The following is a 115,343-nucleotide window of genomic DNA, read 5'->3' as shown; positions in this document are numbered from 1 at the left end:
CGGCACGTTCGTGCTCTCGTTGTTCGCCGTGGCGTTGTGCCTCTCCGGAGGGATCTATGCCACACAACGCATGCGTTATCGGCGGGAATCCGTGGGAATCGCCGGGGAGCGGATCACGCCGGACCTGGTGGCCGTGGCCGTGACCTCCGGGACGTGTCTGGTGCTGGGCGCCCTGGGAATCATCACGGTGATCGTCTTCTGAGAATTTGTGGCCACTTCGGTGGACCCTTGCGTGGGGATCCCCACGTGTGCTGCGATGCCGCGCATAATGTCCCTCAGCCGCCGCGATCCGCTGCGGCGCCGGACCATCACAACTACGGGAGAACCCTGTGTCTTCATCTTCGTCCGGTGGGGGAAACATCTCGACGGCGGCCACGCCGCCCGATCCACACGCATCCCACCGCCCCGATCCACGGCCCACCGGCCAGGACGTCGCGCCCGACGGCTCGCTGCGCCGCACCCTCAAGTCGCGTCACCTGACCATGATCGCGCTGGGCGGTGCGATCGGCACCGGTCTGTTCGTGGCCTCCGGCAACTCCATCAACACCGCGGGTCCCGGCGGGGCGCTCGTCGCCTACGCTGCGATCGGGTTCATGGTGTTCCTGCTCATGCAGTCCCTGGGCGAGATGGCCACGCACCTGCCCGTGGCGGGCTCGTTCGAGGAGTACTCCACCCGCTACATCAGCCGCTCCTTCGGCTTCGCGATCGGGTGGAACTACTGGTACAACTGGGCGATCACCGTGGCCGCGGAACTCGTGGCGGCCGCGCTGGTGATGCGCTACTGGTTCCCGGACGTCCCCGCGTGGATCTGGTCCGCGCTGTTCCTGGTGATCCTCTTCTCCCTCAACGCCCTCAGCGCTCGCGCGTACGGCGAGAGTGAGTTCTGGTTCTCCCTGGTCAAGGTGATCACCGTGGTGATCTTCCTGGTCCTGGGTGTCCTGATGATCCTGGGCATCCTGGGCGGCCCGTCCCCCGGGTTCCACAACTGGACCGCCGGCGAGGCGCCCTTCGTCAACGGCTTCACCGGCATCATGGCCATCTTCATGGTCGCGGGGTTCTCCTTCCAGGGCACCGAGCTCGTGGGTGTCGCGGCCGGCGAGGCCGACAACCCCCGCGAGACCGTTCCCAAGGCCATCCGCACGGTCTTCCTGCGCATCCTGCTCTTCTACATCGGCGCGATCGCCGTGATCGGTTTCCTGATCCCCTACACCGATCCCCACCTGCTCGCGAGCGACGTGGAGGACGTCTCCATCTCCCCGTTCACCCTGGTGTTCGAGCACGCCGGTGTCTTGGCCGCGGCGAGCGTGATGAACGCCGTGATCCTCACCGCCATCCTCTCCGCGGGCAACTCGGGCCTGTATGCCTCCACCCGCATGCTCTACGCGCTCGCGAAGGGCGGGAAGGCTCCCAGGTTCCTGGCCCGGGTCAACCGCCGCGGTGTCCCGATGCTCGCACTGCTGGCCACCACGCTGATCGGCATGTTCTGCTTCCTGACCACCCTGATCGGTGAGGGTCAGGCGTACGTGTGGCTCATCAACGCCTCCGGCCTGGCCGGTTTCATCGTGTGGATGGGGATCGCGTGGAGCCACTACCGGTTCCGCAGGGCCTACGTCCTGCAGGGCGGGGATCCCAAGAACCTCACCTACCGTGCCCGGTTCTTCCCCATCGGCCCCGTGGTCGCGCTCATCATGTGTGCCGTGGTGATCCTGGGTCAGGGCTACAGCCTGATCACGTCCGGGGAGGTCAACGCCCTCGGCCTGCTGTCCTCGTACCTGGGCCTGCCCGTGTTCCTGGCCCTGTGGCTCGGGCACAAGGCCGTGACCAAGGACAAGCCCGTGGACCTGCTCACCGCAGACGTCTCGCAGCACTGATCCGACCGTGCCCCACGGATGACATGACGACGCCGCTCCAAGGCTTGGAGCGGCGTCGTCGTGTCCGCGGGTGGGGATCGGGGCGTCAGTCCGCGATCAGATCCCGCATCACGATGGTGTCGTCCCGATCCGGGCCCACACCGATCGCGGAGATCCGGCACCCGGACATCTTCTCCAACGCCTCGACGTACGCGCGGGCGTTGGCGGGGAGGTCCCCCAGGGTGCGGGCCCCGGTGATGTCCTCGGTCCAGCCCGGGAAGTTCTCGTACACGGGCTGGGCGTGGTGGAAGTCGGACTGGGTCATGGGCATCTCGTCGAAGCGCTGACCGTCCACCTCGTAGGCCACGCACACCGGGATCTCACGCAGCCCGGTGAGCACGTCCAGCTTGGTGATGAACAAGTCCGTGAAGCCGTTGATCCGCGCGGCCTGGCGGGCCATGACGGCGTCGTACCAGCCGGTGCGGCGCGGCCGGCCCGTGTTGACGCCGAACTCGCCGCCGGTCTTGCGCAGCTGCTCACCCATCTCGTCGAAGAGCTCGGTGGGGAACGGACCGGCGCCCACGCGCGTGGTGTACGCCTTCTGGATGCCGATCACCCGGGTGATGCGCGTGGGGCCCACACCCGAGCCCACGGACGCGCCGCCCGCGGTGGGGTTCGACGACGTCACGAACGGGTAGGTGCCGTGGTCCACGTCCAGGAAGGTGGCCTGGCCGCCCTCCATGAGCACCACTTCGTCGCGGTCCAGGGCCTCGTTGAGCACTCGCGTGGAGTCCACGATCATGGGCGCGAGGCGCTCGGCGAAGCCCAGGAAGTACTCCGCGATCTCATCCACCTCGAACGCGCGGCGGTTGTAGAGCTTGACGAGCAGCTCGTTCTTCTGGCGCAGCGCGCCCTCGATCTTCTGCCGCAGGATGGACTCGTCCAGCACGTCCTGCACGCGGATGCCCAGGCGGCCCACCTTGTCCATGTACGTGGGACCGATCCCGCGACCCGTGGTACCGATCGCGCGCTTGCCCAGGAATCGCTCGGTGACCTGGTCCAGCGTCTGGTGGTACGGGGCCACGAGGTGCGCGTTGGCGGAGATCCGCAGGTGGGACGTGTCCGCGCCGCGGGCCTCGAGGCCATCGATCTCCTCGAACAGGGCCTGGGGGTTGATCACCACGCCGTTGCCGATCACAGAGGTGGCGTTGGGGCTGAGGATACCCGCGGGAAGGAGCTTGAGCTCGAACTTCTCACCGCCCACCACCACGGTGTGCCCGGCGTTGTTGCCGCCGTTGGGCTTGACCACGTAGTCCACCCGGCCACCCAGGAGATCCGTGGCCTTGCCCTTGCCCTCATCGCCCCACTGGGCTCCGACGATCACGATTGCTGGCATAGCTGGCTACTCCTGCCCGGGCTTGCACCCATTCGGCACGACAACGGTTGAGGAGTACGCGCGGGGCACGTACCAACCAATTCTAACGGTGACGCCCACCACCGCCGCCCTCGTCCGTCTACCCCGGTCACGGCGCGAATCCGGCGTCCGACACGCCACGGACATCGCGACTGGTGAGAGCACAGAATATTCTGATGAAACCTTTACTTTTCGGCAGGTCGCACGCAGGCTTGGGTCATTGCGATGCACCTCACGACATCCCCCGAATGTCAAAGGACGAGACATGAACCACGAGACAAGGGCTGGTCGTGGCAGAGCCGTCAAGGCCTGCCTCACGACCGCCCTGGGCCTGGCACTGGCCCTGGGCACGGCGCTGCCGGCGAGCGCCGTCGACATCACCCCGGCGCCCAAGACGGACGATCACAACACCCAGAACCCCGACCGGCTGATCGGCTCGGATCTCAAGGATGCCGAGGGCCAGGTGGCGGTCTTCGTGCAGCTGCAGGGACCGAGTGCCTTCGAGGCCACGCAACCCGAGGGCGTGCGCTCCGGGAGCCAGGACCCGGTCCAGGCCGCCGCGCGGGTGCGGGCCATCCGCCAGTCGGTGGAGAGCATGGGTTCCGCCCTGGCCTCCGCCTCCGGGTCCGACCTGCTGTACACCACATCCAACGCCCTTCGCGGTGTCGCCCTCAAGGGGGATGCCGCGCAGTTGCGTGAGCTGAGCAAGCGCTCCGACGTGGTCAAGATCTCCAAGATCGTCCCCGCCTACCGCAACAACGCGGGTTCCGTGCTGGACACCAACACCCTCAACGCCTGGACCCAGACCGGCCAGACCGGTAAGGGCGTCAGGGTCGCCATCATCGACTCGGGCATCGACTACACCCACGCGGACTTCGGTGGTCCGGGCACCATCGACGCCTACAAGAAGGCCAAGGCCTCGAACGACCTGCCGGGCAAGGACTCGGGTCTGTACGACTCCAAGAAGTTCCTCGGCGGGTACGACCTCGCGGGCGATGCCTACGACGCCCAGGTTCCCACCAGCGTCCCGAAGCCGGACAACAACCCGCTGGACTGCGAGGCCGGCGGCCACGGAACGCACGTGGCGGGCACTACCGCGGGCTACGGCGTGGGCGCGGACGGCAAGACCTACAAGGGCGATTTCACCAAGCTGACACAGGAGCAGGTCGGCAAGATGCGGATCGGCCCGGGCACCGCACCCGAGGCGCAACTGATCGGGCTGCGCGTCTTCGGCTGTGAGGGTTCCACCAACCTGGTCCTCGACGCCCTGGACCGTTCCCTGGACCCCAACATGGACGGGGACTTCTCGGACAAGGCGGACATCATCAACATGTCCCTCGGGTCCGACTTCGGCCCAGCCGACGACCCCCAGAACGACTTGATCGACGCGCTGTCCCGCCAGGGCATCCTCTCGGTCATCGCCGCGGGCAACGCCGGGGACGCCCACGAGATCTCCGGCTCCCCGGGCAGCGCGCGTTCCGCATTGACCGTGGCCAACTCCCAGGGCAGCACCGCCGCGCAGGACAAGGCCGAGGGCCTCTCGCCTGACAGCGCCCAGGGTGAACTGACCGGCTCCTACAGCGGGAGCTTCAACTACAGCGATGCCAAGCCCGAACAGCTCCAGGGCGACGTCGTGGTCGGCCCGCAGGACAACCGTTTCGGCTGCACTCCCTTCTCGCAGAACTTCGGCGGCAAGTGGGTCATGCTCGACTGGGAGGACAAGGCCGGCTTCCCGTGCGGCTCGAAGGTCCGCTTCGACAACGTCCAGGCCGCCGGCGGCAAGGGCGTGGTCCTGGAGTCCGACTACTCGGTGGATCCCACGAGCATCGCGGGCAACGCCGGCGTCCCGGGTCTGCTGATGAGCAAGGAATCCGTCGCCAAGATCAAGCCGGCCGCCCAGGCCGGCGGGGCCCGGGTCAAGCTAGCCCCGGAGTGGATCGGTGCCGCCAGGGCGCAGACCGGCCAGAAGGACCAGGTCAACGATTCGACCTCCCGCGGTCAGCACGGCAGCAACGGGGTCATCAAGCCCGACGTCGCCGCACCCGGCACCAACATCGGTTCCGCCGGTGTGGCCGCGGGCAACGGCGTGTCGGTCAAGACCGGCACCTCCATGGCCACCCCGCACGTGGCCGGGATCGCCGCCCTGGTGCAGCAGAAGCACCAGAACTACAACCCCCAGATGATCAAGGCCGCCATCATGAACTCGGCCGTGCACGACGTGCACGCCGCGAACGGGGCCACCTCCGCGGTGGACCGCGTGGGTTCGGGTCGTGTGGACGCACTGCGCGCCGTGAACCAGGACGTGCTGGTCTACGACAAGGCCAATCCGGCCCTGATCTCCTCGACCTTCGGGGTCACCGAGATCAAGAACGGCAAGGAGACCTTCTCCCGTGAGCTGGTCGTGGACAACACCAGCGGCGCGGCGCACACGTACCAGGTGCGCTTCGACGCTTCCACCGACGTCCCGGGCGTGAGCTTCTCCACGCCGGGCTCGGTCAGTGTGGCCAAGGGCGGCAAGGCCACCGTCAAGGTGACCGCCACCGTGGATCGCGCGCAGCTGGCCAAGACCCACGACCCCTCCGAGGCCGTGACCCAGCTGGGCTTCGCCCGTCAGTTCCTGGCCTCCGAATCCGGCCGCCTGGTCCTGACGGAGAACGGCCAGGACCTGCGCGTCCCCATGTCGATCGCCCCGAAGCCGGCGGCCGACATGCGGGTGGACAACGCCACGCTGGACCGGTGGGACAAGAACGGCACGAGCGCCGTCGCCCTCGCCGGCACCGGCCTGGACCAGGGCGGCTGGCAGTCGGCCCTGGGGGCCTTCGAGCTGGGCGCCAAGTCGGGCCGCCTGGATTCCACCAAGCTGGCCGGCGGCAACTCCCAGTTCGCCGATCTGCAGTACGTGGGCGCTTCCTCGAACCTCCCGCAGCTGAAGGCCGAGAAGAAGGACGTGAGCAAGGACGGCATGATCAACTTCGGTGTCTCCAGCTGGGGCAACGCGAGCACGATCAAGCCGGACGTCTCCACGGAGATCGCGATAGACACCACCGGCAATGGTCGCCCCGACTACATCGCGGCCCTGGGCCGGACGGATGGTCTGGACTACCCGGTGGTGAACCTGTACGGCTACGTCAACGGTGAGCTCACGGTGATCGACAGCCAGCCGCTGAACGGTTCCTGGGGTGACGTGGACACCAACACGTTCGACACCAACGCCATGGTGATGCCGGTCAGCGCCGCGAAGCTGGGTATCGATCCCACCAAGACCGACACCAAGCTGACCTACCAGGTGACCACCTTTTCCGGGAGCATCGACGGCCCCGTGGACCGCACGGGCGTGATCGAGTACAGCCCGGTCACCCCGAAGATCTCCTTCCGCGGGGAACAGATCAACACGTCGCTGTTCACCGACCTGCCCGGTAAGAAGCTGACCGCGCACCGCGGTTCGGAGAGCGCCAAGGGCGAGGCCCTGTTCCTGCACCTGCACAACGCCGCCGGGGACCTCTCCGGTATCCGCGCGGGTCAGGACGGCGCCAAGGCCGAGGTCAAGACCTTCCAGTCCGCGGCGAAGGCCCCCGAGACCCAGAACCCGATGTTCAAGGACGTTCCCAAGAACCACGTGTTCTACTCGGAGATCTCCTGGCTGGCCAACAAGGGCATCACCCGCGGTTGGCCGGACGGGACGTTCCGCCCCGCCCAGGCCGTGAACCGTGACCAGATGGCCGCGTTCCTCTACCGGATGGCCGGCTCGCCCCAGTACACCCCTCCCACCAAGTCCCCCTTCAAGGACGTGCCCACCAGCCACGTCTTCTACAAGGAGATCGCCTGGATGAGCGAGCAGGGCATCACCAAGGGGTGGCCGGACGGGACCTTCCGCCCCACCCAGCAGATCAACCGCGACCAGATGGCCGCGTTCTTTTACCGGATGGCGGGATCCCCGGCGTACACCGCTCCGAAGGCCTCCCCCTTCAAGGACGTGCCCACCAACCGCGTCTTCTACAAGGAGATCGCCTGGATGAACGGGCAGAACATCGCCCGTGGTTGGTCGGACGGGACCTTCCGCCCCTACGAGCCCGTGAGGCGCGATCAGATGGCGGCGTTCCTCTTCCGCTACGACCAGCAGAAGTAGTCGCTCCCAGCGGGGTTCACCACATCGGTTGATCCTCCGCAACGGCGAGGGCCCCGTGGCAGCCACAGTGTGGGTGTCACGGGGCCCTCGCCGTGTCCGGGTCAGGCCTTTTGCCCTACCGGCCGTAGAGCTGCTTCGCCTCGTCCCGCTTGGCACGCACCGCCTCGGCGAAGCCCGCGGGCGCCGTCAGTTCTTCCAGGGCCACAGGCTCCGAGGTCTGCCCGGCATGGACCAGCGACCAGTTGGAGCCGACCTCGATCACGGACTGGTGCTTGACGTCGTAGTACCCGGGTTTGCCGCTGAGCGCGACACCCCTGGCCCCGTGCAGCGCCGCGACCAGGTGGTGGTGGAAACGGGTGGTCAGCCACACCTGGTGCGGCCCGAACGTGAAATCCCCGTCCCATGCGGCCTGGAACGGGATGAACCCGTCCGGGGCCACGAGATCCCGCAGCCGGTCGAAGCCCTCATGATCGTCCCCGGGGATGGCCTCGAGGTAGCGCACGGATTCCCGGGGTAGGTCCCACCGCCGCACTTGCGCCCCGGCGAAGTCCAGCATCCGTTCGAAGGACCCCTCCGCCAGGGTGTCCGACTGCACGCACACCACCACCTCGCTCGGGGCGTCCGTACCTTCGGTGCGAGCGGACGACCCATCCCCCTTGTGCCCGGCCAGGAGCCCGAGGGCCCGTGCGTGGCGGGCGTCCTCCGCGAGGAGGAAAGCGTCGTCGAACCCCATGGGCACTCCGGCGGCCTGGGCGCTGGGGCGGTCTCGCACGCTGAGGTGGTCCAGGTCCGTGAGCGGGTCCCCCGCGAAGGGCATCAGCCCCTGACCCGTGGCGAACAACCGCGCTCCCGAGACCTCCCGGACCGCGCGCATCGCCTCGACGATGTGCAGGTTCGCGGCCCAGTCCCGGTGCAGCACCCCGCCGCCCAGCAGGTGCACGGTGCTCGCTTCGCGCAGGGCGAGCAATCCCGCGTCGTACTTCGGGGACCCCAGATCCTCGATCAGGCTGCGCATCGAGCGCCCCGAGCCGTGTTCCACGTCGTGCAGAGCGCGGAAGACCGTATTGACCACATGCAGTCGTGGATGGATGCCGCGCAGCAGGGCGGTGACGGTCCCCGGTTCGCGGACGTCCAGCCACACGTCCGTGGTGGGTGCCACCTTGGCCAGGTAGTTGACCCAGGTGGCCGCAATCAGCTCGTCCCCGAAATTCGGGTAGCCCGCCCACGAGATCAGGTAGATCGGGGGCTTGCGAGCGGGAGGGACCCGTCGATGGTCCTTCAGAAGATTGCGCATGGATGCAGGGTACCCACAGGTCGATCCCAGGATTTAGGGGTTGCACGGTGTCCCCATCGGCGGGGCCGTTGTCGGCTCGGCGAATCACCGCGCCGAACACATCGGCCGCGGCAGCCCCAGAGTAGCCCCATCCGGTCCCGTCTGCCGCGCGCAGGATGACGGACGGCCACCACCGGTGCCCGTGCGGACGGGTAATGTTCTCTCCCATGACTGCACCCCGCCCACCCCATGACGGTCCCACCGGCGCACGCGGTTCGGCCAGCGTGATCCACGGGGGATCCCGCGAGCACTCGCCGCACGCGCCGTCGCAACCGCCACAGGGGAGTTACCTCAAGCCACGCCACCTGGTGATGATGGCGCTCGGCTCGGCCATCGGCACCGGCCTGTTCGTGGGGACGGGCGCGGCGATCCAGACCGCCGGGCCCGCCGTATTGATTTCCTACCTCGTGGCGTGTCTGCTGCTCGTGCTCGTGATGCGCGCGCTGGGCGAGATGGCCGCCGCGGATCCGTCCTCCGGCGCGTTCTCGACCTACGCGGGCAAGGCCATGGGACCCACGATCGGTCGCGCCCTCGGGTGGTTGTGGTGGGCCCAGATCGTGGTGGTCGTGGCCGCGGAGGCCACCGCCGCCGCGCAGCTCGTGACCGAGATGTGGCCCTCGCTGCCCCAATGGTTGTGGGCGTTGATCTTCATGGCCGTGTTCACGGTCATCAACCTGGTGCGCGTGGGCACGTTGGGTGAGACGGAGTTTTGGTTCGCGCTGCTCAAGGTCGCCGCGGTCGTGGCGTTCCTGGTCGTGGGTGTGCTGTTGCTGATCGGTGTGCTGCCCGCTCCGAGCCCGGGGCTGTCCAACCTCACGGAGCACGGCGGGTTCATGCCCAACGGCATCACGGGGGTTGCGGCCGCACTGCTGGTGGTCGTCTTCGCGTTCGGCGGCACCGAGCTCGTGACTATCGCCGCCGCCGAGACGGAGGACCCGCAGACCAACGTGGCCCGCGCGATCCGCACCATCCTGATCCGCATCCTGATCTTCTACGTGGGCTCCGTGACCGTCATGGTGCTGGTGCTGCCGTGGAACAATGAGGGCCTCTCCTCCAGCCCGTTCGTCGCGGTCCTCACGGAGGTGGGGATCCCCGGTGCGAACGTCCTGATGAACATCGTCATCATCCTGGCGCTGCTGTCCGCGCTCAACGCGAACGTGTATGGCAGTTCGCGCATGCTCTACTCCCTCGCGCGCCGGGGATCCGCACCGCGTGGGCTCGCGGCCACCTCCTCGCGCGGGGTTCCCCGCCTCGCCGTCACGATCTCGGTGCTCTTCGGCTTCATCGCCGTGGTGCTCAACTACCTGTGGCCCGAGACGGTGCTCAACGTCATGCTCAACGTGATTGGCTCCACGTGCCTGGTGGTCTGGGCCCTGGCGCTGATCTCCCAGATCATCCTGCGCAAGCGCGCCGACCGCGCCGGGGTGTCCTCGCCGCTGAAGATGTGGGCCTTCCCGTGGCTGTCCTACTTCGCCCTGGCCCTGTTGGCCGCGATCGTCGTCCTGGGCCTCCTGGACACCGCCGTGCGGTTCCAGCTCATCGCCACGTTCATCCTGGTGTGCCTGATCGCGCTCGCGTGCAAGGTCTTCACGAGTTCACGCGTCCACCCCGAGGAAACCTCCTCAACCGGCGAGGCCGACGACGTCGTACCCCGGCTCTGACCCCGCTCCACGCCGACGATGGCGTGACCGAGCGCAGATCCCGAGTCGCTCGGACGACGGCGCGCCCCGGCTCCAGGGCGCGCCGTCGGCGTTCTCAGCTGGCCGCGGGTAGGTCGGGGAAGGCCGCGGCCACGCCCGGTGAGTGCAGTTGCCCGGCACGGGTCGAGAGCCCGGCAGCCAGAGCGGCGTCGTTCTCCAGGGCGGCGTCCACACCGCGCGCCAACGCCATGACGTACGGGGACGTCGCGTGCGTGAGCGACTGGGTGGCCGTGACGGGCACGGCGCCGGGCAGGTTCGCCACGCAGTAGTGGCGAATGCCGTCCACGGCATAGACCGGGTCGTCGTACGTGGTGGGCCGAGTGGTCTCGAAGCACCCGCCCTGGTCCACGGCCACGTCCACGAGCAGCGCATGGGGCTTCACGATCGACAGGTGCTCCCGGCGCACGAGCTTGGGGGCGAAGGCGCCCGGGACCAGGACGGAACCCACGACCACGTCCGCGCGCGGCAGTTCCTCATCCAGGCGGTGGGTGTCGCTCATCAGGACCCGGGCGTGGGGGAACAGCGCGTCCAATTGTCGCAAGCGATCGCCGTTGGCCTCGAGGATCGTGACGTCCGCGCCGGCCCCCACCGCTGCGCGGGCCGCGTGTTCACCCACGGTGCCACCGCCGATCACCAGTACGGTGGCCGGAACAACGCCGGGCACCCGACCCAGGAGGATCCCGGGGCCGTCCGCGTGGTGCTGGAGGTGGTGTGCGGCGTTGGCGATCGCCAGGCGGCCCGCGATCTCGGACATCGGGCGCAACAGGGGCAGCGTGCGTCCCACCCGAACGGTCTCATAGGCGATCCCCGTGGTGCCCCTGTCCAGCAGTGCTTTCGTCAGCGAACGGCTCGCAGCCAGGTGGAGGTACGTGAACAGCGTGAGGTCCGGGCGCAGGAAGTCGTACTCGGAGGCGATCGGCTCCTTGACCTTCACCAGCAGCTCGGCCTGCGCCCACGCGTCCTCCTGGGACGTGATCCGCGCTCCCGCCGCGCGGTAGGACTCGTCCGAGAAACCCGCGCCCTCCCCCGCGTGCTCCGCGACGAACACCTCGTGGCCTTCGGCGACCAGTGCGGTGACCATGGTGGGGGTGAGGCCCACGCGGGCCTCTTCCGGTTTGATCTCACGGGGTACGGAGATTCTCATGACGGCGCGCTCCTCTCATGGGGCACGCGTACCCGAGGAGGTGTGCTCGGGTCTGGCGATGGGCCCCGGCTGTCCTTCCATTGTGCCCCGCGTCACCCGCACCCGCACAGGGGGCCGGGGCGAGTATGACCAGGTCGCCCGGTCCGTTCAGGACCGGGCGACCGGTTCATCGTCGCAGCCGGACGGGGTCAGCGGCGAGCGATCTGCTCCGCCGCCTCCGGGTCCGAATCGTGGAGGAACTTCTCGATCCGGGCGGCCTCGTCCATCTCGCCGATCTGCGCGGCGGCCTGGCCCAACGCTGCCAGCGCCCGCAGGAACCCGCGGTTGGGTTCGTGGGAGTACGGCACCGCGCCGTGCCCCTTCCATCCATGGCCGCGCAGCGAGTCCAACCCGCGGTGGTAGCCCACCCGGGCGTAGGCGTACCCCTCCAGAGTGCGGCCGTCCGCGAGCGCCTCCTCCGCGAGCATCGCCCACGGCAACTGCTCCTTGGGGAAGGCCGCCGCGAGGTCCTCGGCCACGTCACCCGCGTCGAGGCGGGCCGTCAGCTCGGGGTTCTCGTCCAGATAGGTGGGAGCCGGTTCGTCCAGCAGATTCTTGCCGAGCAGTGCCACGGTGGGTTCCTTTCCACGCCGAGTTCAAGGGTTCGTTGCCACTCTACGCAGCGCGCACGACGCCGCTCCACGCCGTTCGCGCACGACGTCGCCGAGCGCCGTCGAAGCGGTTCAGTGCGTGATCATGATGCCCACTCCCGGGCCCAACGGCAGTCCGAGGAAGTAGAAGACCATGAGAATGAGAACCCACACCACCCAGAAGGGGACTACGAACGGAATCATCCTGGCCATCACCGTCCCCAGCCCGGCAGAGGGTTCGTACTTACGGAGCATGGCGAGCAGCACGACCATGTAGGGGTTGAGAGGGGTCATCACCTGCGTCGCCGAGTCACCCACGCGGAACGCCGCCTGGATGAAGGCGGGCTCGAATCCCAGAATGCCGAACATCGGCACGAAGACTGCGGCCATCAGAGTCCACATGGAGGATCCCGAAATGATGAACAGGTTCAGGATCGAACACAGAATGATGAACCCGATGATCACGGGGAAGCCGGTGACACCTGCGTTTTCCAGACCCGATGCGCCGGTGACCGCGATCCAGGAACCGATCCCGGACCAGTTGAACAGCGCGATGAACTGCCCCAGGATGAACGCCAGGACCAGGAAGGACGTCATGTCCTTGAGGGCTGCTCCCATCATCACCGGGACGTCCTTGAATCCCCGAACGGTTCCCGCAATCCGGCCGTAGACGTAACCGCTCACGGAAAAGAACACGAAGATGATGAAGACGATGGACGCCAACAGCGGTGATTTGGGGAGGAAGTTCCCGTCTTCGTTGCGCCATGGTGAGCTCGGCAAGAGTGTGAAGACGGTCAGTGCGACACCGATCAGCACGAACGTCACACATGCCCACAGAAGTGCCTTTTTCTCCCTAGGGGACAATCCGGCCTCGACCTGGGGTTCCCGGGACTCCGCAACGGTTTGCTCGTCCCCCACGATGCGCATGGCGCGGGTGTCGGTCATGAGCTGACCCGTCTCCGGGTTGACCTCGTCCTTGGACACCCCCGCTCGCATGACTCGCGGTTCCACCACCTTGTCGATGACGAACCCCGCCACGCAGGAGAGTACGACCGCCGCGACGATGTTGAAGTAGTAGTTGGACAGCGGGTTGGCCTCGGTGGCGTGATTCGCGAGCGCGGGCACGGTAGGGATCACGGCGTTGGTGATGCCCGCGAACAGGGCATCGAGCGACGTCGGGAAGATATTGGTGGAGTAACCAGCACCGGCCGACGCGAAGCCGCCGAGCAGACCTGCCACCGGGTGACGGCCGGCTGCTTTGAACGCAAGGGCGGCCAGAGGCGGAATCACCACGAACGCGGAATCGGCCATGATCGACCCACCACGCCCACGAAACCCACGGTGTACGGCAGCAACCAGCGGGGGGCTCCACCGATCGTGAATCGGATGGCGGCGGCCAGAAACCCGGACTTCTCCGCGATCCCGATCGCCAGCAGAATGGTGGCCACGGTGACCAACGGCGGGAACCCGATGTAGTTCTCCCCCAGGGTCGTGGTGAACCACGCGAGACCTTCCCCGGTGAACAGACCCTTGATCGCCAGGGGTTCATCCTTCCCCGGTACGTGTACGACCACGTTGCCCCAGGCCATGGCGGTGGACACGACCGCCGTGATGAGGAACAGGATGGTGAACAGGGCGAAGGGCTCGGGCAGCTTGTTGCCCACCCGCTCGATACCGGTGAGGAGTCTGTCTCCCACATTCGATCTCTTGGTCGCGGTGGCGGTCATGTGTACTCCATCGAGGTCAGTGGTCGAAAAATGTCGATGCGTGGCCCGCCGGCTCCGGTTCAGTCGAAATAGCTCTCCACGGCAATGCCGCCCCCGCCGGCGTGGAAGTCATCACGGACGTGTTGAGCCAGTGCATCATCGACCAGATAGTCGAGAGCCACCGCTGCCAGTCCGTACGCGCCGTCGACACCCGCAGCTTCTGCCTGCGGGGTAGCTGCAGCAGCCGCGAAATCCCGGGTGTGCAGGCCCATGTCCTGGTCCGTGATGCTGATCAACGGGTGAATACCGGGAATCCGATAGCTGACGTTGCCGAAGTCCGTGGACGCGGCCAGCACCTCGGACACCGTGCCCGCCGGGTAAGGATCGCGCCCGCGGCGCCGTTGAGCGAGGACCCACCGATCGGAGAGGGGCGAATTGCCCAGCACGGGAAGGGTGGCGGGGGACGAATCCCAATCGATCTCGACATCCACCCCGGCCATCAGCGCGGCACCCTGGAGAACCTCGGTCACCCGTTGGGACAAGGCCTTCAGGGTCGCAGGGCGCTGGGAACGGACGTACAGCTGCAGGGTGGCGGCCTCGGTGATGATGTTGGGGCGTTCTCCGCCCTCGGGTAGTACGGCATGGATCCGATCGGTGGGCGGGGTCTGCTGTCTCAGCAGGCCCAGCCCCTGGTAGGCGAGCACCGCGGCGTCGAGAGCGTTGCGTCCCATGAACGGGTGCGACGACGCGTGAGCTGCCGCACCGCGATAGTGCACCGTGCACTGACGGCGACCGAGCCACACCTGGTCCACGAGATCCGCGATGTAGGAGTGCACCATGACCGCGGCGTCGATACCCTCCAGTGCACCTGCTCTGGCCATGATCTCTTTGCCACCTTCACCCTCCTCTGCGGGCGTTCCCAGGTAAACCACGCGGCCGGAGAACGCGGAGGGTGTGCCCCGGATGAGCTCGACGAGTGCCACGAACGCACCCAGGCCGGTCACGGCGATCACATTGTGTCCGCAGCCGTGGCCGATACCGGGCAGGGCGTCGTACTCCGACATGATCGCGATGGTGCGGTGACACGCCGGGTCGAAGTCCTCGGAGGTCACCTCAGCGCGAATGGCGGTGTCCAGACCGAAAGCGGGGTTCTCCGCGGGAATGTCATGGTCCGCCAGATGATCGACGATCAGCTTGACCGCACGATGTTCCTGGAATGCCGTTTCGGGGTTCTCATGCAGTTCGTGCAGTACGTGACCGAGGGCCGTGGTCTGGCCCTCGATCGAGGATTCAAGACGCTCATGCAGCTCATTCGCTGCGCCGTCGTGGCTGGCCAAGTGATGTTTCAGCTCGTTCTTACGACGTTCCGTATCCTGCTCGAGCTGTTCGAGGTAGGCCCGGGAGGGCTCGGAATTGACCGTCAGGTGGTGGCGGTCGCGGTCTGGGCTTTCTTCCGGTGAGTGGCTCGTTCCCATACTTGGGGAGCGTAACAAGTGATTCGCATCACCCCGGTGAGCGGCCCTGTAGTGTTGCGGCCCGAGACACGACGGTGCCCCGCACCACGGGGTACGGGGCACCGGAGGAGCAGGGGGAACCTACTTGATGGAGGTACCCGCGGAACCGAGGTTCTGGCACGCCTCCACCACGCGGGCGGCCATGCCGGTCTCGGCCTCGGCGCCCCACACGCGGGGGTCGTACTTCTTCTTGTTGCCGACCTCGCCGTCGACCTTGAGGACGCCGTCGTAGTTGCTGAACATGAACCCGGCCACGGGGCGCGTGAACGCGTACTGGGTGTCGGTGTCCACGTTCATCTTGATCACGCCGTAGGACACCGCGTCCGCGATCTCCTGCGCGGTGGAACCGGAGCCGCCGTGGAACACGAGGTCGAACGGGCGGTCCTTGCCGATCTTGGCACCCACCTCGTCCTGGATCTGCTTGAGCAGTTCGGGGCGCAGGCGCACGTTGCCGGGCTTGTACACGCCGTGCACGTTGCCGAAGGTCAGCGCCGTGATGTAACGGCCCTTCTCTCCGGCGCCGAGCGCCTCGATGGTCTTCATGCCGTCCTCGACGGTCGTGTAGAGCGTGTCGTTGATCTCGCCGACGACGCCGTCCTCCTCGCCGCCCACGGCCCCGATCTCCACCTCGAGGATGATCTTGGCCTTGTGGGTGCGCTCCAGCAGTTCCTGGGCGATCTTGAGGTTCTCGTCCAGATCGATCGCGGAACCGTCCCACATGTGCGACTGGAAGATGGGGTCCTCACCGCGGGCCACGGCCTTCTCCGACTCGGCCAGCAGCGGCAGCACGAAGCCCTCGAGCTTGTCCTGGGGGCAGTGGTCGGTGTGCAGCGCGATGTTGACGTCGTAGTTCTTGGCAACCTCGCGGGCGAACGCCGCCATGGCCAGCGAACCCGTGACCATGTCCTTCACGGAGGAGCCGGACCAGTACGCCGCACCACCGGTGGAGGCCTGAATGATGCCGTCCGAACCCGCCTCGGCGAAACCGCGGATCGCGGCGTTGAGGGTCTGGGAGGAGGTCACGTTGATGGCCGGGTAGGCGAAGCCCTTCTCCTTGGCCCGGTCGATCATCTCGGAGTAAACGTCAGGGGTTGCGATGGGCATGAAACACTCCTTCTACTGGGTTCCCGATGCACGGCTGGACCGTGGCCTGAGGCCTGTTTCCAGTCTAGGTGACGGGTCTGCTCGTGACCCGGGACGGCACCGCAAAATTGCGGCCCGATCGGCTCAGAGCCGCGCCGTGGTCACGCCGCCGTGACCACGTGCGGACCCACGGGTGACCTCCTCGGTGGGTGCGCGGCGCCCGGGGGTCGTTGCCCCGTGGCGCTCACAGCCGCCAGCATGAGCTGGTCTGCGGGATGCCATTGAACCGTGCGTCCAGGTAGACGAGCATCGAGGGAATGCCTTCCAGGGAGGCACCCACATGGGTGGGCGTAGCGAGCGTCTGCATGGAGACGTTCACCCCGGAGGCGCACCATTTCTGGGCGAGCCGTCGGCCCGACTGGTAGGGCACGACGTCGTCCGCCACGGTGTGGGCGATGCGCACCGGGACACGAGGGTGGCGGCCCGCGGCACCGATGGTCTGCTCGTCCAGGTACGCCTTCAGAGCGGGGTCCCCGAGCAGCTGGGAGAAGGAGCGCCCGTCAGCCGTGAGCTTCTCGGACGGCACCAGGGCGTCGGCGAGGACGGTGCCCACCAGGCAGCTGTCCTGGGCCTTGTCATAGCGCCTCTGCCCTTCAGCATTGAGTCTGTCCCGAACCGCCACCCCGGAGTCCTCGGCCGCCCCCATCACGTAGAAGGACAGGCCGGAGAAGAGAGAGGAGTCGATGTGCTGACCCGTGAGTGTGAGGTCCGCGGGCGGCGCACCCACCCAGGCACTCTTGAGCTGCACCTCCGGGGCGTACTCAGGGGCGCTCTCCGCGGCTGCAGCCGTGGCACCGCCGCCCTGCGAGTATCCCACGGCGGCCACGGGCGTCTTAGCGTCCACTCCCTCCATGCCGAGCTGCTGCGCACCGCGCACGGCATCGAGCACGGCGTGAGCCTGGTCCACACGGTTCATGTAGGTGTGGGCGCCGTCAGTGCCCAGACCGATGTAGTCCGGGGCCACCACGTTGTAGCCAGCATTGATCAGGCCGGCCAGGCTGAGGCCTTCGGAGTTCGTGCCCATGGCCATCTGACGGGACGGCGCGCACGAGTCGCCCATACCCTGGGTACCCGAGGACAGCACCACGAGCGGCCGTGGGCCGGGCTTGCGCCACGCAGCCTTGGACTGCAGCACGGTGCCCGTGGTGGCCACGGCCTGGTTCTTGCTGTTGGTGGTCCTGTACATGATGCGCGTGGCGGACGCATTGGGCTTGATGAGCTTGACGGGGTCCAGGTAGAACGTGGACGGCTCCGAACGCACCACGCCCCCGTTGGCGGCAGGCAGCTGCGCCGGGGTGCTGTAGAAGTCCGTGTCCGTGGAGCTGCGGAGCTTCTTCAGCGCATCCTCGCGAGCAAGATCATCGCGGGTCAGCCCCTGCTCCTGGAGCTTCTGGTCCTGCTCGCTACGCGGCAGCTCGGAGAAACCGCCATCCGGTGCGGAGCCTGCTGCGCTCTGCGCATTCGCGGGCTGCAGTCCAGCAAGCAGCAGCCCAACGCCCAGGGCGAGGGCACCCGCAGAACGCCGCAAGGACGATGGTCGAGTGGTCGAGGCAGCCATGAGCATGCGAACCTTTCATCATGTGATTCAATTCACATGACCCTACGGTAACTTCTGCCTCCTGGCTATGGTCGGCCGGCCTTTTTCACGCTCCCGTGCCCTTCGTGACGTCGGACGAGGGCGCAGGACGCTGCTCGAACACGTGGCGGCGGATCCATGCATGCATGGTCACGGCGGCGGCCGCTCCGGCGTTGATGGAGCGGGTGGAGCCGAACTGCTCGATGGCCAGCACCGCGTCCGCCTCCGCGACGAGCTCCTCGGAGACCCCCGGGCCCTCCTGACCGAACACCAGGACGCAGCGTTCGGGCAGCTCGAACGTCTCGAGCAGCTGGGAACCGGGGACGTTGTCGATCGCGAGCACCGCGAGTCCCTCGCCGCGTGCCCAGGCCGTGAACTCCGCGACACTCGCGTGGTGGCGCACGTGCTGGTAGCGGTCCGTGACCATGGCTCCGCGGCGGTTCCAGCGGCGTCGTCCGATGATGTGCACCTCACGAGCCAAGAACGCGTTGGCGGTGCGCACCACGGAGCCGATGTTGAAGTCGTGCTCCCAGTTCTCCACCGCCACGTGGAAGGCGTGGCGCCTGGAGTCCAGGTCCGCGATGATCGCGTCCATGCGCCAGTAGCGGTACTGGTCCGCAACGTTGCGGCGGTCGCCCTCGCGCAGCAGCTCGGGGTCCCAGCGCTCGCCGGCGGGCCACTCGCCCTGCCAGGGGCCCACGCCGACGACGCGGGGCGCAGCGTCGTCGTCCTGCCGAGACCCGGACGCGTCCGGCTCAGTCAAGCCCGAGCTCGTCCTTGGAGTAGGCGTACAGGCACGGGACGCCCGCGGTCTCCTCGATGCGCTCCTTGGCGCCGGTGCGGCGGTCCACGATCACGGCAACGGCCACGACGTTCGCGCCCGCCTTCTGCAGCGCCTCCACGGCGGTCAGGGCGGAACCGCCGGTGGTGGAGGTGTCCTCCACGACCACCACGTCCCGGCCCACCACGCTGGGGCCCTCCACCTGACGCCCCATGCCGTAGGACTTCTGAGCCTTGCGCACCACAAAGGTGTCGACGGCGCGGCCCTGGTCCCCGGCCGTGCGCATGATCGCGTGGCCCACCGGGTCCGCGCCCATGGTGAGCCCACCGGCGGCGTCGAACGCGATCCCGGCCTCGTCCAGCAGACCGAGCATGACCTGACCCACGTACCGGGAAGCCTCGTGGTGCAGGGTCACGCGGCGCAGGTCCACGTAGTAGTCCGCTTCGATGCCGCTGGCCAGCGTGACCTTGCCCCGCACCACGGCGAGGTCCTTGATCAGTTCGCGCAGGCGCTCACGGGCGGTGGCCAGGTCCACGGGAGAGAAGTCGGTGCTCATACGGGCAGTTTACGTGTCGGGGCTAACCCCTCAGCCCAGCCTGCCGCCGGATTCTCGCAGGTAGCACGCCGCGCACAGGGACTCGTAGGTGACGGCCACGCCGTCGATGGCCACCTGGTCCCCCTCGAACACGAAGTCGTCGCCCACCCTCCGCGTGTTGAACAGGGCCTTGCGTCCGCAGCGGCAGATGGTCTTGAGCTCCTCCAGGGTGTGGGCGAGCTCCATGAGCCGCTCGGAGCCGGGGAAGGAACGGGTACGGAAGTCGGTGCGGATGCCGTAGGCCATCACGGGCACGTCCAGCAGCACGGCGATCCGTAGCAGGTCGTCCACCTGCCCGGTCTCCAGGAACTGCGCCTCGTCCACCAGCAGGCACGCCACGGGCTGGGCGTCCACATGCTCGAGCAGGGCCTCCGGGTCATCGCCGGTGGAGTGGCGCTTGAACAGGCCCATGGCGCTCTCGCCGGGCTGGATCAGGAAGTCCACCGTGCGGGTGACACCCAGCCGGGAGAGGATCTGGTCCTCGCCCTTGGTGTCCACGTGGGGTTTGGCGAGCAGCACGCGCTGCCCGCGCTCCTCGTAGTTGTAGGCGGCCTGGAGCAGCGCCGTGGATTTCCCGGAGTTCATCGCGCCGTAGCGGAAGTAGAGCTTGGCCACGGTCGGTCAGTCTATCGCCGCCCGCAGCCACGCCTTCGACGGGCGCGGCCAGCGCTGCACGCGGCCGTCCTCGGAGGTCACCTCGACCGCGTACTCGATCTCACCCGAGGCCGGGCCTGCGGCAAGTGGGCCGTGTACTCGCCGTTCAGTGCGGTCTCCCGCATGGGCGTGCGGGAGCTTCTCGAACGGCAGCCCCAGCGCCCGGCTGAGCGCGGGCTGGGCACGCTGGTCCACGGGCTCGGACTCGAGCGCGGCGAGGGGCTCGCGGCCTGCAGTCTCCAGGGGCGCGCCCGGCTCGTGGGCAGTGAACGGCGTGGCGTAAACGTACCGCGGGCCCACGCACCACAGCTGACCATGCTCGTCCATCACGGGGTGCGGGCCCCAGTCGCGCACCCACACGGCGTCGTCGCCCTGCGGCGCATGGACGAACGTGACCCGGTCCGGGGAGACGCCCTGGGACGCGAACCACGCGGCGGCGTCGATCTCCGAGGCGGCGTCCGTGACGAGGACCCACAGGTGTGCGTCCAGCGCGAGGTCTCGCAACAGGGCACCCGGCAACGCCGCGGGCCAGGTGACGAAGGCCCCGAGCGCGGGCTCCCACTCGGCGACAAGTCGTTTCTTCCCAGGGTCCACCATTCCACGCCCAGGGGGTGCTGCGGCTCACCCTGCGGAGCGGGTCAGGCCGCGCGCCCCTGGTCCCTGGCCTCAGCGCTCCTGCACCCGCCCGGTAGAGGCACGACGACGCCGCCCCACGGCCGCAGGACCAGGAAGACGGCCTGCATCAGGTAGCCGCGGTCCGTGATCTCCTCGGTGGAGGACTGGACGCCATGGCGCACGTGCTGCGGCGGGGGTTGAGGGTGGCCGCCGGCACCCAGGGGCCGGTCCGGAATGACAGACCTTGCTGCGGCATGGAATAAGGTCCCCGCCCGGGGCTGTTGAGACAGACATGACCACAATGAAGGCGCAGACATATCAGCAGTACGGCGACACCTCCGTACTGGAGCTCACCGACCAGCCCATGCCCAAGGTGGGCCCCGGTGAGGTCCTGGTGAAGGTGAAGGCCGCGGGCATCAACCCGGTGGACTGGAAGGTCATGTCCGGCGGGCTGGATCCCATGATGACCGTCCAGTTCCCGGCGACCCCCGGCTGGGACGTCGCGGGCGTCGTCGTGGGCAAGGGCTTCGACACCCCCAGCGTCTCCGAGGGCGATGAGGTGATCGCCTACGCCCGCAAGGACTGGATCCACGGCGGCACGTTTGCCCAGTACGTCTCCGTCCCCGTGCGCGCACTCGCCCCCAAGCCGAAGAGTCTTTCCTGGGAACAGGCCGGAGGGCTGCCGCTCGCGGGACTCACCGCGTACCAGGTGCTTACCCGACTGGGTCTCGCGGAGGGCAAGACCGTGCTGATCCACGCGGCCTCCGGTGGTGTGGGGAGCATGGGCGTGCAGATCGCCAAGGCGTTCGGCGCGCGGGTGATCGGCACCGCATCGACCAAGAACCACGACTACGTGCGTGAGCTCGGCGCGGAGCCCGTGGAGTACGGGGACGGTCTCGTGGAGCGCGTCAAGGAGCTTGCCCCGAACGGTGTGGACATCGTCGTGGACTTCGTGGGCGGCGTGGTGGAGGACTCCGTCGCCGTGCTCGCGGACGGCGGCCAGCACGCCTCCATCGCGGACCCCGAGGTGGAGGAGCACGGCGGGAGCTACATGTGGGTCTCTCCGGACGCAGAGCAGCTCACCGAGCTCGCTCGCCTGGCCGACGACGGCAAGCTCACCGTCCGCGTGGACCGCACCTTCCCGCTCGCGCAGCTGCCGGACGCATTCACCGCCAGCCAGGAGGGCCACGCCGTGGGCAAGATCGTGCTCACGGTCGACTGATCCGCGGAACGCCCCGGGGGCGTCTCGACCTCAGCGGGGCGACTCCCGGGGGGCTTTCGCGCAGGCCGGGGCCACGGAGCTCTGACCACATCACGACGATGCCTCGTCACGGGTGGACCGTGACGAGGCATCGTCATGTGCGGGGCCGTGCGGTGTCGTCGCCCGTGGCTGCGTGGCCGGGACGGGACAGGCGCGCGGCAGCGAGGATCAGCGCGGCGCCATGCGCAGGGCGCCGTCCATGCGGATGGTCTCCCCGTTGAGGTAGTCGTGCTCCACGATCATCCCCGCGAGCTGGGCGTACTCGTCCGGGCGGGCCAGGCGGTGCGGGAAGGGGACGGACTCCGCCAGGGCGCTGCGGAAATCCTCGCTCACCCGACCGAGCATGGGGGTGTCCACGATCCCGGGGGCGATCGTCATCACGCGCACCCCGCGGGAGGAGAGGTCACGCGCCGCGGCGATCGTCATCGAATGCACACCACCCTTGGACGCGGCGTACGCGGCCTGGCCGATCTGTCCCTCGAAGGCAGCCACGGAGGCGGTGTTGATGATGACGCCGCGTTGACCAGCCTCATCCACGGGCTCCTGCGCGGTCATGACCTCCGCGGCGAGCGCGAGGACCGTGAACGTGCCCACCAGGTTGATCCGCACCACGCGCTCGAACAATGCGAGGTCGTGAACGCCGTTCTTGCCCACCACGCGCGCGGAGGTCCCGATGCCCGCGCAATTGACCACGGTGCGCAACGGCGCCACGTCCGCGGCGGTGGCCACGGCGGCCCGCACCTGCTCCTCGTCGGTGACGTCCGCGGACACGTATTGCACGCCGTCGACCGGCGCGGCGGCGTGCACGACCTGCGGCAGATCCAGGCCGATCACGCGCGCCCCACGCGCCACGAGTTCCGCGGCCGTGGCCGCCCCCAGCCCGGAGGCCGCACCCGTGACGACCGCCGTCGAGTCCCTGATGTCCATGTCCGCTCCGTTCCCCGCCTCGTGGGCGGTCCAGCACGCTGTTGATGACGCCGTTCGTCGCCTTCTCCGCCCGATCGTACGGCTCCGGTGCGCGCAGGTCGACGGGCCCCATGAGCCGGCAGGCCCCGGTCAGCGCGCGACCAGCGACGACGCCCCGGTGCGGTGCAGTAAATTTGAGGAACCAGCCACCCCCGGTTCGAGGCGCGAGCACCACCGGCGCGCCGGGCCGGGGATCCGCACACGTCGCAGCGAGGATCCCATGAGCGAGACCACCGCCTCAGAACACTCCGTCACGCAGCGGTTCCGCGCCGCACGGGACCAGCTGCTGCGCCTACGCACCGACCTGGACGCCGCACACCGCGAGTTCGAGTGGCCCCGGTTCGAGTATTTCAACTTCGCCCTGGACTGGTTCGACGTCCTGGGCAACGGCGAGGATGCGGACCGCGAGGCCCTCGTGATCGTGGAGGAGGACGGCACCGAAACCCGCCGCACGTACGCGCAGCTGTCCCGGCGCTCGTCGCAGCTGGCCAGATGGTTGCGCTCGCGGGGCGTGCGCCGCGGTGACCGGGTCATCCTCATGCTCGGCAACCAGGTGGAGTTGTGGGAAACCATGCTTGCGTGCACCAAACTGGGCGCACCCATGATCCCCACGACCGTGATGCTCGGGCCCGCCGATCTGCAGGACCGCGTGGAGCGCGGCCGGGCGGCCTGGGTGGTCACGTCCCACACGAATGCCCTGAAGTTCGAGGACGTCCCCGGAGACTTCACGATCATCGAGGTTCCCGATCAGCCCGATCACCGTCCCCGTTCCGCACCGTCGGTCTTCGCGTCCTCCGCTGGGCACGACGACGCTGCGGGAGCGCCGGAAGCCGGGACTGCGGCGTCGTCGGGCGAGGGTGAAGAACCGAGCCCGCGGAAGATCGGGGAGCACCCCGTGATCGACTACCGGGACTCCTTCGCGGGTCCCGAGGAGTTCGAGGTGACCGAGCCCTCGCCCGCGGATGACCCGCTGCTGTTGTACTTCACCTCCGGGACCACGTCCCTGCCGAAACTCGTGGAGCACACCAACGTCACGTACCCCGTGGGGCATTTGTCCACGATGTACTGGATCGGGCTGGAACCCGGGGACGTGCACCTGAACGTGGCGTCGCCGGGGTGGGGCAAGCACGCGTGGTCCAACTTCTACGCACCGTTCATCGCGGGTGCCACCGTGTTCCTCTACAACTACTCGCGCTTCGACGCCGTGGCACTCATGGACCAGATGGACCGCGAGGGCGTGACGTCCTTCTGCGCACCGCCCACCGTGTGGCGCATGCTCATCCAGTCGGACCTGACCCATCTGAAGAACCCGCCGCGCAAGACGGTGTCCGCGGGTGAACCACTGAATCCGGAGATCATCGCGCGGGTCAAGGCCGCGTGGGGCACCGAGATCCGTGACGGGTACGGTCAGACCGAGTCCTCACTGCAGATCGCCAACACCCCCGGGATGCCCGTGAAACCCGGGGCCATGGGCCGTGCGCTACCCGGGTACGAGACCGTGCTGATCGACACCACGACCGGTGAGGTGAGCGAGACCGAGGGCGAACTGTGCTTGCGTCTGGACCCGCGTCCCGTGAGCCTGACACCCGGCTACCACGGAGACGCCGCGAAGACCGATGAGGCGTTCCGGGGCGGCGTCTACCACACCGGGGACGTGGTCTCGCGGGACGAGAACGGGGTCTTCACCTACGTGGGCCGCGCGGACGACGTGTTCAAAGCCTCCGACTACCGGCTCTCTCCCTTCGAGCTGGAATCCGTGGTGATCGAGCACCCCGCGGTCGTGGAAGTGGCAGTGGTGCCTTCGCCGGATCCCATCCGCCTGGCCGTTCCCAAGGCGTACGTGGTGCTCGCCGCGGGTCACGAGCCCACCGCCGAGACCGCGGAGAGCATCCTGCATCACTGCCGCGTGAACCTCGCGCCGTACAAGCGAATCCGGCGCCTCGAGTTCTTCGACCTGCCCAAGACCATCTCCGGCAAGATCCGCCGGGTGGAACTGCGCACCCGGGAAGCCCATCTGCACCCGGGCGGCCCGGAGGGCGGGACCACCGGGGAGCACACCGAGTTCTCGGACTCTGACTTCCCCTCGCTGCGCGGGAAGTAGGGGTCCGGGCAGTTCACCTCGCGCGGCACCCGACAGACCGCGCGGCAGGATGGCGCCGCAGCGGCGTCGTCGTCCTTACGTGGCGATCCGCCCCATCGCAGCGAACGCCACCATCCCGGACACGTGCAGGGTATCTTCGTCCAGCACACCGCAGGAATAGGCGTTGTTGTCCGCGACGTGGGCGGGCAGTGCGGCGGGCACGATTCCCTGACCACGGGTCACGGGAACTCCTGGATGTGACGACTGTTGATCCACCAGCCAGCCTTCCAAAACGCTGTGCCGGGTGCAACAGAGGGGTCCAGTGCGTCACTCCCACGTCACGGCGTGATGTCGGGGTCGCGCGTTCCCGGGCCTGTGCTCCGAAGCTCCGGCGCGGACGTAAGCTTGCCGGGCGCCGTCGTCCCCGGATGACGGCGCTCTGGAACCTCCTTGCTGCGAAAGGCCCGCCGTGAGCATCACCGTCACTCCCGTGGAGACCACCGACCGCTCACGCGCCCGCGTCCTGGGCTGGGTGGGACTGGGCATCACCCTGGCGATCCTCGTGGGCGGGCTGTTCTGGGCCAAGTGGCTCCCCTACGAGGCCAAGATCCAGACGCTCGCCGAAACCGGGGTGTGGAACGGTGCGGCGATCTTCGGCTCCGCGGGCGAACCGGGGTCCGCGCCGTCGTTGCGGGGTGCGATCGACTTCACCGTGGTCTACCTGAAGGCCGTATGGAAGGCCGCTCTCGTTGCCCTGCTCGTGGCCGCGGCCCTCGAATCCCTGGTCCCCCGGCGCTGGTTGCTGCGGGTGCTCAGCCGCAAGACCTCGTGGGGTCAGGGGATCTCCGGGGCGCTGCTGGCACTGCCCAGCATGATGTGCACGTGCTGCACCGCGCCGGTGGCCATCGGACTGCGCCGCAGCGGTGCGCCCGCGGGGGCCACCATGGCGTACTGGCTCGCAAACCCCTTGCTCAACCCGGCGGTGCTGGTGTTCCTGGCGCTGACCATGTCCTGGCCCTTCGTGACCACGCGCGTGGCCGTGGGCATCCCGGTGGTGTTGATCGCCGCAGTGCTCGTGAGCCGCACGTTCTCGACCGTCACGGTGCAGACCCCCGAGGCCCTCCCCGCCGATCCGCAGCACTGGGGTGAGCTGGTCACCCGGTTCGGGCGAGCACTGGGCCGGTACCTGGTGGTGATCGTCCCGGAGTACGTGATCCTGGTGCTGCTGGTGGGGTTGTTCGCCGGATGGCTCTCGGACTTCACGGGTCTCGCGGACCACGCCGGGCTCTTCTCGCTGCTCATCGTGGGCCTGATCGGGGCGGCCCTGGTAATCCCCACCGGCGGCGAGATCCCGGTGATCGTGGGGCTCACCGCGGCGGGCGCAAGTTACGGGGTGGCCGGGGTCCTGCTCATCACCCTGCCGGCCCTGAGCATCCCCTCGATCATCATGGTCGCCCGGCATTTCGGGACCAAACAGACGCTGCTGGTCACCGGGTGGGTCGTGATCGGCGGGTTGGTGGCCGCAGCGCTGCTCACCGCGCTGGTCTGAGCCGGCGGGTCAGGGCCGGTTGGTCCGGGCAACAAACCAGGTACTCGAGTCGCCCGCATAGCGGTCGGCGCCCCGGCCGCCCGTACATGGGCCGACGGCACGATGACCCCTGGCGCGGCGACGGCACCGGGCCGCGCGGCGTCGTCGTCAACCGGCGATCAGTGCGTAGATCCCGCCCAGGACGACGATCCCGAAACCGAAGCCCGCGAACAACTGGGCCCACGTATGGGCGCGCAGGACGCGGCGGCTCACGCACACCGCCACCGCGACGGGCAGGAACAGCAGACCCCACGGCCCCACCGCGACGGGCAGGATCACCGCAGTGCCGCCCATCATCATCCCGTGCACGGAAATCTTCCAGAACGGGCTCACGAGCGCGACCATTGCGCTCGCCGCGAGCGTGGCCATGAGCAGTCCGGTGACCTCCACGGGTCCGTGGAACGCGAGGTTGACCGCCAGGAACACGGCCACCAGCGCGAAGGTCCCCAGCATCACGGGTCGGCGGTGCTCCTTGACGCTCACGTGGTGGTCGGTGAGCACACCCCGGCGCGCCAGCACCGTGACCGTGGCGAGTGAGACCCCGCAGACCGCCAGCGCCGCCATCACGCCCCACAGCAGTGCCCCGAGGCTCCTGTGCACGGTCCACGGCAGGACCACCAGCAGCGCGGCCAGCACGAGCGGCGCCTGGAAGACCTCGCTGAGGACAAGGGCCCATGCGGGCCCTCGTTCAGCCGGGGCAGGATCCGGGCGCGGCGACGTTGTCCCCTCGTAGTTGGTCACGTGTGGCGGTCAGAAGTCGAGCGTCTCGTAGGTCTTGTGCGCGCGCTCCGCCAGGGCGGGGATCGCCTGGCGTGTTCCCCACTGGTCGAAGTGCTCGGAGCTCACATGGGCCGTGAACGCATCCTCGTCCGTGTACACCTCGAAGATGCGGAACACGGCAGGCTCCTCCGGGCTCTGGTACGCCTGGTAGTAGAGGTTCCCGGGCTCCTGGCGAGCGGCCGGGGAGAGGTGGGAGAGCGCGTCACGCACGGTGTCCTCCTCTCCGGGCTTTGCAGTCCAGGTGGCGCTGCAGACGAAGGCCATGGGTTGTCCTCTCTCGATGTTGACGCCGGACGGTCACCGGCCCGACTCATGCTACCGACCCGAGCTGGCGCGGTTCAGCGGGGAGGCATGCGCTGCCGTGCACCGTGGCCCCGGCAAGATGTCCCCACCACGCGCTGTCCGTCCACACGAGAGCACCGGCCATGGCAGAACCACCCGTCGTTCGCATGTTCAACGAGTACACCTTCAGCTGGCCGTTCTGGGGAGAGAACGGTCTCCCGGACCAGGAGGACTTCCCCCTCCCGCTGAAACTCACCAGGGACGTCCTGGTCTGGACTCGGAACTTCGACCACGAGAGGGGCTGGCCAACGGCAGAGCAGCGGGAGGCCAGCCGCCGTGAGGGCGAACGACTCGCAGGGAGGGTGCAGGATTCGGTGGGCCCAGGGGTCACCATCGACCTGGACAGGTGGGAGGCACATGTCCACAAACCACGCCTGCCTCGGTGGCTGCGGTGCTCACCGGTCTCACGCCGGCGAGCTCGTGTGAGGCGCTCGTGCTGGGCCGCCGCTACGCGGAGCTGCCGAACCCCAGCCGACACGTGGGCGTGATGCTCGACGCCGCTGCGCAGCACCCCGGACGCACCGGCCGCGAGGTGCTGCAGCTCTCCGCCACCATCACGGATGCGGGCAGGGCGCGGGTGGGCGAGATGCTGGACCTCGACGCCGTGTGCCCCTGACCCTGCCGCGCGGCGAGCTGCGCAAGCAGGTGGACACCCGCGCCGGGCGCGGTCTGCTGATCGCCATCGGCGTGCTGACCGCTCTGGCCCTGGGCTTGTTCATGTGGGTCGCACGCAACGACGGCGCACCCTTGTCGGCGGCCCTGGCCGTGACCACGACCCCCAGGGTCTGCTACTGCCCGTGCTCGGGATCATCACGGCATGCAATGAGTGGAGCCAGCGCACCGCGCTCATCCCCTTCACGCAGGAACCCCGCAGGCTGCGCGTGGTCCTCGCCAAACTGCTCTCGGCGGCGGCGCTGGGCACCATCGCGGTGGCTCTCGCCTGGGTCATGGCCCTCGGGGCCTTCCTGATCCTCGCCGCGCTGACCGGCCAGTCCCTGAATCCCGATCCGGACTGGGGACAGCTCGCGGGCGGGTGGCTCACCCAGCTGATCGCCGTGCTCCAGGGCGTGGCGTTCGGTCTCGCCCTGCTGTCCGTCCCGTTGGTGATCGGGATCTGGCGTGTGCTCATGCGCGAGGTGAAGTAGGCGCGCCGCGCTCAGTCGGCGGTCGTGCGCGGTGCCGGATCCCGGTTGCCGGCCCGCTCCAGCCGCACCACATGGTCCGCGAGTTCGGCCACGTCCTGCGGGTCGTGCGTCACGATCATTGCGGTGCGCCCGGCGAGCACCCGCTGGAGCACCTTCCTCATCCGAGGCCGCGCGGTCACGTCCAGGGCGCTCAGGGGCTCGTCCAGCAGGATCACGCGCGGCTCGGCGGCCAGCACCCGCGCGATCGCCACGCGCTGGGCCTGCCCGCCGGACAGCTCGTCCGGCATGCGCTGGGCGAACGCCCGCGCGTCCACCTCGCGCAGCCACGCCATGGCACGACGCCGCGCCATCGCCTTCCCCGCGCCACTCGCCCGGGGGCCGAAGGCCACGTTGTCGAGCACGTTGAGATGGGGGAACAGCAACGGTTCCTGGGCCATCAGGGCCACACCCCTGCGATGCGCCGGGACCCACATGTCCTGGGCCGTCCCACCGGCGCGCAGCACGGATTCGTCCCCCACCCGGATCTCACCGTGGTCGGGGGCCAGCAGGCCCGCGAACACGTCGAACACGGTGGACTTCCCCGCGCCATTGGGCCCGATCAGGGCCGCGGTGGTTCCCGGTTCCACCGTGAACTCGGCGGCCACACGGCGGCGGTCGTGTTCAACACGGACCATCAGTCCGGGCGCCTCCCCCGCTGCGCGGGGCGTGCTCCCCCCTAGGCCCGACGCGCCCCCGGGTGCAACCGCGGATGCGGCTGCGGTCCTGACCACGGCGCCATTCCGCCCGGCCCCGGCGTCCGCCGTCCCAGACCCGGCCGCGGGTCGGTCACCGACCGCATGGGCAGTGCGGCTGTCCTTCGAGGACTGCGTCGAGCCGCCGGACCGGGGCTGTGATCCCTCCGGATCGGGACCCCACTGCGGACCCGGCGCGAACCACCGGGTGAGGTTGGCGCGGAAGCCGGCGCCGCAGCGTCGTCGGGAGGGAGCGCTGACCCCCACGACGAGCAGAGCAACGAGCACGAGCAGCAGGGAGAGGGCCACGGCGGCGTCGGGATCGGTCTCGCGCTGCAGGTAGATCTCGAGCGGGAGCGTGCGGGTCACGCCCTGCAGGCTGCCCGCGAATGTGAGGGTGGCGCCGAACTCGCCGAGGCAGCGCGCGAAGGACAGCGCGGTCCCGGAGAGCACCGCGGGCAGCACCAGGGGCAGCGTGACCCGGAACAGGGTGCGCGTGGGGGATGCACCAAGGCCCGCCGCGACCCGTTCGTAGCGAACGCCCGCGGTGCGCAGCGTGCCCTCCAGGGAGACCACCAGGAACGGCAGGGCTACGAACGTCTGGGCGAGCACGACGGCCGCGGTGGTGAACGCGATGTCCACGCCCGCCGAGGACAGGGGGCCGCCCAGGAAACCCATGCGTCCGAAGGTGTACAGCAGCGCGATACCGCCCACCACGGGTGGCAGCACGAGCGGCAGCAGCACCAGCGAGCGCAGGAGCGTGAGGCCGCGCACGGTGGAACGGGCCAGGACCAGGGCGAGCGGGCACCCCAGCACCAGGCACAGCGCCGTGGACGCGACCGCGGTGCGAAGGCTCAACCACAGCGCGGCGAGCGAGGACTCGCTCGTGAGCAACTCCCCCAGGTGCACCCAATCGATGCGCAGCACCATGCCGAGCAAGGGCAACAGGATGACCAGCGCCCCCGCCACCGCCGGGACCAGGACCCACCGGGGGGTCGTGACGAACCCGCGCGTCACGGTGCGCCGAAGCCCGCGTCCCCCAGGACCTTCCGGCCCTCGTCACCCTGGACGAGGTCCACGAACTGCCGGGCGAGCTCCGGCTCCGCGGAATCCTTGAGGGCGACCACGGGGTAGTTGTTGACCGCCTGATCCGTGCGCGGGATCTCGACGGTCGTGACCCTGTCCTTCGCGGACTTGGCATCCGTGACGTACACGATCCCCGCGTCCGCCTGCCCGGAGGTCACCTTGCCGAGCACGTCCGTGACCGCGTTCTCCTGGCTCACGGGGTGAAGCGCGACACCGTTGGCCTTCTCGATCTCCTGCGTGGCCGCACCGCACGGTACCTCCGGGGCGCACGTGACCAGCTTGACGTCCCGGTCCACCACGTCCCGGAAGGAGGTGATGTCCGCGGGGTTGTCCTTGGGTACCGCGAGGGTGAGCACATTGGTCGCGAACACGCTCGGCTCCCCCGCGGCCAGGCCCGCGTCCGTGAGCTTCTTCATGTTCTTCTGGTCAGCGGAGGCGAAGACGTCCGCGGGGGCGCCCTCGGTCAGCTGTTGCACGAGCCCGGACGAGCCTCCGTAGTTCATGCTGACCTTCACCCCCGGGTGCGCCGCCTCGAACGTGCGCGCGAGCTCGTCGAAGGAATGGGTCAGCGAGGCCGCCGCGGACACCCGCAGGGTCGTCTCCTGATCGGACGACGACGCCGCGTTCCCTCCCCCGTCCGACGCTCCCGCGCACCCGGAGAGCGCCACCGCGCTCACCGCGCAAGCCAGGGCGCGCATGCGTGTCGCCGCGCGCCCCATCACTTGCGCCCCTCGGTCTCGACGATGACCGCGGTGGACTTCACCACGGCCGTGGCCACGGACCCCGGTTCCAGCCCCAGGTCACGCACCGCTTCCGTGCTCATGAGCGAGACGATCCGGTGCGGGCCGCACTGCAGCTCCACCTGGGACATCACGGGATCGGAGGTCACCGCGGTCACGAGTCCCACGAGGCGGTTGCGCGCCGAACTGTTCACCCCGGCGGGATCCTGAGGGCTCACGGCGTTGTCGCGCGCGTATGCCGCGAGTTCGGCGCCGTCCACCACGGCGTACCCCGCGGAATCCTTGTGCCCGGTGAGCGTGCCCTGCTCGATCCACCGCCGGACGGTGTCGTCGCTGACGCCCACGAAGGTCGCGGCCTGGGAGATACGGAGGTGGGTCATGGGAGGAGTTTATCCGCATCCGCGGAACCACGGCCGTGTTTGAACCGCACTTGCGTAGTGTTGACCTGACACGCGACGACGCCGCGCGGCCCGGGCCGCGCGGCGTCGTCGTCCCCTACAGGGCTCATTCGTGGGAGAACCGCGCCTTACGCTTCTCCGCGAACGCGGACATGCCCTCCTTCTGGTCCGCGGTGGAGAACAGCCCGTGGAAGACCCGCCGCTCGTGCTGGACGCCGGCCCACAACCCGGACTCGTACGCGGCATTGACGGTCTCGACCGCGTGCTGGGCCGCGGGCTTGGACATCTCCGCGATCTTTCCGGCGACCTCCAGGGCGGTGTCCATGAGCTCGTCCGCTGCGACCACGCGGGAGACCAAACCGGAACGCTCGGCTTCCTCGGCGCGCATCTGCCGTCCGGTGAGGATCATGTCCATGGCCTTGGCCTTGCCCACGGCGCGGGTGAGGCGCTGGGTGCCGCCCATCCCGGGGATCACACCCAGGGCGATCTCGGGCTGACCGAACACTGCAGTGTCCGCGGCGAGGATCAGATCGCACATCATCGCGAGCTCGCACCCACCGCCGAGCGCGTAACCGGCCACCGCGGCGATCTTGGGGGTGCGCAGCCGGGCGAAAGCGTCCCACCCCGCGAAGAAGTCCTCGTGGTACATATCGGACGCGGACTTGCCGGACATCTCCTTGATGTCAGCACCGGCCGCGAAGGCCTTCTCCGACCCTGCGAGGATCAGCGCGCCGATCCCCGAGTCACGGTCCAGCTCGGTCGCGGCGGCCACCACGTCCCGCATGGTCTGTTCGTTCAGCGCGTTCAGTGCCTTGGGACGGTTCAGGGTGATGACACCCACGCGTCCCTCGCGGCGGATTTCAATGGTCTCGTAGGAGTTCTCGTTCATGTGATCAGCATCTCATAGGTCCCTCGGGGGCGTGTCCGAGCGTGGGGGTCCAGCACCGGGGCCCAGCGCCGGCCTCCGTCCTCCGGGCCACGGGACGGGCTGGCGGTAGGCCCCTGTCCCCGCGGGAACCGGCCACTAGCATGGACGCATGCGTGAATTGCAAGCACAGATCGTTGCCGAGCTCGGCGTCTCTCCGCAGATCGATCCGGAGCGGGAGGCCCAACGCCGCGTCGACTTCCTGAGCGACTACCTCAAGGCCACGCACACCGCGGGATTCGTCCTGGGGATCAGCGGCGGCTTGGACTCCACCTTGGCCGGGCGCCTGGCTCAGCTCGCGGTCGAGAAACTGCGCGAGGACGAGATCGAGGCGGAGTTCGTGGCCATGCGGCTGCCTCACGGGATCCAGCACGACGAGGCCGACGCCCAGGCGGCGCTCGAATTCATTCAGCCGGACCGGGTCATCACGTACGACGTCGCGCCGGCCGTCCGCGGTTTCGAGTCCGCCTACGGTGCCGCGACCGGTGAGCAGCTCACCGATTTCACCCGCGGTAACACCAAGGCCCGCGTGCGTATGACGGCGCAGTACGCGGTGGGCGGGGACCACAACCTGCTGGTGATCGGCACGGATCACGCGGCGGAATCGGTCACCGGGTTCTTCACCAAGTTCGGCGACGGCGGCGCGGACGTCCTGCCCCTGGGCGGGCTGAACAAACGGCAGAACCGCCAGGTGCTCGCGTACCTGGGGGCCTCCGAGCAACTCGTGGGCAAGGTCCCCACCGCGGACCTCCTGGACGAGAACCCCGGGCGCACGGACGAGGACGAGCTGGGCCTGCGCTACGACGACATCGACGACTTCCTCGAGGGCAAGGACGTCCCCGAGGAGGTGGCCCGCAAGATCGAAAGCACGTTCCTGCGCACCCGCCACAAGCGCACGGTCCCGGTGACCCCGGCGGACGAGTGGTGGCGGGAGGGCTGATCCTCCCCGTCCGCGCGATGTCCAAGGGGACGACCCTGGCCTGACTGCGCTGGACAACCGCATTGGCCATGCCCTCCGACGGCCTGCGCCGTGCGCGACCCCGGTCCGGCCCCCCTGTGCTTAGACTGGGCCCAGTGACACGGGGTGCCGCTGCACGTTCCCACGACCCACCGGGCCGGGGAGCCCTGGATGCAATGGCTGAGATGACACCCGTCGAACCTGTCCAGTTAGTACTGGCGAAGGGATGTCACGGTGGCACCGCACGGGTGGCGCACCGCGTTCTTCGCCGTGAGCCACAGGAGTGAGCATGCGGATCGACACCACCATCGTCCTGATCACCGGGGGAGCCCGGGGTCTGGGTGAACACCTCAGCCGAGCCTTCGCCCGCGAAGGCGCCCGGGTGGTCGTGAACTACCACTCCAGCGAGGAGCGGGCCCGCTCACTGGTGCGCGAACTCGGTGAGGACAAGGTCATTGCCGTTCGGGCGGACGTGACCGATGCCGGGCAGGTGCAGCAGATGGTGGCACTCGCCCAGGACCATTTCGGTGCGCCCATCACGGTGGCCGTGAACAACGCGCTGGTGGACTTCAGCTTCAACGGGGACGCCCGCCCCTCGCTCGAAAACCTCGCCGCCGAGGATCTTTCCCAGCAGTTTACCGGCGCGGTCGTGGGCGGACTCAACGTGATCCAGGCGGTCGTCCCGGGGATGCGCCGGTCCGGACACGGGCGCATCATCAACATCGGCACCAATCTCTTCCAGAACCCCGTGGTCCCCTACCACGACTACACCGCAGCCAAGGCCGCCCTTCTCTCCCTCACCCGCACGGCGGCCAAGGACCTGGGGGCCCTGGGCATCACCGTGAACATGATCTCCGGTGGCCTGCTACGCACCACGGACGCGAGTGCCGCTACCCCGGCCGAAGTCTTCGACGCCATTGCCGCCGGTACGCCCTTGGGTCGGGTCACCACCCCGGAGGAGTTCGCGGACACCGCCCTCTTCTTCGCCTCCGACTGGTCCCGCGGCGTCACCGGGCAGAACCTCGTGGTCGACGGTGGACTGGTGATGGACTGACATGGCCGCCCCGCACGACACCGCGCGGACCCCGTCCGCCGCCCCTGCGGCGTCCACCCGTCCCACCCAGGTGAACCAGCCGCCCGGGACACCCGCCCGGACGCTGCACCTCAACGCCTTCCTCTACGGGGCCGGCCACCACCAGGCCGCGTGGCGCGCACCGGGCTCCCCGGTGCACCGCCTCACGGACATCGCCTACTACGAGGAGCTCGCCCGGACTGCCGAACGCGGTCTGTTCGACGCGGTGTTCTTCGCGGACGGGCACAGCGTGGGTGACGTCTCCGGCGGGCCCCGCTGGAGCCTGGAACCCCTGACAGCGCTGTCCGCGATGGCGCGGGCCACCGAGCGCGTCGGCCTGGTGTGCACGGTGTCCACCACGTTCTTCACCCCGTTCCACGCGGCCAGGATGCTCGCGTCCTTGGACCACATCTCGGGCGGGCGAGCGGGGTGGAACGTGGTGACCTCCATGTGGGACTCCGAGGCCCGCAACCACGGCTACCGGGCCATGCCGACCAAGGATGAGCGCTACGAGCGCGCCCGCGAGTTCGTGGAGGTGGCCCGCGCCCTGTGGGCCAGCTGGGACGAGGACGCCGTCACCGCAGACCCGGAGGGCCGGTGGGCTGAGCCCTCCAAGCTGCACCGCCTGCACCACGAGGGCCGCCACTTCCTGGTGGATGGACCCCTCACGGTCCCGCGCTCCCCGCAGGGGGAACCGGTCCTCTTCCAAGCGGGTGCCTCCGGGCCCGGCAAGGCACTCGCGGCCGACTTTGCAGAGGGGATCTACGCCGTGGCCTACGACCTGCCCGCCGCGCAGGAGTACTACGCGGCGGTGAAGGCCGAAGTGGCCCGCGCCGGGCGTGATCCCGGTTCCGTGATCGTGATGCCCGGTCTGGTCACGTACGTGGGCCGCACGCACGAAGAGGCCCTCGAGAAGCAGGCCCGCGTGGACCGTTTGCTCCCTGTGGAGCAGTCGCTCGCACAGCTCTCCACGTTCGTGGAGCAGGACTGCGCGCAGTGGGACCTAGATGCGCCCGTGCCCACGCTGCCGCCCCTGGAGGAGTTCACCGGTCCGCAGGGCCGCTACGGCACCATCCTGCGGATCATCGAGGCCGAGCGCCCCACGGTCCGCCAATTGCTCGGCCGCCTCGCCGCCGGCGGGGGTCACTGCACGATGGTGGGCACCCCGGAGTCCATCGCGGATCGCATGCAGGAATGGTTCGACAACGCCGGCGCGGACGGCTTCAACCTCATGCCGCCCGTCCAGCCGGACTCCCTGGACGACTTCGTGGACCTCGTGGTCCCCGAACTCCAGCGCCGCGGCCTGTTCCGCACCGCGTACACCGCCACCACGCTGAGGGGTCACCTCACGCGGGGTTGAGGCCCCGCTGCGCAACCCCGCCACAGGACGACGACGCCGCCCCGCACGGTGGGCGGGGCGGCATCGTCGGTGGCGTCAGCGGCGTGGTCGCCGATCGGGAGGGTCCGGTCAGAGGAACGGGCGCAGCGGTACCAGGATCGTCTCGGCGACCCGGGCCATGGGGTGGCGATCGCGCCATTGGGGCGAGGACAGCTCCTCACAGTGCTCGCTGTCGGCGAGGAAGACCTTCTCCATCTCGGCCGCGAAATCCGAGTCCACGATCTCCACGTTGGTCTCGTAGTTGAACGAGAGGGAGAGCCGGTCGATGTTGGCGGTGCCCACGGTGGACCACTCGCCGTCGATCGTGGCGGTCTTGGCGTGGATCATGCAGGCGGCGTACAGCAAGATGGTGACCCCACCCTCCAACAACTGGCCGTAGAACCCGCGGGACACCCAGTCCGCCAGGATGTGGTTGGAGTCCTTGGGGACCATGATCCGCACATCCACCCCGCGAGCTGCCGCGTCCAGGAGGCAGTCCAGGATCTGCTGGTCGGGGATGAAGTAGGGCGTGTTCACCCAGATGTGGTGCTGCGCCCTGTTGATCGCGTTCATGTACATCTCGCGGATGGGGTACACGAGCTGGATGGGCAGGTTCGCGGAGACCCGCACCTCCGGGTCCCAATTCTTGGGCGCCACCCAGTCGATGGCGTGTTCCGGGTCCCGGTCCTCGTTCCACACGCTCGCGATGGAGCTGCGTAACCCCCATACCGCAGGCCCGATCTCCCGGATATGCGTGTCCCGCCACTGCCGGGAATAGAGAGAACCGAAGTTGTAGCCCCCCACGAAACCGATGTTGTCGTCCACCACCAGGATCTTGGAATGGTTGAAGCCCGAGAACCGCAGGGGCCCCTTCCAGAACGGGCGGCGCACCACCGGCATCCGGTACACGTGGACCCGGTCCGAGAAGTCGTAGAAGGAGGACGGGATCACGAGGTTCGCGAACCCGTCGTAGATGATGAACACCTCCACGCCCCGATCCGCGGCCCGGTTGAACGCGTCCAGGAAGCGCTGACCCGTCTCGTCGTTCTTCCAGATGAACGTCTCCATGTGGATGGAGTGCTGGGCGTTGTCGATGGCATCGAGCATGTCCTGGTACACCGCCTCACCCGACGTGTAGATGGTGATGTCCGAGTCCTGCACGTGCGCGTTGAACGTCCCGGGGTGCGGGGCGTCACGCTGCTGACGCCCGTGATGCTTCCACCAGTCGAGCCCGGCGAGCGAGGCGATCACCACGGCCTGCGCCCCCAGCAGGGCACCAGCACCCGCACCGGCCGCTTTCAGGAGGATACGGCGTTCTCTGATCTCGGCTAGCGCCCGCCTTGCGTCCATGACCTCACACTACTGCGGCGTCACATGGCGCGTCCCGGATCATGACCGGACCGGCCCTGGGAATTCACACCGCCCGTCCCGCGACCAGGGGCACTGAGGTGTTACGCGGCGGGAATCCGCCGAATGGTAATCCACCCCGTCCCATAAGCCCTCGTGGAAGGACGACCTCGTGGGCGACGCCGCCACACAGAACCCGGGCGCCGCCGCATCCGTGGCCCCGGACGTCACCGCGAGCGAGGCCAGCCAGGACGCGAACGAGGCGCAGGACCAGGCCGGCGAAGCCGTGGAGTCCGCTGCCCCGCAGGCCTGCGACAACACCGTCGGAACCGATCCGCTCGGTCCCTCGTACGAGAACCCGGTCCGTCGTCCGCCCGCGGTTTCCCAGCGTGGGCCGCGGCTCGCTACGGTGGACCCCATGAGAATCGCCACGTGGAACGTGAACTCCATCCGCGCCCGCGCCGACCGCATCGAGGCGTGGCTCGACCGCTCGGACGTGGATGTCCTGGCCATCCAGGAGACCAAGGCCAAGGACGAGAACTTCCCATGGGAGCTGTTCGAGTTCGCGGGCTACGAAGTGGCGCATTTCGGCGTGAATCAGTGGAACGGCGTCGCCATCGCGTCCCGCGTGGGGCTCAAGGACGTGGAGCGCACGTTCCCCGGTCAGCCCACGTTCGGCAAACCCGGCCAGGAACCCGCCCAGGAGGCGCGCGCGATCGCCGCCACGTGCGACGGCGTGCGGATCTGGTCCCTCTACGTGCCCAACGGTCGCGGCCTGGAGGACCCCCACATGCCGTACAAGCTCGAGTGGCTGCGCGTCCTGGAGGGCCACGCCGAACAGTGGCTGCAGGAGGACCCGCAGGCCCAGATCGCACTTGTGGGTGACTGGAACGTGGCCCCGCGTGACGAGGACGTGTGGGACATCCAGCTCTTCCGCGATGGCGGGTACACCCATGTGAGCGAACCCGAGCGCGCGGCCTTCAACGCGTTCATCGAGGACGCCGGGTTCCAGGACGTGGTCCGCGAGCGCCACCCCGGGCCGGGCGTGTACACGTACTGGGACTACACGCAGCTGCGCTTCCCCAAGAAGGAAGGCATGCGCATCGACTTCCAGCTGTGCTCCCCCGCGCTCGCGGCCCGTGTGCAGGACGCGTGGATCGATCGCGAGGAGCGCAAGGGCAAGGGCGCGTCCGACCACGCCCCGGTCGTCATCGAGATCGACTGAGCCATGCCTCTGATCAACGTGGGCAGCGCCTACCGCAGCATCACGGGCCCGCCCATGCGCTTCGCGCTGCGGATCTACGTGCCCCAGCAGGATCTCGACGCCGCCTACGCACCCGGCATCCCCCGCGCCCTGGACCCCTTTACCGCGGGCGTGCACGAACTTTCGGAGCAACTGGCCCGACTGTCCGACACCTCCCAGCCGTTGCTCCCGCCCGCCCGCGAGCCGCTGTGGACCATGCCGTTCTCCACCGCACCCGCCGGTTCGCGACGCCTGCCCGGACCCACCGGCGACTTCCCGGTCTTCCACCCCACGCAACGGCTGCGTCGATCCCTTCGCCTGTTCACGGCCGCGGAGAACGACGACAGCGCCCAGTTGCTGCCGCTACTCGTTCCGGAGAAGCAGGTCAGCGACGCTGCGAAGGCCACGTCCCGCGAGACGTTCGACCCCGTGTACACCCGTGAGTCCGCGTACGTGGTCCCGCTCGCGTGGTTCGCGGCCTTCGCCCCAGAGGACCACGTGACCTCCTACCACTCCGGGCACGAGGTGCACCGACTCATCGCCCCCGCGGACACCGCCGCGCGCCGGGTGATCCAGGCCGCCCAGACCGTGGAGGACGCCGCTCAGCAAGCCTCGGGGGGCGCTGACGAGCACGACCTCCCGGACGAGGCGCGCCAGGCTGCGGCGTTCGCGCAGGACCTCACCCGCCTGGGGCGGTGGCTGGGCGCGTTCAGCGCTGCCTCCGTGGTGAGCCTGGACTACGGGTCCATCGCGGATCGGCTCCAGCCGGACGAGAGCCCCCGGGACATGGCGGACGCCGTGGAACTGCTGCGCGAAGGGGATCTGGCGGCGGCCACCGCGGCGCTGCGCCGGATCTTCATGCGCTGGGCCCCGTTGGCCCACTTGCAGCAGGCGAACTGAGGCGGGGAGGGGCGGCGGGCCGTCGTCCGACGCATCCGCGCCAACCCATCCCTACGCTTTTACTCAGCTAAAGCAGCTCAGCGTCCGAAAATCTGCTTTAGCTGAGTAAAAGCGGGGGGACGTTCGGCGATGGGGGGCGCGGTGGCTACGAGGCCCCCGTGGGAGATGGGTAGCCTGGATCCCGTGACTTCCGACTCCTCAACGCACTCCGACCACCGCACCACGGCCCCCTCCGCCCGGTCCGACCAGACCGCCTCGGTCTCCACTGCCAGCGCCAGCGACACCAGTGCCCGTACCGCGACCGGCACCGAATGGTGGCGCGACGCCGTCATCTACCAGGTGTATCCCCGCTCCTTCAAGGACTCCAACGGGGACGGCATGGGGGACCTGGGCGGGGTCACCCAGAAGCTGCCATACCTCAAGCACCTGGGCGTGGACGCGGTGTGGCTCTCCCCGTTCTACCTCTCCCCGCAACACGACGCCGGGTACGACGTCGCGGACTACCGCACCGTGGATCCGCGCTTCGGTTCACTCGAGGACTTCGACCGGCTGCGGGAGGAAGCGCACCGGTTGGGCCTGAAGATCATCGTGGACCTGGTACCCAATCACACGTCCGAGGACCACGAGTGGTTCCGGGCCGCCCTGACCTCCGAGCCGGGCTCCCCGGAGCGGGACCGCTACATGTTCCGCGAGGGCAGGGGCGAGAACGGCGAGGAGCCGCCCAACAATTGGAAGTCCTTGTTCGGGGGCCGGGCGTGGACCCGGGTGCCGGACGGGCAGTGGTATCTTCACCTGTTCGATTCTTCCCAACCAGACCTCAACTGGGAGAACCCGGAGGTGTGGGAGGAGTTCCGGGCGATCCTGCGGTTCTGGCTGGACCGCGGGGCGGACGGTTTCCGGGTGGACGTGGCCCACGGCATGATCAAGGCCCCGGGCCTGCCGGACTGGGACGAGCAGGTCCACATGGTCGAGGGCACGGATGCCCAGGGCGCCCAGGACGAGCCCGACGGCCCCAGCAAGACCATGGACACCGGCCCCTACTTCGACCAGGACGGGGTGCACGAGATCTACCGGGACTGGCACACGGTGCTTCAGGAGTACCCCGGTGATCGCATGCTCGTGGTGGAGGCATGGGTGGGTCCCGCCGAGCGCCTGGCTCGCTATGTGCGCCCGGACGAGGCGCAGCAGGCCTTCAACTTCGACTTCCTGGTGGCCGGGTGGCATCGCGACCGCATGCGGGACACCATCGAGATCTCCCTGCGCGCCAATGCGGCCGTGGGCGCGCCGTCCACGTGGGTGCTCTCCAATCACGACACGGTCCGCCACGCCTCGCGCTACGGGTTGAGCTCCCGCACGGCCTACCCCAACGGGATCGGCGCGCAGGACGAGCAACCGCACGCCGGTCAGGGGCTGCGCCGGGCGCGCGCCGCCGCCCTCGTGGAGCTCTCCCTCCCGGGTTCCGCGTACATCTACCAGGGCGACGAGCTCGGTCTGCCGGAGCACACCGAGTTGCCGGATGCCGCGCGGCAGGACCCCACCTTCCATCGCACCGCGGGTTCGGAGCTGGGGCGCGACGGCGCTCGCGTCCCCCTGCCGTGGGCTCCCGTGGGTGACGGGCTGGGTTTCGGTCCGGATCCGTGGTTGCCGCAGCCCGAGTCCTTCGCTGGGATCACGGTGGACCACCAACTGGGTGACCCGCAGTCCACGCTCAACCTGTACCGCCGGGCTCTGGAACTCCGGCACGACCTGGAACTGGGCACGGCCGAGTTCGCGTGGCATTCTCTGAGCGAGGGTGACCAGGACGTCCTCGCCTACACCATGTCGTGCGGGACCGGCGAGACCGTGCTGGTGGCCGCGAACCTCGGGGAGAGCGAGATCGGTTTCGACGAGCTCTCTCGCGGTGAGCTGCTTCTGGCAAGTGGCCAGAACGCCGTGGTCAACGACCGGTTGAGCGTGGACAGCGCGGTCTGGCTGCGCCTGACGTGATCCCCGCGCCGAGGCTGACCCCCGTCCAAAGGGCAAAGCCCGGGGCGAATGGCAAAACGGATCTCGGCACGGACCTCGGGATCAGTGGCGCGGTGTGCTCGCGCAATTAGCCCGCAACCACGACTCGGCCGGCTCCAACGCCCGGTGGATCCGCACGGCCTCCGAGGGCTGGAGGGTGGCGTCGGCGTCGTCGAGGATGTCCCGGACGTCGTCGAACGCCGGACGCACCTCGGCGGGGAGCTTCCCACGGAGTCGGCTGACGGACTCAAGGGCCTGTTCCAGGGTGTCCTCGTTCGCGTCCTCGTCCTCGCTGCGATCGGTGAGGGGCAGCAGCTCCAGCCCGCTGTAGACCTCGGCCACGTCGAAGCACGTCTGGGTGTCCGCGGGGCTCGCGGACGGCGCGCGGGGCGCGGCGCTCGCGGACGGCGTGATGGGTGAGAGTTCGATCGTGGTGGTCTGGCCCTGCCGCGCGCCACACGCCGTGAGGAGCACGATGAGACCGGCCCCCGCCAGCAGTGCGCGCACTTGGTGATTCACAGCTGATCCTTCCGATCCGGCCACCCGGGTCCGTCCGATCCGGCGTCGGGTCCCGCTGCGACGACGACGCCTCTTACGGCCGTCCGCGCCGTCGGAACCCGCTGCGCTCGCTGACCCAGGGCTGCTGGACCGACGCAGCAGAACCGCGCAGTCCCTCCGCAGCGTCCGCGAACGGCCCACTCCACGCTAGGGTCCCAACCTCGGCGCACCCTGGAGGTCGGGTGCACGCCACCACCACGCGACCAACCCGCAGCAGTGCTGGTCGAAGATACTGCCCGGCCCATGCCGAGCTACTTCGAGGGACCCGCCCGGCGAACGTCGGGCCGCTCCGAGAAGCGGGCAGACGTGAAGAAACCCCCGCGTGTAGAAGCCACGCGGGGGTTCAGTGGCTCCGACCGGCGTCGATCCGGTGACCTTACGATTTTCAGTCGTACGCTCTACCAACTGAGCTACAGAGCCAGGCACGTTCCCGGGAGGCAACCTCCGGTGATATGCCGCAACGGCGCGAAAAGTTTCCTTTTCATCGCCGCCTGAGCGACCCTGACGGGACTTGAACCCGCGACCTCCGCCGTGACAGGGCGGCGCGCTAACCAACTGCGCTACAGGGCCTTGATTGTTTCCAACGAGTAAATATCCTACCAGGACGAACGACTCACTGTGCAAATCGCTCACCCCGCGGTACCTCGCACGGGAAAACGTACCCCCAACGGGATTCGAACCCGTGCCGCCGCCGTGAAAGGGCGGTGTCCTAGGCCGCTAGACGATGGGGGCCAGAACGCCGTCCGAGCATCACCAGCGGCAATATCGGACGATGGACCGTGAGTAGCTTAGAGGCAAACGGCTCGGTTGCACAAACCCGCGCGGTGCCCCGCCGGGCCCGCGCACGCCGCGGAACGGCGGGGATGGCACCCCGGGGGCGGCACCCCGATGGGGCACATCGTGTTCGACACCAGGCGTCGGCACCGAGCAGCGGCGCCGCCTCGATTCAGATCGCGACGTCCGGTCTGTCCGAGAGTCGCGGGTCCCGGATGCACGGCACAATCATGGCCGGCCCGGCACTGTTGTGCAGCACCCCTTGGGACGTGGAGCCCAACAGCATGCCAGCGAATCCGCCGCGACCGCGGGTCCCCGTGACCACCAGTTGGTTCTGGGCCGAACGTTCCACGAGGACGTGGATGGGGGATCCGTCCACGAGCTCGCCGGTGATGTCCAGGTTCGGGAAGTGCCCGCGCAGCCACCGCACGCCGGCGTCGATCGCGGCCTGGATCTCCCCGCGCAGGTTGTCGAAGTCCACGGGCGAGGGCAGCCACGCGGAGGATCCGGAGTCCGACGGCGCGGCGCACACCACGGTCAGCGGCACACCGAGCTGTTCGGCCTCCTCCGCGGCCCACAGCATCGCGGAACTCGCCTGTTGGGAACCATCCGAGCCCACGGTCACACCGTCCACGAACGCCTGACGGCGGCTCACGTTCTCGTGCAGTTGGTACTCCCTGCCCCACTGAAGGGGGATGATGCCCACGGGGCAGTGCGCGTGGGCGGGCACCGCGGTGGACACCGAACCCAGCAGGCGGCCGATCAACCCGCCCCGACCGCGGGAACCCAGGACCAGCAACTGTGCGTCCTCGCTCAGTTCGAGCAACACGTCGGAAGGGTCCCCGGCCTGGACGGTGGACCGGACGTCCACGTCCAATTCGGCCACGCGGCGTCGTGCCTCGCCCGCGAGGTCCTCCACGGCACGGTTCATGGCGGTGTCGTCGAACGCCGCGTACCCCACGTCGAACGTGGACCCGCCGAACATGGGCACGGAGTAGGCAGTGACCATGTGGAGGGGCGCGCCGCGCCGCCGGGCCTCACGAGCGGCCCAGTGCAGGGCGCCCATGCTCTGCTCGGAGCCGTCCACGCCCACGACGATCTCGGCCTCACGTGCGTTCATGGTGCTCCCTCCCTGGGCAGGATGTCCTGGTGCCAGCCTAGTCGTGTGCTCCCCCACACCGCGGAGGCGGTGAGATGATGGACGAGCCCCGGGGCGTGCTCCACGCAGCGCGTCCCGGAGGACGACATCGAGGGGCCGAGCCCCCGGAACGGAGGCGAGCCATGAGCGCAAGAGCCGAGCACCCCACCATGGCGGCGCAGGTCAGGGGCGGCACGTGGCGGTCGTGGGGCGGCAACCTTACCTTCAAGCCGGCCGTGACCGTGCGCCCCACGGACTCAGACCAGGTGCTGCAGGTTCTCCAGGAGGCCGCCTCGCAGGGCGTGGCGGTGCGCCCGGCCGGGTCCGGGCACAGCTGCTCCCCTCTGGTCCCCACCGGGGGCGTGCTGCTGGACACCTCGGCGCTCAAGGGTCTGGTGTCCGTGGACGAGGACCACCAGCGGGTCACGGTGTTTGCCGGGACCACGCTGCAGGAGCTGAACCTGGCCCTGGAGCAGCACGGGCTGGCGCTGGCCAACCTGCCCGACTCCACGCACATGAGCGTGGGCGGAGCACTGGCCACGGGCACCCACGGCACGGGGCTGGGCCAGCCATCGCTGGGCGGGCAGGTGGTCGGGCTGAGCCTCGCAACCCCGGGGGGCGAGCTGATCTCCTGCTCCGAGACCCACCGCCCCGAGCTGCTCGACGCCGCCCGGGTGAACCTGGGCGTGCTGGGCGTGGTGGTCTCCGTGACGTTCCAATGCGTCAACGCGTTCCGGCTGCACTGCGCCGAGTTCCGCGAGCCGATCGGATCCCTGCTGGACACCATGCAGGAGCGGATGTCCGCCGCGGACCACTTCGAGTTCTCGTGGATGCCGGGCACCACCGTAGCCCACACCCGTATCCTGAGCCGGTTGCACCGCCTCCCGGACACCTACACGCGCCCCGCCTCGCTCATCTCCCGGGCGCTGCGACGCACGGACGACGCCGTCCTGCGCACCTCCCTGACCGCCGGGCTGGGCCGCGTAGGGAACCTGATCCCGCGTGCGGTGAGCCGGCTCAACCGGATCGAGTCCCTCGCGGAGAGCTCCCGGCGCTACACGGACGTGTCCTACCGCGTGTTCACGGTGGCCCGCCCGGTGCGCTACGTGGCCGCCGAGTACGCCCTACCGCTGGAGGCCACCGCCTCCGCGGTGCGCGAACTGCGCACCCTGGTGGACGCGCACGTGTACGACCTCGCGTTCCCCATGACCGTGCGCTGCTCCCCGCCGGACCAGGGGCACCTCTCCCCCGCGGGAGGCCGATACACGGGGTGGATCAACCTGCGCCAGTACGGCCGGCGACCCAGCCAGACCTTCCTCACCGCCGCCGAGCAGATCCTTGTGGACCACGGCGGCCGCCCCCACTGGGGCACACTGCACACCCGCACCGCCGAGGAACTCGCGCCCCTCTACACACAGTGGGACGAGTTCCTCACTCTGCGCGCCGCCATGGACCCCCAGGGCACCCTGCTCAACCCCCACCTCCGGAGGCTGCTGGGACTCTAATGCCCGCTCGTTCCGCCCCTGCGCGGAGCCTTCACCGCTTAGAGCAGACCGTCGGCTTCGAGGAGCGGACGGACGCCCTCGCCGAACCAGTAGGCCTCCTCGAGGCACGGGTATCCGGAGAGCACGAACTCGTCGATGCCCGCGGCAACATACTCCGCCATGAGGTCGGCCACCTCCCGGTGGGACCCCACCATGGCCGTCCCCGCTCCACCACGCAGTAGGCCCACTCCTGCCCACAGGCCGGGGTGGACCTGCAACTTGGTCGCGGAACCACCGTGCAGATCCAGCATCCGGCGCTGCCCCTCGGACTCGGAACGGCGCAGCGCTTCCTGCTGCTCCTGGATCATCCGTTCGTCCACGCCCGCGAGCATGCCCTCGGCCACCGCCCATGCCTGAGCCGACGTCTCCCGCGAAATGGTGTGCAGACGGATGCCAAAGCGCACGTCGCGTCCGCGTGCCCTGGCGAGTTCACGGATCCGGTCGATCTTCTCCTTTGCCTGTTGCGGTGGTTCGCCCCACGTGAGGAAGACATCCGCGTGTTCCGCAGCCACGGTGGCCGCAGCTGCGGAGGAACCCCCGAAGTACACCTGCGGACGGGGCGCAGGCGGGAAGTCCAGCCTGGCCTGCTCCACGGCGAGGTGCTCACCTCGGTAGTCGAAGGGTGGCTCGTGATCCCACAGACGGGACACGATGTCCAGGAACTCTCCGGTCCGAGCGTAGCGACCGTCTTTGTCCAAGAAGTCCCCGAAGGCGCGCTGCTCGGTGGACTCCCCGCCGGCCACCACGTTGACGTTGAGCCGTCCCCCCGTGAGGTCCTGGTACGTGGCCGCCATCTGGGCCGCCAGGGTGGGGGACATGGCTCCGGGACGCAACGCCACGAGGAACTTGAGTCTTTCCGTGTGCTGGGAGATGGCGGCCGTGGTCAACCAAGCGTCCTGGCACCACAAGCCCGTGGGCGAGAGCACGGATTCGAAACCGTTGTATTCCGCCGCCTGCGCCACCTGCACCAGATAGGGCAGACGCGGCCCACGCAGGGTCTCCGTGGCCTGAATCCTCGCCCCGTGCCCTCCGCCCACGATGCCGCGGGAATCCGACGCGGTAGGGAGGAACCAGTGGAGGGACATCGGGGCCATGGGAAACACTCCTGTCGTAACTGTCCGGTCCAGGCCACGCTACGACTGACGGAGCTGAGGCTCACGCGTCACGTCACTCAAGGACACACAACCGATCCCACCCCGCGCCTGGGCAGGCGTCGACCCAAGGGCGTGCAGGGGAGGACGACCCGATGGGCGCTACTGCTGGACAGCTCCGCGGGAGACCGCCACCATCTCGTCCCGCTCCACGACCTTGACGCGCTCGCGGGGGTTGCCTTCGGCGTCATGGGAGGACTGCCCCAGGCTCTGTTCGTACTCGTCCAGCACAAGCCAGCCATCCCACGTGGTGTACTGCACGCCCTTGTCCTCGAGCAGTTCCACCACGGCCTCGAGCTGCGGGTGATCCGGATCCGCGAGGGACGCGCGGTCCTCCATGATGTGGTTCACGGTCTCGAGGGCGTCCGACTTGGTGGCCCCGATCAGACCCACGGGGCCGCGCTTGATCCAGCCCGTGGCGTACACGCCGGGAACCGGGGAACCGTCTGCCTCGATCACGCGGCCCTCCTCGTTGAGGATCACACCGCGTTCGGGATCGAACGGCAGCTCGGGCAGGGGCGAGCCCAGGTACCCGATCGCGTGGTAGACGGCCTGCACGGGGAACTCGGTGTACTCGCCCGTGCCGGTCACGGAGGCGTCCCCGTTGAGCCGGGTACGTTCCATGCGGATGGCGCGGACCTTGCCGTTCTCGTCCCCGAGGATCTCGTCCGGGGTCTGCAGGAAGTGCAGGTGCAGGCGGCGGGACGCCGTCTTGGGGGAATCATCCTCGCGCCACTTCTGCAGCGTCTTCATCATGACCTTGATCTGGTTGTTCTCGGCCATGGCCTTCTCGGAGGCCTCGTCGAACTGGAAGTCGTCGTCGTAGACCACGATGTCCACGTCACGGGACTTAGCGAGCTCACGCAGTTCGAGCGGCGTGAACTTGATCTGGGCCGGACCGCGGCGGCCGAAGATGTGCACGTCCGTGACCGGGGACTTGCGCAGCCCCTGGTACACATTGCCCGGGATCTCGGTCACGAGCATGTCCTCGGCGTGCTTGGACAGCACGCGAGCCACGTCCAGGGCCACGTTGCCGTTGCCGATCACCGCGATCTCCTTGGCCTCGAGCGGCCACGTGCGCGGGTAGTCGGGGTGGCCGTCGTACCACGCCACGAAACGGGCGGCGCCGTAGGAGCCGTCCAGGTCCGCGCCGGGGATCTGCAGCGGCGCGTCGTTGACCGCACCCGTGGCGAAGATCACGGCGTCGTAGTGGGTCAGGAACTCCCCGAGGGTGATGTCCTTGCCGTACTCCACGTTGCCGAAGAACCGGATGTCACCGCGGTCCAGGATGGAACGCAGCGCCGTGATGATGCCCTTGATCCGGGGGTGGTCCGGGGCCACGCCGTAGCGGATGAGCCCGAACGGGGTGGGGTAACGGTCGAACAGATCCACGCTGACCTCGAGCTCACCCTCACGGACCGCCTCGGTCTTGGTGAGCATGTCCGCGGCGTAGATGCCGGCCGGGCCTGCGCCGATCACGGCCACGCGCAGCGGACGTTGGGTGTTGGAAGTTGTCACGGAATTCCTTTCGACGCGCACGCGTGTCTCACGTGCTTGCAGGGACTTGGATCAACGGTAGTGAACGCGGGTCAGTCTTGCCTAACCACGCGGAGGAGCTCGCGTGGCCGCCCGCACCACATGCGCGCCCCGCCCTGCGGAACCGGCGGGGCAGCACGGTACGCGGGCGGCGGCGTCGTAGTATTTCTACACAAACATCCCCCACCCGTCCCGTTCGGCGCCCGAACGCGCCCACCCGTGAGGATCCCTATGTCGTCATCCACCCCGCCCGCTCAGCGCAGCGAGCCCCGAGGCAGGCTGGACCGCTTCTTCTCCATCACCCGGCGCGGTTCCACTGTGGGCCGGGAGGTCCGCGGTGGCGTGGCCACGTTCATCGCCATGAGCTACATCGTGGTGCTCAACCCGCTGGTACTCGGCTACGGCCAGGACGCGGCGGGCAACACCCTGGGTGGCGCGCGGGTGGCCGCCGTGACGGCCCTGGTGGCCGGCGTGATGACCATCGTCATGGGCGTGTGGGCCCGGTCCCCGTTCGGCATGGCCGCGGGGCTGGGCGTCAACGCGTTCCTCGCCGTCACCATCGCCACCAACCCAGGGCTCACGTGGCCCGAGGTGATGGGCCTGGTGATCTGGGCCGGCGTGATCATGGTGGTGCTGGTGCTCACCGGCTTCCGCACCGCCGTGTTCAACGCGGTGCCGGCGTCGCTGAAGACGGCCATCGTGGTGGGCATCGGACTGTTCATCGCCCTGATCGGCTTCGTCAACGCCGGGTTCGTGCGCCGCATGCCGGACGCCGCCGGGACCACCGTGCCCGTGCAGCTGGGCAGCGGGGGCCAGCTCTTCGGGTGGCCCACTCTGACCTTCGTGGTGGGGCTGCTGCTGACCGTGGCGCTGATGGTGCGCAATGTGAAGGGCGGAATCCTGATCTCGGTGGTGCTCACCACCGTTCTGGCGCACGTGCTGGAGGCGGTGGCACCCTCGGGATCCTCCACCGAGAACGCGCACGGCTGGTCGCTCGTGGTGCCCGCCACTCCGGACGGGTTCTTCGGCCTCCCGGACCTCTCCCTGATCGGCTCGGCGGCGCCCCTGGAGGCGTTCCAGCAGCTCGGGGCGATCTCCTGCCTGCTGCTGATCTTCACCATCCTGCTGTCCGTGTTCTTCGACGCGATGGGCACGATGGTCGGGCTCTCCCAGCAGGCCGGTCTTGTGGCCGAGGACGGCCAGATCGAGCACGTAGACCGTGTGCTGCTCGTGGACGCGCTGGGTGCCGTTGCCGGCGGCGCCGGGTCCGCGTCCTCCAACCAGATCTTCGTGGAGTCCTCCACGGGGATCGCCGACGGCGCCCGCACGGGTCTCGCGAACGTCGTCACGGGCGCATTGTTCCTGGCTGCGATGTTCCTGACGCCGCTGGTCAGCCTGGTCCCGTTCGAGGCGGTGGCCCCCGCCATGGTCGTCGTGGGCTTCCTGATGGCCCGCAACGTCGTCGACATCGACTGGCAAGACTGGGGCGTGGCCGTGCCCTCTTTCCTCACCTTCGCCGTCATGCCGTTCACCTACTCCATCGCGGACGGCATCGGTGCGGGCTTCGTCTCCTATGTCTTCATCCGTCTCGTCCAGGGCCGCGCAAAGGACATCCACCCGCTGATGTATGTGGTGGCGCTGGCCTTCGTGATGTTCTTCGGCGTGGGCGTCATTGAGGGCTGGGCGGCCTGACGCCCGTTCCCTGACGACGACGGCGCTACGCGGCGTCGTCTCCGCCCGTCACCGGCCCCTCGGGCACCGGGTCCGCCGGCTTGTCGTGCCACGGCTGGGTGCCGGCGGCCAGTTCGCGGCACCACGCGGTGTCCTTGTACTGGGCCGGCAGGGAACCGCCGAGCAGCTCGCGGGCCAGCGCGGCGGCGTCGGCGGAACCGGCCGCGGGCAGGGCGGCGCGGGAGGCCGCGAGCACCACGTTGCCGTAGCGGCGGCCCTTGAGCATCGCGGGATCCGCGACGGCGGCCACGTGCTCGAAGACCTCGAGCAACGCGGCGATCTCCGCGCGTGTGCCCTTGAGGTTGCGAGTGTCCCCCACGTTCAGCACGTAGATCCCGTCCGGGGAGAGCACCCGGTCCACGTGCCGGGTGAACTCCACCGTGCGCAGGTGTCCCGGGGTCTGCTCCCCCGCGAAGACGTCCCGCAGCACGACGTCGCGCGAGTCCTCCGTGAGTGTCTCCGTGACCTCCCGGGCCTCGCCCGCGCGGATTCGCAGCAGCGGTGCGCGGGGCAGATCGAGCCATTCGCGCACGAGGCGCGTGAGAGCGGCGTCGAACTCCACGACCACCTGCCGCGCTTGCGGGTAGCGCCATGCGAGGTAGCGGGCCATGGAACACGCGCCCCCGCCCAGGTGCAGGACCCGCAGCGAGGTGGGGTTCAGATGCGTGCTCACGTGCTCCTCGACCACGGTGGAGAACCAGCGCATGTACTCGAACTCGAGCTGGTCCGGGCGGTCCGGGACGATGTGCGAGGACGGCACCCCGTTCACGCGCAGCAACCACGCTCCCGGCACGTAGGGATCCCGCTGCAGTTCCACGGTCCCGGTGTCCGTGGTCCAGGTGCGCTCCACGAGCCCCGGAGCATCCGACGACGACGCCGCGCCACCCGCTTCCGTGCCCTTCTTCCGGTTCTTCCTGCTCACCTGTGTGACGTCACCCGCGTGCTCGTCCGCTCGTGCTCACCCGCGCGCTCGCCGCTGGACACGCACAGGGTGGGGAGGCCGCTACTTGTCACCGGTCGTGATCCCGCGCCGCTCCTGGGACCTACCGAGCTCGTGGGTGTGCAGGGCGGACTCGAGGCGCTCCACCTTGCCCGCGAGCTCACCGGTGTGCCCCGGGCGGATGTCCGCCTTGAGCACGAGGGACACACGCGGGCCGTAATCGGCCACCGCGGCCGTGGCTTCCTTGACCACGGCCATGCACTCGTCCCACTCACCCTCGATGGTGGTGAACATGGAATCTGTGCGGTTGGGCAGCCCGGACTCGCGCACCACGTGCACCGCCGCGGCCACCGCGTCGTGGACGGAGGCGTCCGGGTTGTCCCCGCCGCTGGGGGAAACTGAGAAGGCAACCAACATGGATCCAGTCTCGCACCGGTGTCGGGCGAGCGCGACCCCCGCCACAATGTGTTCCCTCGGCGTCGGCCCCGAGGCCCGCACACCGCCTGTTCATGCGATTTTCGTACGAAACCAGCCCGGTGGGACGACTCGTGGCCGGGGGTGGGTTCCCTAGACTGGGACGTACAGCCAGTCGACCGTGAGGGAGTTCGTTCCATGACGCAGGGCATCTACATCTCCGCGATGACACCGCTGAGCGGCAAGACGCTGGTGGCACTGGGGCTCACGGACACCATGTTCAAGCGCACGGACGCCCTGGGCTTCTTCCGCCCGGTTTTCGACGGCACCTCCCCCGAGGAGGATCCCGTGCTGCAGCTGATGAAGCGCACCTTCGACCTCCCGGACTCCCGGTGCCGGGGCGCGGTGTCCCTGGAGCGCTGCCGTGAGATCCTCGCCTCCGGTGAGCACGATGACCTCGACTCCGCCGCCATGGCCGTGTACTCCGAGATGGCGCTGGAGTGCGATGTGATCGTCGTTGACGGCACCGACCTGCTGGCCCACAACGCGGTCACCGCCGAGTTCGACCTCAACGCCCGCCTGGCCAACAACATGGGGTGCAGTGTGGCCGCGGTGATCGGAGCCCACGAGTCCGGGCGTGTGAAGGACGTGCTCAACGCGATCGACGTGACCCGCACTGAGCTGCGCCAGGCCGGGTGCGACATCTACGCCGTGATCGTCAACCGCGCGGACCCGGAGCAGGCGGAGCAGATCCGCCGGGAGGCCAAGCCCGGCAACCACAACCTCCCCGCGTACGTGATCCCGGAGATCCCCGCGATCTCGAACCCCACCGTCGCCGAGCTCGTGGATGCCCAGGGCTACGGCACGGACTTCAACTCCACGTCCCTGGACCGCGACATCAAGGCCGTGAAGGTGGCCGCGATGACCGCCGGGAACTTCCTGGACCAGATTGCGGACGGGGACCTGGTGATCACCCCCGGGGACCGGACGGACGTGGTCTCGGCAACCCTGGCGTCGTCGTTGGCGCCCACGCTGCCGGTGCCCGCCGGGATGCTGCTGACCGGAGGCTTCCGGCCCGCCGGCGCGGTGGGCTCGCTGCTGGGCGCGGCTCCATTCCCCGTGCTGACCGCCGAGCAGGACACCTTCACCACCGCGCAGGCCGTGGCCGGCACGCGCGGCACCCTGGCCGGCGCGCACTCCCGCAAGATCGCCGCCGCGCGCGGCGCGTGGGCGGAGCACGTGGACAGCGACGAGCTCTCGGGGCGGCTCACCCTGCCGCGGCCCGTGCGGCGCACCCCCCTGCGGTTCCTGCACGAGCTCGTGGAGTCCGCGCGGGCGGACCGCAAGCGGATCGTACTGCCCGAGGGAGACGACCCCCGCATCCTGCGCGCCGCGGAGCTCATCCACCGGCGCAACTTCTGCGACCTCACCGTGCTGGGCGATCCCGAGACGGTCCGATCGCTCGCGCAGTCCGAGGGCATCGAGCTCGACTTCGACGCCGACGGCCTGGACCTCGTGGACTTCCAGCACGACGACGCCCTGCGCGAGAAGTACGCGGACGAGTACGTGCGGCTGCGCTCCCACAAGGGCGTGAGCACGGGGCAAGCGCTCGAGCGCATGATGGACGGTTCCTACTTCGGGACCATGATGGTGCAGATGGGGGACGTGGACGGAATGGTCTCCGGCGCCGCACACACCACCGCGAACACCATCCGCCCGGCCCTCGAGTTTGTGAAGACCCGGGAGGGCGTGAACATCGTCTCCTCGGTGTTCTTCATGCTGCTCGCAGACCGCGTGCTCGTCTACGGCGACTGCGCTGTGAACCCCAACCCGGACGAGCAGCAGCTCGCGGACATCGCCCTGGCCTCCGCGCAGACCGCCCGGGAGTTCGGAGTGGAGCCGCGCGTGGCCATGCTCTCCTACTCCACCGGCGGGTCCGGTTCCGGGGAGGACGTGGAGCGGGTGCGCGCGGCCACCGAGCTCGTGCGCGCCGCGAACCCGGACTTCGAGGTGGAGGGCCCCATCCAGTACGACGCTGCCGTAGACGCCTCGATAGCCAGGTCCAAGCTGCCGGGCTCGCACGTCGCGGGGCAGGCCACCGTGTTCGTGTTCCCGGACCTGAACACGGGCAACAACACGTACAAGGCCGTGCAGCAGTCGGCGGGCGCGGTGGCCGTGGGGCCCGTGCTCCAGGGACTGCGCAAACCCGTGAACGACCTCTCGCGCGGGTGCACCGTGGACGACATCGTCAACACGGTCGCGATCACCGCGATCCAAGCACAAACGCTGTGACGACACGGCGGCCCCGCGCGCGGGGTCGCCGTGCCCGCGTTGGTGACGCAGCGGCGTCGTCAACCCCGAACTCCGCCACTGGCAACCGCGGCCCGCGCGCCGCCGAAGGGAAACCACCATGCTCGTACTGGTCGTCAACTGCGGCTCGTCCTCCATCAAGTATCAGGTGCGGGAGGTCGAACCGGCGGACGGGGAACCGCAGGCCTACACTTCCTCCATGCCCGCGATCGACGAGAACGTCCCCCTCGCCACGGCCACGGCGGGAATGGCCGGCGGCGAGGTGATCACCAAGGGGCTGATCGAGAACATCGGCACGTCGGAGATCCAGGACCACACCCAGGCCCTGGAAATCCTCGCCCAGCGTCTGGACGAAGAGCTCGGCGGGCGCACCATCGACGCCGCGGGCCACCGCGTGGTGCACGGCGGCGAGCGCTTCTCCGCCCCCGTGCTGGTGAACAACGAGATCATCCGGGCGATCGAGCGGCTGGCCCCGCTGGCACCGCTGCACAACCCCGCGCATGCCCTGGGACTGCGGGCCATCCAGAAGACCTATCCGGGGATGCCCCAGGTGTGCGTGTTCGACACCGCCTTCCACCGCACGATGCCCGAGAAGGCCTGGCGCTACGCCGTCCCCGAGCAGTGGTACGAGCTACACGGGATGCGCCGCTACGGTTTCCACGGCACCTCGCACGACTACGTGACCGGCAAGGCTTGCGAGTTCCTGGGCATCCCGCGGGAACAGTTCAACACCGTGGTGGCCCACCTGGGCAACGGCGCCTCGGCCACCGCCATCCGCGAGGGCCGCTCCTACGACACCTCCATGGGCTACACCCCCCTGGCCGGACTGGTCATGGGCACCCGTAGCGGGGACCTGGACCCCTCCGTGGTCACCGCCATGCTGGAGCGCAACCCCGGGATGAGCGCCCAGGACATGAACCGAATCCTCAACAACGAGTCCGGTCTGCAGGGCGTCTGCGGGGACTCGGACATGCGGGCCGTGGCGCAGCGGGCCAGCTCCGGGGACCGGCGGGCACAGCTCGCACTGGACATGGCCGCCTACCGCCTGGCGAAGTACATCGGCGGCTACCACGTGGCAGTCGGTGGAGCCCACGCGCTGATCTTCACCGCGGGCATCGGCGAGAACTCCCCCAAGTTCCGCGCCCTGGTGTGCGACCAGTTGGGCGCGCTCGGGATCACCCTGGACCCCACGCTCAACGAGGCCCCCCGGGGGGACGTGGCCCGCATCAGTGCGGAGACCTCCGCAATCGAGGTCCTCGTGGTGGCCACGGACGAGGAGCGGGCCATCGCGGAGGCCACGGCCGGGCTGGTGTGGGAGCGGGTCAAGAAGTAACACCTCGCGCACCAGACCCCCCACGCCCCACCCCCCCCAATCGCGTGCTTTAACGGAGCAGGTGCCATCTACTGTTCGGTAGACGGCACCTGCTGAGTCTTTGCAGCGCGCGGGGCGGCGCCGACGGGCGGATCAGCCCTGCTTGGTCACCGGCTCTTGCGCGGACCACGGGAAGACAATCCACTCGTCCGTGGACTTCCAAGAGAAGTCCGGACGGACCTCCGAGCGGGGCTTCTCGTAGACCACGGCGGAGCGGCACTCGGCGCCATAGCCGCGCAGCAGCTCCAACACGAGGGAAAGGGTGCGTCCGGAGTCCACGACGTCGTCCACGACCAGCACCTTCTTGTCGCTGATGGAGTCCGTGTCCAGCATGGGGGCGAGCAGCACCGGGTCCGGAAGGGTCTCGTGGACGTCCGTGTAGAACTCGACGTTCACGGCGTCAGAGAGCTTCACGCCCATGGCGTAGGACAGCGCCCCGGCGGGCAGCAGACCACCGCGCGCCACCGCGATGATGATGTCCGGGACGAATTCCGAGTCCACGATCTGCTGGGCGAGTTCCCGGGTGGCGGTCCCGAACCCCTCCCAGGTCAGGATTTCCTTGTTGTCCAGTTCGGTGGAGTCCGCGTGAAAGGCCATTCCCGTAGGGTAGTCGGTTTTGCGCGGCGGGCACTGCACGCGCCGCGCCCGCCTACACTTTCCGTGTCCCCTCACGACTGCCCCGATCGAGGATCCTCATGCCCAGCAGCGCATCACCCGCCCTTTCCCACGAGCGAGGGTCCCGCCCCGAGGACGAACGGCTGGGCGCCGGGCGCACCGTGGCGTACGCCGTGCAGCACATCCTCACCATGTACGGCGGTCTGATCGCCGTGCCGCTCGTGGTGGCCAGTGCCGCCGGGTACGACGCCGCCACCACCGCCCTGCTCGTGGCCGCCGCCCTGTTCGTGGGCGGGTTCGCCACGTTCCTGCAGGCGTGGGGGCTGCCGCGGATCGGTTCCCAGCTGCCGCTCGTGCAGGGGGTCTCCTTCACCGGGATCGCCACGATGCTGTCCGTGCTGGCCACGGGGGGCGGCATCCAGTCGGTGATGGGCTCCATCATGGTGGCCTCCGCCTTCGGGTTCCTGGTGGCCCCCTTCTTTGCCCGCGTGCTGCGCTTCTTTCCGCCCGTGGTCACGGGGTCCATCATTACGACCATTGGCATCACCCTGGTGCCCGTGGCGGCGTCGTGGTCCATGGGCGGGGACGAGAAGGCACCCGGCTACGGCTCGCTGGGCAACATCGCCCTGGCGGGGGTCACGCTGCTTGCCGTGCTGCTGCTGTCCAAGTTCGGCGGAGCGGTGCTGTCACGGCTGGCCATCCTGGTGGCGATCGTGGTGGGCACCGTGGTGGCGTGGGCCACCGGCATGGCGGACTTTTCGCACGTGGGGCAGGGGCCGTGGGTTGCGCTGCCCTCCCCGTTCCACTTCGGTGCACCCACGTTCCACATGGCGGCGATCGTGGCCATGGGCATTGTGATCCTGGTGAACATGGCGGAGACCACCGCTGACATCCTGGCCCTGTCCGAGATCACGGGCTCGCGCATCAACTCGGCACGCATCGCGGACGGGCTGCGCGCGGACATGCTGTCCTCCGCCGTGGCGCCGGTGTTCAACTCCTTCACGCAGACGGCGTTCGTGCAGAACGTGGGCCTGGTGGCGATCACCAAGGTCAAGAGCCGCTACGTGGTGGCCCTGGGTGGCGTGTTCATGGTGCTGCTGGGCATGCTGCCCGTGCTCGGCCAGGTCATCGCCGCCATCCCCCTGCCGGTGATGGGCGGTGCGGGCTTCGTGCTCTTCGGCACCGTGATGTCCTCGGGCATCCGCACGCTGGCCCGCGTGGACTACCGCGGCGGCATGAACCTGATCATCGTGGCCGTCTCCCTGTCCTTCGGCATGGTCCCGATCGTGGTCCCCACCTTCTACGACGCGTTCCCCGACTGGGTGGGCATCATCTTCTCTTCCGGTATCTCGTCCGCCGCCGTGGCCGCGCTGCTCCTGAACTTCTTCTTCAACGAGATGGGCCGCAGCCGGCGCACCACCGAGGCCATGGGCATGAACACCGTGGGGCTGCGGGTGCTCTCCCCGCGCGAGGCCGGCGCACTGCAGGACGGCGACCAGTTCGTGGACGGCCGCCTGCTGGACGCCCAGGGGCAGGAGATTCCGTTCGCGTCCTCCCAGGAGCAGTACGAGTCGGTGCGCGAACGCATCAACGCGGGCGAGCTGACTTCGCTAGAGGACATTCGCCGTGCGGTGGATAACTAACCCCGGACGACGTCGCTCCCCGCTTGCGCGCCTCTCCTCCCCTTCTCCTCCGCGAGTCTCGGCCTGTGCACCGCCGGTGCTCCACCGCCGCGGATTTCTGCCCCTCCTCTGCTCCGAGGGAGCAGCCGTACGAGGGGACGCACACCGCTGCCGGGGTCACGCGCTGCCCCTCATCGGCGCACCCGGTGGTAGGCCGCCACCACGTCCTGTGCCCTGGGCAGCGCCAGATGTCCCGGGTGGCCCCTGTGGTGGGCCAGGGCGTCCAGTCCGTCCCGCACCACCCGCTCCAGGGCCGCGTCCACCAGCTCGGTCAGAAGAGTGCGACCGTCGGCCGTGCGCTCGACCTCCTCCAGAAGCCGCGCAATCGCTTCCGTCTGCGAAGGGTCCACGAGCTGGCTCAGCGCGGAGAGGTCCACGTCCTCGCGGCCCCACTGGATGGTGTCGAGACCGCGAGCGCGAGCGGGTTTGTCCCTGCCGCCCTGCTGGGTGGCGCCATGGCGCGGACCGGACCGGGAGGCGTCGTGCCCCGCGGCACCTGGTCCGGACGGGGTGGCACCGCGTTCGGCCGGGACCGTGCCGAGCGCTTCCGGGGCGCCGCCAGGAACGTGCGGGCGGATCTCCCCGAAGGATGTCGCAGGACGCATGTCCTCGGGGCGCGGGAAGTCCCGCACCACCTGCCGGGCGCGGTCGGTGACATCCACGGCGCGGTAGGCGTCCATGGCCATCACCAGGTCCGCGACGTCCAGGAACGCCCCGGAGCCACCCGTGACCAGGATCGAAGACACCCCACGTTCCGTGTAGAGGGCGCCCACGCGGTCCACGAACGGGGTGATGGGCTCGCGTTCGCCCGGAACCATGGCGCGCATGCGTTCGTCCCGGACCATGAGGTTGGTGGCGCACGTGTCCTCGTCCAGCAGGAGCACCGCCGCCTGCGCCTCGACGGCCTCCACCGTGGCCGCCGCCTGGGACGTGGAGCCGGAGGCGTTGGACGTGCTGAAGTCGCGGGTGTCCGCGCCGGTGGGCAGGTTGTTGATGAACGGCGAGACGTCCGTGTGGCTCACGGCCCGGCCGTCCTCCGCGCGCACGGACATGGCGCTCGGCAGGGTGACCACGCGTTCGCGGCCGTCACCGGGAACGTGGCTGTAGACCCCGCGCTCCAGGGCCTGCGGCAGCGTGGACTTGCCGTGGTAGCCGCCACCCACGACCACCGTGACGCCCTCGGGGATCCCCATGCCGCTCACGGTCGACCCGTCTTCGAGCTCGAGCTCCACGCGCAGCTCCGGAGGCGTCTCGAACGGGACGGCGCCCCGGGCCAGCGGTTCGTCCCGGTGCCCGGAGGCGCGCGGCAGCACGGCGCTGTCCGCGACGAACGCCACGAGTCCACGCTGCGGCAGCTGCTCCCGCAGGTGCTGGGCGTCCAGGTGGGAGGTCACGTGGGCCTGCAGGGCGCGGGCGTCCAGGTTCTCGTACCGCAGCGCGCGCTCGACTACGCCCGGCAGCACCTCCGTGAGCAGCCGGTGCGCGGCATGGCCCTTGATGCGGCGGCCCGCGGCGGGCAGGGCGATCTCGCAGCGCACCTCCACGTGCGCATCCGTGGCCGCGGGGTCCGGCACCACGACGGACGAGCGCTCGAGGATCTCCTGGCCAGTGCTCTGGATGGAGATCCCGCCCGAGTCCTTGCCACCGCGCGGGCCCAGCTCACGGGCGGCACGGGAGAACTGCCGGGTGAGGAAGTCCCCGGCCGCCACGCGTCGGTCCTTCGAGGCGATCAGCCCACTCGGGATCCCCGTGCTGCGCAGGGGCAGCCGCACGCGCGCGAGGGACGGCGGGGCGTACGGGTCCGACTGCACGCGGTCCATGACGAGCTCCACCTCCCCGAGCCGCCACAAACCCTTGAGCTGCTTGTACGCGCTGTAACTGCTGCCATCCAGGCTGCGGAGGGTCTGCGAGAGGTCCGTGCGAGGTGTGCTCATGGGTCCATCGCACCACATGTGCGGGGGCCGGGGCACGCGGCAGGGCAGCCTCCCCGTGCGGTTTCCCACAAGCAACGGGCCGGGGGGACCAGGCCCAAGCGAGCGCTGCGCGCCCCGGGCCCCGTTCACATCTCAGGCTCTGCGTGCCTGCACCCGCCCGAGCACCAGCGCCGCCACAAGGCACAGCACGTATGCCCCGGCGATGGCGGCCCATCCGGCGGTGAACGCCCCCGTGAGGTCCACGAGCTGGCCCACCACCACGGGCCCCAGCGCGAAGCCCAGGTACATCCCGGTGGCCACCAGTCCGGACGCCACACCGATCCGTTCCCCGGACACGGCGGCGACGATTCCCGAGTTGATCACCACGTTCGCGGCCAGCGGCAGCGCGGCGTGGAAGGCGACGCCCAGCCACATGAGCCAGTGCTGCTGCGTCGTCTCCGCGAGCACGAGCAGCCCGAGCCCCACGATCCCGCCCAGGCTCATGACCTGGATCAGCGGTGCGGGTCTGCCGAGCCTGCCGGTCACCCGGCCCCACCCGATCCGGCTTCCGATCCCGATCACCCCCATCATGCCCAGCAGCAACCCGGCCACCGTGACGGTGTACCCCATGGCCCGCACCGCGAACAGGGACGCGTACACGTTCACGCCCTGCGTGCCCACCGCGTTGAGGAAGGACGTCAGCGTCAGCAGCCACACCGCGGGCGGCAGCGCCCCCGACGACGCCGCGGCGGAGGGCGCGACGGGAGAGGGAGCGGGCGGCGTCGTCGGGGTGTTCTCTCGGGCGCGGCGCTGTAGCCGGGTGACCACGGTCCACCCCGTGATGAGCAGGGGAACGCACAGCAGCGCGCCGAACAGTGCGGCACCTCGCCACCCGAACGCCGCGCCCGCCACCGGGAACGTGAGGCCCGCGACCAGCAGACCCACCTGCACCCCGGACTGCTTCCACCCCATCCACGCGGAGCGCTGGGCCAGCGGCACGCGCTGCGCGACGATGCGGTTGGTCACCGGGTTGGAAAAGGACTGCGCGAGACCCGCAATCAGGGCCGCGACCAGCAGCATGGCGTAGGACTGCCACGTGGCGCTGAGCAGGAACGCCACCAGCACACCCCCGAAGATCAGGGTGAGCTGCACGCGGGTGTCAATGCGGTCCGCGAGCACTCCCAGCAGCGGTGCCGCGAGACCCGCTACCACGAACACCGCCGTGATGATGAACCCATACTGCCCCTCGGTGATCCCGTAGCTCTCCACGATGGTGGCGCTCAGCGCACCCACCCCGTAGTTGAACACCGGCCCGGCGGCCATCGCGGCCATGAGCACCGCCAGCAGGATTCCGGGGGCCTTGCGCGTCGGCGCGGATGGGGTGCGGGTCACAGTCGATCACCCTAGCCCCGCACCGCGCCCTCGACCTCCCGTAGGCTTTCCCCACGACTGAGAAAGGCGGACGTCATGAGTGACTCACTGGATCCGGAGCTCGCCCGGGCCCTGCAGGAACCGGCGCGGCTGGTGCGCGCGGACCCTGCACTGCTGGACACGGTCCGCCAGGCGGGTTCCCCTGCCCAGGCGGAACTGATGCGCCGCGTTTCAGACGTGCGCACCGTGGAGGACCGGTACGCGGCGGCCGCCATGCTCGCCGCCCTCTTCGGCCACCGCGGCCCGCTGGACCAGGCCGCCCAGGGCTACGGCAGCACCCCGCCGTCCGAACTGCTCGCGCTCGCGGACGTCCCGGCGCTCCAGCCCGCCCTGCGGGAATCCCTGTCCTCCCCCGTCCGCACCGGCCTGCTGGAGTGGGCCACCACCGCGGACCCTTCTCACCCGCCCCTCGAACTCGCCATGGCGGCCCGGGATCTCGGGCTGTCCGACACTGCAGTGCTGCGTTCCGTCGCGGATCGCGCGGACCAGGTCGCCCACGACGCGGCACCCGCGCAGCGGGAGCCACTGGCCCGTTTCTCGGAAGTGCTGCGCGCGGCGGCGGACAACCCCCGGGACGGCGGAGCGGCGGCGTCGTCCGCGCCCGGTTCGATGCCGACGCCGCAGGGTCCCGTCGGCTCGCAGGGCCCCGCGGTCACGACCACCGGCATCCCGGCCTCCGAGATGCTGGGTGAGGACGAGCTGGACGAGCCCTCCCGGCCCGGACATCGCTACCCGGGCGAGGGTGTGCCCGTGCGCGACTCGATCGCGGGCCCCGGCGCCAACGCACCGCGGCAGACCTGGGAGCCGGGCAGCCTCTCGGGACGTCCCACCGGCGGCGAGTCCCAGGACGGGAACGACGCCGCCCACCCGGCCGGTCCCTCGGGCTCGCCCGACCGCCACGGACCGCCGGTGCCCCCGCGCGAACCGTCCACCAACGAGCTGTATTACGGCGTGGGCAGCGACCGGTACGCGGACCGGGACCCGGACAGCGAGCAGACCCGGGCCGAGGACCGCCACGTGGCCCGCAACTGGGCCATCGTGTTCGCAGTGATCGTGGCGGTCATCGTGGTGCTGGTGCTCCTGTTCTGACCGCTTCAGGACCGCCGACCCCCGCCGGGCCGGTAGGTTGGCCAGATCCGCCAGGCCCTGCCTGTTGCGCCACCCGATCGAGTCCAGCTGCCCGTCGGTGAGCGGCTCGGTCATCAGCGCGTAGTCGGAGACCGGGACGGTCTTGAGCCTGTCGCGCTCGAGCAGGGACGGGAACACGTTGGTGGCCAGCACGGCACGAGGCGCCCCCACGAGCCCGGCGTCAGTGCGGGCCACCACGCCGTCACCCGAGGTGTCCAGCTCGGTCACGCGGCTGTATTCGTGGATCCCGCCACCCAGCTCCGTGACCACCCGGGCCAGTGTGGCGGGGTGGACCATGGCACACCTCCGCTTCCTCCACCGCCCGGCGGGGTACGTGGGGAGCGGACCTGCCCACGCACCACGCGCTCATCCAGGAAGACGCTGGAACCGTCCTCGGCATGGGGCTCGTTCAGCCACTGCACCCGGTGAGGCTCCCCGGCCGGGTTGAGAATACCCGTGCGCTCGAAGTCCACGTCCTTCCCATGGTGCTCAATCGGGGCGAGCGCGGCCGCGGTCCGGGCCGCTCTGCGGTGTATTCGAGCAGCACTCGACCGCGCCCCGTGGTGATGGGCGGTCATGCGGCGCCCGCGGGGATGTCGACGGTGTTGAGGACGCTGTATGGCTGGTTGTCCCCCATGCCGGACACCGCCGAAGGGCAGGCCCGCTCCGCCTGACGGAACCCCCGGGTAGCGTGGACCAGGTGACTACTGAACAGAACGGCACCGCATTCTGGCAGCACGGCGTGGTGGTGCGCGGCGCGCGCCAGAACAACCTCCGGGACGTCTCCCTGGACCTGCCCCGGGACTCCATCGTGGTGTTCACGGGGGTGTCCGGCTCGGGGAAGTCGTCCCTCGCGTTCGGCACGCTGTTCGCGGAGTCGCAGCGACGCTACCTGGAGTCCGTGGCGCCGTACGCGCGCCGGCTGATCGACCAGGCGGGTGTCCCGGACGTGGACGTGATTGAGGGGCTGCCGCCCGCCGTCGCCCTCCAGCAGCAGCGCGGCGGGGGCGGAGCGCGCTCGGACGTGGCCACCGTGACCACGCTGTCGAGCCTGGTCCGGATGCTGTACTCTCGCGCCGGTTGGTACCCGCCGGAACAGGCCATGCTCTACGCGGAGGACTTCTCCGCGAACACTGTGCAGGGCGCGTGCCCCACGTGCCACGGGATCGGGCGGGTCTACGAGGTCACCGAGGACACCATGGTCCCGGACCCGTCGCTGACCATCCGTGAGCGCGCCGTTGCCTCCTGGCCCGTGGCGTGGGCGGGGCAGAACCAGCGGGACATCCTGGTCTCCCTGGGCTACGACGTGGACACCCCTTGGAAGGACCTGCCGAAGAAGGACCGGGACTGGATTCTCTACACCGAGGACCGCCCCACGGTGGGCGTGTACCGCGGGCTCACCCCGAACCAGACGCGCAAGGCCCAGGAGAAGGGTGTGGAGGCCACGTACCAGGGCACGTTCATCGGGGCGCGGCGCTACGTGCTGGACACCTTCGCCAACGCGAAGAGCCCGAGCACCAAGAAGCGCGCGGCCCAGTACCTCACGAGCGAACTGTGTCCGGAGTGCCACGGCAAGAAGATCAAGCACGAGTCCCTGTCCGTGACGTTCGAGGGCCTGGACATCGCGGAGTTCTCGCACCTGCCGCTCGCACGCGTGGCGGAGATCGCGCGCTCGGTGACCGCCGAGGACTGGACCCCGGGTGAGGCCCAGCACTTGGAGGACCGCGTGCTCGACACCGAAGCCCGCGCCGCCTCCACCGCCTCGCGGGTCGCGGAGGGCGGTGCCTCGCACGACGCCGCCCCGGACGTCCGGCGCACCCCGAACCTCTCCGTGGAGAAGCGGGCCGCCGCGCAGCGCCTCGCCGCGGACCTCGTGGCGCGGCTGCAGCCCATGATCGACCTGGGCCTGGGCTACCTCTCCCTGGACCGCACCACGCCCACACTCTCCGGTGGTGAGCGGCAGCGGCTGCGGCTGGCCACACAGCTCTCCTCCCAGCTCTTCGGGGTGGTCTACGTGTTGGACGAGCCCTCCGCAGGTCTGCACCCCCGGGACCTGGACGCGCTCATCGGGATCCTGCACGGGCTCAAGGACCGCGGCAACAGTCTGTTCGTGGTGGAGCACTCCCTGACCGTGATCCACGAGGCGGACTGGCTCGTGGACATCGGCCCGGACGCCGGCGAGCGCGGCGGGCGGGTGCTCTACAGCGGTAAGCCGAGCGGTCTCGCGGAAGTTCCCGAGTCCGCGACACGCCGCTACCTCTTCGCCGAGCACGCGCCGTCGGCCGAGGCACGCGAGCCCCGCACGCCGCAGGGGTGGCTGCAGCTCGAAGGCGTCACGCGCAACAACCTGCGCGGCCTGGGCGTGAGCCTTCCCGCTGGGTGCCTCACCGCCGTCACCGGCATCTCCGGCTCGGGCAAGTCCAGCCTGGTCAGTCAGGCGCTGCCGGTGCTGGTGCGCGAGCGGCTGGGCCACGGCGGCCAGGAGGACACGGAGATCACCGGGGACCCGGAGGCGGACCTGCTGACCGCCGACGACGCCGCGGACGAGGTGCGCGGGCACGTCGTCTCCCTGCCGGGGAGCGTGCGGCGCGTCGTCGTGATCGACCAGAAGCCCATCGGGCGCACCCCGCGCTCCAACGTGGCCACCTATACCGGGCTGTTCGACGCCGTCCGCAAGCTCTACGCCGCCACGGACGAGGCGAAACGGCGCGGTTACAAGGCCGGGCGGTTCTCGTTCAACGTGGCCGGCGGGCGCTGCCCCACGTGCGAGGGCGAGGGCAGCGTGATGGTGGAGCTGCTGTTCCTGCCGAGCATCTACGCACCCTGCCCGGACTGCCACGGCACCCGCTACAAGGCCGAGACCCTGGAGGTGCTGTGGCGGGAGCGCTCCGTGGCGGATGTGCTGGCCATGAGCGTGGACGAGGCGCACACGTTCTTCGAGGGCGAGGACGCCGTCCACCACACCCTGGGCGTGCTGCGGGACGTGGGACTCGGCTACCTGCGGCTGGGCCAGCCCGCCACCGAGCTCTCCGGCGGGGAGGCGCAGCGGGTCAAGCTCGCCTCCGAGCTGCAGCGGGCCTCGCGCGGGGACACGCTCTACGTGCTGGACGAGCCCACCGCCGGACTGCACCCCGCGGACAGCGACCGGCTCATGAACCACCTGCAGGGGCTGGCAGACGCGGGCAACACGGTGGTCATGGCCGAGCTGGACATGCGCATGGTTGCCCAGGCCGATCACGTGATCGACATGGGCCCGGGTGCCGGCTCGGACGGCGGGCGGGTGGTTGTCGCGGGCACTCCCGCCGACGTCGCGGCGCACCCGGACAGCGCCACTGCACCGTACCTGCGGGCCGTGCTGGGCTGACCCGGCGGTCGGGCCGGGTGGTCTGCACGGGCAGGGGGATGGCCCGGCCCCAGCGGCGGCGCCAAACGGCGTCATGCCGCCGCGGCGTCGTCGAAACCTCGTAATGTTGTCCCCGGGGAAGACGTCGTGTGTGCCACCTCACCACGGCGTGGGGACGCACCGCGGCCGCATCACTGCGGGCAGCGGGCTGGCCATGCACCACCGCCCGCAGGGGCCGTGACGCACGAGACGGGGGAACACCGAGATGACCGATCCTGGAACGCACCGGCACCGCGGAGCGCACCGCGCCGAACGCCGCGGGCCGAGCGGCACGCTGCTGACCTGGCTGGCCCTGGGCCTGGTGGCCGTCCTGCTGCTGCTCGCCGCCGTCTTCCTGATCCCGCGCGGGGACGACGCCGCGAGCGAGAACCCCTCGGACGCCGCCTCGAGCGCCGCGTCCGGTGACGCGAGTACGGCGGGTGGGGAGCCCGTCGTCGTTGCCCGCGCCAAGACCAGCGCGACCACCTGGTCCGCCGTGCTGCAGGACAGCAACGTGGAGCTGGGGCGCCCCCAGGAGGACGCCGGCACGCGCGAGCTGGTCTCCCGTGCGCTGGGCGAGGCCGAGAACGGGCGCGCGGATAAGGCCGCCACGGACGAGGCCCTGAAATTCCGTGCGCGCACGGAGGGCGACGCCGCGCCCGTGCGCAGTGCCGACGAGCGGCTCGAGCAGCTCGTCAAGCACTCCACCGCGGCGACCACCGCCAGCCCGAGCCCGCTGAGCCCTGCCCTGGCCGCGGGCGCGGCCTCCGGCGCCCCGCCGCGCAGCGCGACCGTGGTTTCTCGCGCGGAGTGGGACGCCTACCGCTCCCGCAACGCGGACACGGAGCTCGTGGCGAGCACCCCCGGCGACGACGCCCCCACCGCGGACGACGCCGCCCTGCAGCAGGCGCTCGCCCAGTGGCAGCACCTGGCGGAACCGTTCCACGCACTCGTGGCGATCGACGCCTCCGGGTCCATGGGCGAGAAGGTGGACCAGGACGGCTCCACCCGCATGGATCTGACGAAGGCCGCCGCCGCGACCGCCGTGGGGCTGTTCCCCGAGCACGACGCCCTCGGCCTGTGGACCTTCCAGCGGCACCTGGACGGGGACAAGGACTACCGCTCCCTCACCCCGGTGCGCGAGCTCTCCGCGTCGGTGGACGGCGGCACCCAGCGGGACCAGCTCTCCCGGGACGCGGAGTCCCTGACCTACGCCCCGGACGGCTACACCGGCCTGTACGACACCACCCTGGCCGCCTACCGCGAGGTGCTCCACGAAGACGCCCCCGGGCATCTGCGCACGGTGATCGTCCTGACCGACGGCATGAACCACGACCCCGGCTCCATCTCCCTCGACAACCTGCTCACCACGCTCAAGGACGAGCAGGACCCGGACAACCCCGTGCGCATCATCACCGTGGGCATCTCGAAGGACGCGGACGAGGACGTCCTGAAGCAGATCGCGGAGGCCACGGGCGGCTCCTCGCACATCGCCCGCACCCCGGAGGATATCCAGGACGTGTTCGTGAAGGCGCTCACGAGCGAGTGACCCGGTCCTCCGGCAAGCGCCAACCCGTTCGGCCAATGCTCCCGTGCCCTGGCCCTCGGTACCGTGGAGACATGACTGCCCAGGCCTCACGACGGACCCGGCTCTACTTCCCCGGCGCCCTCCTGGCCGTGCTGGCGGCGACTCTCCTCACGTTCACCGACGTCGCCTGGCGCGGTCTCATCGGGTGGGCCCTCCTGCTGGTGGCGGTGCTCGTGATGGTGACCGGTGGGCTGACGTGGCGGCAGCAGAAGGAGAACACCAGGGGGCGGTGAATCTGAGGCGCGAAATGCCCCGGGGCCAGGAGCCGCACCGTGGGCCGGGGAGCGGCGCACAGGGACCGCCCCTCACGGCACGAGCCGCGCCCCCGTGAATCGGGAGCGCGACTCGTGGTCGGTCAGGCGTCAGGGGCGACGCCACCGGGTCACCGCACCAGCTCGTCCACCACCCGCTGCATGGACTGGCTGTGGTTGCCGAAGCGGTGCATGGTGATGGACACGGCCTGCTCGGCCAGCATGTACATCATCTCCACGCGCCCGGCGCCCACCACGTCCTCGGTGATCAGGGCGATGTCCGGGTGCTCGGCGCGCACCGCGTAGAGGTCCTTGAGGTCCTCCTCGGAGCCGTCCCACGGGGAGATCACGCGGACGCGGGCGCCGTGGCGGACGTCGAGGGCGTCGTCGTCCAGGGCGCGCAGGTCCGAGAGCTGACCCAGCGGGCCCAGGGAACCGGTGCCCAGGGCGTGCGCGAACTCGGCGTCGGACGCGGGGTTGAGCACCGTGGCGAACAGCCCGTTCACGGCTGCGGGCAGCGAGTCCGCGGCGCTGAGGACCACCTGCGAACCCGAGCGCACGGCCGCGAGGCCCACGCGCAGGACGTCCGTGAGGGACGCCCCTTCCTGGGCGCGCACCACCACGGTGCGGGGGCGGTAGCGGAACAGGTTGGCCTCGCTGAGCAGGGCCGTGGGGTCCTTGACCTGGCCGAACTCGCGCTGCCACTCGGACTGGTCGGACTGCGCGGCGCGGCGCAACCACACGAGGTCCTCGTCCGAGATCAGCGGGGTCACGGCGTCCAGTGCGCGGTGCACACGCGGGTCCAGAACCCACGCACCGGCCGCACCGCGGTCCGTGCTGGAGGACGAGAACCCGGCGCGCTTCCAGCGGCCCAGCGACGCCAGGTAGTTGGGGCCACCGGCCTTCGCGCCGAGACCCACGGAGGAGCGCTTCCAGCCGCCGAACGGCTGGCGCTGCACGATCGCACCCGTGATCCCGCGATTGACGTAGAGGTTGCCCGCCTGGACGGTGTCCACCCAGCGCAGGATCTCGTCCGCGTCCAGCGAGTGGATGCCCGCGGTGAGCCCGTAGTCCGTGGCGTTCTGCAGCTCCACGGCGTGGTCCAGGTCCTCCGCGGCCATGAGCCCCAGGACGGGGCCGAAGCACTCGGTGAGGTGGAAGAAGGACCCCGGCTTCACACCGGTGCGGATCCCGGGACGCCACAACCGCCCGGTGTCGTCCAACTGCTTGGGCTCGATCAGCCATTCCTCGCCGGGTTCCAGCTGGGTCAGCGCCCGCAGTAGCTTGTCGCCGGGCTGTTCCACGGTGGGGCCCACGCTCGCCTGAAGGTTCACGGGCCAGTCCACGACCATGGAGGACGCCGCGTCCACGAGCTGACGGCGGAACCGCTCGGACGTGGCCACGGACCCCACGAGGATCCCGAGCGATGCCGCGGAGCACTTCTGCCCCGCGTGACCGAACGCGCTGGACACCAGGTCCCACACCGCCTGGTCACGGTCCGCGCTGGGCGTGATCACGAGCGCGTTCTTCCCGGAGGTCTCAGCCGTGAGGGGCCGCTCGGGATCCCACGACGCGAACAACTGCGCCGTCTCGTACGCGCCCGTGAGCACCACGCGCTCCACGTCCGGGTGGGAGATCAGCTGCTGACCGGCCTCCCCCTCCACGGGGGCCACGAGCTGCAGCACGTCCCGGGGCACACCGGCCTCCCACAGTGCTTCACACATGGCGGTGGAGCAGCGCCGCGATTCGGGCGAGGGCTTGTGGATCACAGCCGAGCCCGTGGCCAGGGGTGCCACCGTGGTGCCCGTGGGGATGGCCAGCGGGAAGTTCCACGGCGGGGTCACCACGGTCACGGCGTGCGGCACGAAGTCGCCACCGTCCACGAACTCCAGCTCGAGCGCGCGGCGGGCGTAGTAGCGGCAGAAGTCCACCGCCTCGGAGACCTCCGGATCGCTCTGCCCCAACACCTTGCCCGTCTCCGCGCCGGCCACGGCCATGAGGTGACCGCGGCGCGCTGCCAGGATGTCCCCGGCGCGGTTGAGGATCTCGGCGCGCTCGCGAGCGGGCGTGGCGGCCCACCGCTGCCCCGCGGCCTTGGCGGTGGCGACGACGTCGTTCACGGCCTCGACCGCATCCCCCGAGTTCTCCTCGACGTCCCGCAGCAGCTCGGGGACCGCCAGCGATTCGTACCACTGCGGGTCCCCGATGCGTTCGGCGATCTCCTCCGCCCACTTCTGGTTGGCGGGGACGGAGACGTCCGTGTCCGGTTCGTTGCGGAACGGCTCGTCCAGGGGGATCGTGGGGGTCTCCCCCGCGGTTTCCGCGCGGCGGTCCTGCACGCGCCGCGGATCGAGCGCCTGGGGATCGCTCTCCAGCTCGGCGAGCGCCGCCCGGAACCGGGCTTCCTCGCGCTGGAAGACCCAGTTGTCCGGACCCAGGTCGAAGATCCCGGACATGAAGTTCTCGTTCGCGGAGTTCTCCTCGAGCCGGCGCACCAGGTAGGACACGGCGACGTCGAACTCCGCGGGCTTGACCGCCGGGACGTAGAGCAGCAACTGGCCCACGTCCTCGGAGACGGCGTCGCTCTGGTTGGTGGCCATGCCCTGGAGCATCTCGAACTCGATGCGGCCGGTGACACCGCGCTCCGCCGCGAGCAGGTGCGCGAAGGCGATGTCGAACAGGTTGTGCCCGGCCACGCCCAGGCGCATGCCCTTCATGCGCTCGGGGTGGAACAGCCAGGACAGCACCCGCTTGTAGTTGGTGTCCGTGGCCTGTTTGGACTCCAGCGTGGCCAGGGGCCAGCCGTGCATCTCGGCGTCCACGTTCTCCATGGCGAGGTTCGCGCCCTTGACCAGGCGCACCTTGATCTGTGCGCCGCCGTCCGCGACGCGCTGTCCGGACCACTCGGAGAGCCGCTCCACGGCGCCGAGGGCGTCCGGGAGATAGGCCTGGATGACGATGCCGGCCTCGAGGTTCTCCAGCTGGGGCTTGTTCAGCAGCCGCTGGAACACCTCGATGGTCAGTTCGAGGTCCGAGTAGACCTCCATGTCCAGGTTGATGAACATCTTGCCGGTGCCCTTGGTGGCGGCCGTTTCATACAGCGGCAGCAGGCGCTCGACGACGCGCTCCGCGGTGCGCTCGAAGCCCCAGTGGGACAGCTGCGGCACCACGGAGGAGACCTTGAGGGAGACGTAGTCCACGTCCTCGCGGCGCAGCAGGCCCTCGGCGTCCGCGAGGTGCTTCTTGGCCTCGTCCTCGCCGAGCACCTCCTCGCCCAGGAGGTTGATGTTCAGCCGGTGCCCGTGCAAGCGCAAGGCCTTGACGGACTTCCCGAACGGGCCGGGGCGGGCGTCCACGACCATGTGGCCGACCATCTGGCGCAGACGGGTGCGCGCCGCGGGGACCACCACGGAGGGCAGCACCCCGGACAGCACTGTCCCCGCCTGGATCTGTGCGCGGTCCGCGGCCGGCATGGACTGCGGGGTCAATTTCGCGATGTCCTGCAGGGCCTTGGCCGCGGCCTTCGTGTCCTCCGTGCGGATCACGCGGTCCACGAAGCCCACCGTGAACTCCAGTCCGTTGGGGTCCTGGAGCACGGCGGCCAGACGGTCCTCCGCGGGGTTCTTCTGGGTGTTCTTGCGCTGGTTCTCCTGAGCCCTGAACAGCCACGTGCGCACGAGGTCCACGGCGGGATCGGCGAGGGCATGAGGATCGGTTCCGGTATTGACGGTGCGTGCCATTGCAGCGCCTCCAAAGTCTCGGCCCGGGAAGGATGCCGAGGCACTCCCTCGGCCACCAGCCGAGTCTCACCGGGCCCGGCGTGGCTGGTTCTCACACGCTATCGTGATCCCCGCCACGGCGAAGAATCGCCGGCCTACGACCGATCGAGCTCCGTCTGCAGGATGTCCAGCACCCGGATGAGGTTCAGGTGGGCCTCCACCTGCGGGAAGTTGCCGGTGGCCCGGCGCTGGGACGGCGAATACGTGGACGGCAGCAGACCCAACTCGTTGGCCGTGCCGAGCACGAGGTCCGTGAGCCGCGTGGCGTCCCCCGTGTGTCCGCACAACGCCAACTGTTCGGCCAGTTGCAGGGTCGCGGACACGGACGGCACCGACTGCCCCGCGAAACCGTCCTGACCGATCGAGGACGCGAACGCCTCGGCGTCGTCCAGGTCGGTGAGCTGCGGGAGGTTGCGGTAGCGGTGCAGCAGCCCCGATCGGTCCGTGAGCTCCTTGCGGATGCGCGCCACGGTGCCGAGCATGCGTTCGTCGTCGTAGGCCACGAAACCCACCGTGGGCAGCTGCAACAGGGAGGCGTCCACGTCCGTGGAGCCGTAGTACTGCACGAACGAACCCACCTGGGGGTCGTAACCGTTGGTCCAGATCTCGTGCGCGAGCTGGTCCCGGTGTTCCTCCCACGTCTCCACGTCCCCGGGCAGCCCGTGGATCCGCACGGCGTCCACGCCGGCCTGCAGCGCGGCCCACATCATCACGCGCGAGTGCGTATAGTACTGGGGTTCGCCGCGCATCTCCCAGACGCCCTGGTCCTTCTCCTCGTAGTTGGCCACGACGGCGCGCAGCAACGCCTGCTGCAACGGCCAGGACAGGTGGTCCTCCTGCACGCCGCGCCGACGCAGCATCTCGAACACCCGCAGCACGTGACCGGCCACGTCCGCCTGGTAGTGGTTGCCGGATGCGTTGCCCTCGCGCACCGGGCGCGATCGCTCGTAACCCGGCAGGTCCACGAGGCGTTCGCGGATCTGCCCGGAGCCGTCCAGCGTGTAGATGTTGGAGGGGTTGTCCACGTCCCCGGCCACGGCGCGCAGCAGCCAGTTGCGCAGTTGCGCGGCCTCCCGGTCGTGGCCGTGGTCCAGCATGATCTCCAGCGCGGAGGCCGCGTCCCGGGGCCACGCGTGGCGGTGGTCCCAGTTGCGTTCCCCGCCCAGCACCTCCGGCACGGACGTGGTGTCCGCGGCGATCAGTCCGCCCGTGGCCTGGTGCATGAGCCCGCGCACCACGAGCAGGCTGCGGCGGATGATGTCCTCGGGGGCGTCCTGGGTGCTCGTGAAGTGCACCGTCTCCTGGGCGTCGGCGTCCGCCGGGCGGTCCCCGTGACGCCCCACGTCCCGGCCGGACGCGGGCTCGCCCGCGTCTCTTCTTTCCGCCGACGACGCCGCCCACGCGCCGTCGTCCCCGTCCTCCGGGAGCTCCGGGTCCGCTGTGGGGTCCGTGAGCGGATCGTACGGTTCGTACAGATCCGTCCACTCCTGCCACAGGTTCAGCGTGGCCGTGAGGGTCTCGTTGACGTCCACCGCTTCCGGCGGGACGCCGTGGGACGGGAACCACGTGAGCGTGAAGTCCCTGGTCTGGCCCGCGGCCACCGTGAAGGAGCCCGCATGGCGCCGCTTGCGGCGGTCCGGGTCCGCCTCCGGCAGCGGGTCACCGTGGAACACCACGGAATCGGGGCCGGCCATGCCCACGAGCACGGACTCCGCGACCGCGCCCTCCTCCGATTCCTCCTCGAGCACGTCGAAGCGGCTCAGCCACGGGACCGACGAGCCGTAGTTGAAGCGCAGCCGCAGGTCCTGGAACATCTCGACCTCGCCCGTGAGGCCCTCCACCCGGCGGATCAGTTCCGTGCGGGAGTTCAGGGGCATGAAATCGGTGACCCGCACCACGCCGGTGTCCGTGGTCCACACGGTGTGCAGCACGAACGTGTTCTCCGCGTAGAACCGCTCCACCGCGGTGACGCCGGGCAGGGAGAGGTCCACCGCGGCGTCGTCGTCCACGGCGCAGTACGGCGCCAGCAACCAGCGGCCGTGGTCTGGGGTGCCCAGCAGCGCCGCGAACAGCGCGGGCGAATCGAAGCTCGGGACGCACCACCAGTCCACCGAGCCATGACGGGAGACCAACGGCCCACTGCGCATGTTGGAGAGCAGGGCGTAGTCCTCGATCTTGGAAGCCATGGGCCCAGAATCCCACAAACGCCCTGGCGGCTCACGCCGGAGCATGGGCGCCCGTGTCGAGGAACGGGCCCCTGCCCTCAGGGGAAGTCTGGCCGGATGGCCACTGGGTTCGGTGACGTTCCGCCACTAACGTGGTTTGTTCGTTGTCCGCGTTCCCGACAGGAAGAACCCCATGACGTGCCCGGCCCAGCCGCTCCCCCGCTCAACGCAGCCCGGTGAGTCCGTCGGCCCCCTGCGCGCCATTGGTAACTTCCTGCGCAAGGGGACCACGTTCTCCGGGCGTGCGTCGCGATCCGAATACTGGTGGATCGCCTTGTATTCGTTCCTCTTCTCGGTGGCCTACAACTTCGCGCAGGACCGGGGGTATCTGGACTGGCCGGACGTGGACGGTGGAGCCAGCGTCGCGCTGATGCTACTCGCCCTGGTCACGCTGCTCGTCTCCGTCCTCCTGTTCATCTTCGCCATCGCACTGTCCGTCCGACGACTGCATGACATCAACGCCTCCGGACTGTGGTTCATGCTCTTCCTCATCCCGGGGCTGGGCACGCTCGCGCTGCTCATCCTGGCCGCCCTACCACCCAACCCGCGAGGAGTCCGCTTCGACAACCAGACGATTCCCAACGGGACACCCGCAGCGGCCCACGACCGGGGCAACGTCACGTATGAGCGGCCCATCGCACGTGAACTTCGCCCTGACAAGGAGGACAACCAGTGATTGCCGTTCTTCTCATGATCCTCGGGTGCGCGTCGTTCTTCTACGCGACCCACATGATCGTCAACGCCAACCCGCACGCAAAAATCCCGACCTGGATAGGCCTCCCACCCAACAACCCGGGCCGCGCGTTTGCGTTCCGCATGGCGGGGATACTGTTACTGATTTCCGGGGCCGTGTTCTCCGACGGCCTGGCCTGGTACTGGATCGCGATATTCGTCCTGATCCTGATGGCCCCCTCTGTCGTATACATGGCCCTGCACAACCGCAGGGCCACCCGGCCGGAACCCTCTGACCCCGCGAATTCCTCATCTGAGCAAGACGACGCGCTGAGCAATACCAGTCAGTCCGAATCGGGACACTTCCGTTAGCCCTCTTTCATGGCCCATCTATAGGTACCTGGTTCGCTGCATTGGGCGGGGTGATGCAACACAGATCCCGGAACGCACGAGGTCAAGCCAGGCACGGCTTGTACACATCGCCTGTCAGCGTGACCCCAGGAAGGCATATTTTGAACGTTCGTCGCCGCACAAACCCCGTCTTGCTGAGCCTTCTGCTGTGGGGCGCTTCTGTGGCCGCCTGGGCCGCAGCGCTCACAGCAGAGCGTCTCATTTACAACGACGCCGTTTCATGCAAGCTGCTAAGGGCAGATTCGATTTACGGGCGGCCGGGATGGAGTTGGGCTTGGGCCGCAATTAAAGACGGGATGCCCGTCTGACCGGGAAGAATGGGACTTGTTCAGGGTTCCGTTCCACCGCGATGAGAGGGCATCTCGCAGATGCAAGTTTCCCACACGCCTGCTGCCGTGTCAGTTTCCTTCGACGAGCCGAACCTCATCGGGTCCGCCGGGCTGGTGCCGGTGATGGAACTGGCCGCCGAGGCCGGCCTGCACCAGCTGGCCGGAGGTCGGTTGAGCGTGCCGACCGACAAGGGCGCCAACGCCGGGGCGAAGGTCGCGGCCCTGGTGGCCGGCATGTGCACGGGGGCGGACTCGATCGATGACATGGCCGTACTGCGCCACGGGGCGATGAAACGGGTGTTCGGCGGCTGCTATGCGCCCTCGACCCTGGGCTCGTTCCTGCGTGAGTTCACCTGCGGGCACGTGCGCCAACTCGACGCGGTCGCCTCCCGGTTCCTGGTGAACCTGGCCGGCCGGGCCCCGATGCTGGGACGCACCGGCGCTGCCGGTGCGGATCCGGGGTTCGTTTATGTTGATGTGGACGACACGATCATCGAGGTCCACGGCTACCAGAAGCAGGGTTCCGGGTACGGGTACTCCGGGGTCCGTGGGCTCAACGCCCTGTTGGCCACCGCCAGCACCGAGACCGCGGCCCCGGTGATCCTGGGTCAGCGGCTGCGCCGCGGTTCGGTCGGCTCCCCGCGCGGGGCCTCGAGGCTGGTCGGGGATTCGCTGGCCATCCTCAAGCGATTGGTGCCGGCGGCCGGCGCCCGGGTGCTGGTCCGGGCCGACTCCGCTTTCTATGGGCATGCCACCGTGGCCGCCGCGCTCACCGCCGGGGCGGAGGTGTCGGTGACCGTGAAGATGGACAAGGCCGTCAAGGCCGCCATCGCCGGCATCGACGAGAAAGCGTGGACCGGCATCAGGTACCCGCAGGCGATCTTCGACGAGGACACCGGCACGTGGATCTCCAAGGCGGAGGTGGCCGAGGTCCCCTTCACCGCGTTCACCTCAAGGAAGAAAACCGAACGGGTCCCCGGTCGACTGGTGGTGCGCCGAATCCCCGAGCTGAACCCCCAGGACACGGACCAGCCGACACTGTTCGACACCCACCGGTTCCACGCCTTCTTCACCACCACCGACCCGGAGGTGCTGGACACGGTGACCGCGGACCAGACCCACCGGGGCCACGCGGTCATCGAGCAGGTCAACGCCGATTTGAAGGACAGCGCCCTGGCCCACCTGCCCTCCGGCCGTTTCGGGGCCAACGGCGGCTGGTTGGTCTGCGCGGTGATGGCCTACAACCTCACCCGCACCGCCGGGATCCTCGCTGCCGGACCGTTCGCCCGGGCCCGGACCGGGACCATCCGGGCCAGGCTCGTGAATCTGCCAGCCCGGATCGCCTCCAGCGCCCGCAGGATCCGCATCCGCCTGCCCCAGGCATGGCCCTGGCAACAGGGATTCGAGCGGCTCTTCACCGCCGTCCACCCGCCACCGCAATCGGCATAACCAACCGACCACCCGCCGGGCATCGGCACAACCGAAAGAACATCAGTGGAACACCACCGGTAGCGAGGCCGGCCACCACGTCACGCCAAAAAACGGCTCAGTGCCGATCCGGGATATCGGCCGCCGGCCCTAACCTGAGTCGGTGGATCGAGGTTAAGAGTGAGACTCTTGAGTCGGCCGCTGAGGGAGGCCTACGGTCGAGGACAGGGCGGGCTGGCTCCGGCTAGTTCGTCTTCTCGATTAGATCGCCGACGGAGGAAGCCATGACCCATCATGTGAGCTCGATGCTGGAGACCTACCCGAAGGAGCTGGGGAACATCGACCGGCAGAAGCTGGTCGAGTGCATTGAAGCTTGTTTCGAGTGCGCCCAGACGTGTACGGCCTGCGCGGATGCCTGCCTGGCCGAGGACATGGTGGCCGAGCTGCGGCAGTGCATCGGCCTGAACGTGGATTGCGCAGACGTCTGCGTGACCACCGGGGCGGTGCTGTCCCGGCAGACCGGTACCAACGTGGAGACCACCCGGGCCTTGCTGGAGGCCTGCCGGGTGGCCTGCAAGGCATGCGGCGATGAGTGCGCTTCCCATGCGGAGATGCATGAGCACTGCAAGGTGTGCTCGCAGGCGTGCCGGCGGTGCGAGCAGGCCTGCGCCGACCTGCTGGCCTCCCTGGGCTGAGTGTTGGCCGGCCTGTTCTGACGAGGCGGGCTCGCTGCAGGAAAGCCTGAGCGGTTGTCTCCGGCACGGGGGCCTGCCCGACCTTCGTGAGGAAGGCCGGGCAGGCCCCGTGTGCTGTGTCCCGGCCCAGTCCGGTGGGTCCGCTGGTCCGAGACCGGGCAGCATCAGCACTATCCGGGCAGGGCCAGCCGGGTAGCATCACTGGGCGGGCTGGATCTCGCTCTCGACGACCCACTTGTGGTTGGTCATCTCCATGCCGTCGATCACGATATCGACCATGTAGACGGTCTCATCGGTCGAGTCCTCGATCGTCGCCTCGGCCCCCTGCATCCCGGCCATGTGATCGGCTTCCAGGACGACCTGGGTTCCTTCCTGCAGGGGCGGCTGACCGGGGTCCTGAAGTTCTTCGTGCACGACCCACCTATGGTCGGTGACGGGCTCACCACCGGTGGTCGGGGTGTAGGTCACCGAGTAGGTCGTGGTGTCGAAGGCACCGGTGATCGTCGCTTCGGCCCCCTGCATCCCGGGCATATGGTCTGCGGTCAGGGTCACCGTGGTGCCGACCGGATAGGTGGGGTCGGTGGCAGGCTCGATCCCCCCCGGCGCCGGGCCGCCGTGGGGATCGTGCTGGTGCCCCATGCCGCCCATGCCCTCGGAGTGGCTGGTGGTGGTGTCGGTGGGCGAGGCATCTGAAGTCGCGGTGGTCGGTGTCGAGGCGGTGGCGGGAGGTGTGGAGGTGTTATCCGCGTCTGTGCCGCCGCAGGCGGTCAATGCCAGGGTGGAGGCCAGGGCCAGGCTGGCCAGTGTGGTGGTGCGTTTCATGGGAGTGGTTCTCCTTCTCGTATCGGGGTCAGAGTCAGTGGGTGGCTGCCGGGGCGGCCCACCGTGCTGCCGCGTTCCGGTCTTCGGCGGTGGTGGTGGCCAGGTGGGCCGGGTCCAGGTCGGTGCGGCGCAGCAGCTGGGCGTTCAGTGCCACGATGATCGTGGACAGTGACATCAAGATTGCGCCGACGGCCGGGGAGAGCACGAACCCGATCGGGGCGAGCACGCCAGCGGCCAGCGGGACGGCTGCGATGTTGTACCCGGCGGCCCAGACCAAGTTCTGGATCATCTTGCGGTAGCTGGCGTGGGACAGCTCGATCATCGACAGCACCGCGCGGGGGTCGTTGCCGGCCAGCACGACGCCGGCCGATTCCATGGCCACGTCGGTGCCGGCGCCGATGGCAATGCCGACCTCGGCCCGGGCCAGGGCGGGGGCGTCGTTGACGCCGTCGCCGACCATGGCCACGCTCAGCCCGCGCTGTTGGAGCTCGGTGACCTTGGCGTCCTTGTCCTGGGGCAGCACCTCGGCGAAGACCTCGTTGATACCCAGGTCCACGCCTACGGCCTGGGCGACCTGGCGGGCGTCGCCGGTGATCATGGCGACCTTGACCCCGTGGTGCTGCAGGGCGCGTACGACGGCCCGGGATTCCGGGCGGACCCGGTCCTCTACGGCCACCGCGCCGATGATCTGCCCGTCTTGGACCACGTGTAGCACGCCGGCGCCGCGGTCGGCCCAGGCCTCGGTGGTCTCGGTGATCTCCGTCGGGGTGGCCAAGTCGAACTCGCGCAGCATGTTCGGCCCACCCACCAGCACCTCGGTCCCGTCCACGGTGGCTTGCACGCCACGACCGGAGGCTGCTCTGAAGCCTGTGCCACGCAGGGGCTGGGCCGAGGCCTCGGGGTGCTCGGTGGCGGCGGTGACGATGGCCCGGGCCACCGAGTGTTCACTGTCGGCCTCGGCGGCGGCGGCCACCGCCAGCAGCCGACCCTCGGTCACGCCCGGTACCGGGGCGGTGCCGGTGACGGCGTGGGCGCCCTCAGTCAGGGTGCCGGTCTTGTCGAACAGGACCACATCGATGCTGCGCATCTTTTCCAGCGCCAACCGGTCCTTGATCAGCACCCCGGCCTTCGCGGCCCGTTCGGTGGAGATCGCGATGACCAGCGGGATGGCCAGGCCCAGGGCATGCGGGCAGGCGATGACCAGCACGGTGACGGTCCGGGTCACCGCGTCATCCGGGCTGCCGATAAGCGTCCAGACGATCGCGGTGATGATCCCGGCAGCCAGGGCGAACCAGAACAACAGGGCCGCGGCCCGGTCGGCCAGGGCCTGGGCGCGGGAGGAGGAGTCTTGCGCGTCGGCGACCATCCGCTGGATCCCGGCCAGGGTGGTGTCCTCACCGGTGGCCTCGATTCGGACCCGGACGGTGTTGTCGGTGGCCACGGTCCCGGCGACCACGGTGTCCCCGGGACCGCGGTCCACGGGCTGGGACTCGCCGGTGATCATCGACTCGTCGAACTCGGCCGCGCCGTCCACGATTTGCCCGTCGGCCGGGACCCGGGCCCCGGAGCGCACCAGCACGGTGTCACCAACCGTCAGCTCGGCGATGGGCACCGCGACGGGGGCCCCGCCGTGGTCGGGGATCTTCTCGGCCGTATCGGGCAGCAGCTCGGCCAGGGCGTCCAGCGCGGAGGACGCCGCCCCGAGGGCGCGCATCTCCATCCAGTGCCCCAGCAACATGATGGTCACCAGCAGGGCCAGCTCCCACCAGAAGTCCAGGTCTAACCCACCGACACCCAAGGTGGTGACCCAGGAGGCGAGGAAGGCCACGGTGATGGCCATCGCGATCAACAGCATCATCCCCGGCTGACGGGACCGGATCTCCTGGAGCCCGCCTTTGAGGAACGGGGTACCGCCATAGACGAAGATGATCGTGCCCAGCACCGGGGCGATCCAGTTCGAACCGGGAAACTCGGGGACGTGATAGCCCAGCAGGTGGGCGACCATGGGGCTGAAGATCACCACCGGGACGCTCAGAATCAACGACCACCAGAACCGGTTCTTGAACATCGCCGTGCTGTGCCCGGCGTGCTCGCCATGGGAGTGGACGTGGTGTTCTTCGTCCACCGCCGAGTTCACGTGCCCACCCGGCATTGCCTGGCCGTGGGTGGCCGCATTGGCGTGGCCACCATGGCCTTGGTGGTGGTCTCGGTGGCCGGCGTGTGGGCCCGGGGCGGCGCCCTGGCGGCCGTGGGGGTGGTCATGATGCGGGTTGCTCATGGTGTCCTTCCCGCTGGAGTGGGTGGTTGATGGTGCGGGCGTGCTGAACCGTTAGGACGGGGCGAGGCTATAGCCGGCGTCTTCGACGGCCGCCCGGACGGTGTCGAAGGGCACAGGTCGGTCACTGGTGACGGTCACCGCGCAGACGCTGCCGGGCACCAGCTCGATGCTCGCGGCGCGAACGCCGTCCACCGCTTCCAGGGCCGCAGTCACGGCCCTGGCGCAGTGCCCACAGGTCATACCCTCCACTCGATATGTGGTTGCCGGAGCCGGGGCCGGTGCTCCAGGCTCGTCTGTTTCAGGGGTGGTCGGGACGGCGGCCGGGATGTCCTGGCCTGAGCCATCTTGGGTGGAGGCACAGCAGGCACAGCCGGCGGAGGCCATCGGCAATAAAGGGTGGGTCGGGGTCATGAGTGTTCCTTTCAGAACGAAGACTTTTCTTTTAGAGTATACCCCCAAGGGGTATTTTATAAGGAGTGTTAGGCGCCGTTTACCGCAGGTGGCGGCTCGAGGTGGTTCGCGGGCAGACACAAGGTGAAGGTGGCCCCGTGGCCGCCTCCGATAGAGGCGGCGGTTAGGGTTCCACCGTGGGCCTCGGTCAGGGAGCGGGCAATGGCCAGACCCACCCCGGAGCCGCCGTGGTCACGGTCGCGGGCTGAATCCCCGCGGTAGAACCGCTCAAAGACCTGGCCCAGCTGCTCGGCGGTGATGCCCTCTCCGGTGTCGGTGACAGTGACCCGGGCCTGGCCGGTGGGGGCCCGGTCGGCGCTGAGGGTGACGGTCCCGCCGGTCGGGGTGTGGCGCAGCGCGTTGGTCAACAGGTTGTCCAGAATCTGGCCGATTCGCTGCCGGTCCACGCGCACCGTGCTGTCCTGACGGACCTGGAGGATCAGCTGGACGCCCTGGGCGGCGAAGGCCTCGTGGTGGGTCTCCGTGGTGGCTTGGAGCAGCTGGTCGAGGGTTTCGTCGGTGCAGTCCAGGTCGAGTCGGCCCTCTTCGGCGCGGGAGACATCGTGCATGTCCTCGACCAGCCGGGTCAGCCGCGCTAGCTGATCGGTCATCACCGCTGCGGTGGCCTGATCCCAGGCAGTGACCCCGTCGTGTAAGGCGTCCAGGTAGATAGTGAGCACCGAGACCGGGGTGCGCATCTCGTGGGCCAGGTCCGCCAGTAACCGCCGGCGGGTCTGTTCAGTGCCGTCCAGTCGCTCGGCCATGGTGTTGAACGCCTCCGCCACGGCATCGACCTCGATCCCGGCTCCTGTGGCGGGAACCCGGGTGCCATAGTGGCCGCTGGCCATCGAGGCCGCCGCGCCGGTGAGCGCGTGCAGGGACGCGTGGATACGGCGGGCAAAGAACCAGGCTACCGCGGTGGCCAGGACCAGCGCCGTGGCCAGGGCCACCCCCAGGGTCCACAGGTTGGCGTCTCGGTAGGCTCGCTCCACGTGCAGCACCTGACTGGCCTCCGGCGCCACGTCGGCCCGCAGCAGGTGCTCATGGAAGAGTGGGGGGCCGATCAGGGAGGCGATGACCACCGCCGCCAGGATGCTGGCGACCACCACCAGCAATTGGGCCAGGAAGAACCGAGAGGCCATTCCTCGGGGACGGTAAGGACCGGTCATCGGTGTGCCATCCGGTAGCCCACGCCCCGCACCGTCTCGATATAGCGGTTCGGATCCTCGTTGAGTTTGCGGCGCATGTTTCCGATGTGCACGTCCACGATCCGCTCATCCCCGACCCAGGCCGGATCCCAGACTACGTTGATCAATTGTCGCCGGGACAAGGCCTGGCGCGGGCGGGCCGTCAGTGCCGCCAACAGGTCGAACTCGGTGCGGGTCAGCGCCACCGCCGCATCCTGTGCCCGAACTTCATGAGCGACCAGATCCACCACCAGGTCCTCAAACACCTGTGCCGGTTCAGTGCCGTCCACGGTAGTGCGCGGCCGACGCAGCACCGCCTGCACCCGGGCCACCAGCTCCCGCACGCTGAACGGCTTGGTCAGGTAGTCATCGGCCCCGGCGGCCAGCCCGGCCAGCTTGTCCTCCTCCTGACCGCGCGCGGTCAGTATCACCACATAGCACTCCGAGTAGGTCCGCAGCTGCCGGCATACCTCCAGACCGTCCATCCCGGGAAGCCCCAGATCGAGTACGATCACGTCCGGACCCAGGGCATGTGCCGCTTGCAAAGCCTCCAGGCCGGTGTGCGCGGTGGTGACCTGATAACCCGCGCGCTCCAGGTACGTGGCGACCATCTTCGCCAACGGCTTCTCGTCATCGACCACCAGCACACGGTGAGCCCGTGGCCCCGGATGAATGTCCATTCCACCAGTGTCGCGCCCGCCCCCGTCGGAGGGGTTCAGCCAGGTCCCTTAACGCGGAAATCTTCAACGGATCTTCATACACTCCGCCCCGCGGCGCCCGAAATCAACGGCGAGCCAGCCGTAAAATGGACTGCGTGAAACGAGAACTGATCGTGGCCGGGGCACTGCTGCTGGCCCTCGCGGGCTGCACCGCCGCGCCACAGGCCCAGCCGGTAGCAACAAGCACCACGGCGACCACCAGTGAGTCCGGATTCCTCGCCGATCATGATCTGGCCGGACTAGACGCCGTGCAGATCATCGACCACCTCGACCAGGTCCCCGTCGCTGAGCGCCCGACCGAGCTAATGGCCTCGGTCCGAGCCGATCACCTCCTGCTCTCCGACACGGAACAGGAACTGAACCTCCCGCTGCCGGAGGACCGGTTCTACCTGTCCCTGGCCCCCTACCTCGATCAGACCCACGAGTGCCACTATCACTCCCTGACCACCTGTCGCGGCGAACTGGCCAACGAACAGATCACCGTCCGCATCACCGACGACGCGACCGGCCAGACCCTCATCGAGGAACAGGTCACCACCTTCAACAACGGCTTCGCTGGTTTCTGGCTGCCCCGAGGGATCACCGGCACCATCGAAGTCACCTACGACGGGTACACCGGCCAGAGCACCTTCTCTGCCAGCGACGAAGCCGCCACCTGCCTCACCACCCTTCAACTCACCTGAGTCTGAGAGAACCGCCAACACCGGGCCACTCCACGACCTAGACACAAGTCAGCCACGCAGCCACGCAGATGTTCATCGCCGCTGGGCCAGCACCTTGCATCCGGCCTCGCGCAGCTCACCGGTAGGTGAGACGTGGCGGTAGAGCGTCTGGCGGGTGATGCCCAGTTCCTTGCACAGCGCGCTGACGTTCGTGTCTTTCTTCCCCATCGAGGCCATCGCCAGACGGATCTTGGCCGGGGTCATCTTGTAGGGACGCCCGCCCCTGCGGCCCCGAGCCCGGGCCGAGGCCAGGCCGGCCTTGGTGCGTTCGGAGATCAGCTCGCGCTCGAACTCGGCCAAGGCCGCGAAGATCCCGAACACCAGCTTGCCCGAGGCAGTGGTGGTGTCGATCGCCGCCCCCTGGCCGGTGAGCACCTTAGTTGAGCCCCCGATAGTGGTGTAGCGCGGTGGTCTTGCTCGTCGTTGCCGACGAGAGCGCGGCCACCGTGAGATCTTTCGAGTTCACCTCTCACAGCACCCTCGAAAGGACATCATCACGATGACCGCTCCTCACATTGTCGACCCTGCCGGCCTGCTCGGCGAAGCCCTGTCCGACGCGTCCCCGGATCTGATGCGCAGCTTGTTGCAGACGGTGATCAACGCTCTCTTGTCTGCTGATGCCGAGGCGGTGGTCGGCGCCGAATGGGGCAAGCCCACCCCGACCCGGTCTGCGCAGCGCAACGGCTACCGGCACCGTGAGCTCGACACCCGCATCGGCACGATCGACGTCGCCGTGCCGAAACTGCGCACCGGCACCTACTTCCCCGAGTGGTTGCTGGAGCGGCGCAAACGGGCTGAGTCCGCGCTGATCACCGTGGTCGCCGACTGTTACCTCGCCGGGGTCTCGACCCGTCGGATGGACAAGCTGGTGAAGACCCTGGGCATCAACTCCCTGTCGAAGTCCCAGGTCTCGCGCATGGCCGGTGACCTCGACGAGCACGTGGAGTCCTTCCGCCACCGGCCACTGGACGAGGCCGGCCCTTTTACGTTCGTCGCCGCCGACGCGCTGACCATGAAGGTCCGAGAGGGCGGGCGGGTGGTCAACGCGGTCGTGCTGCTGGCCACCGGGGTCAACGGCGACGGCCACCGGGAGGTCCTCGGGATGCGGGTGGCCACGGCCGAGACCGGGGCGGCGTGGAACGAGTTCTTCGCCGACCTGGTGGCCCGGGGCCTGGGCGGAGTCCGCCTGGTCACCAGTGACGCCCACGCCGGTCTCAAGGACGCGATCGCCGCGCACCTGCCCGGGGCGTCCTGGCAGCGGTGCCGCACCCACTACGCGGCCAATCTCATGTCGATCTGCCCGAAGAGCATGTGGCCGGCCGTGAAGGCGATGCTGCACTCGGTCTATGACCAGCCCGATGCCGCCGCGGTGAACGCCCAGTTCGACCGGCTGATCGACTACGTCGCCGAGAAGCTGCCCGAGGTGGCTGAGCACCTGGCCGACGCCCGGGAGGACCTGCTGGCCTTCACCGGCTTCCCGAAAGACGTGTGGATGCAGATCTGGTCCAACAACCCCGCCGAGAGGCTGAACAAGGAGATCCGCCGGCGCACCGACGCGGTCGGGATCTTCCCCAACCGAGCCGCCATCGTTCGCCTCGTGGGCGCGGTGCTGGCCGAGCAGACCGATGAGTGGGCCGAGGGCCGCCGCTACCTCGGACTCGAGGTCCTCACCCGTTGCCGGCTCACCCCCGTGGCCCGCACCGGAAGCGAGGTGATCCCCGACCCCCTGACCGCCCTCACTGCCTGACCCCTACGAAAGATCGCTACACCACTTCTCGGGGCTTGACCGGGTCCTCTCCGACAATGGCGGCGCTTACCGCTCACACCTGTGGCGCGACACCTGCACCGACTTGGGAATCACGCACAAGCGCACTCGGCCGTATCGGCCGCAGACCAACGGGAAGATCGAGCGGCTCCACCGCACCATGGCTGACGGGTGGGCCTACGCCCGCTGCTACAGCAGCGAGCAAGAACGACGAGACGCCCTCGCCGACTGGCTCCACCACTACAACCAGCATCGGCCCCACACCGCCTCCAGCAACCAGGCGCCCTTCTCACGATTGATCAACGTCCCCGGTCAGTACACCTAGGACATACCTGCACGTGGGACAACGTCGGCGATGGCATGACGGTCATCGATAACCCCTCTTGGATGACTCTCGCGCCCCTGCCCATTGTGATCCTGTGGGCGATCAGCATCATCTGCGGAATTCGTAAAAGCAATCGAATCCACTCGAGTCCTCACACGCGAAAAAGGCCCCAATGACGTCCTCGCCCCCAAAACTCCCCGCTCGACACAGTCCTCCGGTGAGCCGGGGGGGTCGTGGCGCACCATCGGAAACTTCCTCGCAAGGGGACCACGTTCTCCGGTCGTGCATCGCGGTCTGAGTACAGGTGGATCGCCCGGCGTAAGCGGCCGTCACCGTCCGCCTGGTACCGGGATCCTGTGCCCACCTTTGTGCTGATGACTCCCCCGTGCGCAGGGTGCTGCACAACCGCAGGGTTGCCGAGTCGGCAGGCACTCGACCCCCCGAGTAGCCATCCGAATCAAGGATTCGTGAGGCCTGGGCCTCGGCCGGAAGCTCCCGGCGGCCCTCTTGACCCATACCCCCACAGGGTATAATTTGGACCCATGAGCAGCCCCGAGACCCCTACCCGCGGGTACACCCAGGACAAGGCGGCCTACGCCCGGCGCCTCAAGCGCATCGAAGGTCAGGTGCGCGGTGTACAGCGGATGATCGATGAGGACACCTACTGCATCGATGTCCTCACCCAGATCTCCGCCATCCAGTCCGCCCTGAAATCCGTGAGCCTGGGGCTCATGGAAGAGCACCTGGGTCACTGCGTCAAGCACGCCGTGGAGGCCGCCCACGACTCCGGGGACCCCTCGGACATGGACGCCAAACTCGCGGAGGCCAACGCCGCGATCGCCCGGCTCGTCAAGAGCTGAGCGGGCGCCGTCGGCCCACGCCGCGGCCACCAGGACTTCGGGCCGTACGGCCCGGCAGGAGAATCACGAGCATTGAGGAGAATCCCATGAACACCACCGTCAACGTTTCCGGCATGACCTGCGGACACTGCGTCGCCTCCGTGAAGGAGGAACTGGCCGAGGTTCCCGGCGTCACCTCCGTGGCCGTGGACCTCAACGCCGGCGGCGTCTCCCCCGTGACCATCGAGAGCTCGCGCGAACTGACCTCGGACGAGATCTCCGCGGCCGTGGAAGAGGCCGGGTATGCCGTCGTCTGAACCAGCTACGGCCGAACCGCAGGTGCACGGGCCGCTGCGTGATCTGGACCTGCAGATCACGGGCATGACGTGTGCGTCCTGCGTGGGACGGATCGAGCGGAAGCTGCGCAAGATCGACGGCGTGGATCCCGCGGTCAACCTGGCCCTGGAGTCCGCGTCCGTCAAGGTCCCCGGGGACGTCTCCGACGAGCAGATCCTGGACACCATCCGCAACGCCGGTTACGGCGCCGAGATCACGGGTGGGGACCGCGTGCAGCGGGCCTCCGCTCCTGCCGAAACGCCCAGACAAGCCGACGACGCCGCTCACGCGGGTACGCGGGGCGGGGCGTCATCGGCACTCGGGACGACCGACGCATACCCCCGCGGGCATGCGTCCTCGGAGACAACCCCCGAGCGAACCGCCGAGGAGACCCTGCGGGCCGAGAACGAGCACCGGGATCCCGCGCTCGAGACCACCCCCGCGCAACGGCGGATGAGCGACCTCAAGAAGCGGTTCATCGTGGCCGCGGTCTTCTCCGTGCCGGTCTTCGTGATCTCCATGGTCCCCGGCGCGCAGTTCCCCCACTGGGGCTGGGTGGCCGCGCTGCTGACACTGCCCGTGGTCACGTGGGCGGCCTGGCCTTTCCACAAGGCCACCGCCGTGAACGCGCGCCACCTTTCCACGACCATGGACACCCTGGTGTCCCTGGGCGTGACCGCGGCCTACCTGTTCTCGCTGGGCCACCTGCTCGTGGAGCCGGACATGACCGCCCATGCCCATCCAGACATGGCCATGGACATGTCCAGCCACCAGTTGTACTTCGAGTCCGCGGCCATCATCACCACGTTCTTGTTGCTGGGCCGCTGGCTCGAAGCGCGCGCCAAATCCCGTTCGGGTGAGGCACTCAAGGCGTTGCTGGATCTCGGCGCGCAGCAAGCCACCGTGGTGGATGAGGACGGCACCGAACGCACGGTGCCCGTGTCCGAGCTGCGCGTGGGGGACACCTTCACGGTGCGCCCGGGCGAGAAGATCGCCACGGACGCCCTGGTCGTGGAGGGCGAGTCCGCCGTGGACGCCTCCATGCTCACCGGGGAATCCGTTCCCGTGGAGGTGGGCCCGGGGGATGAACTCACGGGTGCCACCGTGAACACCACGGGTCGTCTGCTGGCGCGGGCGACCCACGTGGGTGCGGACACCGTGCTCGCCTCCATGAGCCGAACCGTGGCGCGCGCGCAGGCCACCAAGGCCCCCGTGGCGCGTCTCGCGGACCGGATCTCTGCCGTGTTCGTGCCCGTGGTCATGGGTATCGCGGTGCTGACCTTCGCGATCTGGTGGCTCGTGTCCGGGGAACTGAACCAGGCGTTCGTCGCGGCGGTCTCCGTCCTGGTGATCGCGTGCCCGTGCGCCCTGGGTCTGGCCACCCCCACGGCCATGCTGACCGGGACCGGGCGCGGCGCTCAGCTGGGCATCCTGATCACCTCCGCGGAGGTACTGGAGGACACCCGCTCGGTGGACACCGTGGTACTGGACAAGACCGGGACCGTGACCCACGGGGACATGGCGGTGACCACCGTGACGCCGGTGAACTCGTGGTCGCGGGATCAGGTGCTGGATCTGGCCGCGGCCGTGGAGAGCTACTCCGAGCACCCGATCGCCCAGGCGATCACCGCAGCCACGCCCCACCGCTACGAGGTCTCCCGCTTCGAGTCCGCCCCGGGCGGCGGCGTCAAGGGGTACGTCCCGGACGGCATGAACGCGCGCGCCGTCGTGGTGGGCCGGGAATCCTGGCTCACCCAGAACGGGATCCGGCTGACCGCGGACGAGTCCGAGGCCCTGCGCCGCGCCCGCGAGGACGGTTTCACCACCATCCTCGTGGCCGTGGACGGGCGCGTGGCCGGGTTCATCGACCTGCAGGACACCGTGAAGGACGAGGCCCCGGCCGCGATCGCGGAACTCCAGCGGCTCGGGCTGCGCCCGGTGCTGCTCACGGGGGACAATGCCGCCGTGGCCCGTTCCGTGGCCGCCCACGTGGGGATCGCCCCGGAAGACGTGATCGCGGACGTCACCCCGGACGGCAAGGTCCAGGCCGTGGAAGAGCTGCAGTCGCAGGGCCGCGTGGTGGCCATGGTGGGTGACGGCGTCAACGACGCCCCCGCCCTGACCCGCGCGGACCTGGGCATCGCCATGGGTTCCGGCACGGATGCCGCCATGCAGGCCGCGGACATCACCGTGGTGCGCAGTGACCTCACGGCCATCCCGCTGGCGATCAAGCTCTCCCGGCAGACGCTGCACATCATCAAGTCCAACCTGTTCTGGGCCTTCGCCTACAACACCGTGGCCATTCCGGTGGCGGCCCTGGGGTTGTTGAACCCCATGATCGCCGGCGCCGCCATGGCGTTCAGCTCGGTGTTCGTGGTGCTGAACTCATTGCGACTGAAGCGGTTCGCGCGCTGAGTGCGCTCGACGTGCCGAACGGCCGCACGGCACGGGTCATGCGACCAGAGCCGCACGGCAGGGGTGCCACGACATGAGAGAGCGAGGCCCCGGGGAACCAGTGGTTCTCCGGGGCCTCGCTCTGTATGGGAGCCCTACATGCTGCGGTCAGCGAGCGCTCGAGCCCGGCTCCTCGCCCTTGGTGTCCGGGCGCACGCGCTGGCCGAACTGGGGTTCGTCGGTGGTTGCCGCCCCCGCGGCACCGCCGGTACCGGACGACGTCGTCCCCGAGCCTTCCCCGCGCGCCTGTTCGGCCTGCCGGCGGGCCTTGTTCTCCGCGTACAGCTTGGCGGAGGACCGGTTCACGCCGGTGCCCTGACCGAGCTCTTCCGCGTTGGGCTTCTCGAGCAGCATGAGGGTCGCGCATACCACCACGGAGGCGATGAACGCGATGCCCGCCGCGATCAGGCCCAGGCCCATCCGGGCGGCGTTGTCCGTGCCGCCCGCTGCTACCACGGACACCACCACGAAGGCCACGACCGCCAGAACGGCCGAGATGATCAGGGGCCCCTTGATATCGGTTCTGCGCCGGCCATTGTGCTCAGTGCGCTGGGCCACGTGATTCCTCCTGGCGGTGGTCGGGGTGTGGGGCGGGGGTAGGGGATCCGCCCGCGAGTTCAACGTGTCAGTGTACGCGTTCAGGCCGTACGGCCTGGGTCCGTCAGGGCCTTGTCCGCTGCGCGCGCATCGTGGCGCAGGCTCAGTGCGGCGATGAGCTGGGTGACGCCGACGATGATGGCCGCACCGCCCACCACACCAAGTTCTGCCTTGGTTCCGAGGGTCTCCACGAGCACCATACCCGTGGCCGCGAACACGGTCACCGCGCCGCACAGCGTCCAGTCACGACCCAGCGGGAACTGGCCACGGAAACGCATGCCCAACACCAGTTCGGTGATCCCGCACAGACCCAGGATCACGGCGGAGAACAGGACGAAGAGCCAGTCACTGCTCGCGACCACCGCGGTGAGCACCCCGCCCAGGACGTACAGCACACCGTAGGACTGCGGGATGTTCCGGCTCGGGCCCAGGTCCACGTCCTCGCGGCGGTTCAGCCGCAGCTGCAGGAAGATCGCGGAGACGCCCGTTCCCACCAGGAAGAACGCCATGACCCACCGGCCCGCCCCGAGGGACGGTTCCTGCCAGAAGACGGTCACCGCCGCGAAGATCAGCGCCACCACGGCGCGCAGCAGGGTGGGTCCCCACAGGTCGTGGCGCACGTCGGCCCCGCGGGACCTGCCGCGGTCCTGCCCGCCGTGCGGTGCGGAAATCTGTTGGGGCACGCCGAGAACTCCTGAATCTGCCGGGGATGTCCCGCCCAGTCTAACGAGCTTCCCTGGACGGGTTCAGGGCTCGCCCAGTACCTCCCGCAGCACCCGGGCACCGCGTTCCACGTCCCGGTCCGGCGCGGTCAGGCCCAGCACCACCCCGCCCCGTTCGTCGGGTCCCCGGTCCGCTTCCGCCAGTGACGACGACGCCCCTGCCCCACCACGTTCACCACCCTCGCGGCCCTGCCCCGTCCAGTACTCGCCCAGGGCACCCACGAGGACCCCGCGGCGTCGTGCGCGCTCGATCGTGGCGTCCTCGTCCGGAACGGCGAGGACCGCGTGGGCACCGCCGGCCATGGGCAGAACACTCACGTGCGGGAGGCCGCCGAGGACGTCGGAGAGCAGCGAGCGGCGTCGTCGGAAGGAGCGGCGCATCCTGGCCGTGTGGCGCTGGAACTCCCCCGAATCCACGAACCGCGCGAGCGCTTCCTGGGCGATGAGCGAGACGGGCGAACCCAGCTCCGCACGCGTGCGTGCGAGGTCCGGGAGCAGGGAATCCGGGGCCACGAGGTGCCCCACGCCCACGGAACTGCCGAGCACCTTGGCGAAACTGCCCAGGGTCACCACGGTGTCCCGGGCGGTGTCCAATGCCCCGAGGGCGGGCAGGGGTTGGGCGCTGTGGCGCAGTTCGGAGTCGTAGTCGTCCTCGAGTACGAGCGCGCCGTGCTCACGGGCCCATGCGAGCAGTTCCATCCGGCGCGTCACGGGCATGGTCCCGCCCAGCGGGTACTGGTGTCCGGGCGTGAGCACGATGGCGTCCGGCGCGGGGGCGACATCCCACCGCCCCGCCCCGCCCCACCAACCGCTGGGCAGATGCTCGGGCACGAGACCGTGCTCGTCCACCCCCACCGGCAGGGCGATGTGCCCGAGCGCGCGCACCACACGACGAAGCGCGGGGTACCCGGGATTCTCCACGGCCACGCGCAGCCTCCTGCCGTGTGCGAGCCCCAGCACCCGCAACGCGAGCTGCAACCCGTCCCGCACGCCCGCAGTGACGAGGATGTCCTCGGGAGAACGCACGATCCCGCGATTGAGCCGCAGGTAGTCCGCGAGGTGGTCCCGCAGATCGGTGCGAAGGGTGCGCCCCGTGGCGACGCCGCTCGCCGCGTCCCGCCACGCCCCGCGCCACGCGGGGGTGTCCAGGGACGTGATGGTGCTCTTCCCAGGGCGCAGGTCGATCATCTCGGGACGCACCGCGGACCGACGGGCCGTGCGCTGCGAAGGGGGCGCGGGCGACGTCGTCGGGGCGGGAATGCCCGCGGCCGGTGTGCCAGCACGAGGCGACGTGGGGGTGGAATGCTGTCCGGCGCGGGGCGACGCCGCGGCGTCGCCCCCGGGCACCGGGCCGGACGAGCGGGCTCGAGGAGCATCGGCGGTCGCAGCGGCAGCACGGGCAACGGGCCCTGTATCGCGCCGCATTTCCAGATGCGGGGTGATCCGCGTGGCACCGCGATCGGCCACGAGGTAGCCCTCACCCGCGAGGACGTCCCACGCGGACGTGACCGTTCCGCGCGAGATTCCCAACCGGGCGGCCAGGGCCCGGGACGAAGGCAGGGGGTCGCCCGGGCGCAGCACCCCGCGCGCCACGAGCTCGCGGATCTGCCGCACGAGCTGATCCCCCAGACCCGTGCTCGCGGTGCGATCGACGGTCAGGGGGAGGTCGGTGTCCCTGGCGTGCCTCATTCCCGGGACTGCCGCGCGATGAAGTCGGCCATGCCGGGAACGGTGAACGCCACCTGACCGTGATCGGGAGCATAGATCATCCCCTTCTGGATCAGTTGCGCTCTGGTAGGGCCCAGACTGCTGGCCTTGGTACCGAGCCGGGCTGCGAGTTCACCCGTGCGGGAGGGGCCCGCACCGTCCACCGCCATGACGCTCATGTACTCGCGCTCCTTGGGCGTCGCCCTGCCCCAGCGGGCCGGGAAGAATCCGGAGTCCAGTTGCGCCCACCCCTTCTCGATGGCCACTCTCGAGTCCTCGAGCGTGAACGGCGTGGTCGGCGCGACTTCCCACACTGCGTTCCCGAACTCCTGGATGAAGTACGGATAACCACCCGACGCCGCGACGATGGCGTTCAGCGCCTCCGTGTCGAATTCGGCGCCCACGTCCTTGGCCGGGCGTGCCACCGCGTATCGCGCTTGCTCCGGGTCCAGCGGTCCGATGACCCGGTAGTCGAAGAGTCTTTCCGCATAACTGCGTGTGGCGCTCAGGATCGTGGGAAGGTTCGGCAGACCGGCGCAGATCACGTAGAACGGCCAGTCACGCTGGCCCGCGATGTGCTGGACCGTGACGATTGCGCTCATCATGTCCGGGTCTAGGTCCTGCATCTCGTCGATGAACAGGCCGAATGCGCTGTGCTGTGCCTTCAGTGGTTCGCTGAGATCCTCGACCAGCTCTTCCACATCGATGTCGATCCGCCCGGACTGCGCGCGTACGGGATGAAGATCGACACTGGCCGAGACACCGCTCGTCCCCACGGAGACACTGAAGGACTGGATGGTCGTGAGCGCATCAGCGAAGAACTGACCGGGGTGACGGCCGAGATGACGCCGAGCCGCCACCAGGAGTTCCCGGGCGAACCTGTCTCTCACGTCCTGCCTGCCCCGAGCCTCCGGCCGCCCCTCCAGCTGGACGGTGAGCCAGCCGTGATTGTCCGCGTGCGCACGCAGGACGTTGAGCAGGACGGTCTTTCCGACTCCGCGTAGACCCGTGAGCACCATGCCCCTGTTGGGGCGGTGGAGCTTGGCGCGCGCGATCATGAGGTCGAAGGCGGAAATCTCTGCCTCCCGGCCACTGAGCACCTTGGGACGCAGCCCGGATCCGGGGCTGTAGGGGTTGGCTGCGAGGTCCATGTACCGAAGTGTAAAGTATTATATAAATATTTTTATACTTACTTAGATTTCGATAGCGTCTCGATCGACGGCTGCCAGAGGCCGCGGATTAAGTGCCGGTCGTTGCGTAAGTGGACCACTTCATTTCGTCGATTTTGGCTCTGTCAATGGACCATCCACGCTGCCAGGATGGAGGCCATGACCGAAACCTTGCAGACCTCCGCCCAGAACCCCACCCCCGTGACCGGATCGCGCCTCGTCAAGCGCGGCCTGGCCGACATGCTCAAGGGCGGTGTGATCATGGACGTGGTCACCGCTGAGCAGGCCCGGATCGCCGAGGACTCCGGAGCCGTGGCCGTGATGGCGCTCGAGCGCGTTCCCGCGGACATCCGCTCCCAGGGTGGCGTGGCGCGCATGAGTGATCCCGATCTGATCGAGCAGATCATCGACTCGGTGTCCATCCCCGTGATGGCCAAGGCGCGGATCGGGCACTTCGTGGAGGCCCAGGTGCTCGAGCACCTCAAGGTGGACTACGTCGACGAGTCCGAGGTGCTCTCCCCCGCCGATTACGTCAACCACATCGACAAGCACCGCTTCAACGTCCCGTTCGTGTGCGGTGCGACCAACCTGGGTGAGGCGCTGCGCCGGATCACCGAGGGCGCGGCCATGATCCGCTCCAAGGGCGAGGCCGGCACGGGGGACGTCTCCGAGGCCACCAAGCACATCCGCACCATTCGCGCCCAGATCGCCGAGCTGCAGGGCCTCTACACCTCCACCCCGGACGCCCTCTACGTCAAGGCCAAGGAACTGTCTGCGCCGTACGAGCTGGTGGCGGAGGTCGCCCGCACGGGCAAGCTCCCCGTGGTGCTGTTCACCGCCGGGGGGATCGCGACCCCCGCGGACGCCGCCATGATGATGCAGCTCGGTGCGGACGGCGTGTTCGTGGGCTCGGGCATCTTCAAGTCCGGCAACCCCGCCGAGCGCGCCCGCGCCATCGTGGCCGCGACCGCCTACTACGACGATCCCGCCCGCATCGCGGAGGTCTCCCGCGGCCTGGGCGAGGCCATGGTCGGCATCAACGTGGCGGACCTGCCCGCACCCCACCGCCTCGCGGAGCGCGGCTGGTGAGCTCCGCCCCCACCGTCGGTGTCCTGGCGCTGCAGGGCGGGGTGGCCGAGCACCTGGCGATGCTCCAATCGCTGGGTGCCCGGGCGGTTCGCGTCCGTTCCGTCTCGGACCTGCTGGGCGACGACGGCGCTCCCGCCGTGGACGCGCTCGTCCTGCCCGGGGGTGAGTCCTCCACGATGGACCGGCTGTGCCGCACGTTCGGTCTGTTCGAGCCCCTCCAGCGGGTCATCCGCGCCGGCCTGCCCACTCTGGGCACGTGCGCGGGACTCATCATGCTGTCCACGCGGATTGCGGATCCCGCGCCGGGGCAGCAGAGCCTGGGTGTTCTGGACGTCACGGTGGACCGCAATGCGTTCGGCTCCCAGGTCGACTCCGCGGAAGTTTCGCTCCCGTGGGCCGGCACCGCTGGCCACGCGGAGACGGACGACGACACCGCGATGGCCCCGAGCGGCGTCGTCCGCGCGGCCTTCATCCGAGCACCCTCGGTGACCGAGGTGGGGGACGGTGTGCAGGTGCTGGCCCGCTACCGCGACACGGTGGTGGCCGTTCGCCAGGCCAATGTCCTGGGCATCAGTTTCCACCCCGAGCTCATGGGAGAGACCACCGTGCACGAGGAACTGCTGAGCATGGTCCGGACGGGCGCGAACGCATAGCGCGGGCCACGGCCCCGCGTTCGTCCCGCGGCGGCCGCTCGGAGTGTCGAAAACACGTTCCCGGAACGTCCCTGGTCAGAAACTCCCTGATGAACCCCCGCCGGTGAACCCGCCGCCCCCGCCGAAGGACGACGGGGACGAGCTCCCGAACGACGACCCCGCCGAGGATGCCGCCGAACCGTTGTACACCGCCGGGTACATCACGTAGAGCGGCAACCACGAGCGGAACGTGGGCGCGTACCGGATCTCGTGCTCGATGCCGTCCGCGTCCTTGGCCCGATTGGGTTTGTCGTTGAGCCCGGGGGCCTTGCGGTTCTGGAGGCGGTACTTGTAGTACGCCTGGCGCATCCCGTCCGTGATCTCCTCGTCCGGGTGCTCCCGCTGGAACTGCTCGATCTCGCCCTCCGCCTGCTCCCGGATCCGTTTGTTCTGCCGGTGATGGCGCCATGCCAGAAAAAGCCCCACCAGGACACCCGCTCCCACGAGGCCCAGAATCACGCGGAGCAAGGTGTTGCTCTTGGCTTCACGATCCGCGGCCGCTTGCGGATTCGCCTCGTCGTAGACCTCGGTGATGGTGTTCGTGAACGCTCCCGCGTAATCCTCTTTCTTGAACCCCGGTTCCAGCTCGTCCTGCATGATGTTCCGGGCGTCCCCGTCCGAGAGCACCTCGCGGGCCCCGTCCGCGACCTCGATGCGCAGCTCACGTTCGCCCATGTCCGCGACCACGAGCACCCCATTGTTGCGGCCGTCGTCTCCCACGCCCCAGTCCGTGGCCACCGTGCGGGAGTAGTCCTCGATGCTCTCTCCCTGGGTGTCGTCCACCGTGAGCACGGCCGCGCGGATGTACTCGTTCTCGGAGTTCTTCTCCCCGATCAATCGGTTCAGCTGTGCTTCCTGGTCCGGGGTCAGCAGGTCCGCCTGGTCCTGCACCGCACCCTCGGTGGGGCGGGGTGGCACGTCCAGGGCGTGGGCGGGCTCGGCGACTCCCGCGACGAGCACCGCCCCCAGCGCGCCGGTCGTGATGATGCGCCGCAGGGGCGCCATCCTGAGCGTCTCGGTGTCCACGGATCCTCCCGGGTTTCGTCACATGCTGGTCGGCACAGGTTCTCGCAGGCCAGGGTGCGGGTACGACGACGCCGCGCGGCCCGGCGGTCCCGACGGCGCGTTGCTCTCGAGACCCAGTGGGTTTCGAGAGCGCCCGACTCAGCGGCGCGCGGTGGGGACCACCATCACGGGGCACTCGGCGTCCGCGAGGGCGGCCTGGGACACCGAACCCATGAGCAGACCGCGGAACCCGCCGTACCCGCGGGTGCCCATGACGAGCAGCTCGGCGGTGCGGGAGGCGTCCACGAGTGCGTCCGCGGGGCGGCCCTCCAGCACGCGGGTCTCGATATCCAGGTCCGGGAAGTCCTTGCGCAGTTCCTCGGCCACGGAATCGGTGAGCTCCTTGGCCGGGGCCATGAGCTGTTCCTGCACGGCGCGATCCAGCTCGGCGGAGTTCATGGGCAGGTAGCTCGTGGTGGGGACCACGCTCACGATCGCGAGCCGCAGCCCGTGATCCGCGGCGTACCGGGCGGCCTGCGGGACCGCCTTGTTCTTGGCGCCGAGCTTGTCCACGCCCACGACCACGCGACCCTCGAAGCTCTCACCCTCGGGCCGGGTCTCACGTTCGTCAGGGCGCCACTCCTCCGGGAGGATCACCACGGGCGCGGCGGAGTGGGCGGCCACCGCGGCGGAGACCGAACCCACGCGCCCGCGCACCCCGTGGTGCCCGCGCTTGCCGAGGACCACCACGGAGGCGTCCTGGGCCTCGTAGACGATCACGCCGGCGGCGTCGCCGCGCTCGATGATGCCCTGCCCGGTGACGCCGCCCGCCTTGGCCTTCTCCACGGCGCGCGTGGCCAGCCGCTCCGATTCCTGGTGCAGCGCATCCGCGAAGGCTCCATAGATGGACTGGTCCAGGCCGGTCTGGCGGCCCGTGGAGAGCACGATCTTCAACGGCTCCTGCCGCTTCTGGGCCTCGAGGATCGCCCAGTCCAGGGCCCGCTCACTGTGATCGGAACCGTCGTACGCCACCACGATGTTCTGTGTCATCTGTCTGCACCTAGTTTCTTAACTGTGTTTCGAGGGGGAGTGCGGATCGGGACTCAGCGCCCGCTGGGGACCACCATCACGGGCCCGGCAGCGGAGCTCAGCACGGCCTGGGACACGGATCCGAGCAACAGACCCGTGAACCCACCGATCCCGCGGGAGCCCACGACCACAAGGTCCGCGGTCCGGGTGGCCTGCACGAGCACCCGGCCGGGGCGGCCCAGGAACGCGTGCTGAGTGACCCGCAACCGGGGTTCCCGCTCAGCAATGGTGCGCGCCAGTTCTGAGAGCCGTTCAAGCGATTCCTGGAAGTAGTAGGTCTGGTTGTACTGGTCCTGGAACCACTCCGGGGTCCCGGACAGGGCGCCGTTCACGGAGACGAGGCTCAGGGTCGCGTCATGGGACAGGGCGTACTGGATCGCGTGCGCTACCGCGGGGTTCTTCTCCCCCGCGCCGTCCACGCCCACGACCACGGAGCCGGAGAAGTCCATCTCGGAGGCAGGGGTGCGGGTTCCACCCTGGGCCTCGTCGTCGGAGACGCGCACGTCCTTGCCGTCCCGGCCCTCCTCGCGGGCGATTTCCGCGTCCGAGTCGTCCTCGTGGGTTCCGGGCGGGACCACGATCACGGGCACGGGGCTGTGGGCCGCCACGGCCGCGGAGACCGAGCCCAGCCGACCCCGCAGGGCATCGCCCTTGCCGCGCTTGCCCATGACCACCAGGCACGCGTCCTTGGCGGCGTGCAGGACGGCCCGAGCGGCGTCGCCCTCGCCCAGGACCTTGCGGATCTCGACGTCCGGGGCGTGGGAGCGGGCGTACTCCCCGGCGGCCTCGAGATGGGATTCGCTCTCCGCCTTCACGGCGTCGTGGAAGCGCTGTTCCAGGCCTGGATCCCCCACGACCGCGACGGGGAACGCGCACAACAGGCGCACCGGGACTTTGCGGGTGGCCGCCTCCGTGAGGGCACGGTCGAGGGCGCGCAGCGCGATCTCGGAACCATCAATACCCACCAGGACGGGAGCGTTGGACGAGGTGTTCAGAACGTCGTTGTTCATACCTCCAGGATAGTCTCCGCACCCTGCAACGGCGCGGTCCACCACGCGATTTCAGGCCTGTGACGACGCCGCACGGAGCCTCCTGGCGCCGGGCTGGCTCCGCGGGCCGCTCACGCCATCGCGAACATCCACCGGTCCCCGCGGATGCGCAGACCCAGGGTCACGGCACGGGCGCCCATGTACCCGCCCGCGTACGCAACCCAGAGCCACGCCGCGCCCGCGGTGCCGCTCCCACCCCGTTCGAGAACGAGCCACAACAGGGGCGCGTACACGACCAGGTTGATGACCCCGGCCAGGGCGAGATAGCGAGCGTCGCCGGCGCCGATCAGAACGCCGTCGAGCACGAACACGAATGCCGCGAGGGGCTGACCCACGGCCACGACGATCAACGCGACCCCGAAGATCACCTGGACGTCCCGCGACGAGGTGAAGAGGAAGCCCAGGTGCGGCCCGAGCAGACCCACGATCACGCCCGTGACCACGCCGAAGCCCAGACCCCACCGGATCAGTCGATGCATGAGCCTCCGGACATGTTCGCGTTCCGAGCGCCGTTGCAGGTCCCGGGCGCCGAGTTCCTTGCCCAGCAGCGCCTGGGCGGCGATGGCCAAGGCGTCCAGTGCGAAGGCCAGGAAGTTGAAGATCGTCATGGTCAGTTGGTAGGCCGCGAGGTTCTCGGCCCCCTGCGCCGTGGCCACCACCACGGTCACCAGGATCGCGGCGCGCAGGGACAGGGTGCGCAGCATGAGCCATGTCCCCACCGTGAGGTGCGTGCGCACCCCGGCCCAGGACGTCGCGAGGCTCACGCCGCGCCGTCGGAACTGTCGAGTGAGCATGATCAGGTACGTCACGGCCATGGCCCACTGCGTGATGCTCGTGCCGATCGCCGCGCCGGCGACGCCCAGCTGCGCGCCGTACACGAGCGCCACGTTCAGCCCCGCGTTCACGACGGCGCCCACGCCCGCGATCACGAGCGGGGTGGTCGTGTCCTGCAGACCTCGCAGCACACCCACGGCGGCCAACACGATCAGCATGGCCACGAGTCCGGGCAGGGACCACAGCGCATACGACGTCGCGTGCCCCAGCACTTCGCCCTCCGCACCCAGGGCGCGCAGCAGGGGACGAACGGCCACGGCACCCACCGCGGCGAGCAGCACCCCGAGACCCGCGGCGGTCCACAGTCCGTCCCGACCCACGCGCAAGGCATCGGCGAGTCTGCCACCACCCACGTGCCGGGCCACCGCGGGGGTGGTGCTGTAGGCCAGGAAGACCATGAGCCCCACGACCGTCTGCACCACCGTCGCGGCGATCCCTACCCCCGCGAGCTGCGCCGTGCCCAGGTGGCCGATGATCGCCGAGTCCGCGAGCAGGAACAGCGGCTCCGCGATCAGCGCTCCGAACGCCGGGACGGCGAGCGCGAGGATCTGGCGGTTCAGGCTCTTCCCGCCCGCGGTCTTGGACGGGGTCCCAGGATCCGACGGCGTTGCCGGGCCCTCGGGCGTCACGGGCTCCTCGGAAGCTGCGGGGCCCCCGCGGTGGAGACCTCCGGGATCGGGCTCCGAGGGGCGGGCGTCTTGGGGCGCGCGGGAGTTCGGGCGTGAGCGGAAGGAAGGCACCGCACCAGGGTAAGGGGATCAGTCACCCGCCGAGGCGGGCAGGGTCAGCGTCCCGGGGCGGGTTTCACCGCGATCACGGGGACGGCGGATTCCAGGATGATCTGCTGCGCGGAAGAACCCAGGAAGATCTTGCCCGCGGGGGACCGCCGTCGGACCCCCACCACCACGGCGTCGATCTCCGCGCGGTTGGTGGCGTCCACCAGATCCCCCACGGCATTGCGGCTGCGGGCGGCGGCATGCTCCACGCTCACGCGCTCGTACGGGATCGCGGACAGATCCGGCTCGTTCCCGTCCACGGGGAACACCACGAGGTCCGTGTCGCGACGCCGGGCTTCCTGCACGGCGAAGTCGCGGGCGGCGTGACCGGCCGGAGTCTCGGCGGCGGCAAGGATGATGGCCATGGGTCCTCTTCTCTGTGCGCGATCCATCTGGGGGCAGGCGGGTTCCGGGGCGGGGCGAGATCGCCCCCGGGCGGTGAACCGGTGCCGGCTCGGTGAATCCCGGGTCCGCGTCGGTACCGCCTCCCACATGGGGGTATGTGTATCCTAAGTCACACTTCTCGCGGCCCCGTGGGCGGCGGGAATCCCCCTTACCGCGAATCCCGGGAGAATCCATGAGCTCCACCCACTCCCCCGACCGCCGCACGTTCCTGACCTACGGTCTCGGGGGACTCGTGGCCCTGGGGGCCATCGGAACCGCGACGGCGGGGTCCATCGCATCGGCCTCCGGCGGCAACGACCTCCGTTCGTCGCTGACCATTATCGCCCCGGCGGCCGCAGGCGGCGGGTGGGACACCGTGGCCCGGGAGATGCAGCAGGCCCAACGGGCCAACGGCATCGTGAACAACACCCAGGTGGTGAACATCCCGGGTGCCGGCGGGACCATCGCGCTCGGGAACCTGGAGATCCTCTCCGGCAAGGCCAACAACCTCATGGTGGGTGGCACGGGTCAGTTGGCGGCCACCATCCAGTACGACTCCGCCACCACCTACGCGGAGGTGAATCCCCTGGCCGTGGTGGTGGAGGAGTACGACGTGATCGTGGTCCCCGGCGATTCCCCGTACACGTCCTTGAAAGAACTCATGACGGCGTGGGCCAAGACCCCCGGCAAGGTCCCGTGGACCGGAGGCGGTTCCTTCGACCAGCTGGTCGTGACCGAGATGGCGATCAGTGCCGGGTTGGCACCCAAGGACATGATCTACGTGTCCTCGGACGGCGGCGGTGAATCCACCCAGGCCCTGCTCAACGGCACGGCGGCCGCCGCGGCCAGCGGGTACCCGGATTCCATCGACCAGATCGAGTCCGGGCGGTTGCGGGCCCTGGGCATCGTGGCCCGCGGACCCGTGCCCGGGGTGGAGATCCCCACGACCGTGGAGCAGGGCTTCGACGTCACCCTGGCCAACTGGCGCTTGCTCGTGGCACCGGGTGGGATCACGCCGGAGGAGAAGACCGAGCTCGAGACCATTGTGCGGGAAACGATCGCCACACCGCAGTGGCGGGAGGCCATCGAACGCTTCAACTGGAACGAGAACGTGATCACGGGCGAGGAGCTCACCCGTTTCCTCGCGGACGAGAAGACCCGCATCCAGGGCCTCTACAAGGAGTTGGGACTGTGACATCACAGGTGACCGGGTCGACCCCGGCGTCCGCACCACCCCCGCAGGAGGCGCCGCCCTCCGCGCACCGGTCGCTGCTGTCCGAGCTGACCATGCCCTTGGTGCTCGCGGCTTTCGCGACGTACCTGCTGGTGAGCATGCTCAGCATGTCCGTCCCGGAGTCGGTGGACTTCCCCGGGCCCCGGTTCTTCCCGGCCGTGGTGACGGCCGTGATCTACGCCCTGGTGATCGTGGAGGTGCTCTTGATCCTGCGCCGCCGGTCCGCGGACCGTTCCCCTGGAGGCCACCCGACGACGTCGACGGGCAGCACCGCACACACCTCCCCCGCCGATGACGACGCCGCACCCTCGGCGGACGATGCCGGCTACGAGTTCGTAGGTGCCTACGAGCCCGCCACGCCCCAATTCTCGTGGCGGTCCTTCGCCTGGGTGGTGGGCGGTTTCCTGGTGTTTGCACTACTGCTCGAGTTCCTGGGGTGGATCATCGGCGCCGCCGTACTGTTCTGGTGCGTGGCCCGCGGCTTCGGCTCCACCCGCCCGCTGTTCTCACTGGTCGTGGGGCTGACCGTGAGTTCCCTCGCGTACATCGCCTTCGACATGGCCCTGGGACTGTCCCTGCCCTCCGGCCTCCTGGGGGGTGGGTTCTAGATGGAGACCCTCTCGCTGTTGCTGGACGGTTTCGCCGGGGCGCTCACCCTGCAGAACCTCTTCTGGGTGGTGCTCGGATGCTTCCTGGGCACCGCCGTGGGTGTCATGCCCGGCCTGGGGTCCTCCATGGCCGTGGCGCTGCTGCTGCCCGTGACGTTCGCCCTGGATCCCACCGCGGCGTTCATCATGTTCTCCGGCGTATATTTCGGCGGGCTGTTCGGGGATTCCACCATGGGCATCCTCATGAACACCCCGGGGCAGGCCTCGGCCATCGCGTCCACGTTCGAGGGCCACAAGATGGCGCTCACCGGCAGAGCCCCACAAGCGCTCGCCACGGCGGCCATCGGGGCGTTCATCGGTGGTTTCGTGGCGTCCGTGGTGGTCGTGTTCTTCGCACCCTTCCTGGCCGAGTTCTCCACCCAGTTCGGTCCGGCGGAGTTCTTCGCCCTGGCCCTGTTCGCGTTCGTGGCCACGTCCTCCGTGGTGACGGACTCCGCGGTCAAGGGTCTGTTGTCCCTCGCCCTGGGACTGGGGATCGCCGTGGTGGGTATCGACTCCGTGACCGGCATCCCGCGGTTCACCATGAACTCCCCCTACCTCTTCGACGGGATCTCCCTGGTGACCGTCACGGTCGCGGTGCTCGCGCTGGGTGAGGTGATCTATTTCGCCACGACCGCCCGGTTCCAGAGCCAGGGAAGGATGCTGAAGGCCCAGGGGCGGCCCTGGTTGAGCCGCAAGGAACTGCGGGAGGCCACCCCGGCATGGTTGCGCGGCACGGCCATCGGCTTGCCGTTCGGCGTGGTCCCGGCCGGCGGCGCGGAGATCCCCACGTTCCTGGCATTCGGCGCGGAACGCAAGCTGGATCGGCGTCGTCGCGACCCGCAATTCGGCAAGGGCGCCATTCGAGGTCTTGCCGCACCCGAGGCCGCGGGCAACGCCACCACCGGTATGGCCATGGGTGCGCTGCTCGCGCTGGGCCTGCCCATCTCCGCGACCGCCGCCATCATGCTCGCCGCGTTCCGGCAGTACGGGCTGCAACCGGGACCGCTGCTGTTCGAGCGCGCCCCTGATCTCGTGTGGGCGCTGTTGGCCAGCTTCTTCATCGCGATGATCGTGCTGCTGATCATCAACCTGCCGTTCGCGATGGTGTGGGCCAAGCTACTGCTCATCCCGCGCCCGTACCTGTACGCGGGCATCACGGTGTTCTGCGGCCTGGGCATCTACGCGACGTCCGGCTCCACCTTCGACCTGCTCATGCTCCTGGGCGTGGGACTCGTCGGCTTCTTGATGCGTATGCATGATTACCCGCTCGCGCCGCTGATCATCGGGATGGTCCTGGGTCCGCTCGCGGAGACGAGCCTGCGGGACGCCCTGATCAGCGCGGACGGTGACGCCTCGGTCCTGGTGAGCGGTCCGATCGTGCTCGTGCTCTACGGGGTCCTGGTGATCATCCTGCTCCTGACACTGCGCAGCAAAGTCACGAGCCGCACCCGCAGGGACGTCTGAGCCGATTCGTCTCCGGGTAAACCCCACCCTCTCCCACGTGCGGGTGCACTGATTTTGCTGAGCCAAAGCACGCAAACCCCCTCTCAGAGGGTGGTTCGCTGCTTTAGCTCAGCAAAATCACACGCCGTCGCGGTCCTCGGGGCCGGGCGGGATTGCCCGATCAGAACGGGTGCTGCGGGATGTCCGGGCTGAGGGTGACCCATTGCAGCTCGGTGAACGCCTCGACGTTGGCGTCCGCCCCACCGAAGTGCACGCCCGTGCCGGAGGCCTTCATCCCACCCATGGGGGCGGTGGCCTCGTCCATCACGGTCATCTCGTTGATGTGGATCTTCCCGGCCGTGACGCGGTCCGCGACCTTCATGGCCTCCCCCACCTCGCCCAGGATCGACAGGGACAGCGCGTACTCGGAGGCGTTGGCCAGCGCCACGGCCTCGTCCACGGAGGACACCGCGATCACGGGTGCCACCGGGCCGAAGATCTCCTGGTTCCACGCCGGCATCTCAGGGGTGAGATCAGTCAGCACCGTGGGGCGATAGAACAACCCGTCGTGGGTGGCACCCGCCCGGATGGTGGCGCCGGCGATCACCGATTCCTGGACCTTGGAGTCCACGGACTTCAGCTGCTTCTCGTCGATGATCGGGCCCAGGTGGACCTGTCCCTCGGAGGGGTCGCCCACCACGAGGGCGTCCGCCTTGTCCGCGAGTCGCTGGACGTATTCCTCGTAGACGTCCCGGTGCACGATGTGCCGACCCGTGGTCATGCACACCTGACCCTGGTGGAAGAAGGTCCCCATAGCACCCACGCTCGCGGCCAGGTCCAGGTCCGCGGAGGGCAGCACGATCATCGCGTTGTTGCCACCGAGCTCCAGGTGCGTGCGCTTGAGATGCTGGGCACCGGCCGCGCCCACGTGCCGCCCCGCCTCAGTGGAACCCGTGAAGGACACGATCCGGACCTCGGGTGCGTCCACGGCGGCCGCACCGGCGTCCCCGCCGCCGGGCAGCACGTGCAGCACACCCTCGGGAAGCCCGGCCTCCTCGAAGATGCGTGCGATCAGCACTCCGCCGGTCACGGGCGTGCGCGGGTCCGGCTTGAGCAGCACCGCATTACCGAGCGCGAGCGCGGGTGCCACGGAACGGATCGAGAGGATCAGGGGGAAGTTGAACGGGGAGATCACCGACACCACCCCGGCGGGCAGACGCCGCGCGAGCGACCAGTGCGGGTCGTCCGAAGCCAGCACCTGGCCCTTCGCGTGCGTGGGCAGCGCGGACGCCTCGAAGCATTCCTCCGCGGCCACGTGGGCCTCCATCCCGGCCTTGGGCTGGATGGCGCCGGTCTCGCGCACGACCCAGTCCACGACCTCGGCAGCGTGCTCCTCGAACAACTGCCCCGCCCGGCGCAGCACGGCCGCGCGCTCGGTGGGCTTGAGCGCTGCCCAGGACTGCTGGGCCGACGACGCCACGGACGCCGCCCGGTACACGTCCTCCGGCGTGGCCGCACCCACATGACCCAGGACCGCTTCCGAGGCCGGGTTCAGCACCGTGATGGGCTCACCGGAACCCTCCGTCCACTCCCCGTCGAAGATCTTCCCGTCCCATCGGCCGTCCTCGAGAATCGCCATGCCCCTTACCTCCTGGTGTGCCACGTGATGGATCTCCATTGTGCGGGAGCCGGCCCCATCCAGACCACGGGCCGGGTGATATCCGCGGCCCGCGAACGGCATGGGAGTGAGCGGGCGACCCGAGGGTGCGCGAGCGGCGTCGTCGTCCCCGAAGACGAGCCCCTCGAGGAAGGCGCAGGCGGTCAGGGTTGCGGGTCGCGGGCGTCGTAGCGCATGAACTCGGGGAACATCCGCATGAGCAGCAGCACGAGCAGGAAGCAGATCACGGCACCCACCAGGGCGGCGAACCCGGGTCCGAGCCACTGGCCGCCGGCGCCCATCACGGCGTCGCCCAGGCGAGGGCCGCCCGCAACCACCACGATGAAGATGCCCTGGAGCCTGCCGCGCAGCGAGTCGGGGGTGGCCGCCTGCAGGATGGTGGTGCGGAACAGCATGGACACCGAGTCCATGACCCCCGCGGCCACGAGCACCAGGCAGGACATGACGAGGGGCCACGCGGTGTCCCGGCCCCAGCCGCCGGAGGACACCAGGATCACCGCACCGAACGCCATGATGCACACGGCCCACGCGGCCACGGCGGCGGCGCACCCACGACCGTGGTGATTGATGCGAATGAATGTTCCCGAGAAGACTCCCGCGAGGACGGATCCAGCCGCGAGCGCCGCGGTGAGCAGCCCCACCGTGAACTGGTCCCCGCCCAGCACGGACGCCCCCAGCACGGGGAACAGCGCGCGGGGCATCGCGAAGATCATGGCGGCCAGGTCCAGCAGGAACGTCATGCGCAGGTTGGGGCGGGTGGCCAGGAACCGGAACCCCTCCACGACGGAACGGAAACCGGCCTTGCTCGTGGCGCCGTCCTCCCCGGGGATGGGCGGCAGGGGTGGCAGTTTGTACATGGCCCACAGGCTCACGGCGAAGCTCAGGGCGTCCACCGTGTAGGCCCACCGGAAACCCAGTCCGGCCACCGTGAGCGCGCCCAGCAGCGGGCCCACCATGAGGCACGAGCCCATGGTCAGTTGGAACAGGGCGTTGGCGGCGGGCAGTTGTCGCATGGGGACGAGGCGCGGGACGATCGCACCGCGCACGGGCTGGTTCAGTCCCTGCGCGAAGGAGTGCAGGGCCACGATGCCGTAGAGCACCGCGACGCTCGCAATGTCCAGCCACGCGTGCGCGGCCAACGCCACGGTCATGATGAACAGGCCGAACGTGGTCCACAGGCCCGCCGAACGCCGGTCGGTGGCGTCCCCGATGCTGCCCCCGTAGAGACCTGCGATGATCAGGGGCACGAGCGCGAAGAAGCCCACCATCCCCACGGCGAACGTGGATCCGGTCAGCTCGAACACTTCCAGGCTGATCGCGATCACGGTGAACTGGCTTCCGAGCATCGACAGCGTGGACCCGATCCACAGTCGCCGGAAGGCGGGGATGTCCCGCACGGGGGCGATGTCGAGCAGGAAACGGGCCACGGGTCGATCCTAGGGGCAGGTGGGGGTGCGCACCTCACCCGTCACGATGCAAGTACGGCCCGTGCGTCCCACCCCTGAGTCCTCGTGCGTGTCCCCCGCACCACATACCCTGGGAGCACCATTTTCCCCGGGATCACAGGAGTCCTCATGCGCACACGCGAACAGCGCCGGGCCGCGCGGTCGGCCCGCGGTTGGCCGCGGTTGCGCGTGCACGCCGTGCGCAACGGGGTGGGAGCCGTGATCCTCGGGGCGCTTCTCCTGTGGGTAACCCACGGACCCTTCCGTTTCGAGAACTTCCCGGCCGGGGACGTGGCCTGGGTCTGGCGTGTGATCGCCCTGGTCGTGGCGGTAATGCTGCCCTACGTGCTTCTGACCATGGGCGTGTATCTACTGGTCGCCGGCTTTCTGGCGACCAATAGGGCGGCGTTGGCCGCCGGGCGCGCCCGCACCGTGGTGCTCGAGCCCGAGGACCCGGAGGATCCCCCGGTCACCACGCACCGACTCTCGGAGCACACTCCCCCGGGCGTGAAGATCCGGGCCCACACGGTGCACGGTCGTCGTCACGACAACCGCTACACCCGTGATCTCCTGGGTTTACTGCCCGTTCAGTCGCCAGCGGCCCTCGCGCCCCTGGGGACGGGGATCGTGGCACTCATCGCGGCCTCGATCTACTACTCCACGGGATACGCCGAACCCGCCGCCGTCCTGCTGCTGGGCGTGCTCTACCTCGGCTGGAAACTCTTCCGGGGTTGGCGCAGCCACCGCGTCTTCGCGGACACGCCGTGGCAGGCGCCGCGGGAAGTCGACACCGGTTCCGTCCCGCGTGTCACCCCGCTGCGGGACCAGGACACCGCACACCACCCCGTCACCCGGGTCTCCTACGTCACGGACGACGACGCCGCGGCGCCGCACGTACGGGAGCGAGCGGCGCCGTCGTCGTACGAGGTCGACGACCCGGAGGAGCCCTACGAGACCACCGACGAGCTGCCCGTGATCGAGAAGATCCGCGACCGGTATACCGAGCCCCGCCGGATGAGTGCGTCGCAGCGACGGTTGGCGGAGCGGGCGGAGCGCGAGGCGATCCGGCGGAGGCTCCCGCGCGTGGTCGAGGCCGAACGGGCGGGCACGCACGCCACCGCCCCCCGGGTGGTACGTGATTCGCAGCGCACCGACCCGCGGGACGTCTATGAGACGGATCCGCAGGGGGAGGCCGCGGAGCAGGAACAGCAGCGGCTCAACCAGAAGCGCTACGAGGACCACATGCAACGCCACCGCGACAAGCGGGAGGACCGGTTGCGCAATGCGGAGGCCCGGCAGCCCGAGGAGGCGCCCTCGCTGTGGGGGTACGCCAAGAACCGGCTCACGAGGCGCGGGGACGACTCCTAACGCTCAACGACCGCCACGGGGAGCTTCTCCGGCGTGTGGCTATCGTCGCGGGAATGACTTCTTATCTTCGGCGCTTGGCTCCTCCGCATTCAACACAGTGGCACCGGGCCGGGCCCCGGCCGCCGCGGGCGCACCCAGCTGCCAGATCCGCCGCACGGTCCAACCCAGGAGGATCACGAGCAGCACGTTACGCAGGGTCAGCACCCCGGCCATGACCGGGTTCGCGTGGATCAGCGGCGTGTAGAACAGCGGGTAGATCACGAACGTGGTCGCCGCGATGCCCAGGGTCAGTAAGGCCGGGATGCGCCACCGGACGCGGTCGTGCAGCAGACCCACCATGACCACCGGGGCCAGCCAGATCATGAACTGCGGGGAGCCCACCTTGTTGAACACGATCAGCACGATGGTCAGCAGCAAGGATCCGGCGTGGACCAGGCGCGCCCTGTCCGCACCGCGCCGCAGTGCCCGGATGAGCAGCACCGCGGCAACGAGAACGGCCATGAGCAGCAGCGGCTGCATGAGGGAGGCCATGACCTCCACACCGGGACCGTAGACCTCGGTGGAGTTGATCGCGGTGTTGTCCGCGATCCGGGAGTCGGCGAGCCCCAGGACAGCGGCCCACACCCACGGCGTGGAGAACGTGGCCTCGAGCTGCATCCCGCGGGAGCCTTGGTTGAGCAGGAAGTCCGCGATCCGCTCGATCCCGCCGAGCACCAGCACGCCCAGCATCACGAACAGCGTGACCACCACGCCCGCCGTGATGATGCGCACGCGCTGTTTGAGCGCGATGACCATGGCCAGCAGCACCGCGGCCGGCCACACCTTGATCCACGTGGCGATGCTCAGCAGCGTCGATCCCACCACCGGATGGCGCACGGCGTAGAGCAGGCCGATGAACACGATCGGCGCCGCCACACCCTCCACACGCGCGAAGCTGAGGTACCCCAGGAACACGGTGAAGACGACCCACCACCACCCGGCCAGCACACCGCTGCGCGGGGCGCGGTGGAGGAGGAACCACATGGCCACGGCGTTCAACGCGGTGATCATGAGCGTCCACGCCAGAAGGTAGAGGTCGTAGCCCGCGATCCTCGGGAACATGATGGGCACCTGCGCGAGCACGGGGTAGACCCACGGGCTGACGGAACCCTGGTCGGGCGCGTTGTACCCGGCCATCGCCCATTCGCGGTACTGCTCGGTGTCACTGAACGCCCACCCGTGCAGGAAGAACGTGGCCATCCAGCACAGGAAGTACACGTGCACCACCGCGAAGCCCACCCACACGGCGGCGGGGCGGTTCAGCCACTCCTGCGGACGACGGCGCTGCGGCCCGGGCCGCGCGCCCGTCGCCGAGTGAGCGGCGTCGTCGGCAGAGGCAGCCTCGAGGTGCGCCGTGGCTCCGCCAGTGGGTGCCGCGGGGGCACCCGTGCGCGGCACCGAGGTGCGGTGGGCGTCCCCGGGGGCGGGAGCCGCATCGTCATCAGGCGTGCGGGCCGGCAACCGGGCCTCCCTTCACGGCGGAACCGGCGGGCCCGGCGGACCCCAGCCGGTACAGCCCGCGCGCGGACCACCACAGCAGGACCACGAGCAGCAGGTTGCGCAGGGTCAGCACGCCGGCCATGACGGGGTTGTTGTGGCTCAGCGCGGTGTAGAAGAGCGGGTAGACGAAGAACGTGGCGATCGCGATCAGCACCGCGAGGAACGCCGGGGTGCGCCACACCTTCCAGTTGTGCACCAGGCCCACCGCGATCACGGGGCCCAGCCACACCATGAACTGGGGCGAGCCCACCTTGTTGAACACGATGAAGGCCGTGACCATGGTCAGCGAACCCGCGAGGAACAGGGCCGTGCGGTCCAGGGCACCGGCGTGCACGCCGCGACGCAGCCCGCGGGCGATCAGCACCACGACCACCACGGCGGCCACCACGAACAGCGGCTGCATGAGCCGGGACATCACGTCCGAGCCGGGGCCGCTGACCTGCATCGAGTTGATGTCCGTGTTCATGTACATGCGGGAATCACCCACACCCAGCACCGAGAGCCACAGCCACGGGGTGCTGAACGTGGCCTCGAGCTGCATGCCGCGGTCGCCCTGCTGGGTCATGAAGTCCGCGATCTGGCGCGGTGATCCGGACACGAACGCGGCCGCCACGGCGAACAGCGTGACCAGGATCCCGGCGAGCAACATGGCGCCGCGACGTCGTGCGGCGGTCAACAGAGCGATCACGACGGCGGCCGGCCAGACCTTGATCCACGTGGCCAGGCTGAGGATCGCGGAGGCCACGAACGGGCGGGACACCCCATAGACCAGGCCCAGCAGCACGAGCGGTGCCGTGAGACCGTCCACGCGCGCAAAGCCCAGCCAGCCCATGAGCAGGATGAACACGAGCCACCACCAGCCAGCGGGCAGTGCGGCACGGTTACGACCCCAGTCGGTCAGTTTGCCCATGGCCACGGCGTTGAGCACCGCGATGATGAGCACCCACAGGAAGAAGTACGGGCCCGGTCCCGCGATGCCCGCGAGTCCCATGGGGATCTGCGCGAGCACGGGGTACACCCAGGGGCTGGGACCGTACGCGATGTTGCGGTCGTCGAAACCCGCTTCCGCCCACGCGCGGTAGATGTTGGTGTCGCTGAAGGCATTGCCCTGCAGCGAGACGATCAGGGCAAAAATCAGGAAGCCCACGTGCACCAGCAGGAACCCCACGAGCAGCGCGCCCGGTGTCATCAGACGATCCTGCGCGGCGCGGGGGAGCACGGCGTCCCGTGCCCGGGTAACGGCCGTGAAATATCTCTCTGTGGGCACGGATGAGGTCCTTGTCCGAATGCGCGCGGGATTCTGTTCTGGTCCGGGGGTGTGCACTGGTCCTGTTCGGGGGCGTGCGGCGCCCGAGGGTCCCGGCGCCTCGGACATACCGGTTCCGATTCTATGGGGAACCACTCCGGGGACCGCATACGGCGCCATGATGCGCTCACCCCGCCCCCAAGGAACCCCCAGAACGCGCACTGTTCGAGTGCAAACCGTCCTGTAAAGTCAGGGGTCGGAGCCGCTGGACACCTCGGCTCGCCCACCACTGGTTGGCTGAGGGGGCTGGAATCCATGACCGCGACCGGTTCTCGCCCCTCTCCCGCGCACACCGGCTCCACCGCCAAGAATGATTCGCGCGCCCACATGGCGATCATCCAGGGCGTCATTGGTTCGCTCATGATGCTCGTGGGGTCCGTGGGGACCGGGTGGATCGCCAACGGCTCCCCCATGGTCCGGCACCCCCTGGTCATCGAACTGCGCGTGAACGTGTGGGGCGTGTACGGGTGCACCGTGCTGCTCACCGTGGGCGCCATGCTGCTCATCCGATCGTGGTTGCGCCTCGGTCAACGCCTGCGGGGATGGCCGCACGGGTCGTTGCGCACCGTGATGATCGCCGTGATCGCATGGTCCCTGCCCCTATTCCTCGCCGTTCCCATCTACTCGCGGGACGTGTACGCGTACATCGGTCAGGGCCGGTTGATGCTGGCCGGCAAGGACCCGTACGTGGAGGGGATCTCCTCGCTCGACAACTGGTTCATGCTGGGCGCGGATCCGGAATGGGCGGAGGCCCGCACCCCGTACGGCCCCTACTTCCTGTGGATCGCCGCCGGGGTCGTCCGGTTGACCAACGCCCAGCCGGACGCCTCCGTGATGCTGTTCCGGGCGGTGGCGTACGTGGGAGTGGTGCTGTGCATGATCTACGTGCCCAAGCTCGCGCGCCTGCACGGGATCAACGGTGCCCGGGCTCTCTGGATCGCCGTGGCCAACCCGCTGTTCCTCATCAGCTTCGTGGCCAGCGCCCACAACGACGCACTCATGGTGGGCCTCGCCGTGGCCGGCGTATACGCCGCGGCCACAAAATATCCCCTGCTGGGCATACTTCTGGTCACGGGGTCCATCGGGATCAAACCCATCACCATCCTGCTGCTGCCGTTCATCGGTCTGCTCTGGGCGGGCAAGGGTGCCTCGTGGCCGCGGCGGTTCGTCATCTGGGCGGCCACCGCGCTCCTCAGTTTCGGGATCCTCGCGGTGAGCGGTTACGCGGATAACCTCGGTCTGGGCTGGGCCTGGGCCCTGTTGGACCCCACCCCGGGGTACACGGGGTACTCGCCGTCCGGGTTCCTGGGACAACAGGTGGAGCGCGTGGGAAACTTCTTCGGCCAACCGGGGGACGCCCTCGCATCGGTGTTCCGTCAGGTGCTGCAGTACGCGGCCATCGCCCTGGTCCTCGTGCTGATGTTCGTGGGCGGGGACCGCAGGATCGTGCGGCGGATGGCCCTCGCGTTCTCCGCCGTGGTGCTGCTGTCCCCCATCATCCAGCCCTGGTACATCCTGTGGCTCATCCCCCTGCTGGCCGCGACCGGCATCAAGGACAACTGGCAAATCCGCATCCTGTACATCGTGATCACGTTCTTCGTGGTCTTCGGTGCCCAGGACCAGCTGTCCGTGTGGCCGTTCATCGACCTCAGCGTGAGCGTGTCCCAGGTGGCGTTCGTGATCACGGTGGCCTTCACGCTCTACCTGGCGCTGATCGATCCCCGCACCCGCACCCTGCTGACCCACGGTGGGTTCCGGGGCTGGGTGGATCCCGGCCCCCCTCAGGTGGCCGCGGGTACGACGGCGCACAAGGACTAACGCAGGCCCCTGAGCCTTTCGAGCTCGCGGCGGTCCTTCTTGGTGGGCCGCCCCGCCCCACGGTCCCGGCGGGCCACCGGCACGCTGAGTTCCGCGGGCTGCGGCGGGGAGTGGTCGATGTAGCACTGGGCCGCCACAGGGGCGCCCACACGCTTGACGATGAGCTTGGTGACCTGGAACTCCTGCTGCCACCCCGGGCGGCGCACACTCACCCGATCCCCCACCCGCACCGGCTGGGCGGCCTTCACGGGGGCGCCGTTGAGCCGCACGTGTCCCGCGCGGCACGCGGTCGTGGCGGCGGAGCGGGTCTTGAACAACCGCACCGACCACAACCACACGTCCAGGCGGGCGCTACCGGGTTCGTTGGCTGGGGCGTTCATGGGGTCCACGGTACTCGGGGACAACGATGTCGCCCCCGCCTGCCCCCAGTGGGGTCAAGGGATCACCCGGGTCCTGAACCATCACCAAACCGTCCCTGTGCTGGTTTCGTCGCGCACACGGGAACCCCCGGCTCTTTGTGAGCAATCTCATACCTCGGTCGGTACGGTGGGAGTGGGGCTTCACAAGGACGTGAGCCCCGAAGCCTCTGCGAAAGACGCAGAGGCAGTTGAGAACGGGGGTTGAGCACTCATGCTCAAGAACTTCATCAACAACACCTATGTGGAATCCGCATCCGAGGAATCCTTCGACCTGGTCAACCCGGCTACCGGTGAGGTGACGGAACAGTCTCCCAACTCGAACGAGCAAGATGTGAATGCCGCGTACGAGGCAGCCGCTAAAGCATCGAAGACATGGGGGCGCATGACCCCCGGTGCGCGACAACTCGCCATGCTGCGCATCGCCGACGCCCTCGAAGCACGGGGGTCCGAACTCGTGGACGCGCAATCTCGCAACACGGGCCAACCCAAGTACCTGATCCAGTCCGAGGAAGTCGATGTCTCCGCGGACCAGATCCGCTTCTTCGCCGGCGCAGCCCGCTTGATGGAGGGCCTCGCGAGTGGCGAATACATGGAGGGTCTCAACTCCGTGATCCGCCGGGAACCGATCGGCGTGGTGGGCCAGGTGACGCCGTGGAACTATCCCCTCATGATGGCCGTCTGGAAAGTGGGGCCAGCCCTGGCCGCAGGCAACACCATCGTGTTGAAACCATCGGACACGACTCCGGAGTCGACACTGCTGTTCGCTGAAATCGCCTCGGAGTTCCTTCCTGAAGGCACCTTCAACATCGTCCTGGGCGATGCCAAGACCGGGGAAACGGTCGTGTCACACCGCACGGCGGGACTCGTCTCCATCACCGGCTCGATCCGAGCCGGTCTGGCTGTCGCCGCATCCGCAGCGAAGAACCTCACGCGCGCTCACTTGGAACTGGGCGGAAAGGCGCCCTGCGTGGTGTTCGGGGACGCGGACCTGGACTCCGCCGCCTCCACGCTCGCAGAAGCCGGTTTCTTCAACGCCGGCCAGGACTGCACCGCCTCCACCCGCATCCTCGTGGAGGGATCGGTCCGTGACGAGTTCCTGGAGAAGATCACCCAAGCCGCGAAGGACACGGCATTCGGCACCCCGGACAAGGAGGACATCCTCTACGGCCCGCTCAACAACGCCAAGCAGCTCGAACAGGTGTCCGGGTTCATCGATCGTTTGCCGGAGCACGCCACCGTGACCACTGGTGGCAAGCAGGCGGACGGGCCCGGCTTCTTCTTCGAGCCGACCATCGTGGCGGATCTCGAGCAGGAGGACGAGGCCATTCAGAATGAGATCTTCGGTCCCGTCATCACCGTCCAGACCTTCTCCACGGAGGAGCAGGCCGTGGAGATGGCGAACGGGGTGGAATACGGATTGGCGTCGTCCGTGTGGACCAAGAATCACGGCCGCGCGTTGCGGATGTCCCGCGATCTGGACTACGGCTGCGTATGGATCAACACCCACATCCCGTTGGTCGCCGAGATGCCCCACGGCGGCTTCAAGCACTCCGGCTACGGCAAGGACCTCTCCAAGTACGCCGTGGAGGAGTACACCCGCGTCAAGCACGTGATGAGCTCGTTGGACTGACGGCGGGAACGAACGAGGGAAGGAGCGCATCATGACCGACATTCGAGAACTCGTGCTCACCGCTGACCGCGAGCTGTTCACCGAACACGACCTGAGCACCCTGGACCGCAATTTCGCCGAGGACTACGTGGAGCATTCGCCGCTCGTGGCCAACGGTAAGGAAGGCCTGCGGGAGCTGGTCACCGACGCGGGCGAGGGTCTGAGGCACGACGTCGCGCGCGTAGTCGTGGACGAAAAGGCCGGTTTGGTCGCGCTGCACGGTGCCTATCCCGGGTTGGATCCGGACACCGTGTTCGTGGGGTTCGACATCTACCGCGTGGCCGACGGCAAGATCGTGGAGCACTGGGACGGCCTGGTGGATCAGACACCACCCAACGAGTCGGGCCACACCCAGCTGGACGGCCCCACGGAGGTGGACACATCCGCCGATACCGAGGCCAACAGGGAGTTCGTCAAGCGGGCCTGGGCTACGTTCTTACAGGGCCAAGACTACGACGCCGCGGGCGATTTCACGCGTTCGGACGGGCGGTTCACGCAGCACTCGGGTGACATCGCCGACGGTGTGCAGAACATGGTCGACTTCTTGAAACACCTCAAGGAGGACGGTTCTGCACTGACCTACGACACATTGCACCGCACGGTGGCTGACGGGAACTTCGTCCTGACGTTCTCGGAAGGATCCATCGCCGGTGACCGCCACTTCTTCTGCGAACTGTGGCGCATCGAGGACGGCGCGTGGGTCGAACTGTGGGACGCCATCGGACCGGTTCCGTCGGATGACGAACTGGCGCACCCGCACGGTGCGTTCACGTCGGTAGCGGACTGAACCTGACCGAGACGACCTGACAATGCAGTGGCCCCCGGGGGAGGGGGGGGGGGGGGCCCGGGGCCCGGCCCCGGGGGTGGGTGGGTTGTGGTGGGTGGGGTGTGTTGGGGTGGGTGAGGTGGTGTGGGTGTGGCGGGGGGGGGGGCGCCCGGCGGGGGGGAGGAGGGCGCGGGGGGGGGGGCGGGGGGGGGGGCGCGGGGCCGCCGCCCGGGGCCGGGGCGGGTGGGGTGGGGGTGGGGCGGGGGGGGGGGGGGGG

General features: G+C 69.1%; 94 protein-coding genes, 3 tRNA genes, 3 pseudogenes and 1 riboswitch (1 of these 101 running past the window's edge). Of the genes and pseudogenes, 44 read left to right on the top strand and 56 right to left on the bottom strand.

What is annotated here, in order from left to right; translation table 11 throughout:
- Both A5728_RS07715 and A5728_RS07710 read left to right on the top strand, forming a co-directional pair.
- Positions 1-202 carry the 3' portion of a DUF202 domain-containing protein gene (locus A5728_RS07715; RefSeq protein WP_064846484.1) on the top strand. It extends 140 nt beyond the left edge of the window, so 202 of the gene's 342 nt are visible here — the last part of the coding sequence; its start codon lies beyond the left edge, outside the window; it ends in the stop codon at positions 200-202.
- A 280-nt stretch (positions 203-482) separates the two neighbouring features.
- Complete coding sequence (locus A5728_RS07710; protein ID WP_231885575.1) at positions 483-1,871, top strand: amino acid permease; 1,389 nt, start codon at positions 483-485, stop codon at positions 1,869-1,871.
- Positions 1,872-1,956: 85 nt separating this feature from the next.
- Here A5728_RS07710 and A5728_RS07705 read toward each other — a convergent pair whose 3' ends face one another.
- Positions 1,957-3,246, bottom strand: a complete 1,290-nt coding sequence (locus tag A5728_RS07705; protein WP_064846482.1) for an adenylosuccinate synthase — start codon at positions 3,244-3,246, stop codon at positions 1,957-1,959.
- Between the two features lie 283 nt (positions 3,247-3,529).
- Between A5728_RS07705 and A5728_RS07700 the strand changes: the two genes are divergently transcribed.
- Positions 3,530-7,390, top strand: coding sequence for a S8 family serine peptidase (locus tag A5728_RS07700; protein ID WP_064846481.1), 3,861 nt, complete (start codon positions 3,530-3,532; stop codon positions 7,388-7,390).
- Between the two features lie 115 nt (positions 7,391-7,505).
- Here A5728_RS07700 and A5728_RS07695 read toward each other — a convergent pair whose 3' ends face one another.
- Positions 7,506-8,684 carry a polysaccharide pyruvyl transferase family protein gene (locus A5728_RS07695; protein ID WP_064846480.1) on the bottom strand — a complete coding sequence of 393 codons (1,179 nt, stop codon included), beginning with the start codon at positions 8,682-8,684 and terminating at the stop codon, positions 7,506-7,508.
- Between the two features lie 206 nt (positions 8,685-8,890).
- On the opposite strand from A5728_RS07695, the gene A5728_RS07690 reads away from it, so the two are divergent.
- Positions 8,891-10,384, top strand: a complete 1,494-nt coding sequence (locus tag A5728_RS07690) for an amino acid permease (RefSeq protein ID WP_231885564.1) — start codon at positions 8,891-8,893, stop codon at positions 10,382-10,384.
- Between the two features lie 94 nt (positions 10,385-10,478).
- Here the strand turns inward: A5728_RS07690 and ald are convergent, their stop codons facing one another.
- The 11 genes and pseudogenes from ald to A5728_RS14110 form a co-directional block, all read right to left on the bottom strand.
- Entirely contained in the window at positions 10,479-11,567 is a 1,089-nt protein-coding gene (gene ald, locus A5728_RS07685) for an alanine dehydrogenase (protein ID WP_064846479.1), read from the bottom strand.
- A gap of 188 nt (positions 11,568-11,755) precedes the next feature.
- On the bottom strand, positions 11,756-12,178 hold the full coding sequence (locus A5728_RS07680) for a DUF3151 domain-containing protein (RefSeq protein WP_064846478.1): 423 nt from the start codon (positions 12,176-12,178) through the stop codon (positions 11,756-11,758).
- Between the two features lie 111 nt (positions 12,179-12,289).
- Positions 12,290-13,923 (bottom strand): annotated as a pseudogene (locus A5728_RS07675) (AbgT family transporter).
- Positions 13,924-13,982: 59 nt separating this feature from the next.
- Complete coding sequence (locus A5728_RS07670; protein ID WP_082943320.1) at positions 13,983-15,377, bottom strand: amidohydrolase; 1,395 nt, start codon at positions 15,375-15,377, stop codon at positions 13,983-13,985.
- 120 nt (positions 15,378-15,497) lie between these two features.
- A complete protein-coding gene (gene fbaA, locus A5728_RS07665) occupies positions 15,498-16,520 on the bottom strand; it encodes a class II fructose-bisphosphate aldolase (protein ID WP_064846477.1) in 1,023 nt (340 codons plus the stop codon).
- 223 nt (positions 16,521-16,743) lie between these two features.
- A complete protein-coding gene (locus A5728_RS07660) occupies positions 16,744-18,117 on the bottom strand; it encodes a lipase family protein (protein ID WP_231885563.1) in 1,374 nt (457 codons plus the stop codon).
- Between the two features lie 85 nt (positions 18,118-18,202).
- Entirely contained in the window at positions 18,203-18,898 is a 696-nt protein-coding gene (locus tag A5728_RS07655) for an RNA methyltransferase (RefSeq protein WP_064846475.1), read from the bottom strand.
- Positions 18,891-19,472: an orotate phosphoribosyltransferase gene (gene pyrE / locus A5728_RS07650; protein WP_064846474.1), complete on the bottom strand. Its 582-nt coding sequence runs from the start codon at positions 19,470-19,472 to the stop codon at positions 18,891-18,893. Before pyrE ends, A5728_RS07655 begins: the two co-directional genes overlap by 8 nt.
- Positions 19,473-19,502: 30 nt before the next feature.
- Positions 19,503-20,126 (bottom strand): thymidine kinase, encoded by a 624-nt coding sequence (locus A5728_RS07645; protein ID WP_064846473.1) that lies wholly within the window; start codon positions 20,124-20,126, stop codon positions 19,503-19,505.
- A gap of 6 nt (positions 20,127-20,132) precedes the next feature.
- Entirely contained in the window at positions 20,133-20,762 is a 630-nt protein-coding gene (locus A5728_RS07640) for an agmatine deiminase family protein (protein ID WP_231885562.1), read from the bottom strand.
- A 41-nt stretch (positions 20,763-20,803) separates the two neighbouring features.
- A complete protein-coding gene (locus A5728_RS14110) occupies positions 20,804-20,962 on the bottom strand; it encodes a hypothetical protein (protein WP_156523410.1) in 159 nt (52 codons plus the stop codon).
- A 119-nt stretch (positions 20,963-21,081) separates the two neighbouring features.
- Between A5728_RS14110 and A5728_RS07635 the strand changes: the two genes are divergently transcribed.
- Positions 21,082-22,002, top strand: coding sequence for an NADP-dependent oxidoreductase (locus tag A5728_RS07635; protein ID WP_179861228.1), 921 nt, complete (start codon positions 21,082-21,084; stop codon positions 22,000-22,002).
- 207 nt (positions 22,003-22,209) lie between these two features.
- Here A5728_RS07635 and A5728_RS07630 read toward each other — a convergent pair whose 3' ends face one another.
- On the bottom strand, positions 22,210-22,968 hold the full coding sequence (locus A5728_RS07630) for an SDR family NAD(P)-dependent oxidoreductase (RefSeq protein WP_064846471.1): 759 nt from the start codon (positions 22,966-22,968) through the stop codon (positions 22,210-22,212).
- A 259-nt stretch (positions 22,969-23,227) separates the two neighbouring features.
- Here A5728_RS07630 and A5728_RS07625 point away from each other — a divergent pair, with 259 nt between their 5' ends.
- Positions 23,228-25,108 (top strand): AMP-binding protein, encoded by a 1,881-nt coding sequence (locus tag A5728_RS07625; RefSeq protein ID WP_064846470.1) that lies wholly within the window; start codon positions 23,228-23,230, stop codon positions 25,106-25,108.
- A gap of 75 nt (positions 25,109-25,183) precedes the next feature.
- On the opposite strand, the gene A5728_RS13580 is transcribed toward A5728_RS07625, so the two are convergent.
- The gene (locus tag A5728_RS13580) at positions 25,184-25,330 is read right to left on the bottom strand and encodes a hypothetical protein (RefSeq protein WP_197493124.1); all 147 of its coding nucleotides are present in this window, start codon (positions 25,328-25,330) and stop codon (positions 25,184-25,186) included.
- 226 nt (positions 25,331-25,556) lie between these two features.
- Between A5728_RS13580 and A5728_RS07620 the strand changes: the two genes are divergently transcribed.
- A complete protein-coding gene (locus A5728_RS07620; protein ID WP_231885561.1) occupies positions 25,557-26,636 on the top strand; it encodes a permease in 1,080 nt (359 codons plus the stop codon).
- Positions 26,637-26,783: 147 nt separating this feature from the next.
- Here A5728_RS07620 and A5728_RS07615 read toward each other — a convergent pair whose 3' ends face one another.
- Together A5728_RS07615 and A5728_RS07610 are read right to left on the bottom strand one after the other, a co-directional pair.
- Positions 26,784-27,416, bottom strand: coding sequence for a hypothetical protein (locus tag A5728_RS07615; protein ID WP_064846469.1), 633 nt, complete (start codon positions 27,414-27,416; stop codon positions 26,784-26,786).
- 9 nt (positions 27,417-27,425) lie between these two features.
- Positions 27,426-27,719, bottom strand: a complete 294-nt coding sequence (locus A5728_RS07610; RefSeq protein WP_064846468.1) for a putative quinol monooxygenase — start codon at positions 27,717-27,719, stop codon at positions 27,426-27,428.
- 460 nt (positions 27,720-28,179) lie between these two features.
- Between A5728_RS07610 and A5728_RS14105 the strand changes: the two genes are divergently transcribed.
- Positions 28,180-28,413, top strand: coding sequence for a hypothetical protein (locus A5728_RS14105; protein ID WP_064846467.1), 234 nt, complete (start codon positions 28,180-28,182; stop codon positions 28,411-28,413).
- A 181-nt stretch (positions 28,414-28,594) separates the two neighbouring features.
- Positions 28,595-28,942, top strand: a complete 348-nt coding sequence (locus A5728_RS14785; RefSeq protein ID WP_231885560.1) for a hypothetical protein — start codon at positions 28,595-28,597, stop codon at positions 28,940-28,942.
- Between the two features lie 11 nt (positions 28,943-28,953).
- Here the strand turns inward: A5728_RS14785 and A5728_RS07595 are convergent, their stop codons facing one another.
- From A5728_RS07595 to A5728_RS07580, 4 genes are all read right to left on the bottom strand, one after another.
- Positions 28,954-30,690, bottom strand: coding sequence for an ABC transporter permease (locus A5728_RS07595; RefSeq protein WP_064846466.1), 1,737 nt, complete (start codon positions 30,688-30,690; stop codon positions 28,954-28,956).
- On the bottom strand, positions 30,687-31,457 hold the full coding sequence (gene modA, locus A5728_RS07590; protein WP_231885559.1) for a molybdate ABC transporter substrate-binding protein: 771 nt from the start codon (positions 31,455-31,457) through the stop codon (positions 30,687-30,689). Before modA ends, A5728_RS07595 begins: the two co-directional genes overlap by 4 nt.
- Before the next feature lie 20 nt (positions 31,458-31,477).
- On the bottom strand, positions 31,478-31,879 hold the full coding sequence (locus A5728_RS07585) for a molybdopterin-binding protein (protein ID WP_064846464.1): 402 nt from the start codon (positions 31,877-31,879) through the stop codon (positions 31,478-31,480).
- 124 nt (positions 31,880-32,003) lie between these two features.
- Entirely contained in the window at positions 32,004-32,786 is a 783-nt protein-coding gene (locus A5728_RS07580; protein WP_064846463.1) for an enoyl-CoA hydratase, read from the bottom strand.
- A 148-nt stretch (positions 32,787-32,934) separates the two neighbouring features.
- On the opposite strand from A5728_RS07580, the gene nadE reads away from it, so the two are divergent.
- From nadE to A5728_RS07565, 3 genes are all read left to right on the top strand, one after another.
- A complete protein-coding gene (gene nadE, locus A5728_RS07575) occupies positions 32,935-33,762 on the top strand; it encodes an ammonia-dependent NAD(+) synthetase (RefSeq protein ID WP_064846462.1) in 828 nt (275 codons plus the stop codon).
- Positions 33,763-33,892: 130 nt separating this feature from the next.
- A riboswitch (TPP riboswitch) is annotated at positions 33,893-34,024 on the top strand.
- Between the two features lie 45 nt (positions 34,025-34,069).
- A complete protein-coding gene (locus tag A5728_RS07570; RefSeq protein ID WP_064846461.1) occupies positions 34,070-34,834 on the top strand; it encodes a 3-oxoacyl-ACP reductase in 765 nt (254 codons plus the stop codon).
- A 1-nt stretch (position 34,835) separates the two neighbouring features.
- Positions 34,836-36,212, top strand: a complete 1,377-nt coding sequence (locus tag A5728_RS07565) for an LLM class flavin-dependent oxidoreductase (RefSeq protein ID WP_231885558.1) — start codon at positions 34,836-34,838, stop codon at positions 36,210-36,212.
- A 108-nt stretch (positions 36,213-36,320) separates the two neighbouring features.
- Here the strand turns inward: A5728_RS07565 and A5728_RS07560 are convergent, their stop codons facing one another.
- A complete protein-coding gene (locus A5728_RS07560; RefSeq protein WP_064846460.1) occupies positions 36,321-37,580 on the bottom strand; it encodes a phosphatidylserine/phosphatidylglycerophosphate/cardiolipin synthase family protein in 1,260 nt (419 codons plus the stop codon).
- A gap of 415 nt (positions 37,581-37,995) precedes the next feature.
- Between A5728_RS07560 and A5728_RS07555 the strand changes: the two genes are divergently transcribed.
- The 3 genes from A5728_RS07555 to A5728_RS07545 all read left to right on the top strand — a co-directional run bounded on the left by A5728_RS07555 (position 37,996) and on the right by A5728_RS07545 (position 41,706).
- Positions 37,996-38,802, top strand: coding sequence for an exodeoxyribonuclease III (locus tag A5728_RS07555; protein WP_064846570.1), 807 nt, complete (start codon positions 37,996-37,998; stop codon positions 38,800-38,802).
- Positions 38,803-38,805: 3 nt separating this feature from the next.
- A complete protein-coding gene (locus tag A5728_RS07550; RefSeq protein ID WP_064846459.1) occupies positions 38,806-39,720 on the top strand; it encodes a hypothetical protein in 915 nt (304 codons plus the stop codon).
- 183 nt (positions 39,721-39,903) lie between these two features.
- Positions 39,904-41,706, top strand: a complete 1,803-nt coding sequence (locus tag A5728_RS07545) for a glycoside hydrolase family 13 protein (RefSeq protein ID WP_369795621.1) — start codon at positions 39,904-39,906, stop codon at positions 41,704-41,706.
- 81 nt (positions 41,707-41,787) lie between these two features.
- On the opposite strand, the gene A5728_RS07540 is transcribed toward A5728_RS07545, so the two are convergent.
- The 5 genes from A5728_RS07540 to A5728_RS07520 all read right to left on the bottom strand — a co-directional run bounded on the left by A5728_RS07540 (position 41,788) and on the right by A5728_RS07520 (position 44,176).
- Positions 41,788-42,243 (bottom strand): hypothetical protein, encoded by a 456-nt coding sequence (locus tag A5728_RS07540; RefSeq protein ID WP_082943317.1) that lies wholly within the window; start codon positions 42,241-42,243, stop codon positions 41,788-41,790.
- A gap of 386 nt (positions 42,244-42,629) precedes the next feature.
- Positions 42,630-42,702, bottom strand: a tRNA-Phe gene (locus A5728_RS07535).
- Positions 42,703-42,778: 76 nt separating this feature from the next.
- Positions 42,779-42,852: transfer RNA gene (locus A5728_RS07530), tRNA-Asp, on the bottom strand.
- Positions 42,853-42,941: 89 nt separating this feature from the next.
- Positions 42,942-43,014, bottom strand: a tRNA-Glu gene (locus tag A5728_RS07525).
- A gap of 214 nt (positions 43,015-43,228) precedes the next feature.
- Positions 43,229-44,176 (bottom strand): universal stress protein, encoded by a 948-nt coding sequence (locus tag A5728_RS07520; protein WP_064846457.1) that lies wholly within the window; start codon positions 44,174-44,176, stop codon positions 43,229-43,231.
- Between the two features lie 161 nt (positions 44,177-44,337).
- Here A5728_RS07520 and A5728_RS07515 point away from each other — a divergent pair, with 161 nt between their 5' ends.
- Positions 44,338-45,699, top strand: a complete 1,362-nt coding sequence (locus tag A5728_RS07515; protein ID WP_231885557.1) for a D-arabinono-1,4-lactone oxidase — start codon at positions 44,338-44,340, stop codon at positions 45,697-45,699.
- A 38-nt stretch (positions 45,700-45,737) separates the two neighbouring features.
- On the opposite strand, the gene A5728_RS07510 is transcribed toward A5728_RS07515, so the two are convergent.
- On the bottom strand, positions 45,738-46,832 hold the full coding sequence (locus A5728_RS07510; protein WP_064846455.1) for an LLM class flavin-dependent oxidoreductase: 1,095 nt from the start codon (positions 46,830-46,832) through the stop codon (positions 45,738-45,740).
- Between the two features lie 159 nt (positions 46,833-46,991).
- Positions 46,992-48,407 carry an FAD-dependent oxidoreductase gene (locus A5728_RS07505; RefSeq protein ID WP_098053573.1) on the bottom strand — a complete coding sequence of 472 codons (1,416 nt, stop codon included), beginning with the start codon at positions 48,405-48,407 and terminating at the stop codon, positions 46,992-46,994.
- 249 nt (positions 48,408-48,656) lie between these two features.
- On the opposite strand from A5728_RS07505, the gene A5728_RS07500 reads away from it, so the two are divergent.
- The gene (locus A5728_RS07500) at positions 48,657-50,117 is read left to right on the top strand and encodes an NCS2 family permease (protein ID WP_197493123.1); all 1,461 of its coding nucleotides are present in this window, start codon (positions 48,657-48,659) and stop codon (positions 50,115-50,117) included.
- 25 nt (positions 50,118-50,142) lie between these two features.
- Here A5728_RS07500 and A5728_RS07495 read toward each other — a convergent pair whose 3' ends face one another.
- Positions 50,143-51,078 carry a spermidine synthase gene (locus tag A5728_RS07495; protein ID WP_064846452.1) on the bottom strand — a complete coding sequence of 312 codons (936 nt, stop codon included), beginning with the start codon at positions 51,076-51,078 and terminating at the stop codon, positions 50,143-50,145.
- Between the two features lie 81 nt (positions 51,079-51,159).
- Positions 51,160-51,513: a thiamine-binding protein gene (locus tag A5728_RS07490; protein WP_064846451.1), complete on the bottom strand. Its 354-nt coding sequence runs from the start codon at positions 51,511-51,513 to the stop codon at positions 51,160-51,162.
- A 195-nt stretch (positions 51,514-51,708) separates the two neighbouring features.
- On the opposite strand from A5728_RS07490, the gene pta reads away from it, so the two are divergent.
- Positions 51,709-53,802, top strand: coding sequence for a phosphate acetyltransferase (pta, locus tag A5728_RS07485; protein ID WP_064846450.1), 2,094 nt, complete (start codon positions 51,709-51,711; stop codon positions 53,800-53,802).
- A gap of 118 nt (positions 53,803-53,920) precedes the next feature.
- Entirely contained in the window at positions 53,921-55,153 is a 1,233-nt protein-coding gene (locus A5728_RS07480; protein WP_064846449.1) for an acetate/propionate family kinase, read from the top strand.
- Positions 55,154-55,285: 132 nt separating this feature from the next.
- Here A5728_RS07480 and A5728_RS07475 read toward each other — a convergent pair whose 3' ends face one another.
- Positions 55,286-55,789, bottom strand: a complete 504-nt coding sequence (locus tag A5728_RS07475) for a phosphoribosyltransferase (protein WP_064846448.1) — start codon at positions 55,787-55,789, stop codon at positions 55,286-55,288.
- A 98-nt stretch (positions 55,790-55,887) separates the two neighbouring features.
- On the opposite strand from A5728_RS07475, the gene A5728_RS07470 reads away from it, so the two are divergent.
- Entirely contained in the window at positions 55,888-57,450 is a 1,563-nt protein-coding gene (locus A5728_RS07470; protein ID WP_064846447.1) for a nucleobase:cation symporter-2 family protein, read from the top strand.
- Between the two features lie 170 nt (positions 57,451-57,620).
- Here A5728_RS07470 and A5728_RS07465 read toward each other — a convergent pair whose 3' ends face one another.
- Together A5728_RS07465 and A5728_RS07460 are read right to left on the bottom strand one after the other, a co-directional pair.
- Positions 57,621-59,423: an ABC-ATPase domain-containing protein gene (locus tag A5728_RS07465; RefSeq protein WP_064846446.1), complete on the bottom strand. Its 1,803-nt coding sequence runs from the start codon at positions 59,421-59,423 to the stop codon at positions 57,621-57,623.
- Positions 59,424-59,555: 132 nt separating this feature from the next.
- A complete protein-coding gene (locus A5728_RS07460; protein WP_082943316.1) occupies positions 59,556-60,794 on the bottom strand; it encodes an MFS transporter in 1,239 nt (412 codons plus the stop codon).
- A 75-nt stretch (positions 60,795-60,869) separates the two neighbouring features.
- Between A5728_RS07460 and A5728_RS14100 the strand changes: the two genes are divergently transcribed.
- From A5728_RS14100 to A5728_RS07435, 4 genes are all read left to right on the top strand, one after another.
- On the top strand, positions 60,870-61,922 hold the full coding sequence (locus A5728_RS14100) for a hypothetical protein (RefSeq protein WP_064846445.1): 1,053 nt from the start codon (positions 60,870-60,872) through the stop codon (positions 61,920-61,922).
- A gap of 739 nt (positions 61,923-62,661) precedes the next feature.
- Positions 62,662-65,325, top strand: a complete 2,664-nt coding sequence (locus A5728_RS07445) for an excinuclease ABC subunit UvrA (RefSeq protein ID WP_064846568.1) — start codon at positions 62,662-62,664, stop codon at positions 65,323-65,325.
- Between the two features lie 244 nt (positions 65,326-65,569).
- The gene (locus tag A5728_RS07440) at positions 65,570-66,892 is read left to right on the top strand and encodes a VWA domain-containing protein (RefSeq protein WP_064846443.1); all 1,323 of its coding nucleotides are present in this window, start codon (positions 65,570-65,572) and stop codon (positions 66,890-66,892) included.
- A 71-nt stretch (positions 66,893-66,963) separates the two neighbouring features.
- On the top strand, positions 66,964-67,164 hold the full coding sequence (locus tag A5728_RS07435; protein WP_064846442.1) for a hypothetical protein: 201 nt from the start codon (positions 66,964-66,966) through the stop codon (positions 67,162-67,164).
- A gap of 149 nt (positions 67,165-67,313) precedes the next feature.
- Here the strand turns inward: A5728_RS07435 and A5728_RS07430 are convergent, their stop codons facing one another.
- Together A5728_RS07430 and A5728_RS07425 are read right to left on the bottom strand one after the other, a co-directional pair.
- Positions 67,314-70,922 carry a bifunctional proline dehydrogenase/L-glutamate gamma-semialdehyde dehydrogenase gene (locus A5728_RS07430; protein WP_064846441.1) on the bottom strand — a complete coding sequence of 1,203 codons (3,609 nt, stop codon included), beginning with the start codon at positions 70,920-70,922 and terminating at the stop codon, positions 67,314-67,316.
- A gap of 134 nt (positions 70,923-71,056) precedes the next feature.
- On the bottom strand, positions 71,057-73,147 hold the full coding sequence (locus A5728_RS07425; protein WP_064846440.1) for a glycoside hydrolase family 15 protein: 2,091 nt from the start codon (positions 73,145-73,147) through the stop codon (positions 71,057-71,059).
- A gap of 172 nt (positions 73,148-73,319) precedes the next feature.
- Here A5728_RS07425 and A5728_RS07420 point away from each other — a divergent pair, with 172 nt between their 5' ends.
- The 4 genes from A5728_RS07420 to A5728_RS07405 all read left to right on the top strand — a co-directional run bounded on the left by A5728_RS07420 (position 73,320) and on the right by A5728_RS07405 (position 76,721).
- Positions 73,320-73,862 (top strand): DUF805 domain-containing protein, encoded by a 543-nt coding sequence (locus A5728_RS07420; RefSeq protein WP_082943315.1) that lies wholly within the window; start codon positions 73,320-73,322, stop codon positions 73,860-73,862.
- Complete coding sequence (locus A5728_RS07415) at positions 73,859-74,230, top strand: hypothetical protein (RefSeq protein ID WP_064846439.1); 372 nt, start codon at positions 73,859-73,861, stop codon at positions 74,228-74,230. Before A5728_RS07420 ends, A5728_RS07415 begins: the two co-directional genes overlap by 4 nt.
- A gap of 407 nt (positions 74,231-74,637) precedes the next feature.
- Entirely contained in the window at positions 74,638-76,047 is a 1,410-nt protein-coding gene (locus A5728_RS07410; RefSeq protein ID WP_064846438.1) for an IS1380 family transposase, read from the top strand.
- 263 nt (positions 76,048-76,310) lie between these two features.
- Positions 76,311-76,721, top strand: a complete 411-nt coding sequence (locus A5728_RS07405) for a four-helix bundle copper-binding protein (protein WP_064846437.1) — start codon at positions 76,311-76,313, stop codon at positions 76,719-76,721.
- 198 nt (positions 76,722-76,919) lie between these two features.
- On the opposite strand, the gene A5728_RS07400 is transcribed toward A5728_RS07405, so the two are convergent.
- On the bottom strand, positions 76,920-77,543 hold the full coding sequence (locus tag A5728_RS07400) for a YdhK family protein (RefSeq protein WP_064846436.1): 624 nt from the start codon (positions 77,541-77,543) through the stop codon (positions 76,920-76,922).
- Between the two features lie 34 nt (positions 77,544-77,577).
- Entirely contained in the window at positions 77,578-79,611 is a 2,034-nt protein-coding gene (locus tag A5728_RS07395) for a copper-translocating P-type ATPase (protein ID WP_197493122.1), read from the bottom strand.
- Between the two features lie 9 nt (positions 79,612-79,620).
- Between A5728_RS07395 and A5728_RS14480 the strand changes: the two genes are divergently transcribed.
- The gene (locus tag A5728_RS14480) at positions 79,621-79,851 is read left to right on the top strand and encodes a hypothetical protein (RefSeq protein WP_197493121.1); all 231 of its coding nucleotides are present in this window, start codon (positions 79,621-79,623) and stop codon (positions 79,849-79,851) included.
- A 21-nt stretch (positions 79,852-79,872) separates the two neighbouring features.
- On the opposite strand, the gene A5728_RS14975 is transcribed toward A5728_RS14480, so the two are convergent.
- The 3 genes from A5728_RS14975 to A5728_RS07380 form a co-directional block, all read right to left on the bottom strand.
- A complete protein-coding gene (locus tag A5728_RS14975) occupies positions 79,873-80,205 on the bottom strand; it encodes a heavy-metal-associated domain-containing protein (protein ID WP_197493132.1) in 333 nt (110 codons plus the stop codon).
- 95 nt (positions 80,206-80,300) lie between these two features.
- Positions 80,301-81,440 (bottom strand): cell wall metabolism sensor histidine kinase WalK, encoded by a 1,140-nt coding sequence (locus A5728_RS07385; protein WP_064846434.1) that lies wholly within the window; start codon positions 81,438-81,440, stop codon positions 80,301-80,303.
- Positions 81,437-82,138, bottom strand: a complete 702-nt coding sequence (locus tag A5728_RS07380) for a response regulator transcription factor (RefSeq protein WP_064846433.1) — start codon at positions 82,136-82,138, stop codon at positions 81,437-81,439. Before A5728_RS07380 ends, A5728_RS07385 begins: the two co-directional genes overlap by 4 nt.
- A gap of 134 nt (positions 82,139-82,272) precedes the next feature.
- On the opposite strand from A5728_RS07380, the gene A5728_RS07375 reads away from it, so the two are divergent.
- Complete coding sequence (locus tag A5728_RS07375) at positions 82,273-82,860, top strand: CueP family metal-binding protein (protein WP_156523409.1); 588 nt, start codon at positions 82,273-82,275, stop codon at positions 82,858-82,860.
- A 72-nt stretch (positions 82,861-82,932) separates the two neighbouring features.
- Here the strand turns inward: A5728_RS07375 and A5728_RS07370 are convergent.
- Positions 82,933-83,283 (bottom strand): annotated as a pseudogene (locus A5728_RS07370) (recombinase family protein); the annotation flags it as partial.
- A gap of 115 nt (positions 83,284-83,398) precedes the next feature.
- Between A5728_RS07370 and A5728_RS07365 the strand changes: the two are divergent.
- The 5 genes and pseudogenes from A5728_RS07365 to A5728_RS07345 all read left to right on the top strand — a co-directional run bounded on the left by A5728_RS07365 (position 83,399) and on the right by A5728_RS07345 (position 88,579).
- Positions 83,399-84,646 carry an IS256 family transposase gene (locus tag A5728_RS07365; protein ID WP_064846431.1) on the top strand — a complete coding sequence of 416 codons (1,248 nt, stop codon included), beginning with the start codon at positions 83,399-83,401 and terminating at the stop codon, positions 84,644-84,646.
- Between the two features lie 34 nt (positions 84,647-84,680).
- A pseudogene (locus A5728_RS07360) lies at positions 84,681-84,989 on the top strand (integrase core domain-containing protein); the annotation flags it as partial.
- A gap of 542 nt (positions 84,990-85,531) precedes the next feature.
- Positions 85,532-85,849, top strand: coding sequence for a metal-sensitive transcriptional regulator (locus tag A5728_RS07355; RefSeq protein ID WP_064846429.1), 318 nt, complete (start codon positions 85,532-85,534; stop codon positions 85,847-85,849).
- An 86-nt stretch (positions 85,850-85,935) separates the two neighbouring features.
- A complete protein-coding gene (locus tag A5728_RS07350; RefSeq protein WP_035960929.1) occupies positions 85,936-86,145 on the top strand; it encodes a heavy-metal-associated domain-containing protein in 210 nt (69 codons plus the stop codon).
- Complete coding sequence (locus A5728_RS07345) at positions 86,132-88,579, top strand: cation-translocating P-type ATPase (protein WP_064846428.1); 2,448 nt, start codon at positions 86,132-86,134, stop codon at positions 88,577-88,579. The genes A5728_RS07350 and A5728_RS07345 overlap by 14 nt, the downstream gene beginning before the upstream one ends.
- Before the next feature lie 147 nt (positions 88,580-88,726).
- Here A5728_RS07345 and A5728_RS07340 read toward each other — a convergent pair whose 3' ends face one another.
- From A5728_RS07340 to A5728_RS07325, 4 genes are all read right to left on the bottom strand, one after another.
- On the bottom strand, positions 88,727-89,176 hold the full coding sequence (locus tag A5728_RS07340) for a hypothetical protein (RefSeq protein ID WP_064846427.1): 450 nt from the start codon (positions 89,174-89,176) through the stop codon (positions 88,727-88,729).
- Between the two features lie 80 nt (positions 89,177-89,256).
- On the bottom strand, positions 89,257-89,898 hold the full coding sequence (locus A5728_RS07335) for a hypothetical protein (protein ID WP_231885556.1): 642 nt from the start codon (positions 89,896-89,898) through the stop codon (positions 89,257-89,259).
- 63 nt (positions 89,899-89,961) lie between these two features.
- On the bottom strand, positions 89,962-91,626 hold the full coding sequence (locus A5728_RS07330; protein ID WP_064846426.1) for a PLP-dependent aminotransferase family protein: 1,665 nt from the start codon (positions 91,624-91,626) through the stop codon (positions 89,962-89,964).
- Complete coding sequence (locus A5728_RS07325) at positions 91,623-92,795, bottom strand: ATP-binding protein (RefSeq protein ID WP_064846425.1); 1,173 nt, start codon at positions 92,793-92,795, stop codon at positions 91,623-91,625. The genes A5728_RS07330 and A5728_RS07325 overlap by 4 nt, the downstream gene beginning before the upstream one ends.
- Positions 92,796-92,972: 177 nt before the next feature.
- Between A5728_RS07325 and pdxS the strand changes: the two genes are divergently transcribed.
- Together pdxS and pdxT are read left to right on the top strand one after the other, a co-directional pair.
- On the top strand, positions 92,973-93,902 hold the full coding sequence (gene pdxS / locus A5728_RS07320) for a pyridoxal 5'-phosphate synthase lyase subunit PdxS (protein WP_064846424.1): 930 nt from the start codon (positions 92,973-92,975) through the stop codon (positions 93,900-93,902).
- On the top strand, positions 93,899-94,555 hold the full coding sequence (gene pdxT, locus A5728_RS07315; protein ID WP_064846423.1) for a pyridoxal 5'-phosphate synthase glutaminase subunit PdxT: 657 nt from the start codon (positions 93,899-93,901) through the stop codon (positions 94,553-94,555). The genes pdxS and pdxT overlap by 4 nt, the downstream gene beginning before the upstream one ends.
- A gap of 75 nt (positions 94,556-94,630) precedes the next feature.
- On the opposite strand, the gene A5728_RS07310 is transcribed toward pdxT, so the two are convergent.
- The 5 genes from A5728_RS07310 to A5728_RS07290 form a co-directional block, all read right to left on the bottom strand.
- A complete protein-coding gene (locus A5728_RS07310) occupies positions 94,631-95,620 on the bottom strand; it encodes a YgcG family protein (RefSeq protein ID WP_064846422.1) in 990 nt (329 codons plus the stop codon).
- A gap of 138 nt (positions 95,621-95,758) precedes the next feature.
- Positions 95,759-96,649, bottom strand: coding sequence for a universal stress protein (locus A5728_RS07305; RefSeq protein WP_064846421.1), 891 nt, complete (start codon positions 96,647-96,649; stop codon positions 95,759-95,761).
- A 53-nt stretch (positions 96,650-96,702) separates the two neighbouring features.
- The gene (locus tag A5728_RS07300; protein WP_064846420.1) at positions 96,703-97,698 is read right to left on the bottom strand and encodes a universal stress protein; all 996 of its coding nucleotides are present in this window, start codon (positions 97,696-97,698) and stop codon (positions 96,703-96,705) included.
- Between the two features lie 110 nt (positions 97,699-97,808).
- Entirely contained in the window at positions 97,809-99,200 is a 1,392-nt protein-coding gene (locus tag A5728_RS07295) for an MATE family efflux transporter (RefSeq protein ID WP_064846419.1), read from the bottom strand.
- Positions 99,201-99,355: 155 nt separating this feature from the next.
- Positions 99,356-99,712: a universal stress protein gene (locus tag A5728_RS07290; protein ID WP_035960942.1), complete on the bottom strand. Its 357-nt coding sequence runs from the start codon at positions 99,710-99,712 to the stop codon at positions 99,356-99,358.
- Between the two features lie 212 nt (positions 99,713-99,924).
- Here A5728_RS07290 and A5728_RS07285 point away from each other — a divergent pair, with 212 nt between their 5' ends.
- Genes A5728_RS07285 through A5728_RS07275 form a run of 3 tightly spaced genes read left to right on the top strand, consistent with a single transcriptional unit; the run spans position 99,925 to position 103,079 of the window.
- Entirely contained in the window at positions 99,925-100,926 is a 1,002-nt protein-coding gene (locus tag A5728_RS07285; protein WP_064846418.1) for a tripartite tricarboxylate transporter substrate binding protein, read from the top strand.
- Positions 100,923-101,573, top strand: coding sequence for a tripartite tricarboxylate transporter TctB family protein (locus A5728_RS07280; protein WP_231885555.1), 651 nt, complete (start codon positions 100,923-100,925; stop codon positions 101,571-101,573). Before A5728_RS07285 ends, A5728_RS07280 begins: the two co-directional genes overlap by 4 nt.
- On the top strand, positions 101,574-103,079 hold the full coding sequence (locus tag A5728_RS07275) for a tripartite tricarboxylate transporter permease (protein ID WP_064846417.1): 1,506 nt from the start codon (positions 101,574-101,576) through the stop codon (positions 103,077-103,079).
- A 160-nt stretch (positions 103,080-103,239) separates the two neighbouring features.
- Here the strand turns inward: A5728_RS07275 and A5728_RS07270 are convergent, their stop codons facing one another.
- On the bottom strand, positions 103,240-104,697 hold the full coding sequence (locus A5728_RS07270) for a benzaldehyde dehydrogenase (RefSeq protein ID WP_064846416.1): 1,458 nt from the start codon (positions 104,695-104,697) through the stop codon (positions 103,240-103,242).
- Positions 104,698-104,879: 182 nt separating this feature from the next.
- Positions 104,880-106,163, bottom strand: coding sequence for an MFS transporter (locus A5728_RS07265; protein ID WP_064846415.1), 1,284 nt, complete (start codon positions 106,161-106,163; stop codon positions 104,880-104,882).
- Between the two features lie 147 nt (positions 106,164-106,310).
- Here A5728_RS07265 and A5728_RS07260 point away from each other — a divergent pair, with 147 nt between their 5' ends.
- A complete protein-coding gene (locus A5728_RS07260; RefSeq protein WP_064846414.1) occupies positions 106,311-107,549 on the top strand; it encodes a tripartite tricarboxylate transporter TctB family protein in 1,239 nt (412 codons plus the stop codon).
- 39 nt (positions 107,550-107,588) lie between these two features.
- On the opposite strand, the gene A5728_RS07255 is transcribed toward A5728_RS07260, so the two are convergent.
- Together A5728_RS07255 and A5728_RS07250 are read right to left on the bottom strand one after the other, a co-directional pair.
- Positions 107,589-108,851, bottom strand: coding sequence for a DUF2029 domain-containing protein (locus A5728_RS07255; protein ID WP_064846564.1), 1,263 nt, complete (start codon positions 108,849-108,851; stop codon positions 107,589-107,591).
- Positions 108,852-109,029: 178 nt separating this feature from the next.
- Positions 109,030-110,355, bottom strand: coding sequence for a glycosyltransferase family 87 protein (locus A5728_RS07250; protein WP_064846413.1), 1,326 nt, complete (start codon positions 110,353-110,355; stop codon positions 109,030-109,032).
- A 294-nt stretch (positions 110,356-110,649) separates the two neighbouring features.
- On the opposite strand from A5728_RS07250, the gene mptB reads away from it, so the two are divergent.
- Positions 110,650-112,212: a polyprenol phosphomannose-dependent alpha 1,6 mannosyltransferase MptB gene (gene mptB / locus A5728_RS07245; protein ID WP_064846412.1), complete on the top strand. Its 1,563-nt coding sequence runs from the start codon at positions 110,650-110,652 to the stop codon at positions 112,210-112,212.
- On the opposite strand, the gene A5728_RS07240 is transcribed toward mptB, so the two are convergent.
- Positions 112,209-112,592, bottom strand: a complete 384-nt coding sequence (locus A5728_RS07240; protein WP_064846411.1) for an RNA-binding S4 domain-containing protein — start codon at positions 112,590-112,592, stop codon at positions 112,209-112,211. The two genes, mptB and A5728_RS07240, sit on opposite strands and share 4 nt — an antisense overlap.
- Positions 112,593-112,842: 250 nt before the next feature.
- Here A5728_RS07240 and A5728_RS07235 point away from each other — a divergent pair, with 250 nt between their 5' ends.
- Both A5728_RS07235 and A5728_RS07230 read left to right on the top strand, forming a co-directional pair.
- A complete protein-coding gene (locus A5728_RS07235; RefSeq protein WP_064846410.1) occupies positions 112,843-114,261 on the top strand; it encodes a gamma-aminobutyraldehyde dehydrogenase in 1,419 nt (472 codons plus the stop codon).
- A gap of 31 nt (positions 114,262-114,292) precedes the next feature.
- Positions 114,293-115,087 (top strand): nuclear transport factor 2 family protein, encoded by a 795-nt coding sequence (locus A5728_RS07230; RefSeq protein WP_064846409.1) that lies wholly within the window; start codon positions 114,293-114,295, stop codon positions 115,085-115,087.
- Positions 115,088-115,343: the final 256 nt, after the last annotated feature.

Origin of the sequence: Kocuria sp. ICS0012, assembly GCF_001665945.1 — a bacterium.
GTDB lineage: Bacteria > Actinomycetota > Actinomycetes > Actinomycetales > Micrococcaceae > Kocuria > Kocuria marina.
This window is presented reverse-complemented; position numbering and strand designations above follow the sequence as displayed.

Excerpts from the sequence above, each read along its gene's own strand:
- A5728_RS07275 (WP_064846417.1), top strand. The coding sequence starts at position 101,574 with ATGGAGACCCTCTCGCTGTTGCTGGACGGTTTCGCCGGGGCGCTCACC.
- A5728_RS07625 (WP_064846470.1), top strand. The coding sequence starts at position 23,228 with ATGAGCGAGACCACCGCCTCAGAACACTCCGTCACGCAGCGGTTCCGC.
- A5728_RS07480 (WP_064846449.1), top strand. The coding sequence starts at position 53,921 with ATGCTCGTACTGGTCGTCAACTGCGGCTCGTCCTCCATCAAGTATCAG.
- A5728_RS07230 (WP_064846409.1), top strand. The coding sequence starts at position 114,293 with ATGACCGACATTCGAGAACTCGTGCTCACCGCTGACCGCGAGCTGTTC.
- A5728_RS14100 (WP_064846445.1), top strand. The coding sequence starts at position 60,870 with ATGAGTGACTCACTGGATCCGGAGCTCGCCCGGGCCCTGCAGGAACCG.
- A5728_RS07395 (WP_197493122.1), bottom strand. The coding sequence starts at position 79,611 with ATGTTCAAGAACCGGTTCTGGTGGTCGTTGATTCTGAGCGTCCCGGTG.
- A5728_RS07690 (WP_231885564.1), top strand. The coding sequence starts at position 8,891 with ATGACTGCACCCCGCCCACCCCATGACGGTCCCACCGGCGCACGCGGT.
- pyrE (WP_064846474.1), bottom strand. The coding sequence starts at position 19,472 with ATGAGCACCGACTTCTCTCCCGTGGACCTGGCCACCGCCCGTGAGCGC.
- A5728_RS07700 (WP_064846481.1), top strand. The coding sequence starts at position 3,530 with ATGAACCACGAGACAAGGGCTGGTCGTGGCAGAGCCGTCAAGGCCTGC.
- A5728_RS07635 (WP_179861228.1), top strand. The coding sequence starts at position 21,082 with ATGAAGGCGCAGACATATCAGCAGTACGGCGACACCTCCGTACTGGAG.
- A5728_RS07470 (WP_064846447.1), top strand. The coding sequence starts at position 55,888 with ATGCCCAGCAGCGCATCACCCGCCCTTTCCCACGAGCGAGGGTCCCGC.
- mptB (WP_064846412.1), top strand. The coding sequence starts at position 110,650 with ATGACCGCGACCGGTTCTCGCCCCTCTCCCGCGCACACCGGCTCCACC.
- A5728_RS07270 (WP_064846416.1), bottom strand. The coding sequence starts at position 104,697 with ATGGCGATTCTCGAGGACGGCCGATGGGACGGGAAGATCTTCGACGGG.
- A5728_RS07430 (WP_064846441.1), bottom strand. The coding sequence starts at position 70,922 with ATGGCACGCACCGTCAATACCGGAACCGATCCTCATGCCCTCGCCGAT.
- A5728_RS07660 (WP_231885563.1), bottom strand. The coding sequence starts at position 18,117 with ATGGCTGCCTCGACCACTCGACCATCGTCCTTGCGGCGTTCTGCGGGT.
- pdxS (WP_064846424.1), top strand. The coding sequence starts at position 92,973 with ATGACCGAAACCTTGCAGACCTCCGCCCAGAACCCCACCCCCGTGACC.
- A5728_RS07235 (WP_064846410.1), top strand. The coding sequence starts at position 112,843 with ATGCTCAAGAACTTCATCAACAACACCTATGTGGAATCCGCATCCGAG.
- A5728_RS07475 (WP_064846448.1), bottom strand. The coding sequence starts at position 55,789 with ATGGCCTTTCACGCGGACTCCACCGAACTGGACAACAAGGAAATCCTG.
- A5728_RS07380 (WP_064846433.1), bottom strand. The coding sequence starts at position 82,138 with ATGGACATTCATCCGGGGCCACGGGCTCACCGTGTGCTGGTGGTCGAT.
- A5728_RS07435 (WP_064846442.1), top strand. The coding sequence starts at position 66,964 with ATGACTGCCCAGGCCTCACGACGGACCCGGCTCTACTTCCCCGGCGCC.
- A5728_RS07325 (WP_064846425.1), bottom strand. The coding sequence starts at position 92,795 with ATGGACCTCGCAGCCAACCCCTACAGCCCCGGATCCGGGCTGCGTCCC.
- A5728_RS07640 (WP_231885562.1), bottom strand. The coding sequence starts at position 20,762 with ATGGTGGACCCTGGGAAGAAACGACTTGTCGCCGAGTGGGAGCCCGCG.
- A5728_RS07350 (WP_035960929.1), top strand. The coding sequence starts at position 85,936 with ATGAACACCACCGTCAACGTTTCCGGCATGACCTGCGGACACTGCGTC.
- modA (WP_231885559.1), bottom strand. The coding sequence starts at position 31,457 with ATGCGCGCCCTGGCTTGCGCGGTGAGCGCGGTGGCGCTCTCCGGGTGC.
- A5728_RS07410 (WP_064846438.1), top strand. The coding sequence starts at position 74,638 with ATGCAAGTTTCCCACACGCCTGCTGCCGTGTCAGTTTCCTTCGACGAG.
- A5728_RS07425 (WP_064846440.1), bottom strand. The coding sequence starts at position 73,147 with ATGGCTTCCAAGATCGAGGACTACGCCCTGCTCTCCAACATGCGCAGT.
- A5728_RS07555 (WP_064846570.1), top strand. The coding sequence starts at position 37,996 with ATGAGAATCGCCACGTGGAACGTGAACTCCATCCGCGCCCGCGCCGAC.
- A5728_RS07705 (WP_064846482.1), bottom strand. The coding sequence starts at position 3,246 with ATGCCAGCAATCGTGATCGTCGGAGCCCAGTGGGGCGATGAGGGCAAG.
- A5728_RS07385 (WP_064846434.1), bottom strand. The coding sequence starts at position 81,440 with ATGACCGGTCCTTACCGTCCCCGAGGAATGGCCTCTCGGTTCTTCCTG.
- A5728_RS07300 (WP_064846420.1), bottom strand. The coding sequence starts at position 97,698 with ATGAACAACGACGTTCTGAACACCTCGTCCAACGCTCCCGTCCTGGTG.
- A5728_RS07550 (WP_064846459.1), top strand. The coding sequence starts at position 38,806 with ATGCCTCTGATCAACGTGGGCAGCGCCTACCGCAGCATCACGGGCCCG.
- A5728_RS07585 (WP_064846464.1), bottom strand. The coding sequence starts at position 31,879 with ATGACCCACCTCCGTATCTCCCAGGCCGCGACCTTCGTGGGCGTCAGC.
- A5728_RS07400 (WP_064846436.1), bottom strand. The coding sequence starts at position 77,543 with ATGAAACGCACCACCACACTGGCCAGCCTGGCCCTGGCCTCCACCCTG.
- A5728_RS07285 (WP_064846418.1), top strand. The coding sequence starts at position 99,925 with ATGAGCTCCACCCACTCCCCCGACCGCCGCACGTTCCTGACCTACGGT.
- A5728_RS07490 (WP_064846451.1), bottom strand. The coding sequence starts at position 51,513 with ATGTTGGTTGCCTTCTCAGTTTCCCCCAGCGGCGGGGACAACCCGGAC.
- A5728_RS14975 (WP_197493132.1), bottom strand. The coding sequence starts at position 80,205 with ATGGCCTCCGCCGGCTGTGCCTGCTGTGCCTCCACCCAAGATGGCTCA.
- A5728_RS07510 (WP_064846455.1), bottom strand. The coding sequence starts at position 46,832 with ATGGCCCCGATGTCCCTCCACTGGTTCCTCCCTACCGCGTCGGATTCC.
- A5728_RS07465 (WP_064846446.1), bottom strand. The coding sequence starts at position 59,423 with ATGAGCACACCTCGCACGGACCTCTCGCAGACCCTCCGCAGCCTGGAT.
- A5728_RS07365 (WP_064846431.1), top strand. The coding sequence starts at position 83,399 with ATGACCGCTCCTCACATTGTCGACCCTGCCGGCCTGCTCGGCGAAGCC.
- A5728_RS07610 (WP_064846468.1), bottom strand. The coding sequence starts at position 27,719 with ATGGCCTTCGTCTGCAGCGCCACCTGGACTGCAAAGCCCGGAGAGGAG.
- nadE (WP_064846462.1), top strand. The coding sequence starts at position 32,935 with ATGCGTGAATTGCAAGCACAGATCGTTGCCGAGCTCGGCGTCTCTCCG.
- A5728_RS07710 (WP_231885575.1), top strand. The coding sequence starts at position 483 with ATGATCGCGCTGGGCGGTGCGATCGGCACCGGTCTGTTCGTGGCCTCC.
- ald (WP_064846479.1), bottom strand. The coding sequence starts at position 11,567 with ATGAGAATCTCCGTACCCCGTGAGATCAAACCGGAAGAGGCCCGCGTG.
- A5728_RS07260 (WP_064846414.1), top strand. The coding sequence starts at position 106,311 with ATGCGCACACGCGAACAGCGCCGGGCCGCGCGGTCGGCCCGCGGTTGG.
- A5728_RS07670 (WP_082943320.1), bottom strand. The coding sequence starts at position 15,377 with ATGGGAACGAGCCACTCACCGGAAGAAAGCCCAGACCGCGACCGCCAC.
- A5728_RS07580 (WP_064846463.1), bottom strand. The coding sequence starts at position 32,786 with ATGAACGAGAACTCCTACGAGACCATTGAAATCCGCCGCGAGGGACGC.
- A5728_RS07330 (WP_064846426.1), bottom strand. The coding sequence starts at position 91,626 with ATGAGGCACGCCAGGGACACCGACCTCCCCCTGACCGTCGATCGCACC.
- A5728_RS07570 (WP_064846461.1), top strand. The coding sequence starts at position 34,070 with ATGCGGATCGACACCACCATCGTCCTGATCACCGGGGGAGCCCGGGGT.
- A5728_RS07355 (WP_064846429.1), top strand. The coding sequence starts at position 85,532 with ATGAGCAGCCCCGAGACCCCTACCCGCGGGTACACCCAGGACAAGGCG.
- A5728_RS07695 (WP_064846480.1), bottom strand. The coding sequence starts at position 8,684 with ATGCGCAATCTTCTGAAGGACCATCGACGGGTCCCTCCCGCTCGCAAG.
- A5728_RS07345 (WP_064846428.1), top strand. The coding sequence starts at position 86,132 with ATGCCGTCGTCTGAACCAGCTACGGCCGAACCGCAGGTGCACGGGCCG.
- A5728_RS07565 (WP_231885558.1), top strand. The coding sequence starts at position 34,836 with ATGGCCGCCCCGCACGACACCGCGCGGACCCCGTCCGCCGCCCCTGCG.
- A5728_RS07305 (WP_064846421.1), bottom strand. The coding sequence starts at position 96,649 with ATGACACAGAACATCGTGGTGGCGTACGACGGTTCCGATCACAGTGAG.
- A5728_RS07500 (WP_197493123.1), top strand. The coding sequence starts at position 48,657 with ATGTCGTCATCCACCCCGCCCGCTCAGCGCAGCGAGCCCCGAGGCAGG.
- pta (WP_064846450.1), top strand. The coding sequence starts at position 51,709 with ATGACGCAGGGCATCTACATCTCCGCGATGACACCGCTGAGCGGCAAG.
- A5728_RS07515 (WP_231885557.1), top strand. The coding sequence starts at position 44,338 with ATGAGCGCAAGAGCCGAGCACCCCACCATGGCGGCGCAGGTCAGGGGC.
- A5728_RS07560 (WP_064846460.1), bottom strand. The coding sequence starts at position 37,580 with ATGGACGCAAGGCGGGCGCTAGCCGAGATCAGAGAACGCCGTATCCTC.
- A5728_RS07440 (WP_064846443.1), top strand. The coding sequence starts at position 65,570 with ATGACCGATCCTGGAACGCACCGGCACCGCGGAGCGCACCGCGCCGAA.
- A5728_RS07240 (WP_064846411.1), bottom strand. The coding sequence starts at position 112,592 with ATGAACGCCCCAGCCAACGAACCCGGTAGCGCCCGCCTGGACGTGTGG.
- A5728_RS07520 (WP_064846457.1), bottom strand. The coding sequence starts at position 44,176 with ATGAACGCACGTGAGGCCGAGATCGTCGTGGGCGTGGACGGCTCCGAG.
- A5728_RS07405 (WP_064846437.1), top strand. The coding sequence starts at position 76,311 with ATGACCCATCATGTGAGCTCGATGCTGGAGACCTACCCGAAGGAGCTG.
- A5728_RS07290 (WP_035960942.1), bottom strand. The coding sequence starts at position 99,712 with ATGGCCATCATCCTTGCCGCCGCCGAGACTCCGGCCGGTCACGCCGCC.
- fbaA (WP_064846477.1), bottom strand. The coding sequence starts at position 16,520 with ATGCCCATCGCAACCCCTGACGTTTACTCCGAGATGATCGACCGGGCC.
- A5728_RS07420 (WP_082943315.1), top strand. The coding sequence starts at position 73,320 with ATGACGTGCCCGGCCCAGCCGCTCCCCCGCTCAACGCAGCCCGGTGAG.
- A5728_RS07630 (WP_064846471.1), bottom strand. The coding sequence starts at position 22,968 with ATGGACATCAGGGACTCGACGGCGGTCGTCACGGGTGCGGCCTCCGGG.